Source organism: Nocardiopsis sp. YSL2 (assembly GCF_030555055.1).
Lineage (GTDB): Bacteria > Actinomycetota > Actinomycetes > Streptosporangiales > Streptosporangiaceae > Nocardiopsis.
Genome location: NZ_JAMOAO010000001.1, coordinates 3717391 through 3832733, shown reverse-complemented (window position 1 = coordinate 3832733; position 115343 = coordinate 3717391). Strand labels below are relative to the sequence as shown.

The window sequence follows — 115343 nt, the reverse complement described above, 5'->3', positions numbered from 1 at the left end:
CCGTCTACGCACTGGGCCACGAGGCCGCCCTGGGCACGCACGGCAGCACCTTCGCCCCCGGGTTCAACGCGGACTCCGCCGAGGTGTCCTTCGACACCGACTCGGTGACCGTCCCCGCGGGCGGCTCCGCCGACGTCGAGGTCACCGTCACTCCGCCGGCGCGCGCGTACGAGCAGATGCTCTACGGCGGCTACGTGTCCGTCACGAGTGACGCCGGCGAGACCTTCCGGGTCCCCTACGCCGCCTACAACGGCGACTACCAGGAGATCGAGGCGATGACCCCGATCACCGACGGCGACGGCACCGTCCACGAGCTGCCGTGGCTGACGAAGATCACCGGGTGCGAGGTGTTCGATGGGCTGGAGTGCGCGGCCGCCAACGGCGGCACGTTCGCCAACCAGCCGGACGGCGCCACGTACTCGATGGACTGGGTCGACGGCCTGCCCGACGTCCCCTACGTCATCGCCCACTTCGACCACCACGTCACGCGCCTGGAGATGATGGTCGTGGACGAGCGCACCGGCCGTCCGGTGCACCCGCGCCGCAACATCGCGGTGGACGTCTCCCACGTCAACCGCAGCGCGACGTCGACGTCGTTCTTCTCCTACGTCTGGGACGGCACCGTGACCGACTCCCACGGCCGGGTGAAGGACCTCCGCGACGGGGACTACCGCCTGGAGGCCCGCGCGCTCAAGGCGCTCGGCGACCCGGAGGACCCCGACGACTGGGAGACCTGGACCTCTCCGGTCATCACCATCGCCCGCGGCTGACACCCGACGAACACGGGGCCGCCTCCCGGACTCGGGAGGCGGCCCTCCGCCGTTCGGCGCCCGCCGCGGCCGTGCCCCGGGTCCGGGGCGGCCGGACCCGCGCGGTCAGACCGTACGCTCGATCTTCTGGCTGATCACCTGGGAGATGCCGTCGCCCTGCATGGTGACGCCGTAGAGCGCGTCGGCCGCCTCCATCGTGCGCTTCTGGTGCGTGATGACGATCAGCTGGGAGGAGGCGCGCAGCTCCTCGAAGATCACCAGCAGGCGCTGGAGGTTGGTGTCGTCCAGCGCGGCCTCGACCTCGTCCATGACGTAGAACGGCGAGGGGCGGGCCTTGAAGATCGCCGCGAGGAAGGCCACCGCGGTCAGCGAGCGCTCCCCGCCGGAGAGCAGCGACAGGCGCTTGACCTTCTTGCCGGGCGGACGGGCCTCCACCTCGATCCCCGTGGTCAGCATGGCGTCGGGGTCGGTGAGCAGCAGCCGCCCCTCCCCGCCGGGGAAGAGCCGCCCGAAGATCGCCGCGAACTCGCGCTCCACGTCCAGGTAGGCGGCGGAGAAGACCTCCTGCACGCGGGCGTCGACCTCCTGGACGATGTCCATGAGGTCGCGGCGGGTCTTCTTCAGGTCCTCCAGCTGCGCGTTGAGGAAGGCGTGCCGTTCCTCCAGCGCCGCGAACTCCTCCAGGGCCAGCGGGTTGATCTTGCCCAGCTGGTTGAGCTGGCGCTCGGCCGTCCTGGCCCGCTTGGCCTGCACGTCGCGCACGTAGGGCACCGGGACGGCGTCCTCGCCGGCGTCGACCGGCGGCGGGACCGGCACACGGGGCCCGTACTCGGCCACCAGGGTGGGCACGTCCACGCCCAGCTCCTCCATGGCCTTGGTCTCCAGCTGCTCCAGGCGCAGACGCCGCTCGGCCCGCGCCACCTCGCCGCTGTGCGCGGAGCTGGTCAGCTTCTCCAGCTCCACCGACATCTCGCGCACCCGGGCGCGCACGGTCCGCAGTTCGGCGTCGCGGGCCTCCTTGCGCGCCTCGGCGGCGGCCCGCTCGCTCTCGGCCGCGGCCAGCGACGCGGCGATGCGCTCCAGGGCCAGCCGGGCGCTCTCCGCGACGGCCTCGGCGATGGTGGCCTGCGCGGCGCGCGTCCGGCGCCGCTCGACGGCCCGCTCCATGGCGCGGCGCTCCTCGAAGGCCTGGGCCCGCAGCGCCTCGGCCCGGCCCGCGATGGACCGCGCGCGCTCCTCGGCGGTGCGCACGGCCAGGCGGCGCTCCATCTCCGTGGCCCGGGCGCGGGAGGCCTGCGCGGCGAGCTCGTCACGGGTCTCGGGGTCGGGCGCGTCCTCCTCGATCGAGGCGGCCATCTCCTCGGCCTCGGCGAGCTCCTCCTCCAGCCGGGCCAGCTTGTCGGCGTCCTCGCCCTTGGCGGTGGCGGCCTTGGCCGCCGCTGCCGCGTAGCGCTCGGACTCGGCCTCGGCGGACCTGGCCTGTCCACCCAGCTTGCCCAGCCGCTGAGCGGACTCGTTGCGCTTGCGGTCGCTCTGGCGGCGTCGGGCGGTGATCTCCTCGACGGTCGCGGCCATCTCGGCCCGCTCGTGCTTGAGCGCCTCCAGTTCGGTGGCGATCCGCTTGGCGGCCTCGGTGGCCCGCTCCAGCCGCTCGGCGGCCTCGTCGACGGCCGCCTGGACCTCCAGCAGGCTGGGAGCGGCGGCCGACCCGCCGTAGACGAGGGCGGCGCCGAACACATCACCCTCGGCGGTGACGGCCCGCAGCTCGGGCCGGTCCGCGACGAGGTCGCGGGCGGCCGGCGCGTCGGCGACGAGCGCGGTCCGCTCCAGCAGGGCGGCGACGGCGCCCCGCAGGTGGTCGGGCGCGGACACGGCGTCGACCGCGTAGCGCGCCCCCTCGGGCAGCTCCGGCCAGGAGTCGCGGGGCCGGCCGGGCTCGGCTCCCGCCACGACCACGCCCGCGCGGCCGGCGTCCTGCTCGCGCAGGAGTTCCAGCGCGGCCAACGCGGTCCCGGGCGCCTCGACGGCGACGGCACCGGCGGCCACACCGAAGGCCGCGGCCACCGCCGTCTCGTGGCCGGGGTCGACCTGGACCAGCGCGGCGAGTCCGCCGAGGGTACCGGGCAGGCCGGCGTCCAGGAGGGTGCCGGCGCCGTCCTTGTGCGCCAGGCCCAGTTCCAGGGCCTCCTTGCGGGCGGCCAGGGCGGAGCGTTCGCCCTCGGCGGTGCGCTCGGCGTCGCGGAGCTGGTTGAGCTCGGCGTCCAGGGCGGAGAGCCGACGGGCGGCCCGCTCGTGGTCGGAGTCGAGTTCGGCGTCGCCCTCGTCCAGTCCGGCGGACTCCTCGGCGGCCATCTCGTACTCGGTCTGGGCCTCGGCGGCGCGTTCGGCCGCCTGCCGCGCGGCCTCCTCCAACCGGGCGGTCTCCGCCTCGCCGGAGGCCATCCGGCCGCGCAGGCTCTCCACCCGCGCGCTGAGCCGGACCAGGTTCTCCCGGCGCTCGGCGGAGGCGCGTCCGGCCGCCTCCAACCGCTTCTCCTCGCGGTGGAGTGCGTCCTCGGCGGCGGCGCGCTCGGTGACGGTGGTCTCCAGGGCCTCGCGGGCCTCCTCCAGCCGGGCGAGCAGCTCCTCCTCCTGGGCGGCGGCCTCCTCGGCCTCCATCTCCAGTTCCTCGGGATCGCGCCGGTGGACGGGTTCGTCGGCGACGGAGGCGAGGTTGCGGTGGCGCTCGTTCGCCAGACCGCGTACGGCGTCCAGGCGCTCGGTCAGCCGCGAGAGCGCGTGGTAGGTCTCCGTCGCGCGGGTCAGCTCGGGGGCGGCCTCGGCGGACTGCGCGTCCAGCGCGGTCTCGCGCTCCTGGGCCTGGGTGAGGGCGGCCTCGGCGGCGGCGCGGCGGGCGAGGACGTCCTTCTCGTCGGCCTCCTCCTTGGCGAGCTGGTCGGTGAGGGTGACGATGTCGTCGGCCAGCAGCCGCAGGCGGGCGTCGCGCAGGTCGGCCTGGATGACGGCGGCCCGCCGGGCCAGTTCGGCCTGGCGGCCCAGGGGCTTGAGCTGGCGGCGCAGTTCCGAGGTGAGGTCGGTGACGCGGTCCAGGTTGCCCTGCATCGCGTTGAGCTTGCGGATCGCCTTCTCTTTGCGCTTGCGGTGCTTGAGGATGCCGGCGGCCTCCTCGATGAGGGCGCGGCGTTCCTCCGGGCCGGCGTGCAGCACGGTGTCGAGCTGGCCCTGGCCGACGATGACGTGCATCTCACGGCCGATGCCGGAGTCGCTCAGCAGGTCCTGGATGTCCAGGAGCCGACAGGTGTCGCCGTTGATGGCGTACTCCGAGCCACCGTTGCGGAACATGGTCCGCTTGATGGTGACCTCGGTGTAGTCGATCGGCAGGGCGCCGTCGGTGTTGTCGATGGTCAGGCTGACCTCGGCGCGTCCCAGCGCCTGGCGGGTGGAGGTGCCCGCGAAGATCACGTCCTCCATCTTGCCGCCCCGCAGGGACTTGGCGCCCTGCTCCCCCATCACCCAGGAGAGCGCGTCGACGACGTTGGACTTGCCGGAGCCGTTGGGACCCACCACACAGGTGATCCCGGGTTCCAGGCGCAGGGTGGTGGCCGACGCGAACGACTTGAAGCCCCGCAGCGTCAGATTCTTCAGATACACCCGCACCTCCCACGATGGTCACCTCGGATACACAGGGCGACCACCCAAGGGTGCCACGAAGCCGGGACCGACGAGGCGAGAACCGCGACCGGAGGCCGTCCGCCGGGGGCGGTGGGCGGAGGCCGAGGTGACGAGCCGCCGGAGGCGGCGGACGTGCGCTGAAGCGGCCCCGATCGTCGTCCGAGGCGTGGAAAGGGGGATGTCCGGCGGACACGGAGGGTTGCGCATCCGACCGCCGGGTACAACGTCAAAAGAAACCGCAAACGAAAGGGAAAGCTGCGGCGGGATACGGCGGCCACAACGACCGCGCGACAGTCAATGAACGACGTCGTCTCATGAGACCCGGCCAGGGACGCCAGGTGTCATGCGTTCGGCGTCCCCGTCAAGGATCTTCACATCGTCACGGTGTCCGGACCACGATCCGGCACGATCGACGCTGGGTCAGGCGAGCGCGGGCTCGCGATCGGTCGCGCTGACGGCGACATCGGTAACGGCCATGCTGAGCTGGTCGTTGCGGGCCTGGAGACGGCTGACCTCGTCCTCGAGGTCGCGTACCCGCTTCTGGAGCCGTCGCATCTCCTGGACCATACGAGGGTCGGAGCCGCCGACGTGGCCAAACAGAGCCTTCGCCATGATATGGGTCCTCCACGCTGAGTGACCAGATCTGATTCGCGCACGCTACTCCCCGCGAAATTCACTTGGCGTTGCCTGTGACGCGGGTGGAAGAATGCGCGGTGTGCCTTCCAGAGTCTCACTCTGTCCGGCGCTGGTCAAGATTGAATTACAACTGTCCGTAACTGCCACAACCCATGCCGAAAGAATCAGGGCAGGCGGTGTGGCACGGTCCGATGGTTCCTACCCCCGGCGACACCGGAAGTCCCGCGAGACGCGAGTGTGGACCCACTCCGCGCTGATCCGTAGAACCTTCCCGGCCCCGATCGACGCGCGGTGTGGACGAACCGCGTTACCCCACAAGCATACTCACCGTTCCACGAAACCGGTGAACGCACCCCCAGACTGAGCCCAACGTTCGACCACGGAGTCCACACGACCGGGTGTCCGGCCGCTTCTCAGGTGCTCCAGAAGGCCTTCGCACGCGCTCCGGCTGCCCTCGGCGACCACCTCGACGCGCCCGTCGTCGAGGTTCGTGGCGGCGCCGCTCAGTCCCAGTTCCAGCGCCCTGGACCGCGTCCACCAGCGAAAACCCACGCCCTGGACGCGCCCGCGCACCCACGCGGTCAGCCGAACCGTCTCGGTTCCGTCCCCCACGGCCCGTTCACTCCCTTACCTCGCGGAGACACTTTCCTCACCGACACGCCAGATGGCCCTGAGAAAGCCGTCCGGGCCCCCTCCGAGGTGCCCGACGGCCGCTTCTCGGGAGAGCGCGACACCCCCGACGGACGCCTCCGGCCCTACCGTCTCTGGCAGCGCGGGCAGCTGAACGAGGACCGGTTCATGAACGCCTCGCGCACGATCGGCGTGCCGCAGCGACCGCACGGCCGGTCGCGCCGGCCATAGGCGTTGAGGCCGCGCTCGAAGTAGCCGCTCTCACCGTTGACGTTGACGTAGAGGCCGTCGAACGTGGTGCCGCCGACCGCCAGCGCCTCGGTCATCACGTCGGTGACGTGGCCGAGCAGCTCCTCACCGGCCGCCTCGGACAGCCCACGGGTGGACCGCGCCCAGTGGAGCCGTGCCCGCCACAGCGCCTCGTCGGCGTAGATGTTGCCCACGCCGCTGACCAGCGTCTGGTCCAGCAGGGCGCGTTTGACCTCGGTGCGCCGCGCACGCAGGGCGCCTACGCACGCCCTCGCGTCGAACTCCGCGTCCAACGGGTCCAGAGCGATGTGGTCCACCGACTTCGGCACGCCCGCCCGCTCGCCGGGCCCGTCCACCAGCAGGTGGCCGAACGTGCGCTGGTCCACGAAGCGCAGTTCCTGGCCGTCGGACAGCGGCAGCCGCACCCGCAGGTGCTTCTCGTCCGGCTTCCCCGCGGGTTGGACCAGGATCTGGCCGCTCATACCCAGGTGGGCCAGGAGCATCTCGCCGCTGTCCAGCTCCAGCCACATGTACTTGCCCCGGCGGCGGGCCGCCACGGGCACGCGTCCGGCCAGGCGGGCGGCGAAGTCCGCGGCACCCGGCAGGTGGCGGCGCACCGAGCGCGGGTGCAGGACCTCGACCTCGCCGACCGTCCGGCCCACACCGTGCTGTTCCAGGCCCGCGCGGACGACCTCGACCTCGGGGAGTTCGGGCACGGCGCTCAGCCCCGTCCGTCGCCGGAGCCGCCCTCGGCGGCTTCGGAGCGGGCCTTGATCGCCTTCCAGGCCGACTCGGCGGCCTGCTGCTCGGCTTCCTTCTTGCTGCGGCCCTCGCCCAGGCCGTAGCTCTCTCCGGCGACGTGGACCGTCGCCCGGAAGGTCTTCTGGTGGTCGGGGCCGCTCTCGTCCACGTGGTACTCGGGCACGCCCAGCATCTGCGCGGCGGTGAGCTCCTGCAGGGAGGTCTTCCAGTCCAGGCCCGCGCCCAGCCCGGAGGCCGTGGCGATCAGCGGGTCGAAGAGGCGGTGCACGAACTCCGAGGCCACGTCCAGGCCGCGGTCGAGGTAGACCGCGCCGATGATGGCCTCCAGGGTGTCGGCCAGGATCGAGGACTTGTCCCGGCCCCCGGTGCCCTCCTCGCCCCGGCCGAGCCGGATGTAGGCGCCGATGCCCAGGCCGCGGGAGACGTCGGCCAGGGCGCGCATGTTGACCACGGCGGCGCGCAGCTTGGCGAGCTGTCCCTCGGGCAGGTCGGGGTGCTTGCGGAAGAGGGTGTCGGTCACCACCAGTCCGAGCACCGAGTCCCCCAGGAACTCCAGGCGCTCGTTGGTGGGCAGACCGCCCTTCTCGTAGGCGTAGGAGCGGTGCGTCAGGGCCCGGAGCAGGATCTTGGAGTCGACCTCGACCCCGATCGCCTTGTGGAAGGCCCTGGCCTCGGAGGACGGAGAGTTGGCTGGCCACGCGACTTCACTTCCCTGTTCGTGCGCGCCGGGGGTCGGCGCTCGTGCTGGCGTCGGGTGCGGGTGGGCGGGCCCCGGCCAGGGTGCTCGAATACGAGGTGACCGTCGCGGGAGCGCAACTCCCCCGGCAGCCACCACGAACTCGGGAACCCGGGAGGTCCGGACCACCGGCGCCACCACGGTTCTGGTTCTGTAGTGCCCACTGTATTGCCCAACACACGGGCAACGCTTCACTCTACAAAGCCCGGCGCCCGCGCCCCGGGGCCCGACAACACCTCGGGGCGGACCCGAAGAGGGTCCGCCCCGAGGAGAGCACGTGGGCACGCGTGGGAACGCACGCCCTACGCCGGGTTGACGACCTGGCGGTTGTTGTAGGTGCCGCAGGTCGGGCACGCGATGTGGGGCTGCTTCGGGTCACGGCAGCGCGGGCAGTTGACCAGCACCGGGCGCGACGCCTTCCACTGGGAACGGCGGGTCCGGGTGTTGCTCCGCGACATCTTCCGCTTCGGGACGGCCACTTCAAACCTCCTGGGTCACCCCCGCGGTCGCGGGAGGCTTCTTGTCTGGTCACCCCGCGCGGTGGCGGGGAGGGTGTGCCCCGGTCGGCGGGGGCGCCCTGGGGCGCCGTCCGTGACCGGTTCACGAGCTCATCGTTCGCCGGGATCCTCCGCGATGCCGCGGAGCGCCTCCCAACGCGGGTCGACGCGGTCGCCGTGCTGGTGGTCGGGACCGGCCTCGGCGAGCTTGGCCCCGCACTCCGCGCACAGCCCCGGGCAGTCGGGACCGCACAGCGGGGAGAGTGGGAGCGCGAGCACGACCGCGTCCCGGACCACGGGCCCGAGGTCGAGCAGATCGCCCTCTAGATAGTAGTCCTCATCCTCGTCCGCCGAGTCCTGGTCCCCCGCGACGGCCTCGTCGTCGCCCCCGGGATAGCGGTACATCTCCTGGAAGCCGACCTCCAGGTCCTCCGACAGGGGGTCGAGGCAGCGCGAGCACTCCGCCGTGTGCTGGCCGCGGACGGTCCCGGTGACGAGGACGCCCTCCATCACCGCTTCCAGCCGCAGGTCGAGCTCGATCTCGCTGCCCGTGGGAACGGAGGCCATCGCCGTCGCGAACGCCTCGGGGACGGCCACGATGCGATTGACGGTCCGCATCGACCCCGGCTGGCGGCCCAGCTGGCGGGTGTCGACCACGAACGGGTCACGAGAATCTAGACGAGACAGGGTAATCGCGCTTTCACGAGGTACTGGGATGCCGGGCACGCGGGACGCGTCGCTGCGGACGAGTGGGGCGTGACCAGGCCGCGCGCACGCCGAAGACCGACGACGCGCATGGTCGAACCGCAATCCTACCTACCATGCCCCCGACCACCCAAATCAGGCCCGGAACGGCCGCGGGCGCGGGCGTACCTACTGCGCGGATCTGCGGCGTTCCTCGTACTTCTCACGCAGCCGTTCCTGGACGTAGGGGGTGACCAGGCTGGAGACGTCCCCCCCGTGCTGCGCGATCTCGCGGACCAGGCTGGAGGACAGGAACGAGTACTGGGGGTTGGCCGTCATGAACACCGTCTCCACGCCGGACAGGCGGTAGTTCATCTGGGCGATCTGGAGCTCGTAGTCGAAGTCGCTGACCGAGCGGAGGCTGCGCACGATGGTCTCGATGCCGTTGTCACGGCAGAAGTCGACGAGGAGCCCGTCGAACTCGCTCACGCGGACGTTGCCGAAATCCGAGGTGCCCTCGGCGAGCATCTCGAGCTTCTCGGGGACGTCGAAGAGCCCCCGTTTGTTGACGTTGTTGAGTACGGCGGCGACCACCTCGTCGTACTGTTTGGCGGCTCTGCCGATGATGTCGATATGACCGTAGGTCACGGGGTCGAACGACCCCGGGCAGACGACACGGCGCACGTTGGATCGCCCCTCTCACACACTACTCACGGGTATGGCGATCGTAGGGGCTCGCTCCGAGGACGAAACGGGCAACACCCACTTAGTGACCCCCATCGCACACGTTCCGACCGTACGTGCACGTCCCGCGCACCGACCGCGCCTCTGACGTGCCAGAACAACCCATGTGACCGATTTCTACCCCACCGTGTCCGCACACCGGGGAGGCGCGCCGCGCGCTATCCGTCGAGGGCGGTCCGGGCGTACCAGAGGACCGCCTCCCCGTAGCCCCGGCTGCGGTCGAGCTCCAGGCCCTTCGGCCAGGCGGGCTCCGCTCCGCGCTTGGAGCGCTCCACGACGACGACCGCGTCCTCGGCCAGCCAGTCCCGCTCGACCAGGTCGGCCAGGACGGCGGCGACCTCCTCGTCGGAGACGGCGTAGGGCGGGTCCGCCACCACCAGGTCGTAGGGCTCGCCCGGGTTCCCGCCGCCGACCACGCGCTCCACGCGGTCCGCCACCAGCCGGGCACCCGGGAGCCGCAGGGCGGCGATGTTCGACCGGATCACCTGGGACGCCCGGCGGTCGGCCTCCACCAGCAGGGCGTGCGCCGCTCCGCGCGAGAGGGCTTCCAGCCCGATCGCACCGGACCCCGCGTACAGGTCCATGACGCGGATGCCGTCGAGGTCGCCGAGGTCGGACTGGACGGACGCGAACAGCGCCTCGCGGGCGCGGTCACTGGTGGGCCGGGTCGTGCGGCCGTCGGGAGCGGAGATGCGCCGCCCGCCGGCCGCCCCGGCGATGATGCGGGCCATGGCCCCCACCCTATTTTCTTCGGGCCTCCGCTCGTGCCCGCGCCGTCGCAGGCCCCAGGAAGACACGGCGAGGGCGCCGACGGGTCCCGGAGGGGCCTGGAGGTGCGCTCCCGAGGAACGAGGGAGTGCACCGGAAGGCGCGCAGGCCCCGTCCTCCAGGCGCCCGAACCCTACGCCTTGTCCAGATACTCCGCCCTGTCCTCCGGGAGCAGGGCCGCCAGGGCCTCGGCGAGCGGCGGGTGTCCCGTGAGGTCGGGGTCCTTGGCCACGTACACCGTGGCCTCCTCGCGCGCCTCTCCGATGAGCTCCTCGTCCTTGAGCAGGGTGAGCATCCGCAGACTCGACCGGGCTCCCGACTGGGCGTCGCCCAGGACGTCGCCCTCGCGGCGCAGCTCCAGGTCCACCCGGGAGAGCTCGAAACCGTCGGTCGTGGCGGCCACGGCCGCCAGGCGCTCCCGGGACGGGCTGCCCTCCTCGGCGTCGGTGACCAGCAGGCACAGCCCCGGCAGCCGCCCCCGGCCGACCCGGCCGCGCAGCTGGTGCAGCTGGGACACCCCGAACCGTTCGGCGTCCATGATGGCCATCACCGTGGCGTTGGGCACATCGACGCCGACCTCGATGACGGTGGTGGACACGATGACGTCGGTCTCGCCCGCCGAGAAGCGGCGCATGACCGCGTCCTTGTCGTCGGGGGTCATCCGGCCGTGCAGGGCCTCGACCCGGAGATCGGCGAGCGGCCCCCCGGCGAGCCGGGCGGCCACGTCCAGGACCGCCAGCGGCGGGCGCGCCCCCGGCTCCTCCTCCGCCGCTCCGGTGCCGGCCTCCTCCTCGGCGCCGTCACCGATCCGCGGGCACACCACGAAGGCCTGGTGCCCCCGGCCGGCCTCCTCCACGACGCGCTCCCAGGCGCGCGCGAGGTAGTGCGGCTTGTCCCGGGCGGGCACCACGTGGGTGGAGACGGGCGCGCGACCGGACGGCAGTTGTGTGAGGGTCACCACGTCGAGGTCGCCGTAGACGGTCATGGCGACCGTGCGCGGGATGGGCGTGGCGGTCATCACGAGCACGTGCGGGCGCCCGTCGGCCGCCTTCTCGCGCAGGGCGTCGCGCTGCTCCACGCCGAACCGGTGCTGTTCGTCCACGACGACCAGTCCCAGGTCGGCGAAGCTCACGTGCTCCTGCAGGAGCGCGTGGGTGCCCACGACGATCCCGGCGGCGCCCGAGGCCGCGTCGAGCAGGTTCTCCCTGCGGGCGGCGGCGTTCATGGAGCCGGTGAGCAGCGCCACCCTGGTGGCCTCCTCGGCCCCGTCGATCTGGCCGGCGCGGGCCAGTGGGCCGAGCATGGCACTGATCGACCGGTGGTGCTGCTGGGCGAGGACCTCGGTGGGTGCGAGCAGGACCGCCTGTCCGCCGGAGTCGACGACCCTGAGCATCGCGCGCAGCGCCACCAGGGTCTTGCCCGCACCCACGTCGCCCTGGAGCAGGCAGTGCATGGGGTGCGACGCGTCCAGGCGCGCGGCCAGGCGCTCACCGACGTCGCGCTGGCCGTCGGTGAGCGTGAACGGCAGCCGGGCGTCGAAGGCGTCGAGCACGCCCCCGCGGCGGCCCGGTCGCGGCTTCGCGGGCAGCTCCTCGGCGAGGTGGCGGCGCTGGGCCAGGGCCAGCTGCAGGACGAAGGCCTCGTCCCACTTCAGCCGCCGTCGGGCGGTGCCGACGTCGGCCCACTCGGACGGCCGGTGGATCTTGTCCAGGGCCTCCTGGACACCGACGAGGCGGTGGTTCCGGCGGATCTCGGGGGGCAGGGGGTCGGGCAGGTCGGCGGCGCGGGCGAGGGCCATCTCGACGCCGAGGGCGATCTTGGCCGAGTCCAGTCCCTTGACCGCCGGGTAGATCGGGATGAGCTCCTCGGCAAAGGCCCGGGCGCGCTCGCCCTCCAGGCCGTCCTCGTCGATGAGCTGGTACTCGGGGTGGTCGAGCTGGCGCCGTCCCTTGAAGGTGGAGACCCGGCCGGAGAACATGGCCAGCCGCCCGGACACCAGGGCGTTCTGGTGGTAGGCGCCCCGGTTGAAGAAGGTCAGGTGCAGGCGGCCGGTGCCGTCGGTGACCGTGGCCTCCATCATGTCCATCCGACGGCGGCCCTGGCGAGCGGGCACGGTCCGCCGCTTGGCGTCCAGGACCCGGGCCTGCACGGTGACGTCCTCGCCCTCGCGCAGTTCGGCGAGGTCGGTCAGATCGCCCCTGCGGTCGTAGCGCCGCGGGTAGTAGCGCAGCAGGTCGCCGAGCGTGTGCAGGTCGAGTTTGTCCTTGAAGGCCCGCGCGGAGCCGCCGAGGGCCACGCGCAGCGGTTCGTCCCAGGTGCTCACTGTGTTCCCGTCCCGGACAGTCTGGTCGCTGTTCACCGTCACGTTAGACCTTCGGTGCGACCGCCCGCCGGGGTCCGGGGCACGAGCCCGGCGACCGTCGCCCGCCGGTGCGCCACGGGGACGCCTCGACGCAGTCCCAAGGAACGGTATACTCGTGGAAGTTCATCGCCTTTTCGCCGTGCCCGCATGGCGGATGACGATGCTCCGGTGGGTGCTGAGGCCCTAGGCCGCACCACGATCCCACCGTTGCGCGTAGGGGCACCGGTCTGCGGTCTGATCCGCGTTCGACCGCGTCCTTCGTGTACTCTTCCACGGTTGGCGTCCGCGCCGACCTGCCCACCCGGCCGATTCCGGCCGGATGAACCTTCGCGTGCGGCGACGTGCGCGATCCCGAGCGCTTGAATGGAGTTACCGTGGCTTCCGTCTGCGACGTCTGCGGCAAGGGACCAGGGTTCGGTAACAGTGTTTCCCACTCGCACCGTCGCACCCGCCGCCGCTGGAACCCCAACATCCAGACCGTTCGCACCCGTGTGGGCGGCACGCCCAAGCGCGTGAACGCCTGCACCTCGTGCATCAAGGCTGGCAAGGTCACCCGCTAGGGTTCCAGTCTTTCTGGATCTCGTCGAAGGCCCTCCGACCCAGGTCGGGGGGCCTTCGTCGTGCGCGGAGGGTGCCCCGGCACGGGCGGGGACGCGGTGCGGGCGCCGGAGCCACAGGTCAGGGACCGCAGACGTGCCCGTTGAGGGAACAGCGGACGGGGTGCTCCACGGGGCCGATGGCGTCGAAGCCCATGGTCGCCGACTCCCCCGGCTCCAGGCCGTCCTGGCCTCCGGGCTGGCGTGCGAGTATGCCGTCCTCGATGGGCTCCCAGTCGGCGTCGCGCACGTCGGTGACCTCGGCGGTCTCGAAGGCGAGGGCGAGTTCCCAGGCGGTGAGCGGGGCCTGGGAGGTGTTGGTGACGGTCACCAGGCCGCTGAAGCCCGAGTTCGTGGTGCGCGTGATCTCATAGCCGACCGTGATGGGCGAGGACCCCGACTGGATCTGGGGCCCCTTCCCCTCCCCGTCCCCGTTGGACACCGCCTCGTCGCGGTCGGAGTCCGCCGTGGCGTCCTGGCTCGGGGAGATCGCGCCGGGGTCCGGGGCGTTGGTCGCGCCCGGGCTCCCGCCGAACTGCAGGTAGATCTGGGTGGTGCTGTAACCGAAGAGCAGCAGGCCGAGGATCACACCGGAGATGACCAGGACGTTGAGCAGCCGCGGCGGCTCGACCCGCTTGGGCACGGTGCTCTCGATGAGGCCGCCGATACGCCGCAGCGCACCGGCGTCCTCCGGCTCGTTGCGGTGCGCACCGCGACGAGTGCCATGCCGCCCCATAAACCGCCTCTCGACGTAACCCCGTGCCCCCGCCTGGAAGGCGGCGCGTGGCCGCGTTGGCAAAGCCTAGCGCGATAGCTAATCAGGACAAATCCAAGGGAGCATCATCCCTGACGGAAATGGTCCCACCCGGCACGCGGAGGAGCACACCCGCCTATCGTGACCGGATTCACGATGCTTTTCACTTTTTCCTGGTCAGCCGAGTGGACTTTTCCGATGCGGTGCCAGTGGTCGGGCAGAACGGTACCGGGATCGAACGCGGCGACCAGTGCGTGGTCCTCGCCTCCGGCGACCATGAGGTCCCGGGCGGCCTGCTCGGCCTGGCCAGGGCCGGCTCCCAGCGCGCGCACGCCTTCCAGAAGCGCGGGTTCGGGTACCAGGGCCCCCGGGTCCAGGTCGATGAGCACCCCGCTGGCGCGGCAGAGGTGTCCCAGGTCCTGGGCCAGGCCGTCGCTCACGTCGAGCATGGCGGTCGCGCCCAGCCGCGCGGCGGCCACGCCCTCGGCGTAGGGAGGGCTCGGCCTGCGGTGCTCGTCCAGGCAGGCGGCGGGGCCGTCGATCCCGCCCCGCAACAGGGCGAGCCCGGCCGCCGAGAGCCCCAGGTGGCCGGTGTAGGCCACCACGTCGCCCGGCCGCGCGCCGTCGCGGCACACCGGAGCGCGTCCCTCGAGGTCGCCCAGGGCGGTGATGGCGATGGTGAGGGTGTCGGATCCCACCATGTCCCCGCCCACGACGGCGCCGCCCGCCACCGCGCACTCGTCGCGCACGCCGAGCGAGAAGCCGTCCGCCCAGTCCAGCGGCAGGTCGGGGGGCGCGGCGAAGCCGATGAGGAGCCCGGTCGGGCGGGCTCCCATCGCCGCGACGTCGGCGAAGTTCTGGGCCACCGCGCGGTGCCCGACATCGCGCGCGCTCGACCACTCCCTGCGGAAGTGGCGGCCCTCGACCAGCACGTCCGTGGTCGCGACCGTCCGGCCGTCGGGCGCGGCGACGACGGCGGCGTCGTCGCCGGGTCCGAGGATTACATCGTCCGTAGCGGGGAATTGGCTCGTCACGCGTGCGATCAGAGCGAACTCACCAAGACCCCCAATGGTGCTCAACACAGTGATCAGGGTACGGTGACGCTCCGGCGCAGTGGTCTAGACCCACGTTTGTCATCCGCTCGACATCGGCCGCGCCGTGGGTTCAGCGGGGTCCGCGCTCGGCCCCGCTCACCCGGCACAGACACAAGGGAGTACTCATGGTGCAGGCATACATCCTGATCCAGACCGAGGTGGGCCAGGCCGCCGAGGTGGCCGGCCGGATCCGCGGGATCGAGGGTGTGCAGGAGGCGCACGACGTGACCGGCCCGTACGACGTCATCGTCCAGGCCCGGGCCGAGGACGTGGACTCGCTCGGCACATTGGTGGTGGCCCGGATTCAGCGCCTGGACGGTATCGCCCGTACCCTTACTTGTCCCATCGTCAATATTTGACCGGTAGACGGAGCGGGGTAGCTGACTGTGCTGAAACGGTGTTGCGGGGCGGCGGCGGCCGTCGTTCTCGTCGCTACGGGTTGTACGCAGACCGTGCAGATGGAACCGCCGGAATCCAACGGCACGACGGACGAGATCTGCGCCGCGCTCGTGGCGGAACTCCCCGACACCCTGCTGGGCGCCGACCGGGCCAACATCACGCCCGAGTCCGAGGTGATGGCGGCGTGGGGCGACCCGCCGATCGGACTGCGCTGCGGTGTACCGCGCCCGTCGACCCTGGCCCCGGACTCCCTCCTCGAGGAGGTCGACGGTGTGGCCTGGCTGCCGCAGCCGCAGGAGGAGCCCACGCTCTTCACCGCGGTCGGCCACACGGCCTACGTCGAGCTGTCGGTCCCCCCGTCCCACGGCGCTCCCGCCGCCGCGCTCACGACGGTCAGCGCGCTGATCGACGAACACATCCCCCCGCTCCCCGACGGGGTGCTCTGACTCTTCCACGGGCTCCTTCCCTCGGTCGCCCGTGACACGGACGGGGCCGCCGGCGCACGCCGGCGGCCCCGTTCCCGTCGCGGCTACTCTTCGTCGGTGCCGGTGTCCTCAGACCCCTCCGAGTCCTCGGAGCCCTCGGATCCCTCGGTGTCCTCGGCGTTCTCGGAGCCCTCGGAGTCCTCGGCGCTCTCGTCGGTCATCTCCCCGCCCTCGACCTGCTCGCCGCCGGCCAGGACCTCCTCGACCTCCGCGGCGGTCTCGGCCACCGCGCCGGAGCAGGAGGCGCCGGGCTCGGGGACGTCGGTGCCGCGCTCGTAGCGCTGGGTGAAGCGCGTGAGGTTCTGGTCGTCGGTGGTCTCGGCGGTGACCTGGCGGCCCCAGCTGCTGGCGACGATCGGGGCGTCCATCTCACCCTCGAAGGGGCTGATCAGCAGGTAGTCGCCGGGGCTGTACATCGAGGTGAGGGCATCGACCTCGCCCTGGGCCAGGCCCGGCTCGTAGGTGATCCACACCGCGCCGTGTTCCAGGGAGTGCACCGCGAACTCGGTCGTGACGGGCTCCTGGTAGACGCCGCAGTTCTGCCAGGAGGGCCAATGGTCCCCTCCCACGGGCGGCGACTGCTCGTAGTCCACGCTCTGGCCGGTGTCCACGTGGACGTAGGAGCCGACCGTGTACTCCTCCACCCCGGAGATGTTCCGGCTGCGAATCTCCATGACGATCGCGAAGGCGAGCAGACCCAGGACCAGGGCCGCGGCGACACTGATTCCGGTGACGGTGAGGACCTTCTTGCGTCGCTCCTCCTTGAGGCGCTGGGCCCTCATCTCCGCTGCGCGGCGGCGACGCTCCTCCGCCGTCTTCTTCTTAGCCACTGGGTCTCCTGGGATGGTTTGTGACGAGTGGGGCGTTCCTATCCTCTACTTTGGCACCTGACTTGTGCATTTTGACCAGGATGGTTCCCATGACTCTTCACGAAGGTTCCGACTCGGACGACCACGACCGGAACGAGGACACGCCCACCGACGGGTTCCAGGAGGCCACACCGCCGAGGCCCGCCCGGCGAACGGTCCCGCTCTGGATCACCGCGGTACTGGTCGTGCTGGCCGTGGCGGCCGGCTTTCTCGCGGGGCGCCCGTCCGCTCCGCTGGACACGAGTGCGGACGCGGGGTTCCTGCGGGACATGAGTTCGCACCACGCCCAGGCGGTGGACATGTCCATGCTCATCATGGAGAAGACCGAGGACCCGGATCTGTTCATCGTCGCGACCGACATCACCCGCACCCAGCAGGCCCAGATCGGGATCATGCAGGGCTGGCTGACGATGTGGGGGCTCAACTCGCGCGGCAGCGAACGGCCGATGACCTGGATGGCCGACAGCGAGCACGACCACGGCGGCACGGACAACATCCCCGACGCCATGCCGGGCCTGGCGACCACCGAGGAGATGGAGGAGCTGGAGGAGGCCGAGGGCGTGGAGGCCGAGATCCTCTTCCTGGAACTGATGATCGCCCACCACGAGGGCGGGATCGACATGGCCGAGGCCGAGGTCGAGCTCGGAGGGGAGCAGATGGTCACCGACCTCGCCCAGGGGATGGCCGACGCCCAGCTGACCGAGATCGACATGATGGAGGACATGCTGGAGGACCGCGGCGTGACCGTGGAGGACACCTCCGACGAGGACTGAGGTTCCGCGGGCCGGCACCGACCCGTCTGTGGCGGACCGCACACGATCCCCCGCCGAGCCATCGGCCGGCCGCGAAACCGCAGGGTTCTCGCAGTCCAGAGCCCCCACAGCCCCCACAGCCCCCTCGGCGGCCGCACGGCCGCACGGCCGCACCCCTGCCCGCCCCCATGCCCCCCTCAGCTCACGTGAACACCTCGGAGCGACCTATTCCACAGGGGCCGGGCGACCTGACGACGCGCCGTAGCACTACAGTTCGTAGTACTACTGACGGTCGGTTCTGAGAGGTGGCCATGGAAGCCCTTGATCTCGCGAGGTGGCAGTTCGGGGTCACCACGATCTACCACTTCCTCTTCGTGCCCCTGACCATCGGGCTCTCCTTCATCGTGGCGGTCCTCCAGACCCTCTGGTTCCGCACCAAGAAGCACGAGTACCTCCAGGCGACGCAGTTCTTCGGCAAGCTCTTCCTCATCAACTTCGCCATGGGCGTGGTCACGGGCATCGTGCAGGAGTTCCAGTTCGGCATGAACTGGAGCGAGTACTCGCGCTTCGTCGGCGACGTGTTCGGGGCGCCGCTGGCCATGGAGGCGCTGCTGGCCTTCTTCCTGGAGTCGACGTTCATCGGCCTGTGGATCTTCGGCTGGCACCGCCTGCCGCGCGGCGCGCACCTGGCGTGCATCTGGCTGGTCGCGATCGGCACCAACCTGTCGGCGTACTTCATCCTCGCCGCCAACGCCTGGATGCGCCGTCCGGTCGGCTACGAGGTCAATCCGGAGACCGGCCGCGCCGAGCTCACCGACATCTGGGCGGTCCTGAGCAACGACCAGGCCTGGTCGACCTACCTGCACACGGTCTCGGCCGCCTTCGTCACCGCCGGGCTGTTCGTCGTCGCGGTCAGCGCCTACAAGCTGTGGCGCAACACCCACCACGGCGACACGGGCACGGTCGGCACCGCGCCGCCCCCGCGCGACTTCGCACTGTTCCGCGGCACGCTCAAGGTCGGTCTGGTCTTCACCCTCATGGCCGGTGCCCTGGTCGTGTTCTCCGGTGACCACCAGGCCAAGCTCGCCGCCGAGTACGAGCCCATGAAGCTCGCCGCGGCCGAGGCCCTCTGGGACACCGAGGAGGGCGCGGACTTCTCCACCTTCGCCGTGGGCGACACCGAGGCGCGCTACAACCCCATCGACGTCACCGTCCCCAACGTCCTCAGCTTCCTCGCCACAGGGCACTTCCAGGGCGAGGTGCACGGGATGAACGACCTCCAGGATGCCTACGAGGAGTACTACGGGCCCGGGGACTACACCCCCAACGTCTTCGTCGTGTACTGGTCGTTCCGCCTGATGATCGGGCTGGGGCTGTTCGGCGTGGGGATCGCCGCGCTCGGGCTGTACCTCACCCGGGGCAAGGAGCGCATGCCCGGGCACCGCTGGTTCTACTTCGCCGGGATGGCGGCGCTGCCCGCCGCCCTGGCCGCGAACATCTTCGGCTGGGTGCTCACCGAGATGGGCCGCCAGCCCTGGACGGTGCACGGCCAGCTGCTGACCGCCGAGAGCGTCTCGCCCGGGGTGAGCCTCGGAACGGTCGCCATGAGCCTGGGCGTGTTCACCGCCGTGTACGGCCTGCTCTTCGTCGTCGAGGTCGGCCTCTTGGCGAAGTACATCAAGGCCGGGCCCTCCCACCTCGTTCCCGACCTGGAGAACGACGAGGACGAGGCCGCCATCCCGCACTTCAGCTACTAGGAGCCACGGACCATGGATCTCGCCGTCATCTGGTTCATCGCCATCTCGGTCCTGTGGATCGGGTACTTCATCCTGGAGGGCTTCGACTTCGGGGTGGGCACGCTCCTGCCGTTCATGGGCAGGCGCGACTCCGTCGACCGACGCGTCACCATCAACGCCATCGGGCCGGTGTGGGACGCCAACGAGGTGTGGCTGCTCACGGCGGGCGGCGCCATGTTCGCCGCCTTCCCCGCCTGGTACGCCTCCCTGTTCAGCGGGTTCTACGTGCCGCTGTTCCTCATCCTCATCGCGCTCATCCTGCGCGGTGTGGCCTTCGAGTACCGCGGCAAGCGCGACGACTCCGCCTGGCGCGCCTGGTGGGACCGCGCGATCTTCTTCGGCAGCGCCGTCCCGGCGTTCCTGTGGGGCGTGGCCTTCGCCAACATCGTCCGGGGTGTGGCGATGGACGCCGACCAGATCGTCACCGCGGGGCTGCTCGACCTGCTCAACCCCTACGCTCTGCTGGGCGGACTGACGACCCTGTCGCTCTTCACCCTGCACGGCGCCGTGTTCCTGACCCTCAAGACCGACGGCCCGGTCCGGGCCCGCGCCCGCACGGCCGCCGTGTGGACCGCGGGCGCCGCGGTCCCCTCCGCCGCCGGGTTCCTCGCCTGGACCCAGTTCGCCCACGGCCAGCCGTGGACCCTGCCGCTGGCCGCCGTCGCCGCGGTCGCCCTCGTGGGCGGAGTCGTGGCGGTCCTGCTGCGCCACGAGCGGCTGTCGTTCGCCCTGACCGCGGTCACCGTCCTCACCGCCGTCACGACCCTCTTCGGGTCCCTGTTCCCGAACGTGCTCCCCTCCACCACCGACCCGGCGTTCAGCCTGACCGTGGCCAACGCGTCCTCGGCCGACTACACGCTGACCGTGATGACGTGGGTGGCGGTGTTCTTCCTGCCGCTGGTCCTGGCCTACCAGGGGTGGAGCTACTGGGTGTTCCGCCAGCGTGTGACCGGTGCGACCGTCACCGGAACCCCCGACGCACCCGAGCCCGAACCCGCCGCCTAGACGCCGGCCCGGCCCCGGACGGTTGAATGGACACTGCTTCCCAGGACCCGAGCACGGGCCGAAGCGAAGCGGAGGCCCCAGGAAAGCACAGCCCGCGCCCCGAAGGAACACCGTGAAGCCGCTTGATCCCCGCCTGGTCCGGGCCGCGAGCGCGGTCCGGCTGCACATGGCCGTGTCCGTGGCCGGCGGCGTCCTCATCACCGCCCTGATCCTCCTCCAGGCCTGGCTGCTGGCCCGCGTCATCACCGGCGCCTGGAGCGGCGAGGGGATGGCCGCGCTCGGCGGGGCGATCGGTGCCGTGGCGGCGGTCGCCGTGGCCCGCGCCCTGCTCTCCTACCTGGCCGAGACCTCCGCCCTGCACAGCGCGGCGCGCACCAAGTCGCGGCTGCGCCGCCGCCTGGTCGAGCACGTCACCGGGGACGGACAGGTGTGGACGGCCGAGCCCGGGGACGACGACGAGGGCTCGCCCAAGGCCGGGGAACTGGTCACCCTGGCCACCCGCGGGCTGGACGCGCTGGACGACTACTTCGCCCGCTACCTGCCCCAGCTCGTCCTGGCCGCGATCGTGCCGCTCGCCGTGCTGGGCGTCGTGTTCTGGGCCGACTGGATCTCGGGGATCGTCATCGCCGTGACCCTCCCCCTCATCCCGGTGTTCATGGCTCTGATCGGCATGTACACCCAGGCGCGCACGGACCGGCAGTGGCGGCTGCTGAGCCGCCTGAGCGGCCACTTCCTCGACGTCGTGGAGGGGCTGCCGACCCTGGCGGTCTTCCGCAGGGCCAAGGCGCAGGCGTCGATCATCCGCACGGTGGGCGAGGAGCACCGCGAGGCGACGATGGGGACGCTGCGGATCGCGTTCCTGTCCGCCTTCGCCCTGGAGCTGCTGGCGACCCTGGCGGTGGCGCTCGTCGCCGTGGAGGTGGGGTTGCGCCTGCTCGGCGGGCACATGGACTACCAGACCGCACTCCTGGTGCTCATCCTGGCCCCGGAGGCCTACCTGCCGCTGCGCGAGGTGGGCGCGCGCTTCCACGCCAGCATGGAGGGCGTGGCCGCGGCCGACCAGGTCTTCACCGAGTTGGAGCGCGAGCGCGGCTCCGGGCGTGCCGCGACCGCCGCGGAGCCGACCGGCCGCCCCTCCCCCGCCGCGGGCGGCGACCTGCGCTTCGAGGGTGTCGGGATGCGCTATCCGGGCCGCGACGCACCGGCCCTGGCCGGGTTCGACCTGGAGGTGCGCGCAGGGGAACACGTCCTGCTCACCGGTCCCAGCGGTGCGGGCAAGACCACGCTGCTGTCCCTGCTCCTGCGGTTGAACGAACCCACGGACGGACGCGTCAGCGTGCGCGCCCCCGGCGGGTCGTGGACCCCGCTGGACACGGTCCCCTCCGCCGACTGGCGGCTGGGGATCGCCTGGGTGCCCCAGCACCCGTACCTGTTCGACGTGTCGGTGACCGACAACATCCGCCTGGGCGCGCCCGAGGCCACGATGGAGCAGGTGCGGGAGGCGGCCCGACAGGCCGAGGCCGACGTGTTCGTCTCGGCCCTGCCGGAGGGGTACGACACCCGGCTGGGCGAGCGGGGAGCCCGGCTGTCCGCGGGGCAGCGCCAGCGGATCGCGCTCGCCCGCGCCCTGTGCCGGGACGCGCCCCTGGTGCTGCTGGACGAGCCGACCGCGCATCTGGACCCGGAGAACGCCGCGGCGGTGCGCATGGCCGTCACACGACTGTTGGAGGGCCGCACGGCGGTCATCGTCGCCCACGACACCGCGTGGGCGCGCTCCGCCCTCGGCGACTCGTTGCGCCAGGTCTCGCTGCCCCTGCCGACCCCGGAAGCGAGCGGATCCCCGTGAGTACACCCCTCTCCCCCGACCGTTCGGGCCTCGCCTCCGACCGCGCGCGGCACCGGAACCCGCTGTGGCGGATGATCGCGCTGGCCTGGCCGCGCGGCGCCCGGTTCGCTCTGGGCGTGCTGCTCGGCGCCTTCGCCACCGGCGCGGGCGTGGCCCTGCTCGCCGTGGCGGCCTGGATGCTCGCCACCGCGGCGAACCACCCGTCGATCACGGCGCTGAGCGTGGCCGTGGTCGCCACCCGGGCTCTGGGCGTGACCCGGGGCGTGGCCCGCTACCTGGAGCGGTTGGTCACCCATGACGCCGCGTTCCGCACGCTCGCCGAGGTGCGGGTGCGTGTCTACGAACGGCTCGCGGCCACCGAGCCCTTCGGCCGCTTCCGGTCGGGCGACCTGGTGTCGCGTCTGGTCAACGACACCGAGGCGACCCTGGACCTGCTGGTGCGCGGGCTCACCCCGCCGCTGATCTCGCTGGTGACGGGCGGGGCGACGGTCCTGTTCCTGACCGCCGTGTACGCGCCGGGCGGGCTGCTGCTCGCCGCCGGTCTGCTGCTGGCCGGACTCGCCGTGCCGCTCGCCGCGGCCGCCCTGGGACGCGGTCCCGGACGCCGCCAGTCCCGGGCCCGCGGCGAACTGTCGACGGCCCTGGTGGACACCCTGCACGGCGCTCCGGACCTGGTCGCCTACGGGGCCATGGACCGGCAGGTCGACCGGGTCCACGCGGCCGACGCCGAGCTGACCCGGCTCGCGCGGCGCGACGCCGCCGTCCTGGGGCTGGGGGCCGGGGCGGGCGCCCTGATCACCGGACTGACGGTGTGGGGCGCCCTGCTGCTCGGGGTGGCCGCCGTGGAGGACGGGACGCTGGGCGCCGTGTCCCTGGCGGTCCTGGTGCTCACGACCCTGGCGGCGTTCGAGATCGTGGCGCCACTGCCCGCGGTCGCCGCGAAGCTGGGCGCGATCCGCGAGAGCGGGGCCCGGCTCTTCGGCGTCCTGGACGTGCCGGCCGCGACCGCGGCCCCGACGCGGTCGGGGCTGGACCCCGACGCGGACCCCTCGGTGCTGATCCGCGACCTGCGCGTGCGCTACGGGCCGCGGGAGCCGTGGGCCCTGGACGGGGTGGACCTGGAGATCCCGGCCGGGTGGACGGTGGCCGTGGTGGGGCCGAGCGGCGCGGGCAAGAGCACGCTGGCGTCGGTCCTGCTGAGGTTCCGCGACCCGGACGGCGGGAGCGTGTCGATCGGCGGCACCGACATCACGTCCTACCCGGCCGACGAGGTGCGCGCGGTGGTGTCGGGGGTGCCGCAGGACCCGCACGTGTTCGCCTCGACCCTGCGGGAGAACTTGAAGCTGGCCCGCCCGGGCGCCCCGGACGAGGAACTGTGGGCGGCGCTGCGGCGGGCGCGCCTGGCCGACGAGGTCGCGGCGATGCCCAAGGGCCTGGACACGCTGGTGGGCACGCACGGACTGGGGCTCAGCGGCGGGATGGTGCAGCGCTTGGCGCTGGCCCGCGCGGTGCTGGCGGCGCCGCGCGTGCTGGTGCTGGACGAGCCGACGGCGCACCTGGACCCGGACGCGCGCGACGCGGTGGTGGCCGACCTGCTCGACGCGGCCGAGGGCTACTCCACCCTGCTCATCACGCACGACCTGACGGGGCTGGAGCGCGTGGACCGGATCTACGTGGTCCGCGAGGGCAAGGTGCTTCAGGAGGGCACCCACGCGGAACTGGTGGAGACGGAAGGGTGGTACAGGAACGTGCTGCCGCCCTGAACCCGCCCCAACGCACGGCTACGTCAGCAGCGGGGTCGCCTCGATCTCGGTGTTGAAGGGTTCGGGGAGCTTCACGGACTTACCGGGCACCGCCCGTGCGACGTCCAGGTACTTGCCCTTCTCAGGGTTGGAGAACAGCGCGATCTCGCTTTTGCGCGGGTCGATCACCAGGTACAAAGGAACTCCCGCCGTGGCGTAGCCCTTGACCTTGGCCTGCCAGTCATGGAGAGCGCTACTCGGGGAGACGACCTCAACCGCCAACTCCAAGTCCTCGGCGGGAAGAATCCAATCCGACTCTTCCCAGCTCTCCTCCTCCCCTGGTGTCTCAGGTAGAAGCGCGAGGTCGGGAACGTAGCGATCGCCGGTCTCTGTGATCTCCAGGGTCAGCGTCTGGTACGCCTCCAGACCTTCGGGCATGGAGCGGTCAAGTGCCCGTTCGAGGCGCCTGATGATCTTGCTGTGCCGGAAAGTCGGTGTCGGCGACACGATGATGCTCCCGTCGATGATCTCCGAGCGGTAACCATCGGGGAGTTTGAGGCTTTCATGCAGCGTGGGAAGATCCATCGTGGTTTCCTCCACCCGCTCTTGAGTCGCACAGACCATGTGCACCCCCTGCGGTATTCGGAACACACCGAGCGTAACGAGAGCACACGCCCAGCGTACGCCTTTTCCGTGATTTCACGGGTATCCTCTAGGGTTCCTGCGTGGCCACTTTCTTCCGTGAGATCTTCGGCGGAGTCGGCGCCCTGGCGCGCGGCTTCGTCCTACTGCTGCGCAAGCCCCGGCTGTTCCTGCTGGGCGCCATCCCCCCGTTCATCACGTCGCTGCTGTTCCTCGCCCTGTTCGTCGCGCTGGTCCTCAACGTCGAGGACTTCTCCACGTGGGCGACCCCCTTCGCCGGGGACTGGGACCCCGTCTGGCGGGGCCTCCTGCGCGGGGCCCTCGCCGTCGCCGCGGTGGTGGGCAGCGTCCTGCTCATGGTCGTCACCTTCACGACGGTCACGCTGACGCTCGGTGCCCCGATCTACGACAAGATCGGCGAACTGGTCGAGAAGGAGCTGGGCCACGCGCCCGAGCCCTACGAGGAGCCGCTGGCGGCCTCGATCGCGCGCGCGGTCCGGCAGGGCCTGGTGATCGTGTTCGCGTCGCTGCTGGTGACCGTCGTCGTGTTCGCCATCGGTTTCGTCCCGCTGGCGGGCCAGGTGGTCGGCGCGGTCCTGGCGGCCGTCCTGGGCGGCTGGCTGCTCGGCATCGAACTCGTGGGCGGAGCCTTCGACCGGCGCGCGATGCTGCGGTTGCGCGACCGCCAGCGGTTCCTCCGGACCCGTCGCCTGCGCACCCTGGGCTTCTCCGTGCCCACGTACTTCCTGCTGGCGATCCCGTTCGTGGCGGTCGCGGTGTTCCCGGCCGCCGCCGCGGGCGGCACGATCCTGGCCCGCCAGCTCTTCGACGCGAACCCGGAGCTGATGCCCGCTCCGCAGCCGCCGCCGGGACCGCAGGTGCCGGGGCCGCCCCCGCCGCACCAGTACCCCCCGCACCCGCAGCACCCGTAGCACCCACCGGCTCCCCGCGTGCGGGGAACCACGGACGAAAGGGGCGGGCGGCCGACCGGCCACCCGCCCCTCCTACGTTCGTCCTCAGCGCAGGCCGGGGCTCCGGCGCAGCGCCGTGGTGATCATGCGGTCCACCAGGGTGGCGTAGTCCACGCCCGTGGCGCCCCACATCTGCGGGAACGCCGAGGCCGGGGTGAACCCGGGCATCGTGTTGAGCTCGTTGACGAGGACCTCGCCGTCCTCGGTGTAGAAGAAGTCGACGCGGGCCAGTCCCTCACAGCCCATCGCCTCGAAGACCTCGGCCGCCATCGCGCGCAGCCGCGCGGTGGCCTCCTCCGGGATCCCCGCCGGGATCGTGAGGCTGCTGCTGGACAGGTACTTGGCCTCGAAGTCGTAGAAGTCGAAGCCCTCGGCCACGTGCACCTCGGCCGGGAAGGACACGTCCGGCGTCCCGCCGTCCTCGGCCTCCAGGACGCCGCACTCGATCTCGCGGCCCACGATCTGGGCCTCGACGAGCACCTTGGGGTCGTGTTCGCGGGCGGCCTCCACCGCCGCGACGACCGCGTCGGAGTCGGAGGAGTCGCTCACCTTCGTGATCCCCACGCTGCTGCCAGCACGGGCGGGCTTGACGAACACGGTCTCACCGAGTTCGGCGACGTCGTCCAGGACCTTCTTGCGCTCGTTGCGCCACTGCCGGTCGGAGATCGCCACGAAACCGCTGGTGGGGATCCCGTTGCCGACGAGCATGGCCTTCATGAAGACCTTGTCCATGGCGGCCGCGCTGGAGAAGACGCCGGCGCCCGCGTAGCGCACACCCATCATCTCGAAGAGCCCCTGGATGGTGCCGTCCTCGCCGAACGGTCCGTGCAGCAGCGGGAGCACGACGTCGACCTCGGCCAGGCGTCGCGGCCCCTCCGCGGGGTCGACCACCATCAGCTGGCCCGCCGCGTCGAAGGGCAGCGCCAGGTCGGCACCGTCCTCGGGGACGCTGGGCAGCGCCTTGGTCCCCTCGTCGATGCGCAGGCGGTCGGGGTCACCGGAGGTGAGCACCCAGTTGCCCGACCGCGTGATCCCCACGGGGACCACCTCGTAGCGGTCGTGGTCGATGACGGACAGGACACTGCCCGCGGTGACGCAGGAGATCTCGTGTTCGGAACTGCGTCCGCCGAAGACGACGGCGACCCGAATCTTGCGCTGCTCGGACATGCTGCCTGACCCTATCTCGCGAAAGGATGGAACCGGAACCGGGAGGATTCCCCCATCGGCGTCAACCACGCGTGGTCAGCGCGGTGAGTGCGTCCCTGATGAGGTCCTGTGGGTCCTCCAGGCCGATGGAGAAGCGCACCGCACCGGAGGAGATGCCCGCCGCCGCCAGTTCGGCGTCGCCCATGTTGCGGTGCGAGGTGGAGGCCACGTGCCCGGCCAGCGTGTGCGTCCCGCCCAGGGAGGCCGCGATCGTGGCGACCCGCAGCCGGTCGGCGAAGGCCATCCCGGCGTCCCAGCCCCCGTGGGGGTGCACGGTGACGACCGCGCCCCTGCGTCCGCCGTCGAAGAGCTTGGCGGCCAGCTCCGTCTGCGGGTGGGAAGCCAGCGACGGGTGGTCGACGCGCTCCACCGCCGGGTGCTCCTCCAGGGCGGCGGCGAACTCCGCGGCCGTGGCGCACTGGCGGGCCACCCGGAGCGGCAGGGTCTCCAGCCCCCGGTGCAGCAGGTAGGCCTCGTCCGGGGCCAGGCACGGTCCCAGGTCCACGCGCGCCGACCGTACGCGGTCCATGAGGTCGGGAGCGCCCACGGCCACTCCGCCCGTGGTGTCGCTGTGGCCGCCGAGGTACTTGGTGGCCGAGTGCACCACGACGTCCGCACCGAACTCCAGCGGACGGCACACCGCCGGTGAGGCGAACGTGGAGTCCACGACCAGCGCCGCGCCCGCCTCGTGGGCGATCCGCGCCAGCCCCGGCAGGTCGGAGACGGTCATCGTGGGGTTGGACAGCGTCTCGGTGAACACCACACGGGTGTCCGGCCCGACGGCGGCGCGCACGGCGTCCGGGTCGGTGATGTCCACGAAGTCCGTGCGCACGCCGAACCGGCGCAGCAAGCCGTCCAGCAGCGAGTAGGTGTTGCCGTAGATGGAGCGGGCCGCCACCACGTGCGAGCCGGCCTCCGTGAGCGCCATGAGCACGGTGCTGATCGCCGCCATGCCGGAGGCGAAGGCCTGGCCGCGCACGCGCTCGGGGAGCCCGGCCCCCTCCAGCGCGGCGACCGCGTCGGCGAACGCGTCGACGGTGGGGCTGTCGATGCGGGCGTAGGAGTAGCCCTCACGGCTGCCCGCCAGGACGTCCGCGTACTCCTGGGAGGTGTCGAACGCGTAGGTCGTGGCGCGGTGGACCGGCATGCGCATCGGGCGCTCGGCGGGTACCGGAGCCGGCGGGGCCGACACCGCCCGCGTGTACTCGCCCGCGGACCCGGACGACGGTGTGTGTGACATCGTGCTCGCTCTCAGACCCCGTACCGCTCGGGCTTGCTGCTGCGCGCCATGAAGGCGGCGAGGGCCTCGGCGGGGCTCAGGTCGTGGTGCAACATCTTGACGACGGCCTCGGTGATCGGCATGTCGACGCCGTGCCGCCAGCCGAGCTCGAGGATCGATTCGGAGGACTTGACCCCCTCGGCCGTCTGCTTGGTCTCCGCGATGACCTGTTCGAGGGTCTTGCCCGCGCCCAGTTTCTCACCGAAGGTCCGGTTCCGCGACAACGGCGACGAGCATGTCGCCACCAGGTCGCCCATCCCGGCCAGGCCGGACAGCGTGTGCTCGTCCGCGCCGAGGGTCACCGCCAGGCGCGTGGTCTCGGCCAGGCCCCGGGTGATGAGCGAGGCCTTGGTGTTGTCGCCGAAGCCCATGCCCTCGGCCATGCCCACGGCGAGCCCGATGACGTTCTTCATCGCGCCGCCGATCTCCACGCCCACCAGGTCGGTGCTGGTGTACGGGCGGAAGTAGGCCGACTTGAACAGGGACTGCAGTCGGACCGCGGTCTCCTCGTGCGGGCAGGCGACCACGGCGGTGGCGGGCTGGCGCTCGGCGATCTCGCGGGCCAGGTTGGGGCCCGAGACCACGGCCACGCGCTCCTCGGGGAACTCCAGCACCTCGGCGATGATCTGGCTGACCCGCGAGAGCGTGCCCAGCTCCACGCCCTTCATCAGGCTGACGATCACCGCGTCCCGGCGCAGGTGCGCCCGCCACTCCATCAGGTTGCCGCGCAGGGTCTGCGAGGGGACGGCCAGGACCACGACGTCGGCGCCGGACAGCGCCTTGGCGGCGTCGTCGGTCGCCGTCAGACGGGGGTTGAGGTCGATCCCGGGGAAGTAGTCCGGGTTCTGCGAGGTCCGGTTGATCGCCTCGACCACCGAGGCCCGCCGCCCCCAGAGCACGACCTCGACGGCCGGCGCCTCCGGATCCCGTTCCCGGGCCAGGTCGGCCGCGTCCGCGATGATGTTCGCGAACACGGTTCCCCAGGAGCCGGCGCCCAGAACGGCGATCCTCACGTTGTCGGTGCCCATGGATGCCGTCATGCCTCCGTGTTGTTCTTGCCGTCGTCGGACTCGCGCTCGTCCCGCTTGGCGGCCTCGGCCGCCTCGATCCGGGCGCGCTTGAGGTCGTAGGGCACCGCCGGCGGCTCCTCCTGGCGGATCTCCGCCTGGAGCCGCGTGATCTCCCGCATGATCGTCTCGGTGGCCTCGGTCAGGACCGTCGCGGTCAGGGGCTTGCCCTCGAACGCGGACAGGTCCACCGGCGGACCCGCGTTGAACGTCACGCGCTTGCGCGGGAGCAGGCTGATCTTCTTCTGACCGTAGGGCAGGATCCGCTGCTCGCCCCAGTGCGCCACGGGGATGATCGGCACCCCGGACGTCAGGGCGAGGCGGGCCACACCGGTCTTGGCCGTCATCGGCCACAGGTTCGGATCCCGGGTGCAGGTGCCCTCGGGGTAGAAGATGACCGACGACCCGTCCCGGGTGAGCGCCAGTTCGGCCTCCTGCAGGGCCTTGACCGCGTCGGTGCTGCCGCGCTTGATGGGGATCTGGCCGGTGCTGCGGGCGACGAAGCTCACCACGGGGATGCGCATGACGGCGTCCTTCATGGTGAAGGTCGGCCAGCGCCGCGCACCGATGTAGAGGAAGTGCGCGACCGTGAGCGGGTCGAACGTCGACAGGTGGTTGGCCGCGATGATCACGCCGCCCTCGGCGGGCACGTTGTCGGTGCCCCGCCACTCCGGCTTGGTCACGAACCAGAGGAAGAAGCGCACGATGCGCGAGACGACCGCCTTCACCCACCGCGATTCTCGTTGCTTGGCCACGGGACTCCTCACATCTTCGCTCCCGACCTCTGCGGCCACAGGAGCACAACCGGTTCAGTCTAGGGCGTGTCCGACGGATCGGACTCCGCTCGCGTCACGCAGCCGGACTGGTCACGGGTCCGACACTCCCCCAGGGCCCCCGCGCCGCGCCGACCGCGGGACGCCTACCCTCTACCTCATCACTGTCGTGGCCGTATCGACGTCCCGGGGGAAGCGTGACCGGATCTGGTGAGCGAGGCGGGGGCGGGCGCTCCGGGGGGCGCTGGTCCCTGATCGTCCCAGTCAAGCACCTCGGGCGCGCGAAGTCCCGGCTGGCCCGGGCGGTGGGACCGCACCGGGAGGACCTGGCGCTCGCCGTGGCCTGCGACACGGTGGCCGCCGCGCGGTCGGCGTCGGGTGCGGCGGCGGTGTTCGCGGTGACCGACGACCCGCGCGCGGGCCGTGCCCTGGCCGAACTGGGCGCGATCGTGGTCGGCGGCGAGCCCGGCACGGGGCTCAATCCGGCGCTGGCGCACGGCGCGGCCGTCGCCCGGGCCCGGAGGCCGGATCTGGGCGTGTGCGCGCTGTCGGCCGACCTGCCCGCGCTGCGCCCCGAGGAACTGGACCGGGTACTGGCCGCCGCCGGCGGCCACGGCCGCTCGTTCCTGCCCGACGCGCCGGGTGTGGGGACGACGCTGTTCGCCGCCTCGGCCGGCCACCCGTTCACTCCCGCGTTCGAGGGGGCTTCGCGTGCCCGCCACTTGAGCGTGGGAGCTCGTGAGCTGGACGTACCCGGCACAGCCTCCGTCCAGCGGGACGTGGACACCCCCGAGGACCTGCGTGCCGCTGTGGAGCTTGGAGTGGGCCCCCGGACCCGCGAGCTGTGGGCCCGTCTGGAGCCGCGGCCCCGTTTCCGGCGGGGATGCTGCGCCGAAGGCGTCCGTTGAGGGTGGTGGCGGGCGACGGGCGGGAAAAGCGCTCCGCCCGGGCCCTCATGGGAGGACCCGGGCGGAACACGACCCGTCGCCGTGTGGCGGTGGGCCTACTTCTTCTCCCCGTTGACCAGAGCCTTGAAGTCAGCGCCAGCGCGGAACTTCGGGACGAAGCTCGCGGGGACGTTGATCGTGGCGCCGGTGGCGGGGTTGCGCGCGGTGCGAGCCGCGCGCTCGGACTTCTCGAATACGCCGAAGCCGGTGATGGCCACCTTGTCGCCCGACGCCACCGTGGCCTGAATGGTCTCAAGCACAGCGTTGACCGCTTCGGTGGCGGTCTTCTTGTCTCCGAGTCGATCGGAGATCGCGTCGATCAGGTCACGCTTGTTCATAAGGTTCCTCCGGTTCCCCCTTGCTCGCACGAAATTAGGGGAAGCAGAGGCCCTTACACAAATACAAACGCCTGCGGAGAAGGCGTGTCGGGCCTCCGACCACCTGCTCGGCCACCCTCCGTAGGCTTCCCGTGTCTCCGGCCGGCGCCAACACACGAGTCCCATTTGCCCCCGTGTGTGAGGCTCAAAAGCCTACGTATAACCGGATTCCGGGCACTCGCCACGCCGAGCATAAGCACCGATACCTCGTAAGCGAGGGATCACACCAAGTAAAGGTAAAATATTTCGGGACCGGCGGGTGTGCTGCGTCACACAACCCCCCGATCCCGCCCCAGAACGCGATCCGGGCTCCTACAGGGTCACCGGCATCCAGGGCTTGCGAGTCTCCTCGTAGCTCCCGATCTCGTCGGTGTGGCGCAGCGTGAGCGCGATGTCGTCCAGGCCCTCCAGCAGCCGCCAGCGGGTGTAGTCGTCGAGCTCGAACGACTCCTGGACTCCGGGAGCGCGCACCTCGCGGGCGACCAGGTCCACGGTCACCTCGGTGGCGGGGTCGGCCTCCACGGCCGCCCACAGCCGGTCGATGACCTCCTGGGGCAGCAGGATGGCCAGCAGGCCGCCCTTGAGCGCGTTGCCGCGGAAGATGTCAGCGAAGCGGGAGGACAGCACGGCCTTGAAACCGTAGTCCTGCAGGGCCCACACGGCGTGCTCGCGCGAGGAGCCGGTACCGAAGTCCGGTCCCGCCACCAGCACGGACGCGCCCTGGTGCTCCGAGCGGTTCAGCACGAAGTCCGGGTCGCTCTTGCGCCACTCGGCGAACAGGCCGTCCTCGAACCCGGTCCGGCTCACCCGCTTGAGGTAGACGGCCGGGATGATCTGGTCGGTGTCGACGTTGCTGGCGCGCAGCGGCACGGCCCGACCGGTGTGGACGTCGAATTTCTCCATGGGAGTCTCTCCTTACGGGTCGGACGCTACTGGGCGACCAGGTCGGCGGGCGAGGACAGGGTGCCGCGCACCGCGGTGGCGGCGGCGACCTGCGGAGACACCAGGTGGGTGCGTCCGCCGCGCCCCTGGCGGCCCTCGAAGTTGCGGTTGGAGGTGGAGGCGCTGCGCTCCCCCGGCTTGAGCTGGTCGGGGTTCATGCCCAGGCACATCGAGCAGCCCGCCTCGCGCCACTCGGCTCCGGCCTCCTCGAAGATCCGGCCGAGCCCTTCCTCGTTGGCCTGCTCCTTGACCCGCATGGACCCGGGCACGACGAGCATGCGCACGCCGTCGGCGACCTTGCGCCCGCGGATGATCTCGGCCGCGGTCCGCAGGTCCTCGATCCGGCCGTTGGTGCACGAGCCGAGGAAGACCGTGTCCACGCGCACCTCGCGCATCGGCGTCCCGGCCTCGAGGTCCATGTACGCCAGCGCCTTCTCGGCGGCGGCGCGGGCGGAGGGGTCCTCGTAGGAGGCGGGGTCGGGCACCTCGGCGTCCAGCGGCACGCCCTGGCCGGGGTTGGTGCCCCAGGTGACGAAGGGGCTGAGCTCGTCGGCGTTCAGCACGACCTCGGCGTCGAACTCGGCGCCCTCGTCCGTGCGCAGGCTCTTCCAGTGCTCGACGGCGGCGTCGAAGTCCGCGCCCTTGGGGGCGTGGGGACGGCCCTCGATGTAGTCGAACGTGGTCTGGTCCGGCGCGATCATCCCGGCGCGGGCGCCCGCCTCGATGGACATGTTGCACACCGTCATCCGGGCTTCCATGGACAGGGCCTCGATGGCCTCGCCCCGGTACTCGATGACGTAGCCCTGGCCGCCGCCGGTGCCGATCTTGGCGATGACCGCGAGGATGATGTCCTTGGCCGAGACACCCGGCTTGAGCGACCCGTCGACGGTGACGGACATGGTCTTGAAGGGGGCCATCGTCAGGGTCTGGGTGGCCAGGACGTGCTCGACCTGGCTGGTGCCGATACCGAAGGCGAGCGCGCCGAACGCGCCGTGGGTGCTGGTGTGGCTGTCGCCGCAGACGACGGTCATGCCGGGCTGGGTCAGGCCCAGCTGGGGTCCGACCACGTGCACGACGCCCTGGTCGATGTCGCCCATGGGGTGCAGGCGCACGCCGAAGTCGGAGCAGTTCTTGCGCAGCGTCTCGACCTGCTTGCGGGAGACAGGGTCGGCGATGGGCGCGAGGAGGTCCATCGTGGGGACGTTGTGGTCCTCCGTGGCGATGGTCAGGTCGGGCCGGCGCACGGGCCGACCGGCCAGACGCAGCCCTTCGAAGGCCTGCGGGCTGGTCACCTCGTGAACGAGGTGGAGGTCGATGTAGAGCAGATCCGGCTCGCCATCGGCGCGTCGGACGACGTGCTCCTCCCAGACCTTCTCGGCCATCGTGCGTGCCATGGGCGCTCGCCTCTCTCATTGCGTCACGGGCCCGTCTCGTTCACCGACCGCGCGGGGGTCGACTTGCATTCCACATTTCGAGACGGCAATATCAAGCCATGGACAACTCTAGCTCATCCAGCGGTGTCGGTGTCCTGGACAAGACGATGTCCGTTCTCGACGCCCTGGAATCGGGACCGGCATCCCTGGCCCAACTGGTGCAGATCACCGGCCTGGCGCGCCCGACGGCCCACCGCCTGGCCGTCGCCCTGGAGCGGCACCGCATGGTCACCCGCGACAGCCAGGGCCGGTTCGTGCTGGGACCGCGCCTGGGTGAACTCTCCATCGCCACCGGCGAGGACCGGCTGCTGGCCGTGGCCGCGCCGGTCCTGGTCCAACTGCGCGACCTGACCGGGGAGAGCGCGCAGCTCTACCGCCGGCAGGGGGACGCGCGCGTGTGCGTGGCCGCCTCCGAGCGCAGCAGCGGCCTGCGGGACACCGTCCCGGTGGGCAGCGAGCTGCCGATGAACGCCGGGTCCGCCGCCCAGGTGCTGCTCGCGTGGGAGGACTCCGACCGGATCCGGCGCTCCCTGGTGGGCGCGCGCTTCACCGCCGCCGGACTGGCCCAGGTGCGCCGCCGCCGCTGGGCCCAGAGCGTCGCCGAGCGCGAGCAGGGCGTCGCCTCGGTGTCGGCGCCGGTGTCCGGTCCCGGCGGACGCGTCATCGCCGCCGTGTCGGTCTCCGGCCCGATAGAGCGCCTGACCCGCTCCCCGGGGCGCATGCACTCCCAGGCCGTGATGTCGGCCGCCGAGAAGATCAGCGAGTCCCTGCACGGCGCCTAGCTGTGTTCTTTTGGGGCCTCCGCTCGTGCCCGCGCCGTCGCCCGCCACCACCCTCAACGGACGCCTTCGGCGCAGTCCTTCCTGCTGCGGCCCCGTCTCCTCCTGCAGAACACCGGCGCGCCCCGAGCCAACCCCAGTGGTCCCGCAGGACCACACCTGCACGCCCGACCCCCCTGTGACCCCGCGAAACGGGTCCCTGCACGCCCAACCGCCAGTGGCCGCGCAGGACCGCACGTCCACCTGACCACCCGCCCGCTCGGCCCCTGGGAGTTCCAGGGGCCGGGACAGCGCGTTCGCCGCATGGCCGGCGGACGCGCTTCGTCGTTTCCGGGACCGGGCATGGACTCTTATTGACACGATGTCTAACATGACATCATGTCTCACACGAACGTGACCGAGGACACGGACGTCGATCTCGACGCCTTCCGCGACCTCCAGCAGCTCGCCTACCGTGCCGCCGGCGACGTGGCGGCGACCCTCGAACCCGGCGTCACCGAACGCGAGGCGGCCCGGCGCATCCGTGCCCACCTCGAAGGACACGGAGTCCAGGACTGGTTCCACACGCCCTTCGCCTGGTTCGGCGACCGCACCGCGTTCCGCGGCTTCCGGAGCCCCCTCCAGTTCTTCCCGAGCGGGCGCAGGCTGGAGGAAGGCATGCCGTTCATCCTCGACTGCGCGCCGGTGCGGGACGGGTACGTCGCCGACATCGGCTACTCCGGCTACCTCGGGGAGAACCCGCTCCACGACCGCCTGATGGACGACCTGCGCGCGCACCGACGGTTGATCGTCGATCGGGTGAGCGCGGGCGAGACCCTCCAGGACGTCTACCGCGCCGTGGACGGCCTCATCCGCGAGCAGGGCTACGACAACCGGCACCGGGTCTACCCCGGCCGGGTCATCGCCCACCAGGTCGGCAGGGTCCGCTCGCGTCTGCCCCGGGCGGTCGTGGCGGGCTTCGGCATCCGCTCCCTGCAGACCCTCGTGGGCGACCTCCTCGTCGAGCGCGTGCACCACCGCTCGCCCCTGTGGGCGGACGGCGACATCTCCGCCCACCCCGCCACCCCCGGCCTGTGGGCGGTGGAACCCCACATCGGTTTCAGGGACATCGGCGTGAAGTTCGAGGAGATCCTCGTCGTCACCGAGGACGACGCCCACTGGCTCGACGACGACCTGCCGCACGTGCGGCGGTGGGACGCCACCGCCGCGACCAGCCTGGAGAACCGATGACCACCCGCCCGCACCGCTACGTCACCGCCTCGGACGGCCAGCGCCTGGCCGTCCGCACGGACGGGGACCCCGACGGCCCCACGCTGCTGCTGGTCCACGGCTACCCCGACAACTCGTCCGTCTGGGACGCCTTCGCCGCGGAGTTCACCGCCGACCACCGCGTCGTCACCTACGACGTGCGCGGCGCCGGGCGCTCCACGGCCCCCGACGACCGCTCGGGCTACCGGCTGGACCAGCTCGCCGACGACGTCGCCGCCGTCGCCGACGCCGTCAGCCCCGACGCCCCCGTGCACCTGGTCGGCCACGACTGGGGCGCCATCCAGTCCTGGCACGCGGTCACCGAACCCCGGTACGCCCACCGGTTCGCCTCCTACACCGCCGTCTCCGGGCCCGACCTCGACCACGCCGGCCACTGGTTCCGCACGCGCCCCGACGGTGTGCGTGCCATGCTCCGCCAGGCGGTGCGCTCCGGCTACATCGGTTTCTTCCACCTGCCCCTGGTGCCCGAGGCCGCGTGGCTGACCGGGATCGGCGGCCTGGCCCTGTCCGCTCTGGAACGCGTCGGCGGCGGCCCGCACTCCCCCGCGCGGCGCGGCACGAGGGACTACCTCAACGGCCTGGCGCTGTACCGGGCCAACATGGCCCGTCGCCTCCTGCGACCGGTCGAGCGCCGCACCGACGTTCCCGTGCAGGTCCTCGCGCCCACGGACGACGCGTTCATGATCGACCAGCTCCAGTCCAACGCCGCCCGGTGGGTCGGCGACCTGCGCTTCCACCGCTTCCACGGCGGGCACTGGACACTGCGCTCCCGCCCGGCCGCCGTGGCCGCCCGTGTGCGCGCCCTCGTCGCCGAGGTCGAGTCCGGCCGCCCGCGCCCCCAGCGCGCCCTGACCGCCCAGCAGACCCGCCGGCACAGCGGCGCCTTCGCCGGCCAGGTCGCGGTGGTCACCGGCGCGGGCAGCGGCATCGGCCGGTCGCTGTGCTTCGAACTCGCCGAACGCGGCGCCCGGATCGTCGCCGTGGACGTCAACGGCCCCGCCGCCGAACGCACCGCCGAACTCGCCGCGCTGCTCACGCCGGGGGCCGCCGCCCAGCGGGTGGACGTCACCGACGCCGCCGCGATGGACAAGCTCGCGGCGTGGGTGCGCGATGAGTACGGCGCCCCCGACCTGGTGGTCAACAACGCCGGCATCGGCGTGGCGGGGCCGTTCCTGGACACCACCGCCGAGGACTGGGAACGGGTCGTCGACATCAACCTGTGGGGCGTGATCCACGGCTGCCGCGCCTTCGCCCCGATGATGGTGGACGCCGGCGGTGGCGGCCGCCTCGTCAACACCGCGTCGGCCGCCGCCTACCTGCCCTCGCGTGTGTACGGCGCCTACGCCACCACCAAGGCGGCCGTCCTCATGCTCAGCCGCAGCCTGCGCGGTGAGCTCTCCGACCACGGTGTCACTGTCACCGCCGTGTGCCCCGGCCTCGTCGACACCGGCATCATCTCCGGCGCCCGGCTGTCCGGCCTGGGCGAGGCCTCCGCCGCGAAGGACCGGCTCAACCGCCTGTACAGGCTGCGCGGCTACACACCGGAGAAGGCGGCCGGGCGCATCGCGGACGCGCTCGAACGCGGCCCGGAGGTCGTCCCGGTCACGGGCGAGGCGCACGCGGGCCTGCTGCTGTCCCGGCTCAGCCCCGGCGCGCTGCGGGCCGCCGCCCGCGTGGCCCCTCCCGTGTGAGCCCCCGCTCCCCCGAGTCCCACCCGAGCCGCCGCAACGCCCCCAGGAGGCCGACCATGAACACTGGACCCGTTCACACGGGCGCCGAGGAACCGCGACCCGACGAGCCGGACCGCCTCGTGCTCAACGCACGCGACGTCGAGTTCGACTGGAGCCGACTCGACCTGCACTGGATCCCCGGCGAGCCCTTCGCCACCCACGTCATCAACGTCCTGCACCTGCTGCTGCCCGAGGGCGAACGCTGGTTCGTCGAGGTCTTCAAGGAGGCCGTCCCCCTCATCACCGACGACCGCCTCCGCGAGGACGTGCTGGGCTTCATCGGGCAGGAGGCCGTCCACGCCGAGGCGCACGCCGGCGTCCTCGACCACATGGAGGCCCACGGTCTCGACCCGACACCGTACGTCGAGCAGATCGCCTGGTTGTTCCGGGTCGTGCTCGGCGACCGGGAGCTGACCGGGCGCCGGGCCGAGTCCTGGCTGCGCACCCGGCTGGCCGTCATCGCCGGGATCGAGCACTACACCGCCGTGCTCGGCCAGTGGGTGCTGGACGCCGCGGAACTGGACGCGGCCGGAGCCGACCCCACCATGCTCGACCTCCTGCGCTGGCACGGCGCCGAGGAGGTCGAGCACCGGTCGGTAGCCTTCGACCTCTACATGCACGTGGACGGGGGCTACCGCCGCCGCGCCCTGGCCATGGGCATCGCGGCGGGCACGCTCGCCGTCCTGTGGGTGCGCGGCACCGCGTTCCTCATCCGCAACGACCCCTACCTGCGAGGACGTGTGGGCGGACGGCGGCCGAGCGCGTCGTGGGCCCTGCGTGACGGCAGGCGCGGCCTCATCCCGCACGTGGCGCGCCTGGCCCGCGCCGTGCCCGAGTACCTGCGCCGCCGCTACCACCCCTCCCAGCACGGGTCCACCAGCCAGGCGGTGGCCTACCTGGCCGTCTCCCCCGCCGCCCGGGCGGCCGAGGCGGCCGAGCGGGCCGTCCCGGCCCCGGGGAGCGACCAGTGACCGGCGGGCCGGGCTCCGGCGGGGACCGGGTCAAGCACAGCGCCGCCTACTACGCGAACCCCCGGCCGCCGGTGGCCCTGTTCGGGCCTTCGAGGCCGGACCGCCTCATGCGCGGGCTCCAGGGACTCGCCTCGGCGGTGGAGCCGATCACCGCGCGGCTGCCCCGGGGGAACCGGGTCCCGGAGCCGACGGGCGACCTGTGGGTCCGGGTGGCCCGGGTGGAGCGGCCGGTGCCGGACGTCGCCGTGCTCACCCTGGTCCCGGACCGCCCCGGGGACCGGCTGCCCGCGTGGCAGCCCGGACACCACGTGGACGTGGTCCTGCCGGGCGGCGTCGTACGCCAGTACTCGCTCAACGGCGACCCGCGCGACCGCGGCCGCTACCGGATCGCGGTCCGCCGGATCCCGGGCGGCACCGGGTCCGCCCTGGTCCACGGCCTGGCCGAGGGCGACACCCTCGGGCTGCGCGGTCCGCGCAACGCCTTCCCGTTCACGCGCGCCGAGCGCTACCTGTTCGTCGCGGGCGGTATCGGCGTCACGCCGATCCTGCCGATGGTGTGGGCGGCGCACCGCGCCCGGGCGCCGTTCCGCCTGGTGTACACCGGCCGCTCGCGGGCGAGCATGCCCTTCCTGGACGAACTGCCCGAGGGCGCGAACGCGGACGTGCGACCCGACGACGAGTACGGAGCGCCCGAACCCGCGCGGATCCTGGACGGACCCGCCCGGGGGACCGCGGTCTACGTGTGCGGTCCGGCGCCGCTGATCGACGCCGTGCGGCGCCGCGTCCCGCCGGGCACGCCCTTCTTCTCCGAACGGTTCGCGCCCGCGCCGGTCGTGGGCGGTGCGGCCTTCGAGGTGCAGTTGGGCCGGGACGGACCGGTGGTGCCGGTCCCCGCCGACGAGTCGGCGCTGGAGGCGGTCCGGCGGGTGCGGCCGGGCACCGCCTACTCCTGCCGCCAGGGTTTCTGCGGCACCTGCCGGGTGGGGCTCCTGGAGGGCGTGCCCGAGCACCGGGACCGGCCCACGGGCGGTTCGCCGCGTGGGGCGGAGTTCGCCCTGTGCGTCTCCCGCGCCGGAGAGGGGGAGCGCGTCGTCGTCGATGTGTGAGGCCGGTGCCGGGGCGGTAGGTTCGGGAGTCCGATGGCACAGGCACGTTGACGGAGGTCATGACCGCGGTGGTGTCCCACAGAACCGATCCCCACCTGGCGCGGGTGGGACCACGGTCGCAGAGCCCGGCGAAGGCGCCGGGCACCGGGCGGCGGCCCCGCCGCATGGCGCCACAGGAACGGCGGGAGGACCTCATCCGGACGGCGCTGGCCGTCTTCGCGCGGCGCCCGCCGGGTGAAGTCACCCCGGAGGACATCGCCGAGGAGGCGGACGTGTCCCGGGCCCTGGTCTACCGCTACTTCCCCAACATGGCGGAGCTGCGGCGCGAGGCGCTCGAACGGGCGATGGACGAGCTCGTGCCGCGGCTGGCCCCACCGCAGGACCTGCCGCCCCTGGACCAGCTGCGGTTCGGTCTGCGCGCGTTCATCTCCTTCGCCGACTCCTACGCACCGTCCTACGCGGCTCTGCTCAACGGCGGGTCGATGGTGGCCACGGAGGAGACCGAGGCCGAGATCGACCGGGTGCGCGACGCGGTCCGGCGCCTGGTCCTGGAGCGGGTCGGGATCACCGAGCCCTCGCCCCGGCTGGTCCTGGCCCTGCGCTGCTGGATCTCGTCCGTGGAGACGGCGGTGATGATCTGGCTCCACGAGCGCACGATGGCGGCCGACGCCCTGGCCGACTGGCTGCTCGACCAGCTCGTCGCCATGGTGGCGTCGTCGGGAGCGCGGGAGAAGGAGCTGGGTGCCCTGGCGGCGCACGCCGGCGGCTCCGCGAGCTGACCGCCCCGCCCGATCGGGGCCCGGGGACGGCGAAGGGCCCCACCGCGCAGCGGTGGGGCCCTCATCTGTACCCCCGAGCGGATTCGAACCGCCGTTACCGCCTTGAGAGGGCGGCGTCCTAGGCCACTAGACGACGGGGGCCGGACTGGTACGAGTGTGTCCGCGAAACCTGCTGAACCCACTCGAACCGGACATCAGTGGCACGCACTGACCAGCAAGAAAGCTCCCACGGCGTGGGAGCCTCTCCCTGTTGGTACCCCCGAGCGGATTCGAACCGCCGTTACCGCCTTGAGAGGGCGGCGTCCTAGGCCACTAGACGACGGGGGCCGGACTTCGGATCCGAGGATCCGTACGCTTCACCGGAGTGAAACAGCTGGGCTACCAGGACTCGAACCTAGACTAACTGAACCAGAATCAGTCGTGCTGCCGATTACACCATAGCCCAGTGCTTGGGGAGGACCCGGTCGCTTTCGCTTCCCTGTCCCCCTCGGCGACGTCGTTAACTCTAGCGGACATTCGGAGTAGTCGCGAACCGAAATCGGGGTGGCCGTCCTGTGGCCCCGACCACCCCGCCCACTCGTCGCCCACCACCGCCCACCAGGGCGCTCCGCGCGGGGGCGGACCGCCACCCGCGACCGACGTCGGCGGGAGCAACCCCGCCCGGCGGACCTACTCCGCGGCGCGCAGCTTGTCCAGGGCGGACGTGAGGCGCGCCTGGACGCGCTCGCGGCCGAGCAGCTCCAGCGACTCGAACAGGGGCAGGCCGACCGTGCGACCCGTGACCGCGACCCGCACCGGCGCCTGGGCCTTGCCGAGCTTGAGCCCCAGGGCCGCGCCCGTCTCCTCCGTGGCCGCCTTGAGGGCGTCCGCCGTCCAGGACAGCTCCGGGTCGGCGAAGCGCGCCAGGGCGGCCTCCACCATCTCCTTGCCCACGCCCGGCTTCATCGCCTTGTTCCAGCTCTTCTCGTCCTCCACCGGCTCGGAGAGGAAGAGGAAGTCCACGTTCGGCACGATCTCGCTGAGCAGCGCCACGCGGCTCTGCGCGAGCGGTGCCACCGCGCGGAAGACCTCCGCGTCGTAGTCGGCCGGGTCCCACGGGACGGCGTCACCGGTCAGCCACGGCGCGCAGCGCTCGACGAAGTCGTCCACGGACAGCTCGCGGATGTAGTCCCCGTTGAAGGCGCGCAGCTTCTTCTCGTCGAAGAACGCGCTGGAGCTGTTGACGTCCTCGATCCGGAAGAGCGGCATCATCTCCGGCCACGGCATGAGCTCACGGTCGTCGCCCGGCCCCCAGCCCAGCAGCATCAGGTAGTTGACCATCGCCTCGGGGAGGTAGCCCTCCTCCTGGTAGGACTCCAGGGCGACCTTGTCGCGGCGCTTGGACAGCTTCTTGCGCTGCTCGTTGACGATGACGGGCAGGTGCGCCCACACCGGCGGCGTGAGGCCCAGCGCCTCCCACAGCAGCTGCTGCTTGGGGGTGTTGGACAGGTGCTCCTCGCCGCGGATCACGTGCGTGATGCGCATCTCGACGTCGTCCACCACGTTGGCCAGGACGAACAGGGGGGAGCCGTCGGCACGCGCGATGACGAAGTCCTCGATGGCCGAGTGGTCGAACTCCACCCGGCCGCGGATCCGGTCGTCGACGACCGTGGGTCCGCCCTCGGGCACGCGGAAGCGCAGCGCCCGACCGGAGCCGGGCTCCAGGCCGCGGTCGCGGCAGAAGCCGTCGTATCCCAGGTTCGGGTTGTCGCGGCGCTCCTGGACCATCTCGCGGGTGCAGTCGCAGTAGTAGGCGCGCCCGTTCTTGAACAGGTCCTGCGCGGTCTCACGGTGCTTGTCGGCGTAGTCCGACTGGAAGTAGGGGCCCTCGAAGTGCGGGTCGTCCGCGCCGATGCCGAGCCAGGCGAGCGCGCGGATGATGCCCTCGGTCCACTCGGGCCGGTTGCGGGCGGCGTCGGTGTCCTCCACGCGCAGGACCATGCGGCCCTCGGGCCGCTGCTGCGCCAGCGCCCAGTTGAAGAGCGCGGAGCGGGCGCCGCCGACATGGAACATGCCCGTGGGAGACGGGGCGAAGCGGGTACGAATCGGAGTCTCAGTCACGGGCCCCAGGGTATCGGGGCCCGACGCCCGCTCAGGGGGACGGAGCTGCGCCGGAGGCGTCCGTGGAACGGCGGTGGCGGGCGAAGGGAGGAGGGACCGCTCCGGTCAGGACGGGGTGGGCAGCGGGCGGGGGTAGCTCTCGCCCATGCCGAACTCCGACGCGAGGACGTCGGCGAAGGCCGCCGCGATCTTCACCTCGCCGTCGGCGTTGGGGTGGGTGCCGTCATAGGTGTCCTCGGCCACGTCCCAGGCCTCGGCTCCCGCGATGTCCAGGCTCACCACCGGCGACTCCTCGGTGGTCAGGTCCGCGGCCACCTCGCGGACGAGTTCGTTGTAGGCGTACTGGCGCAGGGCGAAGCCCTCGTCGGTCTCGCCCAGGGCGATGGGCAGGGACTCGGCCAGCACCACGCGCACGTGCGGTTCGCCCTCCCGGGCGCCCCTCACGTAGGAGCGCAGCCGGTACTCCATCTCGTCCATCGTGACCGGCCAGAGCAGGTCGTTGACGCCGAGCATCACGCACAGCACGTCGGGCCGGTGGACCCGCGCCTCCCCCCGGATGGTGTCGGCGGCGTCGCCGAGCGTGCGGCCCCACAGTGCGTTGTGATCCTGGTCGAATCCGGGGTCGCGGTACTCCGCGGTGTCCGGGGCGCCGTCCAGGCCCGGCCAGTCGGCGTCCTCCGTGGCCTCGGGCACGTCGTCCTCGGGCTCACTGGGGTCGGCCTCCGGCTCGGTGGGCACCGGCAGGATCATGTCGCGCGAGGCGGGGTCGGTGTAGGGGCCGACGAAGTCCAGGCCGGTCACGTGCGGGGTCAGGTGGGTCCACAGGTGGTAGCGCCAGGTCACGTCCCCGTTGGCGCCCTGGGTCATGGAGTCCCCGGCCAGCATGACGCGGTGCGGTGCGGTCATGGTGTCCTCCTGTCCTGTGTCGGTGTCCCCGGGGTCGGCGGTGGTGACGGCCCACAGGATGGCGGCGGTGATCACCAGTACGAAGGCGATGGCGCCGACGGTGAGGAGGGCCGTCGGCGAGGGGCGGCGAAGGGTGCTCACGGCAGAGGGGCCTTCCGGTCGCGGGGCCGGCGCCGGCTTGGTGGGACGCCGACCGCCTGGGCCGAGGCCGTGTTCCGTGGTTGCCGCCCGTCGCGCGGCGGAGCGGGGGCCACGGAACACGCCCTGGAGTGGGTCGTGTCAGTCCCTGGTCACCACGCGGTTGCTGATCGTGCCCACGCCCTCCACGGTCACCGAGACCTCCTGGCCGACCTCCAGCGGGCCGACGCCGGCCGGAGTGCCGGTGAGGACCACGTCACCGGGGAGCAGCGTCATGAACGAGGTCACGTACGCGATGATCCCGGGGATGTCGTGGATGAACTGCGAGGTGTTGCCCCGCTGGCGGACCTCGCCGTCGACGGTGGTGGTGAGGGCCAGGTTCTGGGCCTCCTCGATGCTCATACCCGTGGTGATCCACGGCCCGATCGGGCAGAAGGAGTCGAACCCCTTGGCGCGGGTCCACTGCTTGTCCTTCTTCTGAAGGTCGCGCGCGGTGATGTCGTTGGCGACCGTGTAGCCGAAGATGACGTCCTTGGCGCGTTCGCGCGGCACCTCGCGGCAGGGCCGGGAGATGACGATGGCCAGCTCGCCCTCGAAGTCCACGCGCTCGGAGACGGGCGGGTAGAAGACGGGGTCGCCCGGCCCGGCCACCGAGGTGGAGGGCTTGAGGAAGACGACGGGCTCCTCGGTGGCCTCCCCCGTGATGTCCTGCATCTCCGCGACGTGGTCGGCGTAGTTCTTGCCGATGCACACCACCTTGGTGGGCAGGACCGGTGACAGCAGCCGCACGTCCGAGAGCTTCGCCCGTTCCCCCGTCAGTTGGATGTTGCCGAGCAGGGGGTGCCCGGTGAGTCGGGCGACGAATTCCTCGCCGCTGTCGGAATCGGACTCCACCAGGCCGAATCCGACCTCGTCACCGACCGCGAACCGTGCGATGCGCACCTCATGCCTCCCAGCAGCCCAGTTGTCTCACGTGCGGTTGCAGGGTATCTGTGCGCGGTCGCACCGGGACGCGGTACCCGTCCCGGGTGAGAGGTGAGATACCGCGCTTTCGCCGCGCGGAGCGACGATCGCACCGATCCCATGGCCTTCCTTGGGCGATCTGTGAAGCGACATCTGGCATGCTGGGGTCCGTCGTCCGATGTCGAGAGGTTGCGCCTCGTGCCCAAGTCCGCTTCGCCGCCGGCTCGGCACCGCCGGCGCCGCAGGTACCCGATGGGGCTCGCGCTCGGCCTGTGCCTGGTGTCCGGTGCTTCCGCCGTCCTGATGGTCAGCGTGCCCCCGCCCCCGGCCGAGCTGGGCCCGTCCGAGGAGGCCGCGGAATCCTCGCCGGTCGGCGGCGGTGACGGCTCCGCCCCGGACCAGCGCCCGGCCCCCGACGGCTCGGCGAGCAGCAGCGCCTCGGGACGGGGCCAGGAGCCCTCCTCCCCCTCTTCGGCGCCCACGCCGTCCGCGCGCGAGGGGGAGGACGGGGAGTCCGAGGAGGAGGTCCCGGTCCTGCTCCGCTCGGTGGAGGAGGAGGTCGACTCCGCCGAGGGCGACATGGCGGTCGTGGAGGGCGAGAGCGACGTCATGGGCGACGGCCCGCTGACGACCTTCGCCGTGGAGGTCGAGGAGGGCCTGCCGGGCGAGGCCGAGGACTTCGCCGCCGCCGTCGAACAGGTCCTGGGCGACCCCCGCAGCTGGGGCAACGACGGGGAGCGGTCGATGCAGCGGGTGGACGGCGACGACGCCGACGTCCGCGTCCTGCTGGCCGCCCCGGACACGGTCGACCGGTTGTGCGCGCCGCTCAACACCAACGGGTACGTCTCCTGCGCCAACGGCAACCGCGCCATCATCAACCAGAACCGGTGGGTGTCGGCCGTCGAGGACTTCGAGGACGACCTGGAGACCTACCGGATCTACGTGATCAACCACGAGGTCGGGCACACCCTGGGCCACGGCCACGTCAACTGCCCGGGCGAGGGCGAGGCCGCGCCCGTCATGCAGCAGCAGACCCTGAGCCTGCAGGGGTGTGAGGCCAACGGCTGGGTGCACCCGGACAACGACCCCGAGGACTGACCCGCGACGGTCAGGTCTGCGGGTAGCCCTGGCGGAGCAGGCCGTAGGCCACGGCCTGTTCGAGGGCGATCCAGGAGGCGTCGACGACGTTGGGGCCCACACCGACGGTGGTCCACTCCCCCGCGCCGTCACTGAAGGTGATGAGGATCCGGGTGATGGCGTTGGTGCCCGAGGTGCCTTCGAGAATGCGGACCTTGTAGTCGGTCAGCTCCAGCCCGGCCAGCGCGGTGTACACGGTCTCCATGCCCTCGCGCAGCGCCCGGTCCAGGGCGTTGACCGGGCCGTTGCCCTCGGCGGTGGCGATGACGCGCTCACCCTTGACCCGGAGTTTGACGGTCGCCTCGGTCAGGCTGTCGTCCTCGTGCGCCAGCGGGCCGGAGCCGCTGCGCGGCCGGCGCTCGGTGATGACCCGCCAGGACTCGGTCTCGAAGTAGCGGACCGGGGAGCCGAGCTCCTCACGGATGAGCAGTTCCAGGGAGGCGTCGGCGGCCTCGAAGCTGTAGCCGGTCAGCTCCAGGCCCTTGATCCGGTCCACGACCCGTCCGGACAGAACACGGTCGCCGGCCAGGTCCAGACCCAGCTCCTCGGCCTTGAGCTCGACCGACGCCCGCCCGGCCATGTCCGAGACGAGCATGCGCATGCGGTTGCCGACGAGTTCGGGGTCGGTGTGCTGGTACAGGTCGGGGTCGACCTTGATCGCCGAGGCGTGCAGCCCTGCCTTGTGCGCGAACGCCGACACTCCGACGTAGGGCTGGTGGGTGTCCGGGGCGAGGTTGACGATCTCGGCGATGGCGGTGGCCACGCGGGTCATCTCGGCGAGGCAGCCCTCCGGCAGCACGGCGCGGCCGTACTTGAGTTCGAGGGCGCCGACCACGGAGAAGAGGTTGGCGTTGCCCACCCGCTCGCCGTAGCCGTTGGCGGTGCACTGCACGTGGGTGGCTCCCGCGTCCACAGCGGCCAGGGTGTTGGCGACGGCGCAGCCGGTGTCGTCCTGGGCGTGGATGCCCAGACGGGCGCCGGTGGCCTCGCGGACCTCGGTGACGATCCGCGTGATGTCACCGGGGAGCATGCCGCCGTTGGTGTCGCACAGGACGACGACGTCGGCGCCGGCCCCGGCGGCCGCCCGGACGACGGCGAGGGCGTGCTCGGGGTTGTGCCGGTAACCGTCGAAGAAGTGCTCGCAGTCCACGAACACCCGCTGTCCGTGTTCGCGCAGATGGGACACCGTGTCAGCGATCATGGCGAGGTTCTCGTCCAGGGTCGTGCGCAGTGCGCGCTCGACGTGCCGGTCGTCACTCTTGGCGACAAGGGTGACGACCGGTGCGCCGCTGTCGCGCAGGGCGGCCACCTGTGGGTCGTCGGCGGCCCGCACCCCGGCCCGGCGGGTCGCGCCGAACGCGGTGAGCTGCGCGTGCTCCAGCGTGAGCTCTCGTGAAGCCCGCTGGAAGAACTCGGTGTCCTTGGGGTTGGAGCCCGGCCACCCTCCCTCGATGAACGCCACCCCGAGGTCGTCCAACAGCTGCGCGATGGCCAGCTTGTCGGAGACCCGGAGATTGATCCCCTCGCGCTGGGCTCCGTCGCGCAGCGTGGTGTCGAAGACGTGGAAAGTGTCGTCCCTCATGGGCGGATCTCCCGAAGGTGGATGCTGTGTGTGTCGGCCCCGACCAACAAAAAAGACCCCTCGTGGACACGAGAGGTCAGCGCGCTGGCAGGGTCCGGTTTCCCCCCTGCGCGTACGCGGGAAGGTGTCAGCCAGCGCGCCCCGGAATAATGAGTACCTGGGACAGCATGTGGCCAGTGTGCCACACGGGTCCGCGAGTTCCGGTGTTCAACGCCATTTTGTCTCACCATCCGAGATCTGGATATCTCACTCCGGACGCACGGGGAGCTCCTCGGGGACGGAGCGGAGGACGGAGATCTCGGCGAACAGAGGGGAACGCACGGGTGGGGCCGCCCGGAAGCCCGGACGGCCCCACCGGACGCACCCTAGAAGCGGGTGATCCAGCCGTGCTTGTCGTTGCGCCGGCCGGTCTGGATGCCCACCAGCTCCTCGCGCAGACGCATGGTGACCGGACCCGGGTTCCCGTCGCCGACGCTGAACTCGCCGTCGTCGCTCTTGACGTGGCCGACCGGCGTGATCACCGCGGCCGTGCCACAGGCGAACACCTCGGTGAGCTCACCCGACTCCGCGGCCTCGCGCCACTCCTCGATGGAGATCGGCTTCTCCTCCGCCGGGATGCCGAGGTCGGGGGCCAGGGTCAGCAGCGACTCCCGGGTGATGCCCGGCAGGAGCGTCCCGGTGAGCGGGGGCGTGCGCAGCCGGGCGTTGTCGCCGGAGCCGAACACGAACCACAGGTTCATGCCGCCCATCTCCTCGACCATGCGGTGCTCTCGTGCGTCGAGCCAGACCACCTGGTCACAGCCCTGCTCGACGGCCTGGGCCTGGGCGAGGAAGCTCGCCGCGTAGTTGCCCGCGAACTTGGCCGCGCCCGTGCCGCCCGGGGCGGCGCGCGTGTAGTCCTTGGACAGCCACACCGTCACCGGCCTGATGCCGCCCGAGAAGTAGGACCCCACCGGCGAGGCGAAGAGAAGGTAGAGGTAGCTGCGGGACGGGTTGTTGACGCCCAGGCCGACGTCGGTGGCGAACATGAAGGGCCGCAGGTACAGGCTGAAGTCCTCCTTGCTGGGGACCCAGTCGCCGTCGTGCTCCAGCAGCAGCTCGATGGACTTCAGGAACAGGTCCTCGGGAAGTTCCGGCATCGCCATCCGGGCGGCGCTCCGGTTGAAGCGGGCCGCGTTGGACTCGGGGCGGAAGGACGCCAGCGTCCCGTCCGGGTGGCGGTAGGCCTTGAGGCCCTCGAAGATCGACTGCGCGTAGTGCAGTGCGGCCGTGGCCGGGTCCAGGCTGAGGGCGCCGTACGGCTCCAGCTTGGCGTCGTGCCAACCCTTGCCCTCGGTGTAGCGAATGCTCACCATGTGGTCGGTGAACACCTGGCCGAACCCCGGATTCACCAGCAGCGCGTCTCGTTCCTGCGGGGTCTTCCGCTGGTCGGAGAGCTGAATGTCGAACGTCAACCCGCTCGTGGTGGTGTTGTTGTTCATGTCGTCGGTGGTCCTCTCGGGTGCATCAGGCCGGCTGCGCCGCCGACCTGGGATCTAGTCTGACGTAAAGAGCGCACCCGGTGCCAGGGCTGGGGCGGGCGGACGCGGCACGACGCCGACGGGCGCGCTCGGGGAGTGTCCCGGGCGCGCCCGTCGGCGTCGTCTGCTCGGATGGCCGTCGGCCGCGCCCTCGAGGACAGGCAGGGCCGACGGTGTGTGTCAGCCCTGCTCGGCTACTCGCGCGGCCAGGTCGTCGCCGATCCGCGAGGTGGAGCGGACCGCGTCACCGCGGGTCTTGAGATCCGCGGCGACCGCGTTCTCGATCTTGCGGGCGGCCTCGACGGCGCCCAGGTGCTCCAGCATGGTGGCGGCCGAGAGCACGGTGGCGGTGGGGTCGGCCTTGCCCTGGCCCGCGATGTCGGGCGCGGAGCCGTGCACCGGCTCGAACATGCTGGGGAAGGTGCCGTCGGGGTTGATGTTGCCGCTGGCGGCCAGGCCGATGCCGCCGGCGATGGCGGCGCCGATGTCGGTGATGATGTCGCCGAAGAGGTTGTCGGTGACGACCACGTCGAAGCGGCCGGGCTGGTTGACGAAGAACATCGACGCGGCGTCGACGTGGCAGTAGTCGACCGAGACCTCGGGGTACTCCGCGCCGACCTCCTTGACCACTCGCTGCCAGAGCTCACCGGCGAAGGTCAGGACGTTGTCCTTGTGGACCAGGGTGAGCTTGCGGCGGGGACGGGCCGCGGCCTTGGCGAAGGCGAAGCGGACCACACGCTCGACGCCGAAGCGGGTGTTGACGCTGTCCTGGGTGGCGACCTCGTGGGGGGTGCCCTTGCGCAGTACGCCGCCCGCGCCCGCGTAGGGGCCCTCGGTGCCCTCGCGCACGACGAGCATGTCGATGTCGTCGGCGCCGACGCCCGCCAGGGGGCTCTCCACACCGGGGAAGAGCCGGACCGGGCGCAGGTTGACGTAGTGGTCGAAGTCGAAGCGCAGACGCAGCAGCAGGCCGCGCTCCAGGACGCCGCTGGGGACACTGGGGTCACCGACGGCGCCCAGGAAGATCGCCTCGTGCTCGGCCAGTTCGGACTCGACCGAGTCGGGCAGCGTCTCACCGGTACGGTGCCAGAGCTTGGCGCCCAGCTCGTACTCGGTGGTCTTGAAGGCCAGGTCGTGCTGGGCCCCCGCGGCCTCCAGCACCTTGAGGCCCTCGGCGACCACCTCGGGGCCGATCCCGTCGCCGGGGATGACGGCCAGTTTCACGGTGCGCGCTGCCATACGGTCTGCCTCTAACTCGGACGTGACCCCACCAGAGGGTTCTCACATGATGAGATCAGAATGAACACTGGATGAGACAAGACTAGCGGCCCCCGGGACCGCCGTTGTCCCTGCGGTCCAGTGCCCCCTGCAGGGCGCGGTGGACCTCGTCCTCGGAGTCGGGCGTGGACGGGTACTCGACCATGTCGTACATGTGATCCTCCGGATGCGGTACGTGACCGGCGGCGCGTGTGGAACGGCCGCGGGAACTCGGTGCGGGCGAGTGGCCAGACCGCGGGGCCCGGTGATACCGGGCGGCGCGCCGGCCGCGTGGACCTCGGTGGCCACAGGAGAAGGAGCGGATCGTCCCGGCGCGGTGGACCGCCGGAGGCGCCGACGCGGGCCCGGTTGGGGCGGGCGGCGGCGAGGACGGCGGCACCAGGCGGTGGAGCCGGTGCCACTGACTCCTAGGACGACAGAATATCGGATGTCCAACTACTTGACCAGGAAATCTCACCATGTGGGATCCGGTCGTGTCATGACAGGTCAGAGGGCCGAGGCGCGCGGGCCTGATCCGCCGCGCCGACCACGCCTCGGCCCCGTGGTCCTCAGCCCGCGCGGCGGCCGAGCAGCAGACGGGCGAGGCGCCCCCGCGTCAGGGCGCGGATCCGGCGTTCCCACCGGTCGGACTCCGCCCGCCACCGGTCCCGCTTCGCCTCCGCGTCGCTCAGCTGCTTCTCCCAGTCCGCGGGAGGTCCCGCCCCGCCGACACCGCTCTCGCGCAGCACCTCGCCGCGGTCCATCACGTGCACGCCCCACACGGCGGCCACGACGGCGTCGCGCTCCACCGCGTCGGCGCCCAGGTGGCGGGCGCGGGCGAAGGCCGCGGTGCGCTCCAGGCGCAGCGCCTCCGGCCGGTGGGCGTGCGCCCCGCGCACCCGGACCAGGCCCGCGCCCTCCCGCTCGGCCGCACCGGTCAGAGCGCGCACAGCTCCCGGCCGCGGCCGGACCCCCGGTGACACGAGCAGCCGGAAGGGCACGTCGGGATCCGCGTCGGGGGCGGCCTGGACGAACTCCACCCGCGGCTCGCACCGGTAGCACTCGTGGACCAGCCGTACGTCCGCCGCGGGATCGTCCAGGACGGCGTGCCGGCCCGGCGTCACCAGCGACCACTCGCCCACCAGCCGGATCCGGATGTCGGCCGTGTCACCGGACAGCAGCCCGTCCACCGTCTCGGCCACGTCGCCGAAGCGGCGCCCGGTCGTGTCGACCACCACGTCGGTGAAGGGCACCTCCCAGGTCCGCCCGGGCGCCCTGCGCCGGGTGTACTTCCGGGGCACCCGGTTCTCCGTGAACGGCCTGGCGAACCGGGCCGCCTCGGCACCGCGCCGCTCGGTCGTCGGGGTCCCCAGGTGCCAACCGCCGGCCGCGTGCTCCGGAACGAACACCGCCCCGCGTTGGGCCAGCCGGTACCCGAGGACGCTGTCCTCCCCCATGACCGGGTCCGGGGCCGTGCCCGCCGCCGCCTCGAACAGGTCGCGCCGCAGGGAGGCCGTGGCTCCGGTGAACACCTCCCACGCGCGATGCCCGGCCGAGCGCAGCCCGTCGGTGGCCTCCAGCAGGTCGGTGATCCACCCCAGGGCGGCCTCCCCCTCACCCAGGAGGTCCGCGGCCTCACCGCGGCCCACCCGCTCACGCACCACCCCGGGGTCCAGCGTCGCGGCCGGCACGTCCGTGGCCGAGAACCCGCCCATGACGGCGAGGTAGTCGGCGAGGTGGTGCCAGCGCATCTGCGCCTCGACGTGCTCTCGGCCGACGACCATGTCCGCGTCCAGCCGCAGCACGACGGGGGCCTCCGAAGCGGCCACCCCCTCCCGTACCGCGTGCCCCGGGCCCCAACCGCGCGCGGAGGCCACGAGCAGACGGGTGTGCTCGGGGCGGATCGGCGGCAGGACCAGCGGCGGCTCGCTGCCGTCGTCGACGACCACGACCTCCGTCAACCCCGCCGGATAGCTCTGCGCCGCCAGCGACGCCAGCGTCAGATCCAACTTCTCCTGCCCGCCGTAGGCCGGGATGACCACGCTGACGCCCAGCACCGGATCCCACTCGCCCAACGGCGGCGGCTCCAACACCGAGTAGTCGTTGCGCCGTATCAACGGGCGCGCGCCGCCGCCCGTGTCCGTCTCCTCGTCCGAGGCCCCTCGGCCCCGGACGGATCCGTCCCTGATCGCCATACGCTGACCCTCGCCCCTCACCCGATGATCCGGCACAGGAGCCGACCGCCGCGGCTCCCGGTCAACCAGCGGAACCGGCGTTTGAGCCGATTCGCGCGCGCCTTGTGCGCCTCGGCCCCGGCCCGCGCCGCCGCCAGGCGGTCGTCCCAGTCGTCCGGCGGCTCGCCCGCCGGGCACCCCGGTGTGAACAGCAGGCTCTCGCCGTCGATCCAGTGCACGCCGAACAGCTCGTCCACCACGGCGTCGAGCTCGTCGTCCCCCGCCCCCAGGCGCCGTGCGCGGGCGAAGGCGCCGGTCCGCTCCAGCCGGGGTCCGCCCAGGTCGTCGCCGGGCGCCGTCGCCCGCAGCAGCCCCGCGCGCGCGGTGTCGGCCCGCTCGATCATCCGCCGCACGGCGTGCCGTGCCAGCGGCTGCCCGGGACGGAGCAGCAGCCGGAAGGGGACGTCGGGGTCGGGTCCGGGGTCGGCCCGGACGAACTCCACCCGCGGCTCGCACCGGTAGTGCTCGTGCAGGAGCCGCACGTCCAGGTCCGGATCGTCGAGGACCGCGTGTCGACCCGGTGTGACCCGCGCCCACGCGCCGACCAGGTGGATCCGGATGTCGTCCGTGTCGCCGGCCAGCAGCGCGTCCACCGTCTCCGCCACCTCGTCGAACCCGCTGTCGACGGTGTCGACCACCGCGTCCACTCTGGGCACCTGCCACTGGCGGCCGGTGCGCCGGATGTCCTGGCCGATGAGCGGGAGGCGGTTGCCGACCAGGGGGTACCGGTACCGCGCGCCGTCCTCCTTGCGGTGCTCCATCTGGGGGCGGCCCAGGTGCCAGCTGCCGGCCCGCGGTTCCGGGACGAACACGGCGCCGTGCTGGGCGAACCGGTACCCGAGGTGGGTGTCCTCGCCCAGGATCAGCTCGGAGTCCGCCCCTCCGGCCTCTTCGAAGAACGCACGCCGCACCGAGCCCGTGGCACCGATGAAGTACCGGAACGCACCCGGGCCCGCGGTGCTCAGGCCTGCGGTGCGGTCGTAGACCCGGCGCAGCCACGCCAGCTCGTCGCCCGGTCCCTCGACCAGGTCCTCCGGCTGCCCGCGCCGCACGGCGTCGAGCACCTCGCCCGGGGCGAGCGCGCCGGGCCGGTCGTCGACGCAGCGCAGGTGACCGGTGACGGCGAGGTAGTCGGCGAGGTGGTGCCAGCGCAGCTGTGCCTCGACGTGCTCGCGGAAGGCGATCATGTCGGCGTCCAGGAAGAGCAGCACGTCGGCGGCCGCGGCGGCCGCCCCGGAGTTCACGGCGTGTCCCCGGGCCCAGCCGCCGGGCAGGCTCGGCACGATCCGCGTGTGCTCGGGGCGGATCGGCGGCAGGACCAGCGGCGGCTCGCTGCCGTCGTCGACGACCACGACTTCCATCAACCCCGCCGGATAGCTCTGCGCCGCCAGCGACGCCAGCGTCAGATCCAACTTCTCCTGCCCGCCGTAGGCCGGGATGACGACGCTGACGCTCAGCACCGGATCCCACTCGCCCAACGGCGGCGGCTCCAACACCGAGTGGTCGTTGCGCCGGATGAACGGGCGGGGCGACGGCTCCACCCGTGTCCGCGTCTCACGAGGATCGTTCTGGACCAGCGTCATCGGTCGCTCCTCTGTGTCGTCGTGGTGCCGTACCCGCCCGGAGCGTCCCCGGGTTCGGGTTCCATCAGGGCGCTGGGGCGCCACCCGGGCCAGTGGCGCTGGGGGTCCTTCAGGAAGTAGCCCGCGGGTTCGTGCCAGGTGTGTCCCTGCGTCCGACGGCGGATGACGCAGCCCAGACCGTGTGTGCGGTAGATGGACCCGCCGACGCGTGCCACGTCGCCGAGGAGCCCCGCGTCGATTCCGGACCGCCGGGACCGGACCCCGCCGACCTCCTCCAGGACCGCGCGGTCGGTCAACAGCGCGGCTCCGGTCACGTGGGGGGCGAACCGCTCCGAGGGGACCAGGCGCCGCACGGTGAGGTCCGGCCCCTGCAGGTGGTGGAACTCCGTCGCGCAGCCGACGAGGTCGGCTCCGGAGTAGCGGCGGGCCAGCACCAGATCGGCCAGGTGGTCGGGCCCGTACCAGTCGTCGTCGTCCATCTTGGCGACCAGCGGACCACTCGCCCGCGCGATCGCACCGTTGAGCACCGAGCCGAACACCGCGTCCGGTTCGGCCTCGAGCACCACCGCCGCGTGTCCCGACCGGCGGAAGGCCGCCAGGGCCGCGCGCACCCCCGGCGCGTCCGGCCCGAACCCGTGCAGCGCCAGCACGACCTCCACCTCGACCCCCCGCTGCCGCGCCACCTGCCGCAACGCGAAAGCGACCATCTCCGGCCGCCGCGTACACAGCACCACCGACACCACCGGCTCCGCCAACACCCCCGACACCGACCGGCGCCACCGCGCATACGACCCGTGCGACCGCAGAGCGGCACGCCGCAACCGGATACTGTGCTCCTCCCGTGCCAGCTCGTCCCCCAGGTCGGCATGGCGCACGGACCGGAGCAGGGCGTGCAGTTCATCGCCGAGGCAGTCCGCCCAGCGCGGCGCGGTGCCGCCGATGAGCGGGACTCCCGCCGCCGCGAGTCCGGCGACCGCCCGCACGGCGGCCAGCGGACCGCTGTGGCGCCCCCACTCCACCTCCACGCACCGCAGGTCCCGCAACCGCGCCACCGCCACATCGGTCACCGCACCGTCCTCCGGCACACGCCACCGCACCGACCGGCCCACCTCCACCACCCACCGGCCGCCCCGCGAAACCAACCGACCCACCCTGGACTTCGACACCCGCGTGAACCCGACCGGATTCACCACCCGCTCATCCACCGCCGGCACGTCCTCCACCGACAGCCGGGCGAACGCGGTGGCGCGCACCGCCGCTCCCGGTGTGCCGAGGTGACGCCAGGACGCGTCCGCCACCGTCCGGTCGTGGGCGCCGGCCGACAGCGCCGACGCGTCCCGCCGACCGCCCACCAGCCCCCGCGCGACCGCTCCCACGACCTCCGACACCTCCACCGGGTCGGTGAAGGAGAACGCGTGCGAGCACCCCCCGTCCGGTGACCGGCGCACGTGCAGGTCGATGAGGTCGGTCCACCGTGCCGCTCCGGGCGGCGACGGCAGGGACCGCCCCGCCTGAGGTGCGGCGGCGAGGACCGCGACCAGGACCTCGGCCGCTCTCAGCCCCTCGGCTTCGGGCACGACCCGCCGCAGGTCCACCGGGGTGGCGGCGACGAGCACCACCAGACCGACCTCGCGCGCCGCCTGCTCCCCCGTGCCCCACCCGTTCGCGTCCAGGTCCAGGACCCGGCCCGCCGAGCCCTCCGCCGCACGCGCGGCCACCTCGGCCGTGCCCGGTCCGCTATGGGCGACCAGGGCGGTTCCGGCCGCGTGGGACCGCAGCGCCGTGTCCAGCACCGCGCGGATCACGGGGCCGCTCCAGCCGTGAGCGGCCGCGCAGCGGACTCCGGCCGATCCAGGCCGGGGGCGCCCGGCACGCTCCAGGGCTGCGCGGAGCGGGTCTCGGGGACGTCCGAGGGAGCGGGCTCCAACAGTGCGCTGGGCCGCCACCCGGGCAGCCGCCCCCCGCTTCCGTGGTGGAGGAAGTAGCCCGAGCCGACACCCCAGGTGTGTCCGGCCGCCTTGCGCCGGAGCACGTAGTTGCAGCCGTGGCCGCGGTGGACGTGGGCGCCCAGTCGCCGCAGGTCGGCCAGGAGCCGGGAGTCCTCGGACGTGGGCACCGCCCGGAAACCGCCCACCTCCTCCAGCGCCCGGCGGTCCGTGAGCAGGGTTCCGCCGGCGACCCGCCGGAACGCGCACTCCGTGGGGCCGGGCAGGCGCACGGTGAGGTCGAGGGCTTCGAGGTAGACGAACGAGGCGAGGGACCCGACGAGGTCGGCTCCGGAGTAGCGGCGGGCCAGCACCAGATCGGCCAGGTGGTCGGGCCCGTACCAGTCGTCGTCGTCCATCTTGGCGACCAGCGGACCACTCGCCCGCGCGATCGCGCCGTTGAGCACCGAGCCGAACACCGTCGCGGGGTCGCATTCCCACACCACCAGGTCCCGCCCGGTCGCGCGGAAGGCCGCCAGGGCCGCGCGCACACCCGGCGCGTCCGGCCCGAACCCGTGCAGCGCCAGCACGACCTCCACCTCGACCCCCCGCTGCCGCGCCACCTGCCGCAACGCGAAAGCGACCATCTCCGGCCGCCGCGTACACAGCACCACCGACACCACCGGCTCCGCCAACACCCCCGACACCGACCGGCGCCACCGCGCATACGACCCGTGCGACCGCAGAGCGGCACGCCGCAACCGGATACTGTGCTCCTCGCGCAGTTGCGCGTCGGCCAGCGTGGCACCGTCGACGGAGGTGATGATCCGCGTCAGCTCCGGGCCGAGGCAGTCCGCCCACCGGGGCACGGATCCGCTCACCAGGGGGATTCCCGCCGCCGCGAGTCCGGCGACCGCCCGCACGGCGGCCAGCGGACCGCTGTGGCGCCCCCACTCCACCTCCACGCACCGCAGGTCCCGCAACCGCGCCACCGCCACATCGGTCACCGCACCGTCCTCCGGCACACGCCACCGCACCGACCGGCCCACCTCCACCACCCACCGGCCGCCCCGCGAAACCAACCGACCCACCCTGGACTTCGACACCCGCGTGAACCCGACCGGATTCACCACCCGCTCATCCACCGCCGGCACGTCCTCCACCGACAGCCGGGGCGGTACTTCCCCGCCGGTCAGCGCGCCCGGGCGCCCCAGGCTCGCCCAGGAGGGCCCGGTGGCCCCGGTACCGGAGCGGGTACGGACTCCGGTCCCGGTGTCGGCGCCGCTCTCCGCCGGGCGCACGGCCGCGCCGCGCCGGCCGCCCAGCATCCCCCGGGCCACCGCCGCCACCACCTCCGACACCTCCATCGGGTCGGTGAACGAGAGCGCGCACGACCACCCCCCGCCCGGCAGGCGGCGTACGCGGGCATCGATCACGCCCACCCACCGCCCCAGACCCGGCGGCACCGGACACGGCGGTCCGAAGTGCGGCGCCGCGGCCCTGACGACGACCGTGACGTCGGCCGCCGACGGGAGGTCCCCGACCAGGGCCGCGGCCGCGCGCAGATCGGCCGTGGAGTCGGCCACGAGGGCGACGTGGCCCACGGCCTCCTCGACGGCGTGCGTCGCGGGCCCGCCCAGGTCGATCACCTCGGTGTCCGGGCCGAGCCCGGCCCCCCGCAGGGCCGCCGCCGCGTGCGGGCCGATGTGGCAGACCAGCAGGCGTCCCGGTCCGCGGTACCGCAGGGCGTGCGCTATGTCGTCGTCCGTCATGAGGCCGCCCGCGCGTGGACCGCGGAGCCGCCGACCATCTCGACTTCGGAGTCCCGCTCCGCCAGGTCCGCGCGCAGTCCGGCCACCGACTCGGCGACGGCGTCGAGCCGGTCGGTCAGCTCGTCGGCCCGGCCGAAGAGCTCGGCCCGGTTCTCGCCCGCGATCTCGGCGACCTCCCGCAGGTGGCGGTCCAGGCTCCGCCGGAGCAGCCGCACCTGGACGCTGTTGCGCCGCACCAGGAGCGCCAGGAAAGCGACGGATCCGCAGACCGCCGCCAGGAGAAGGGCCTGTGCGGCGGTCCACGGGTCGAGCACGCCGAGAGCGACCAGAGCCGCACACGCGCCCGCCCCTGACACCGCCGTGGACGAGAACAGCAGGAAACGCCGATTTCGAAGTCGCACCGCATACACCTTCCGGTTCCGGCCAGGGCGGGAGCACTTGCGCTTCCGCCCCCACTCGGCCAGACGCGAGGTGGAGGATCGGCGGCCGGTCCGCGCCGCCCGGAGCATCGCCCTGACGAGCCCCATGTTCCACGCGACATCCGGATCACGATTTGATGACACGCCATGAGGTGTGCATTCGTCGGCGAGCAGCGCCACATGGCCCCGTTATGCGAATTCGCGACCGGAATGGCCGCCCATGACCGTGCGCGTATGCGAAAGGCCGCGTTCCCCGGCGCCGTGGCGCCGTGGAACGCGGCCCCGTATCGGACCCGCTCGGCTCCTAGTCCTCCAGGTCGACCTGCCGCGAGATGTCGGCGTCGATCTCGGCGGAGATCGACGCCAGGATCTCGTCGGGCACCGCGGAGTCAACGGTGAGCGCGATCAGCGCCTTGCCACCCTCCTTGTCCCGGATGACCTGCATGCCCGCGATGTTGACGTCGGCGTCGCCCAGCAGCGCACCGACCTTGCCGACGATGCCGGGGCGGTCCTCGTAGGAGAGGAACACCATGTGCTCGCTGAGGCCGATCTCCATCGAGTAGTTGTTGATCTCGACCAGCTTCTCGATCTGGCGGGGCCCGGTCAGCGTGCCGGAGACCGACACCCGCTGGCCGTCGGCGAGCACACCGCGCACCGAGATGAGGTTGCGCCAGTCGCTGTGGTCGTCGCTGGTGACGAGGTTGACCTCGACGCCGCGCTCCTTGGCCAGCAGCGGGGCGTTCACGAAGGTCACGGTGTCCTCGACCACGTCGCTGAACACGCCCTTGAGCGCGGCCAGCTCCAGGACCTTGACGTCGTGGGCGGCGATCTCGCCGCGGACCTCGACGTCGATCCGGCTGGCCACGACACCCGCCAGGGACGTGAACACGCGGCCCAGCTTCTCCGTCAGCGGCAGGCCCGGCTTGATCTCCTCGGCCACGCCGGTGCCCTGCACGTTCACCGCGTCCGGCACGAACTCGCCCGACAGGGCCAGCTTCACCGAGCGGGCGACCTGCGTGCCCGCCTTCTCCTGCGCCTCGGTGGTGCTGGCGCCCAGGTGCGGGGCCACGACCACGTTCTCGAACTCGAAGAGCGGGCTCTCGGTGGTGGGCTCCTTGGTGAACACGTCGATGCCCGCGCCCGCCACCCGGCCGTCCTTGAGCGCGCGGTAGAGCGCGTCCTCGTCCAGGATCCCGCCGCGCGCGGCGTTGATGATCCGCACGTTCGGCTTGACCTTGCCCAGCGCCTCGTCACCGATCAGGCCCAGGGTGTCCTTGTTCTTGGGCAGGTGGATGGTGATGAAGTCGCTGCGCTCCAGCAGTTCGTCCAGGGACACCATCTCGACGCCGATCTGCGCGGCTCGGGCGGGCTGCACGAAGGGGTCGTAGGCGATGACGTGGGTGCCGAACGCCGACAGGCGCTGGGCGACCAGGGCGCCGATGCGGCCGAGCCCGACCACGCCGACGACCTTCTCGTACAGCTCCACGCCGGTGTACTTGGACCGCTTCCACTCACCGTTGATGAGGGCGTTGTGCGCGGGGGCGGTGTTGCGGGCGCTGGCCAGGAGCAGGTTGATGGCCTGCTCGGCGGCGCTGATGATGTTGGAGGTGGGGGCGTTGACGACCAGGACGCCCGCCTTGGTGGCCGCGTCCACGTCGACGTTGTCGAGGCCGACGCCCGCGCGTGCGACGACCTGGAGGCGGCCCGCGGCGGCGATCGCCTCGGCGTCGACCATGGTGGCGCTGCGCACGATGAGCGCGTCGACGTCCGCCAGGGCCGGCAGGAGCTGGGACCGGTCTGCGCCGTCCACATGGCGCACCTCGAAGTCCTCCTCCAAGAGCGCGATTCCGGCGGGCGAGAGCTTTTCCGCTACGAGTACGGCGGGTTTGGGCACAACGGTTCCTTTTCGGGTGGTGCGACCCGATCGCGCAGGCGGCTGGCCCTGCCCTGATCGGGTGTGACGGCCGGTCCAAAGTCTACTGCGGTGGTAGGGAAGCGCGCGGGCGGACCGGGGGGAAAGTCCGGATCCCTTGCCCCGCCGGGCTTCCCCGGCACACACGCCACCGGGGCGGAGTAGGACCCCGCCCCGGTGCACGTGTCCGAGTGCTCGCGAGCTCGCTAGGCCTTCAGCCAGCTCATCAGCGGACGCAGTTCGGCGCCCACCTTCTCGATCTTCTCGCCCTGCTCGGCCTCACGGCGCTTGGAGAACGTCGGCTGCCCGGCGTCGAACTCGTCCATGAGCTCCTTGGCGTAGCTGCCGTCCTGGATCTCGCCCAGGATCTTGCGCATCTCCTCGCGGGTCTGCTCGGTGATCAGGCGCGGGCCGCGGGTGTAGCCGCCGTACTCCGCGTTGTCCGACACCGACCAGTTCATCTTGGAGATGCCGCCCTCGTACATGAGGTCGACGATGAGCTTGAGCTCGTGCAGGCACTCGAAGTAGGCGATCTCCGGCTGGTAGCCCGCCTCCACGAGGGTGGCGAACCCGGCCTTGACCAGCTCCTCGGTACCGCCGCACAGCACGGCCTGCTCACCGAAGAGGTCGGTCTCGGTCTCCTCGGTGAACGTGGTCTTGATGACGCCGGCCTTGGTGCCGCCGATGCCCTTGGCCCACGACAGCGCCAGGTCCCAGGCCTGTCCGCTGGCGTCCTTCTCCACCGCGACCAGGCAGGGCACCCCGCGCCCGGCCTCGTACTGGCGGCGGACGAGGTGGCCCGGGCCCTTGGGGGCGATCATGGCGACGTCCACGCCCTCGGGCGGGGTGATGAGGCCGTAGCGGATGCTGAAGCCGTGACCGAAGAACAGCGCGTTGCCGGCTTCGAGGTTGGGCGCGATCTCCTGGGCGTACAGGTCGCGGTGGATGTGGTCGGGAACCAGGATCATGACCACGTCGGCCTCGCGGGTGGCCTCGGCGGGGCTGAGGACGCGCAGGCCCTCCTCCTCGGCCTTGGCCCGGCTCTTGGATCCCTCGGCCAGGCCGATCCGCACGTCCACGCCCGAGTCCCGCAGCGACAGCGCGTGCGCGTGGCCCTGGCTGCCGTAACCGATCACGGCGACCTTCTTGCCCTGGATGAGCGAGAGGTCCGCGGCGTCGTCGTAGTACATCTGTGCTGCCACTTGGGGTTACTCCTTGGGATCATCTCCGCGTGCGCGGGGAGGAACTGTTACTGATGTTCGTTCGGAACCTGGTACGGGCCCCGTGTCGGCCCGGTCCTCAGGCGCTGCGGTCGACCGCGCGCAGGGAGCGGTCGGTGATCGACCGGGGCCCGCGCCCCAGGGCGACCAGCCCCGACTTGACGAGCTCCCGGATTCCGAAGGGTTCCAGGTTCTTCACCAGGGCATCGAGCTTCTCGGGGTCCCCGGTCGCCTCGATGACGACGACGTCCGGGCTGACGTCCACGACGTGGGCGCGGAAGAGCTCGGCCGTCTGCAGCACGTGGGTGCGGCTGGACGCGTCGGCCTTGACCTTGACGAGCAGCAGCTCGCGGCGGACCGAAGCGGTGGTGTCCATCTCCACGATCTTGACGACGTTGATCAGCTTGTTGAGCTGTTTGGTCACCTGCTCCAAGGGGTGGAGGTCGCAGTTGACCACGATTGTCATCCGGGACAGTCCTGGGTACTCGGTCGTGCTGACGCTGAGCGAGTCGATGTTGAAGCCGCGGCGGGAGAACAGTGAGGAGGCGCGGGCGAGGATGCCCGGGGTGTCCTCCACCAGAACGGAAAGCGTGTGACTGCTCATGGTGGTTCGGCCTTCTCCTAGTCCTCGTGTTCCCAGTTCGGCGCCATGTCGCGCGCGTACTGGATCTGGTCGTTGCTGACACCGGGGCCGACCATCGGCCAGACCATCGCGTCGTGGCTGACGGTGAAGTCCACGACGACGGGGGCGTCGTTGATGGACATGGCCTTCTCGATGGTCGAGTCGATGTCCTCGGGGCGTTCGCACCGCAGGCCGACACAACCGTACGCCTCCGCGAGGCGGACGAAGTCGGGAATGCGGACCTTCTCGTCCTTGGGCGAGGTCTGCAGGTCGGTGTTGGAGTAGCGGCCCTCGTAGAACAGGGTCTGCCACTGGCGGACCATGCCCAGGTTGCCGTTGTTGACGACCGCGACCTTGATCGGGATGCCCTCGATGGCGCAGGTGGCCAGTTCCTGGTTGGTCATCTGGAAGCAGCCGTCCCCGTCGATCGACCACACGACGCGGTCGGGGTCGCCGGCCTTGGCGCCCAGCGCCGCGGGAACGGAGAAGCCCATGGTGCCGAGGCCGCCGGAGTTGACGAAGGCTCCGGGCCGCTCGTAGTCGACGAACTGGGCGGCCCACATCTGGTGCTGGCCGACGCCCGCGACGTAGGTGGCCTCCGGGCCGACGAGCTTGCCCAGGCGCTCGATGACGGCCTGCGGGGCCAGGGAGTCGCCGTCGTGCGGCTCGTATCCCTTGGGGTAGGTGTCGCGCAGCCGGTTGAGCTGGTGCCACCAGGCGGCGTAGTCGCCCTCGCGGCCCTTCTCCTGGTCGGCGCGCACGGCCACGACCAGGTCGGCCAGGACCTCGCGGCAGTCACCGACGATGGGCACGTCCGCGTGGCGGTTCTTGGAGATCTCGGCCGGGTCGATGTCGGCGTGCACGACCTTGGCGTCGGGCGCGAAGGAGTCCAGCCGGCCGGTGACGCGGTCGTCGAAGCGGGCGCCCAGTGCCACGACCAGGTCGGCCTTCTGCAGGGCGCCGACGGCGGCGACGTCGCCGTGCATGCCGGGCATGCCCACGCACAGCGGGTGGCTGTCGGGGAAGACGCCGCGGGCCATCAGCGTGGTGACGACCGGGACGCCGGTGAGCTCGGCCAGGACACGCAGCTCGGCGGAGGCCCCGGCGCGCAGGACCCCGCCGCCGACGTACAGGACGGGGCGCTTGGCCTCGGCGATCATCCGCGCGGCCTCGCGCACCTGCTTGCCGTGCGGCTTGGTGACCGGGCGGTAGCCCGGCAGGTCCATGCGCTCGGGCCAGACGAACTCGGTCGCGGCCTGCAGGGCGTCCTTGGAGATGTCGACGAGCACCGGGCCGGGGCGGCCGGTGGAGGCGATGTGGAAGGCCTCGGAGATGGTGCGCGGGATGTCCCGCACATCCTTGACCAGGAAGTTGTGCTTGGTGATCGGCATCGTGATGCCGCAGATGTCCGCTTCCTGGAATGCGTCGGTGCCGATCATGGGCGCGGCGACCTGGCCGGTGATGGCGACCATGGGCACCGAGTCCATGTGGGCGTCGGCCAGCGGTGTCACGAGGTTCGTGGCACCGGGGCCGCTGGTGGCCATGCACACGCCGGGCTTGCCGGTGGCGTAGGCGTAGCCCTCGGCCGCGTGGCCGGCTCCCTGCTCGTGGCGCATGAGGATGTGGCGCACCTTGGCCGAGTCGTAGAGGGGGTCGTACGCGGGGAGGATGGCGCCGCCGGGAATCCCGAAGACAGTGTCAACGCCGACGTGCTCCAGCGACCTGATCAGCGATTGGGCGCCGGTCATCTGCTCGGTCATCTCAAGATCCTTCAGCGAGGGTCCAGAGCGGGTACAGCGGCTCTGGCTTGGTGGGTCTGACTCATGGCCTGGTGTGGCAATAAAAAAACCCCCACCGCCCGATGGCGGTTGAGGGGTGGCGCGCAGCAGAAGAAACTCAGTGGGCTGCGCGCCGACCAAGTACGAGAATCAGGGAGTTGCTCTGCACGCTGACAACAGTGGCCGAAGGAGTGGTCGCGCGTCAACCAGAACGCGATTTTGTCTCATCATTCGAGACGAATATGTCAGCATGCGGCCTCATCCATCGACACGCCAGCCGTGTGACCACGGCGAACGCCGCCGCGTGACCGGACGTGTGTAACGCAGGGCACGTACCGCCGTCCACGCCGTGGACAGGCCCCGCTCAGCGGAACAGGTCCTCGGCCCGTTCCACCGTCGCCGCCCGGCGGACCCAGCCCAGCAACTCGTCATGGTCCGCCGAGGAGGTGACCCTTGTGCGTACCTCGTCACTGACGGCGATGCCCCGGCCCTCCAGGAAGACGAGGAGGGACTCGGCGAGCCCCTTGGCCTCGCCCTCGCGGAAGGGGCGGCCGATCAGTTCGGTCTTGAACTCGTAGTCGCGCAACTTCATGATCTCCTCCAGAGATCCCAGAGCCGCGGCGTCGCAGCACACGCGGGTGTGCTCGGGCAGCGGTTTCCCGCTGACCTCCTGCAGGAGTTCCGCCGCGAAACCCGGGTCGTTCCGGATCAGGTCGAGCGGGAACTCGTGTTCGAATGAGGGCATGCCTGAAACGTAGCCGCCGCACGTCCGACGTCGCAGGTGAACGACCTATCGTCCCGAATCGCCGGAGTCGTCGCTACAGGTTGACGCCGCTCTCGCCGCCGACGAGGGACTCCACACCGGAGGCCGGCATCGGGCGGGCCACCAGGAAGCCCTGGCCGCGGTCGCAGCCCATCGTGCGCAGCTGCTCCAGCTGCTCGGAGCGCTCGATCCCCTCGGCCACCACCTGGACCCCCAGGTCGCGCCCGAGCTGGATGATCGTGTGCGTCAGCAGGGTGACGGTGTCGTCGCGGCCCAGGTCGGCCGTGAACAGCGGGTCGATCTTGATCGCGTCCACGCTCAGCTCGCGCAGGTGGGCCAGGGACGCGTAGCCCATGCCGTAGTCGTCGATGGCCAGCATGACGCCCAACGAGCGCAGCTCGCCCAGCCGCAGGACGGCCTCACCGACGTCGTCCAGCAGCACCTCCTCGTCGACCTCCAGCGTCAGCACCTCCGCGGGCAGGCCGGACTCGGCCAGCACCGCCTCCACGGTCGACACGAAGCGGTCGGAGAGCACCTGCTTGACGGACAGGTTCACCGACAGGCCGATGTCCCAGTCCGAGACCCGCCACACGGCGACCTTCTGGCACGCCTCGCGCAGGATCCACTCCCCCAGGGGCACGATCAGGCCGGACTCCTCGGCCGCCCCGATGAAGTCGTCCGGGCCCACGACCTCGCCGTCGCGGTCCCAGCGCACCAGCGCCTCCACCGCGGTCACCTGGGAGCTGTCGAGGTCCACGATCGGCTGGTACTCCAGGAAGAACTCCCCGGCCGCCAGCGCCTGGCGCAGCCGGATCTGCAGTTCGAGCCGCGAGACCACGGTGTCGTGCATGTGGGCGGCGTAGACCTCCACGTGCCCGGCGCCGCGCTCCTTGGCGCGCGTCATGGCCACGTCGGCGTTGCGCAGCAGCTCACCGCTGTCGGAGGTGGGCTCGGCGAAGGCCACGCCGATACTCGCGGTCAGCAGGATGTCCCGGTCGGCCACCTGGAAGGGCTGCGAGGCGATCACCCGGCCCAGCCGCTCGGCCAGGTCCACCACGCGCTGGGCGCGCGTGACACCCTCCACCAGGACGGCGAACTCGTCCCCGCCCCAGCGGGCGAGCGTCGCCGACGAGTCCAGCTCACCGCGCAGCCTGCGGGCGGCCTGTCCGAGCAGGTGGTCGCCTCGCACGTGGCCGGCGGAGTCGTTGACCGCGGTGAACCCGTCCAGGTCCAGGAAGACGCACGCGATGTCGGTGTCGGGGTCGTCGCTGATCGCCCGGTGCGCCAGCACGTCGCTGGCGCGCTCCTCCAGGTAGGCGCGGTTGGGCAGACCGGTCACCCCGTCGTGGAAGGTCAGGTGCTCGACCTCGTCCTGGAGCGCCACCTGGGCGCTGATGTCCCGGGTCGTCACCAGGAGGCGGTCGGGCTCGCCCGGCTGCTCGTACAGCGACACCGTGGACTCGGTGTGCCGCCACGTGCCGTCGGCGGCGCGGACCCGCAGCCGCAGGTGCACGCCCTGGCCCGCCCGGTCGCCGAACAGGCCGTCGACGGCCCTGGTCCGCGCGAGGTCCTCGGGGTGGATGAGCGCCGTGACCGGTGCCGCCAGGACGTCGTCGAGCCGGTACCCGAACGCCTCGGCCGTGCCGGGGCTGACGTAGAACACCCCGCCGTCCCGGTCCAGGATGAGGATGACGTCGCCGCTGTTGCGGGCCAGCTCGTGGAAGTGCCCCTCGCGGTTGAGGACCATGCGCGCCAGGGTGGCGTTCTCCTCCAGCATGCCCAGCACCCGCACCAGCAGGACCAGCACCGCCGTACCCGCGGCCAGCGGCAGCACCGGCGCCACTCCCGGCAGGCGCAGCGCCGCCACGCTGAGCACGATCGACGCCAGGGCCAGCGCGCCCACGGCGGCCAGTTCGGGCGCGAACCGGTACAGCCCGCGGCCGGTGATCCGGCGCGGGACCGATCCCGGCCGGTGCTCCACGAGCCACGGCAGCGCGCCCAGCAGGGCGAAGCCCAGGAACTTGACCGGGTACTCGATCCCCCCGGCCACGGGCGGCCCGGTCAGCCGGCTGATCCCGCCGATGAGGTCGGCGCCGGCGATGACGATGAGCGAGGAGATCGCCAGCAGCACCGCGCGCCGCGTGCTGTGCGGCGACATGAAGACCAGGGGGATGAGCAGGCACAGCACCACGATGTCGGCCACCGGGTAGACTAGGGCGAAGCCCAGTACCCCGGCGCCCTCGCCCAGCTCCCGGTACTGCGGGGCGAACAGCAGCAGCCACACGATGGAGAAGATGGCCGCGGCGCACACATAGCTGTCGGTGATGTGGCGCAGCGCGGTGCGCAGGCCCCCCGGCCAGGGGGCGAACCGGGTGAAGCCCACCACGAAGAGCGGCAGGGCGGCCAGCGCGAACAGGTCGCCCAACGTCAGCGAGAGCACGGAGCTGGAGCCGAAGAGGCGGGTGATGCCGTGGGTGATGCCGCCCGCGGCCCAGGCCAGGGACGCCAGCCCGAGGTTGCGCAGAGCGGCGGGACCGTCCGCGCCGTCCACCTGGGCGGCGTGGTCGGCGCCGGTGGCCGCCCACCGCCGCGACGCGACCAGCAGGGACACCCCCGCCAGACCGGCCGCGAGGGACGTCGGCCACTCGGCCATGACCGCGGTGAGCGTGGACTGCGCCGCAGGCACGAACGTCCCGACGACGTAGAGCAGGAACAGCGCACCCAGAACTGCGGTCCACAGGCGGCGTGCCCTGATCCCCATCACCGACCTCCCAGTGGGTCTGCGGCGGCTCTCGGCCGCGCTCTCTCCGTGGACATGGGGAACCCACCCGGCGTCGTTCCGGCTACCGGACGCGTCGCTGCGCCCGGCGCCGTGGTCCGCCGCCCGATGTCCCGCTCGTCCTCCGGACCGGAAGGAGTCGGGTCGTGGGACGCCCCGAACGGCCGCACGCGCCCCCGTGGTGCCGCCACACTACGCAAGGCAGGTCACACGACGATTGAGGACCGGCCGAGACATGGCGACGGAATGGTCACTCGAGGTAACCGGGGGTGGCTGGGCTCCCGCACGTGTCACGGCCCCCCTCCGGACCGTGACACGCCCACGACACTAGCCCCCGCGGTGTGAGCGCCCGGTCAAGGGGCGATGAGATCCGCCCCACCCCGCGGCACCCGCCCGTCCCGCAGCGGTCAGCTCGCGCCGAGCTTCTCCAGGATCAGTTCACGGGCGCGGCCCGCGTCGGCCTGGCCGCGGGTGGCCTTCATGACCGCTCCCACCAGGGCGCCGGCCGCGGCCACCTTGCCGCCGCGCACCTTGTCGGCGGCGTCGGGGTTGGCCGCGATGGCCTCGTCGACGGCCGCGCCGAGCGCGGAGTCGTCGCTGACGACCTTCAGGCCGCGGGCCTCGACCACGGCGTCGGGCTCGCCCTCACCGGCGAGGACGCCCTCGACCACCTGGCGGGCGAGCTTGTTGGTGAGCGTGCCCTCGGCGACCAGGGCGATGATCCGCGCCACCTGGGCCGGGGTGATGGGCAGGGAGGACAGCTCCACCTCCTGCTCCGTGGCGCGGCGGGAGAGCTCGTTGAGCCACAGCTTGCGCGCCTCGCCGGAGGGCGCCCCCGCGACGACCGTGGCCTCGACCAGGTCGATGGCGTCGGCGTTGACGAGGTCGCGCAGCTCGGTGTCGCTGAGGTCCCACTCGGCACGGACCCGCGCGCGCTTGGCGGCGGGAAGTTCGGGCAGGCCGGCGCGCAGCTCCTCGATCCACTCCTCGGTGGGAGCGACCGGGACGAGGTCGGGGTCCGGGAAGTACCGGTAGTCCTGCGCCTCTTCCTTGCTGCGGCCGGAGATGCTGCGACCGGTGTTCTCCTGGAAGTGGCGGGTCTCCTGGACCACGCGCTGCCCGGCCTCCAGGACACCGGCCTGGCGCTCGATCTCGGAGCGGACCGCGCGCTCCACCGAGCGCAGGGAGTTGACGTTCTTGGTCTCGCTGCGGGTGCCCCACTCGTCGGCGCCGCGCTCGTTGATGGAGACGTTGACGTCGCAGCGCATGGAACCCTCCTCCATGCGCACGTCGGAGATGCCCAGGGAGCGGACGAGGTCGCGCAGCTCGGCGGCGTAGGCGCGCGCCACGAGGGGCGCCAGCTCTCCGGTGCCGGTGATCGGCCTGGTCACGATCTCCAGCAGCGGGATGCCCGCGCGGTTGTAGTCGACGATGGAGTGCGAGGCGCCGTGGATCCGGCCGGTGGACCCTCCCACGTGGGTGGACTTGCCGGTGTCCTCCTCCATGTGGACGCGCTCGATGTCCACCCGGAACTCGCGCGGACCGTCGGGGGTGTCGACGGTGACGTCGAGGTGGCCGTCCACGCAGATCGGCTCGTCGTACTGCGAGATCTGGTAGTTCTTCGGCATGTCCGGATAGAAGTAGTTCTTCCGGGCGAACCGGCCCCAGGGCGCGATGGAGCAGTTGAGCGCCAGGCCCAGCCGGATGGCCCCCTCGACGGCCTTGGCGTTGACGACCGGCAGCGAGCCGGGCAGCGCCAGGCAGACCGGGCACACCTGGGTGTTCGGCTCGGCGCCGAAAGCGGTGGGGCAGGAGCAGAACATCTTGGAGGCGGTGCCCAGCTCGATGTGGGTCTCCAGCCCGAGCACGGGCTCATAGGTCGCCAGCGCCGTCTCGTAGTCCACCGGGGTGGGACCACCGTGAGTGGCAGGGCTTGGAGTTACCGCGTGGGCCATCGCCGCGAACCCGTTTCCGTAGAGGACATACCTTCGGGACCAGCCTACCGAGCGCGCGGGAGTGGCCGACCCGTTCCGCGCGGACCGGCTCCGCGGCCGCGGGCGGTTCCGGGAACCCGCCCGCCGGGGCGGGCGGGCACTCCCCGTGACGCCCGACACCTGGGCCGCCGCTGGGCGATGTCACGGACAGCGCACGATTGGGCCACTGTGGGACGGTTCTACCGTCACCCAGTGTGTCGCGCGGTTATTCTGTGTCTCCACCTTGACCGATCCGCCGGCCGGCCCCGCAACGGCCTGCCGCCCGTCACCCGGGAGCAGAACATGAGGGGCATCCCGCTTCGGTGCGCCGTTCTGCTGGCTTCCGCAGGACTGTTCGGCACCCTGACCGGAGCACCCGCCGCCACCGCGGACGAGTTCTCCCGCGTCGACCGCGATCCCGTCGTCGGCGCCGAACTCGTGCTCGACGACGGACGCTCCGCCTCCACCTCCCTGTTCAGCCTGCGCGTGGGCGCACGTAACTCCGTGCGGGCCTACGCGGCGCTCGTGGACCAGGAGGTCCGACCGCGCACGGCCTACGTGGAGTCGCACTGGTCGGACCGCGAAGGCTGGGCGCAGGTACCCCAGGCCACCGACCCGGCCGACCGCGCGAGCTGGATCGTCGCCAACTCCTACCCCCGCGTGGACCTGACACCTCTGGCGGTGGGCGCGGGCGCGCTGCACGTCGACCAGGCCCAGGCGATCGCCGGGACGCAGGCCGCGCTGTGGCACGTGCTCGACGGCGCCGATCTGGACCGCGACGCCAACGACGCCGCGGTCGTCGCCGTCTACGACCTCCTCGTGGACGGCAGCGCCGAGGCGGTGGACACCGCAGCGGAACCGTCCCTGGACGTCTCTCCCGACGTCTTGGAGGCCGTCGCCCCCGAGGCCCCGCTCGGCCCGCTCACCGTGGGCAGCGCCGGGTCGGGCAGCCTGCGCCTGTCGGTCCACGGGGCTCCCGCGTCGTGGCTGGTCGACGGCGAGGGGCAACGGGTCTCCCGGGCCGGGGACGGCGACAGCCTCTACCTCGACGTCGACCCCTCGGTCCCGGCGGGCGTGGCGACCGTGCACGTGCACGGCAGGGGCCTGCCGCTGCCCGAGGGCCGACTGTTCACCGGCCGGGACGGCGCCAGCACGCAGCCGCTGGTGACCGCGGAGCCGGGCACCATGAACGGCTCCGCCGCGGCGACGCTGACATGGCACCGGAGTACGCCCTCCGAGCCGGAGGAGGAAGAGGCGGCGCGCAGCGAGGAGCCGGTCGCCGAGGAGGGTCCCGCGACGCAGGCCCCCGCGGCCGGGAGCGCCCGGGTGGAGGAGCCCTCACCGCCGGAAAGCCCCTCCGCGAACGATGACCGAATTCCCGACGATGATCTGGCCTCCACCGGGACCTGGTTGTCGGCCCTGTTGATCATCGCGGGAGCACTGGTCGTGTCCGGCCTGCTCATCCTGGTGCTCGGTCGCCGCCGCCGCGATTGACGCCCACCCCATTTCACCTGCGCCGAGACTCTCCCGTTCTCTCCAGGCGGGCAATGCGGTCTGGATTTGCCCTGATATGTCCATGCCCGTTTCGCATCACATTTTCCGACAACCGGGTTGGAAGTGGCCTATGCGGTCGCTAGTATCGGCCCAGCGACCTTCACGACGAGCGCGGCCCGCTCCCGCGTTGGCGAACCACACCGGATGACGTGCCTACCCCACGGGTGCCTCGCATCGACGTCCGACCCAGGACCCGGCCGTGGTGACCGCCCAAGACGGCCCCATCAGGATTCACGCCGCCGTTCGTGATGGCACCGAGGAATCCCTGTCGCCCGTTCTACCTGAACTGGCGTTTTCCACCGGTTACCCCTAGACGACACCGGGACACAACTTGACGAAGATCTCCCTCACCCGTTCCGCCGGTCGCGCGGGCCTCGCCGCCGCCGCTGCCGGTCTGCTGGCGTTCGGCCTCGCCGCGCCCGCCGCAGCCGACCCCGTGCGCGCCCAGTACACGGGCAACGCCGAGACCGGTGCCACGGTCCGCATGGACGGCAGCAACGTCGGCACCAACCTCTTCAACCTCCGGCTGGAGGACGGCACCGTCCTCACCGCGTACTGCATCGACCTCGAGACCGGTATCCGCTCCAGCGCGTGGTACCACGAGAACGAGTGGGCCAACTACCCCGGCCGCGGCGAATTCGCCGAGCCCGCCAAGGTCCACTGGATCCTGCAGAACAGCTACCCGCGCAAGTCCGCCGAGGAGCTCGCCGAGGCGGCCGGGGTCGACAACCGGCACTTCGGTGACGAGGAGGCGCTGGGCGCCACCCAGGCCGCCATCTGGCACTTCAGCAACGGCGCGGACCTGACCGGCAATCGCCCCGACGGTGTCACCGAGGTCTACGACTACCTCGTCGAGAACGCCGAGGAACTGCCGCAGACCGCGGAGCCCGACGCCTCCCTGAGCATCACCCCCGAGTCGGCCTCCGGTGAGGCCGGCGGCGTCGTCGGCGAGTTCGAGATCGCGACCAACGCCACCGAGGTGCCGGTCACCCTGGGCGACGACGTCCCCGAGGGCGTCCAGCTCGTGGACCTCGAGACCGGCGAGCCCGTCTCCACGGTCGATGACGGCGACACCGTCGGCTTCACCGTCCCCGAGGACGCCGAGGACGGTACGGCCTCCTTCAGCCTGTCGACCACCGCCACGGTGCAGACCGGCCGCCTGTTCCTGGGCGAGGACCCCGACAAGGCGACCCAGACCCTCATCACCGCCGAGGGCGGCGAGGCCACGGTGTCCGCCTCCGCCAGCGTCGACTGGACCGCCGCGGTCACCCCGCCCACCGAGGAGCCCAGCGAGGAGCCGTCGGAGGAGCCGTCCGAGGAGCCCTCCGAGGAGCCCAGCGAGCAGCCGTCGGAGGAGCCCTCTGAGGAGCCCTCCGAGCCCGCCGACGACAACAACACGCCCAGCCTGCCGGTGACCGGTGGCGCGCTGGCCGGTCTGGTCGCGGCCGGTGTGGCCGCCCTGGGTGCCGGTGCCGGTGCGATCTACCTGAGCCGCCGCCGCAAGGCCGCCAACACGTCCGACGTGGAGGGCTAACCCCCTTCCGTCCCCGGACCCCCGGTGACGTGTGAGGGCCCGCCCGTGCGAGAGATCGCACGGACGGGCCCTTCGTCGTTCCGGGCACGCCCCGGCCCGCGTGGCCCGGGCGCGCCGGCCCCGGACACACGCGTGCCCGCCGCGTCGGGACGCGGCGGGCACGGGCGCGAGCGCGGCGGACGCTCAGCGGGTCGGGGTCAGCCCTGCACGGCGTAGGGGCTGCGGGCCAGGAGGTCGCCGTCGCGCTCGGCCAGGGTCCGCTCCACGGCCGCCGCCACCCGGTAGGTGCGGTCGTCGGCCAGCGGCGGGGCCATGATCTGGAAGCCGACGGGCAGGCCGTCCTCGGGCGCCAGGCCGCACGGGACCGACAGCGACGCGTTCCCGGCCAGGTTGGACGGGATCGTGCACAGGTCGGCCAGGTACATGGCCATCGGGTCCTCCGACCGCTCACCGATCGGGAACGCGGTGGTGGGCGTGGTCGGCGAGACCAGCACGTCCACGTTCTCGAACGCGGCCTCGAAGTCGCGCTTGATCAGGGTGCGCACCTGCTGGGCGCTGCCGTAGTAGGCGTCGTAGTAGCCGCTCGACAGGGCGTAGGTGCCCAGGATGATGCGGCGCTTGACCTCGGCGCCGAAGCCCTCGGCCCGGGTCAGCGACATGACCTCCTCGGCACTGCGCGTGCCGTCGTCGCCCACCCTCAGCCCGTAGCGCATCGCGTCGAAGCGCGCCAGGTTGGAGGAGCACTCGCTGGGCGCGATCAGGTAGTAGGCCGACAGGGCCGCGTCGAAGCTCGGGCAGGACAGCTCCACGACCTTGGCGCCCAGGGACTCCAGGAGTTCCAGGGTCTCGTGGAAGCGCTGCCGTACGCCCGGCTGGAAGCCGTCGCTGTCCAACTCCTTGACCACGCCGACGCGCAGTCCCTCGACGTCGCCGAGGCGGGCGGCGTCGACGACCGGCGGGACCGGGGCGTCGATGGAGGTGGAGTCGCGGGGGTCGTGGCCGGAGAAGGCCTCGTGGAGCAGGGCGGCGTCGAGCACGTTGCGGGCGAACGGGCCGGGAGTGTCCAGCGAGGAGGCGAACGCGATCATCCCGTAGCGGGACGAGCCGCCGTAGGTGGGCTTGGCGCCGACCAGGCCGCACAGGGCGGCGGGCTGGCGGATGGACCCGCCGGTGTCGGTGCCGGTGGCCAGCGGCGCTTCGAAGGCGGCCACGGCGGCGGAGGAGCCGCCGGAGGAGCCGCCCGGGATGCGGTCGGTGTCCCACGGGTTGCGGGTGGCCTGGTAGGCGGAGTTCTCCGTGGAGGAGCCCATGGCGAACTCGTCCATGTTGGTCTTGCCCATGATGACCAGGCCGGCCTCGCGCAGCCGCGCGGTGACGGTGGCGTCGTAGGGCGGACGCCAGCCCTCCAGGATCCTGGAGGCGGCGGTCGTGGGCATGTCCGTGGTGCTGAACACGTCCTTGTGGGCGACCGGGACACCGGCGAGCGGGCCCAGCTCCTCACCGGACGCGCGGCGGGCGTCGACGGCGCGGGCCTGGGCCAGCGCGACGTCGCGGTCCACGTGCAGGAAGGCGCCGATCCGGCCGTCCACGGACGAGACCCGGTCGAGGTAGGCCGTGGTGGCTTCCTCGGAGGACACCTCGCCCGCGCCGATGGCCGCGCCGAGGTCGGCGGCGGTCAGGCTGATGACGTCGCTCATCTACTCTTCCTCCCCGAGGATCCGCGGAACCCGGAACCGCTGTTCCTCCACCGCCGGGGCACCGGCCAGGGCCTGCTCCGGGGTGAGGCAGGGCCGGGCCTCGTCGGGTCGGTAGACGTTGGTCAGCGGCAGGGCGTGCGAGCTCGGCGGGATGTCGCCCTTGGCGACCTCCTGCACCTTGGCCACGGCGGTGAGGATGTCACCGAGCTGGGCGGCGAGCGTGTCGAGCTCGCTCTCGTCGAGCGCCAGCCGCGACAACCGGGCGAGGTGTGCGACCTCATCGCGGGTGATGGCGGTCATCAGTGGAGAACCGTTTCTTCGACGGACGGGTGTACCGACCCAATCCTATGGCGCCGACGCGGTGGCCGGTGCCGGTCCGCGTCCGCGGGCGCTCCGGGTTCAGGCGGTGGTGTCGGCGACGGTTCCGCCGTCGTGTGCGGCGAGCCACTCCTGGACCTCGTCGGCCGGCAGCGGGCGGGAGAAGTGGTGGCCCTGGGCGGCGTGGCAGCCGGTCTCCCGTGCGGCCTCGGCCAGCGCCGCGGTCTGCACGCCCTCGGCCGTGGCGCGCATGCCCAGTGCCCGGACCAGGGTGATGGCGGCGCGGACGACCGTGTGCCCCTGGTCGGACCCGCCGGTGAGGTGCGCGGTGAAGGACTCGTGGATCTTGACCTCGTCCAGCGGCAGTCCGGCGAGCTGGGCGAGGGTGAAGTGCCCGGTCCCGAAGTCGTCGAGCGCGAGTCCCACACCGAGGTCGCGGAGCCGGTGGATGGCGGCGGTGGCCGCCTCGGTGTCGACGATGAGGGCGTGCTCGCCAATCTCCAGCACGAGCTGGCCCGGCGGCACGTCGTGTTCGCGCAGCGCCTCGGCGACGGTGGCGGGCAGCGCCGGGTCCAGGAGTTCGCGGACGCCGAGGTTGACCGAGACCGGCAGGCGGAAGCCGTCGGCGCGCCACTGGGCGGTACGGGACAGCGTGGCGTCCAGGACCTGGCTGGTGAAGGCGCGGCTGAGGTGGGACTCCTCCACGATCGGCATGAAGTCGCCGGGGGCCAGGAGGCCGCGGGTGGGGTGGCGCCAGCGGGCGAGGGCCTCCAGCCCGATGGGCCGGTCGTCGGAGAGGCGGACCTTGGGCTGGTAGTGCATCTCCAGCGCGCCCTCCGCCAGTCCCCTGCGCAGTTCGCTGAACAGGCTGAGGCGCGCGGTGGAGTTGCGGTCCTTGCCGGGGTCATAGGACTCCACACCGGTGCGCCCGGCCTTGGCGACGTACATGGCGACGTCGGCGCGCTGCATGAGGGGCTCGAACTCGGTGGCGTCGTCGGGGTAGAGCGCGATCCCGATGCTCGCCTCCAGGTCGAGGTCGACGCCGTTGAGGCGCACGGGCTCGCCCAGGGCGCCGCGCAGCCGGGCGGCGACCTCGGCGGCGGCGTCGGTGTCGCGCACCTGGGGCAGCAGGACGGCGAACTCGTCGCCGCCGAGCCGGGCCACGAGGTCGCCGGGGCGGACGCTGTGGACGAGCCGTCCGGCCGCGGTCTCCAGGAGGCGGTCGCCCGTGGCGTGGCCGAGGGTGTCGTTGACCTCCTTGAAGCGGTCGAGGTCGAGCAGGAGCAGACCGACCCGGCCGCCGCGCTGGCGGGCGTGGGAGATCTCCTCCTGGGCGCGCTTCGTCATCAGGGTGCGGTTGGCCAGGCCGGTCAGTTCGTCGTGGTTGGCCTGGTGGTCGCGCCTGACCAGCATCAGGGCGCTGGCGTGCAGTGCGCTGAGGGGGAAGGCGAACAGGGGCACGTAGAGCACCGAGTAGGTCATGGCCACGACCACGAGCGGGGCGAGGCTGACCAGGACGGCGTTGATGTGCAGCTGCTGGCTCAGGTCCTTGAACAGGACCTGCTGGAGGGGGACGCGTTCGTGCATGGCCACGGCGCACATGACCAGGATGCGGTTGACGACGAGGTAGGCGACTCCCGCGAGCGCGACGACGGCGAGCTCACCGCCGGTGGGCAGCACGTCGAGTCGGGCGAGGGTGGGCTGGAGGAGGCGCAGGACGGCGTCGGCGACACCGAGGGAGAGGGTGTACTGCGCGGCGTTGAAGGCGTTGCGGTGGGCGGCGTGTCCGCGGGCGAAACCGGCGACGACGGCGGCCACGGCCTGCAGGAGCGCGGCCGCGGGCAACCCGTAGTAGATGACGATGGCCAGGGTGAACGGCAGGGAGGTGGGCGATCCCCCGTCCATGGACTGGCCGCGCACGGCCACCGGTCTGAGCTCACCGAGGATGATCATGCAGAGCAGGACCCACACGAGGGGTTGGCCGACCAGGCCGGTGATCTGGTCGAGGCCGACGTCGAGGCCGGAGACGACGAGCACGCCCGTGCCGGCGACGACGGCGCTCACCATGTACAGCCAGAGCGGTGTGCCGACCCGTGGACCGATGTCCCTGGTGCTGTGGGGATCCTTCATCCGTTGACCTCGTGAGGGGAACGCGGAGCGGGCGGCGCGCGGGCCGCCGATCCTGCCGGTTCGGGGTGCCCGTGATCCTGCCACCCCTCGTGGCCGAATCCGGGTTCGGATGCCAGGCATCCCGGGTATTGGTGTCCATCTTACGTCGTTTCGTCACCAACTGTCGCTTACCGAGAACTATCAGTTAACCAAGTCGTGTGCTCGTGTGGTGACAAACGAGCCAAAGTCATCGGAATGCACGAACGAAACCCGTGCGCATCCGGGAGAAATCGGCATGGACCGCCGCCGAGTCGAACGAACGCCCCACGCCTCGGGTTCCCCGCACGCCGACGGGCGCGCGGGATCGGCTGCCGTGGAGAACAGCGGACCGCGGGGCCGTCACGGCCCCGCGGTCCGGTGACCGGGTGGTCCGGTCGTAGGAGACCGGGAGGAGCGGCGGGCGCGGCGCCACCGCGTCCCGGGCGCGTGGCGCCGGCACGCCCTCCCCCCTCCGGCCGGCCCCGTCCGTGTCCTGGGCGGGTTACTCGTCCGTCTCGGGCTCGGGGTTGAGACGCCGCGTCAGGGCCGCCTCGGCACCCTCCTCGAGCAGCACCCGGAACCCGGCCTCGTCGAGGATGGGCACGCCCAGCTTCACGGCCTTGTCGTACTTGGAGCCCGGGCTCTCCCCCGCCACCACGAAACCGGTCTTCTTGGACACCGACGAGGTCGCCCGTCCGCCGCGTTCGGCGATCGCCTCCTTGGCGCTGTCGCGGGTGAAGCCCTCCAGGCCGCCGGTCACGACCACGGTCACGTCCGCCAGGAGGTCCGACCCGTACTCGGGTGCCTCGTCCTCCATGCGCACACCGGCCGCCGCCCACTTGCGCACGATCTCGGCGTGCCAGTCCACGGCGAACCACTCGCGGATCGAGGCGGCGATGGTGGGGCCGATGCCGTCCACGGCCGCCAGCTCCTCCTCGTCGGCCTGGCGGATCGCATCCATGGACCGGAAGTGCCGGGCCAGGTCCTCGGCCGCCCGCGGGCCCACGTGCCGGATGGACAGCGCCACCAGCACCCGCCACAGCGGCTTGGACTTGGCCTCCTCCAGCTGCTCGAAGAGCTTCTCGACCGTCTTCTTCGGCTCGCCCTTGAGATTGGCGAAGAACGACACGACCTTGGGTTCACCGGTCTTGGGATCGGTCTTGGGCTCGGTGGTGTCGGGATCGAGCACGTGGGTGCGGATCGGCAGCAGCTGGTCGACGGTGAGGTCGAACAGGTCGCCCTCGTCGCGCAGCGGCGGGTCGGCCGGCTCCAGGGGCTGGGTGAGGGCGGTCGCGGCCACGTAGCCCAGCGCCTCGATGTCCAGGGCCTTGCGCCCGGCGATGAAGGCCACGCGCTCGCGCAGCTGGCCCGGGCACGAACGGGCGTTGGGGCAGCGCAGGTCGACGTCGCCCTCCTTCTGCTGGCCCAGCTCGGTCCCGCACTCGGGGCAGTTCTTCGGCATCACGAACTCGCGCTCGCTGCCGTCGCGGCGCTCCACGACCGGGCCGACGATCTCGGGGATGACGTCGCCCGCCTTGCGCAGGGTCACGATGTCGCCGATGAGCACACCCTTGCGGGCGACCTCCTGGGCGTTGTGCAGGGTGGCGAACTCGACCTCCGAGCCCGCCACGAGCACGGGCTCCATCACGCCGTAGGGGGTGACGCGGCCGGTGCGGCCCACGCCCACCTTGATGTCGACCAGCCGGGTGGTGACCTCCTCCGGCGGGTACTTGTAGGCGATCGCCCAGCGCGGGGCCCGGCTGGTCGAGCCCAGTCGGCGCTGGAGCCCGAAGTCGTCGACCTTGATGACGATGCCGTCGATCTCGTAGGCGGGCTCGTGGCGGTTGGCCCGGTAGTGGTCGACGTAGTCGCGCACCTTCGCCATGGAGTCGACGACCTGGTAGCGGTCGCTCAGGGGCAGTCCCCACTCCCCCAGGAGGGTGTAGGCCTGCGACTGGCTGGTGAGCTTCACCTCCTCAGGAGCGCCCCCGGGGGCGTCGACGCCCCATCCCCCCTCCGCCTCGCCGTACCCGGCGGGGACGTAGGCGCCCACGCCGTGCACGATCATCGACAGCGGCCGGGTGGCGGTGACGCGGGGGTCCTTCTGCCGCAGCGACCCGGCGGCGGCGTTGCGCGGGTTGGCGAAAGGGGTGTGCTCGCCGGTGGCGGTGATGCGCTCGTTGAGCTCGCCGAACTCCTTGACCGGCAGGAAGACCTCGCCGCGCACCTCCAGCAGTTCGGGCGCCGGCCGGACGCTCTCGTCGAGCTGCTCGGGGACCGTATCGATGGTGCGCACGTTGAGGGTGATGTCCTCGCCCACCCGGCCGTCACCACGGGTGGCGGCGCGGACGAGGCGGCCCCGCTCGTAGACCAGGTCGACGGCCAGCCCGTCGATCTTGAGCTCGCACAGGTAGGCGTCGACGGGCACCTCGGCCGAGGCGCGGTCGGCCCAGGCGTTGAGCTCGTCGGTGTCGAAGGCGTTGCCCAGGCTCTCCATCCGGACCAGGTGCTCGACCTCGGCGAAGTCGACGCTGATGGGGGCGCCGACCTTCTGCGTGGGCGAGTCCTGCGTGATCAGCTGCGGGTAGGAGTCCTCGATGCCGCGCAGCTCTGCCATGAGGCCGTCGTACTCGGCGTCGGAGACGATGGGCTTGCCCAGGTAGTACCGGTAGCTGTGGTCGTCCAGCTCCCGGCACAACTCGGTGTGGCGGGCGCGTACCTCGTCGGGGATGTCGGTCGTGCTGTGAAGCGCGCTCACTCGGTCAACGCCTTTCTGCTGCTCTCGTGCTCGCCTGTCGCGGTCGCGGGTCCGCGGGACGCCCTACCGGCGGGGCTCGTCCCGCAGGACCCTGGCTCCGGCGCGAACGGCGTCCAGGGCCGCCCGCGCGTACCCGGGCGTGGCTCCCGCGAGCCCGCACGTCGGCGTGGTGACCACCGCGCGGGAGAGCAGGTCAGGGGTGATTCCCAACCGGTTCCAAAGCTCGCGTACAGGATCGACGGTAGCGGCGGCGTCGGACATTCGGGGGGACCGCAGCGACCCCCGTGCGCTGGTGGCGCCGGACGTTTCGGAGGTGTCCGCGGGCGGGGCGTCGGACGAGGGGACGACGCCGAGCAGCAGGCCGACGCCGGACTCCACGGCGGTACCGATCATCTCGTCGTGGTCCCGGGTGAGCAGCAGAGCGTTGAGGCTCAGGGCCCTGGCGCCGCTGCGGCGGAGCAGGTCGATGGGCGGGCCGGAGGCGCAGGAGTGCGCGGCGGGCACGGCACCGGCCTCCTCCAGAGCGGTGAAGAGCTCCCGCAGGACGGCCTCGACGCGCACGCGGTCCACGGCGCGCACCCGCCCGAAGCCGCTGGCGGTGGGTAGGGAGCCGAGCAGGACCGCGGTCAGGGAGGGCTCGTCGACCTGGACCAGGACGCGCGCGCCGGGGACCCGTCGGCGGACCTCGCCCAGGTGGGCCAGGACGCCCTCGCGGTGCGACTCGGCGAGGTCGCGGCAGGCGCCCGGGTCGGAGACCAGGCGCTGGCCGTTGCGCAGTTCGATCGACGCGGCCAGCGTCCAGGGCCCGGCGACCTGGATCTTGAGGGTGCCGGTGTAGCCGTGGGCGTGCTCGGTGAGCGCGTCGAGGTCGTAGGACATCAGGCTCGTGGCGCGTGCGAGGTCGCGGCCCGGCGTGTCGGCGACCCGCCAGGCGCTGGGCTGGACCTCCACGGGGAAGTCCACGAGGAGCCCGCCGGTGCGGCCGATCATGTCGGCGCCGACACCGCGGTCGGGCAGCTCGGGCAGGTGCAGGAGGTCGGGGAGCTCACCGCTGAGGGTGCGCATGGCTTCGTCGGGGTCTTCTCCCGGCCAGGACCCGACCCCGGTGCAGGAGGCGTCGGGCCAGGGATAGGGGTGCTGTTCGGTCACGATGCCCAAGGTTAGGGCAACGTCGGCCGCACAGCGCGGAAGCCGGGGGCTTTCCGTCGAGGGACCGCCGGGAGTCCGGCGTCAGCGGCCGGTCACACGGGCGCGGAGGAGTCCTCGGGGGCGGTGGGCGTCCGGTCGCGGCGGCGGGAGCGCAGTACCAGGACCGCGACCACGACGGCCGCCAGCAGGGCCACGCCGATGGCGAGCCACGGGGACCCCAGGAAGAGGGTCCACCAGGTGCCGACGAGCCCGGAGATGACCACGCCCCACAGCCCGGCCCAGATCAGACAGCCCACGACCATGGCGGCGAGGTAGCGGGGGAACCGCATGCGCATCGCGCCCGCCGCCAGGTTGACGGCGGTCTGCACGCCGACGGTGCAGAAGCTCAGGGTGACGACGGGGGCGCCGTAGCGGTCGATGCTCCGTCGGGCGCGGTCCAGCCGCGGACCGAGCCGCCGGCCCGTCCGGCTGCGCGTCACCCCGGCTCCCAGGCCGCGGCCGATCCAGTACGTGGCCTGGGCGCGGCACAGGACGATGCCGAGCAGCGCGAAGTAGACGATCCAGAAGGGTTGCCCCTCAAGGAAACCGAACTCGGCCATGGACAGGCCCCCTTCCTCGAGCAGCAACTATGCTATGCCTTACCTAACTTCGGCAAGGGTCAGGGGGCCCGGCCGAAGGAGATCCGCCCCTCACCGGCCGGTTCCTCCTCCGAGCGGCGCCGACCGCACGGCCGCGCGACGGGGCTCAGCCGGTGCTCGCTCCGGTGCGCAGCGCGCCCGAGCGCGCGGTCGCCGAGATCGTCGCCGACCCCAGAACCGTGTCGCCGTCGTAGACCACCACGGCCTGCCCGGTGGCCACACCCGCGGCCGGCTCGGCCAGTCGCACGACCAGCTCGTCGCCGCCGTCGGCCTCGCGCTGCCACACCGTCGCGGGGTACACCTCACCGTGGGCGCGCAGCTGCACGTGGCACTCGGTCGGCTCGGTCAGCGCGCCGGATCCGCTCCACACCGGCCGTACGCCGGTGATCTCGTCCACGGCCAGCGACGCGCGCGGACCCACCGTCACGGTGTTCTGGACCGGCTCGATGGACAGCACGTAGCGCGGATGCGCGGCGCCGCCCAGGCCCAGGCCCTTGCGCTGGCCCACGGTGAACGTGTGCGCCCCGTTGTGGGTGCCCACCACGTTGCCGTCCTCGTCCTGGATGGGGCCGGGCTTCTCGCCGATGCGCCGGTTCAGGAAGCCCGCGGTGTCGCCGTCGGTGATGAAGCAGATGTCGTGGCTGTCGGGCTTGTCGGCCACCGACAGGCCGCGCCGGTCGGCCTCGGCGCGCACCTCCTCCTTCGTGCAGTCGCCGAGCGGGAACACGGCGTGCGCCAGCTGCTCGGCGTCGAGCACGCCCAGGACGTAGGACTGGTCCTTGGCGGCGTCGACGCTGCGTACGAGGCGCCCGTCGATCTTGCGCACGTGGTGCCCGGTGGCCACGGCGTCGAAGCCCAGCGCGATCGCCCGGTCCAGGACCGCCTCGAACTTGATCTTCTCGTTGCACCGCAGGCACGGGTTGGGCGTGTTGCCCGACTCGTACTCGGCGACGAAGTCCTGCACGACCTCCCGGTCGAACTCCTCCGACATGTCCCACACGTAGAACGGGATACCGATGACGTCGGCGGCCCGGCGGGCGTCGTGGGAGTCCTCGACGGTGCAGCAGCCGCGCGCGCCCGTGCGATAGGACTGTGGATTCTTGGAGAGCGCCAGGTGAACGCCGGTGACGTCGTGGCCCGCCTCGGCCACACGGGCCGCGGCGACCGCGGAATCGACTCCGCCGGACATGGCGGCCAGTACACGCAAAGTCATAGTGCACACCAGCGTATGCGCCCGCTCGGTGTCCGGACCACGGATTTCGGGCGGGGTGGGACACTCCCGCCGGGGCACGGCGAGGGTGGTCGCCGGGTTCTGCGAAAATCGGACCATGGCTCTGTTCCGTCGTCGTCGCTCCGCCGACTCCACCTCCGCCGTCACCGCGTTCTGGGACGCCTGGCCGACCGCGCGCGATGCGCTCGCCAACGCCGTCGAGTCAGAGCAGCCGGCTCCGTCCGAGGTGTCCGAGGAGGTGAGCGAGCTGGTCAGGAGGATCCATCCGGACCTGGACTGGGAAGTGGGCCGGGCACCGAGCCGTCCGAGCGGTGGCCTGGACGACCTCGACCTGTCGATGGACGCGGACCCCAGCAAGCTCCTGGAGCAGCTCGCGGCGATGGACGACCCCTCCAAGCTCACCGAGGGCCCGCTCTACGCGATGACCCTGCGCCCGGGCACCTCGGAGGAGGCCCGTGTACAGGCGGAGCGCTGGGCCCGGTCGGCGCCCGAGGACGACCAGTGGACCTTCCTCCCGGTCCGACGCGCCGACCACGAGAAGCTCTCCTCCACCGTCACCTGGGACGACCACGAGCTCGACCTGTCGCACGTCTCGGTGTCGATGCGGGTCAACCAGGCCACCGCCCGGATCGAGGTGGGCGTCTACCACCCCGACAACATGTTCCTGTCGGAGGAGACCCGCCAGGGCGTCGCCGAGCACGTCACCCTGCTGGCCCTGGGCGAGGACGACATGGTGCGGTGGATCGGGAAGGTGGCTCCGCTGGACGAGGCGCCTCTGGACCCGCTGTCGCCCACGGCCATGCCGGCGGTCGTCCGCCAGATGGTCGACCTCCTCGGCGGCCCGGGCGGATGGGCCGGCTTCGAGGGCCGGGTGCCGATCCAGGGCGGGTTGGAGTTCCGGATCAGACACCCCCTGACCCGGCGCGACTACCCGGCATTGTCGCTGTACGTGCACGTGGTCGTCCCCTACACGCACCTGGACGAGGACCGGCTTCCGGCGGAGGAGTCGCTCGCCGCGCTGACGGAGCTGGAGGAGCGGCTGGCCGTTCTGCTCGGGGACAACGGCGCGCTCTTCGCCCGGCAGACCACCGGCGGGCGCCGCCAGTACCACTACTACCTGGACCCGGACTCCGGTGTGCTGCCGGAGTTCGAGGCGGCCCTGATGGACTGGACCGAGGGAGAGGTGAAGCTGCGTACGCACCTCGACCCCCAGTGGTCGCAGTTCAACGCCATCCGCCGCCCGTACCTGCGCAAGCTGGACGGGTAGTTCCCCGCGCCGCGGCACAGGTCGACCGGAACGCACCGATTCATGGGGAAACGCGTCGCTTCGCGACGCGCGGGTGACCGTTCATTGACCTCGCGCCGACACGCGGGAGACGATGCGGACGCGGGCGTCAAGAGCGATCCCCACGTGCCACATCTGGCGCCCAAGCCCCAAACGGCGTAACGTGTCCTCCCCGCCGGGAGGAAATATGCGGTCATTGGACGGCGTGTTGCCACGAGCGCCCACGGGCCGGCCGAGAGTCACCGCGGTCGGTGCGGTACTCGCCCTGTGCCTGGTCGGTGCGCCGGTGATGTCGCTGTTCCCCATCGGGCTGTGGGAGGCGGCCGAGGCCCTGACCATGAGCGGCGCGGGCATGGGAGTCCTGGTGTTCGCCCCGCTGGTGGCGGGCGTCGTGTTGCTCATGACCTGGTTGGGAACCCGCTGGCTGGAGGGCGCGGGGGTCAACCACCCCACCTCCGCGGCGTCGTTGGTGACGGTCACCGCCATGGCCACGCCCGTGTTCGTCGCCTTCCTGGCCCCGGCGGCCACACCGGTCCCGGGCAACACCACCATCGGCATCGCGGTACTGAGCGCCGCCGTCGCGACCCTGGGCATGGGCGCCTGCATGGCCTGGGGCAGCCTGCCCGACCGATTCCAGGCGGGAGTCCTGCCCGCGGTGGTGGTGGTCGCGGCGCTGCTCACCGCGCTGCCCGTCGTCTCCGACGCAGTACTCGCCCGAGCCGCCGACGAGCGCTCACGGGAGCAGATCGAGTCCTTCGACCAGACCATCGCGGTGCTGGACCACCCGAACTGGTCCCCGGACGAGGTCCACGAGGTCGACGGCGCCCTGCGCTTGACCTACCGCGATCCCGAGGGCACTCCCGTGTACGTGCACACCTGGACGGGAGCGCGGGCCAGGGGCTCGGAGGGCATCCGGTCGGGATGCGAGTTCCCGGACGTGCGCTGCCGGAACACCGACGGCGCGGTCGCGGTCTACCGCGGCGGGAGCACCCCCGCCGAGCTGCGCACCCATCTCAACGACGGCGTGGTCGTGTGCCTCACCTCCGACCCCGGCAGCCGGGTCGACCTGGTCTCCACCGCCCGGTCCCTGCGCCCCGAGGCCCCGGGCGAACGCGAGGACCTGGTCGCGGCCGTCACCGGCTGACCACGGTCCGGGAGCTCCCCACCCGAGGAGCAGCCCCGGGGCCGCCCGGCCGTGCGTGTCCTCCCATGCCTGGTGCACGTCCGAGGGCGTCTGGTCGGGACACCGGCACCGGAGGCGGCGCCCGATCACCGTGGCCGAAAGTGGCCGACCGATCACCCATGCGCGCGAGACCCTCTGGAGAGGTGAGTTCCCTTCAGGTAAAGTCACCTCGGCAAGCGCTTTCCCCCCACATCGGAGTCGCTCAATGCCCCCGCTCCCCTCCCCCCTCCGCACACGCGGGCCCTCCCGGCTCCGGCCGTGGATCACCGGCGCCATCGCGGCCGTGGTCGCCATGGCCGGGCTCGTGGTCACCGCACCGGCGGCCTCCGCGGACGAGGTCGACCCGAACACCTGGTTCACGCTGCGCAACGTGCACTCGGGCCTCGTCCTGGACGTGGACTCAGCCTCGACCGAACCCGGCGCCGCGCTCGTCCAGGCGACCCCCACCGGCGCGGCCAACCAGCAGTTCCGGTTCCTGCCCTCCGACGACGGCAGCTACCGGATCCAGGCCCGGCACAGCGACCAGGTGGTCGACGTGGCCCGGGGCAGCACCGAGAACGGCGCCTCCATCGTGACGTGGCCCGACCGGGACAACGGCAACCAGCGCTGGAGCGCCACCGCCGACGGCGACCGCGTCACGCTCGTCAACCAGACCTCCGGCAAGGCGCTGGAGGTCTGGGAGCGGTCGACCGAACCCGGCGCCCGCGTCTCCCAGTTCGCCCCGAACGGCGGCGCCAACCAGCGGTGGGAGCTCGTCCCGGTCACCGACGGCACACCCGGAGACGGCTCGCCGACCGACGCCAACATCCACTATTTCGGCCGCTGGGACACCCGCGAGAGCGGCGCCTACGTGCCCGGCTGGGCCGGGGCGTACCTGGAGACGTCCTTTACCGGCACCTCGGTCGCCGCGAACCAGCGCGGCACCGTCGACCTCTACTACAGCCTCGACGGTGGCCCCTACACCTGGCTGCGCAACGCCAGCGGCACCGTGACCCTCGCCGACGGCCTCGCCCCCGGCGAGCACACGCTGCGGCTCGGCTACCGGGAGGTCGCGGGCTCCTACACGGGGGACGCGGTGTTCCGGGGCCTGACACTCGACCCTGGCGCGGAGACGATCGGCTCGACGCCGCCCGACCGCGTCATCGAGTTCATCGGCGACTCGATCACCGTGGGCCAGCCCAACGCGAACCGGCCCTTCACCTCCTACCCCTGGCTGGTGGGTGAGGACCTCGGCGCCGGGCACACCCAGATCGCCCAGGGCGGCGCGTGCCTGCTGCCGAGCGACTGCTACGGCATGCTCGACTGGTTCCTGCGCACCTCGTCCGCTGACGGCTCCCCCGCCTGGGACTTCCGCTACGACGCGGCCGCCGTCGTGATCAACCTCGGCACCAACGACATCGGGCGGCGCCCCACCTCCGAGCAGTTCCGCGACGGCTACGTCGAGCTGATCGCCCGCGCCCGGGCCGAGTACCCCACCGCGGAGATCTTCGCTCTGCGGACCTTCCGCGGACGCTACGTCGCCGAGACGGAGGAGGCGGTGCGGATCCACAACGACCGCGGTGACGGAGACGTCCGGTTCGTCGACACCACCGGTTGGATCGGCGACGAGCACCTGGTCGACTCGGTCCACCCGAACGAGGCCGGACACCGGGTCATCGCCGACCGCCTGGCGCCGATCATCGGCGCGCAGCTCGGCTGACCCCTCCCCGGGGCCGGTCGCCGATCCCCGATCCCGGCCGACCGGCCCCGGGCCCGATGCCTGTTCCCTCATCACCCGCGAGCCCTGACACCCCCGTCCCAGGATCGGGAGGGGCCACAGGAGCGCGGGGCGTCGACGTCCTCCGCCTCGTGGAGGCCGCCGTCGACGGCCGCCCAGAAGGACCGAGTCGCCGCGCCCCACCAGACCACCGCGCGCGGGTTGTTCGTCTGGCTCGCCACCGCCTGGGCGTGCTCGCGGGCGCACTCGGACCGGAGCCCGCCGAGCCGGGGAAGCGATCGGGCCCGTTCCACCCGGCACGTGGGGTGGACGCATCCGACGCATACCGGACCGATCATCTCTCCCCGCCCGCGCACGAGGGAGGAAAACCGCCCCCGACCTGGGTCGACCTGCGGAAATCCGCCCACCCGGGCGACGAAGTCACTACCCTTGGTCATCAAGATCCTGCCTGAAGTTCTGGGCCGCGAGGCGCTGGCACGGCGAGCGGGATCGGGGCGGCGTCGTGGTTCACCACTGCCCGCCCGACCACCGCCGGTCACCCACGTCCTGTGGCGCGTCAGCCGAATGCGTGCGTTCAGGGCCCACTCCCGGGTGGCGGCGGAGGCGACCAACCGGGCGTCCGCCCGAGCGCGAGGGGCCAGGCACTGGGGGCCAGGCCTGGCCCCCGCTGTTGGGGGCGAGAACCGTCCCCCGTTCGCTGTCCTCGAAGTCGAAGTCCAGGTAGCACCAGACGCCGCCCCTCCGTCTCCCCCGGCACACGACCCCCGGAAGCCCAACCCCTCGGGCCTCCGGGCGCCTCACGTCCTGGCGAAAGGGCTACCCGTTCCCGTTGGCGTTGGGCTGGTGGACCGGCTCGGGGACGGCCGTCCCCTGACCGGTCGGCTCGTCCGCGTCCGGATCTCCCCCGTGATCGCGCACCATGCGGTCCAGCCGCGCCACCTGCTCACTCAGCTCCGTCAGCTTGACCATGACGGCCTCGTGCTGAACGGCCTCCAACTCCTGGTCCTCGACCCACCACCGGGAATCGACCTCCTGCTCCATCGACGTCACGATCACGCCGATCACGAGGTTGAGGATGATGAAGGTCGTCAGAACGATGTAGCCGACGAAGAACATCCACCCCATCGGGTGGTCCTCGGCGACTGCATCGGCGAAGTCCGGCCAATTCTCCGTCGTCATCACCGTGAACAGCGTGTAGAGCGACGTCCCCAGGTCGCCGAAGTACTGCGGCACGTCCTCGCCGAAGAGCTGCTGCCCCAGGATCGCGGCCGTGTAGATGACCACCAGGAGCAGCCCGATGACCGTGCCCATCCCGGGCACCGCACGGAACAGGGCACTGATGATCGTCCGCATCTGCGGGACGGCGGTGATCACCCGCAGCACCCGTAGCACGCGCAGGATCCGCAGGACCGAGAAGGGCCCGGTGGCGGGGATGACGGAGATGACGACCACGAAGAAGTCGAACCAGTTCCACGGGTCCCGGAAGAATCCGCCTCTCCACGCGATCAGCTTCAGGGTCAGCTCGACGACGAAGACGCCGACCACGACCCGCTCCGCCAACACCAAATACGGCTGGGCAGAACCCCCATAAGTTGCCCACCCCAAAATGGCGGCATTGATCAGGATCACCACGAGCATCGTGTTCGAGAACCAACGGCTCTCGACCACATGCGCGACCTGCGAACGCCGCAAGTTTACTTCCCCTTCCGCAAAACACGCTGTATGCCGAAACAGCGGGTCAAAGATATCGAATCGCCGACCCCGACCCCTCCAGTGCGCTCCGGGTGGTCCGGCAGTCGCCCACGCCCCAGAACGACCGGCGCCCGCCCACGGTCCTGGGTCACGAAAGCATCACCCACAGCCCGGATATCGCGTGGAACATCCCACACCCCCGTTTCGGCCGCACCCTGACCCGAGACGGCATCGTCCACAAACACGCTGTGCTCCAGGAACTCCTCCATCACGCCGGGAAACTACGACGAAAGCTTCGACGGCTCGGAGGCGACAGCGGTTCAACCGAGGCCCGGACCCACTGGTATCTTCACTGCTGGCCACGGCACCAGCCGGGGCGGCGGCGACGGCACAGCGCCCGCGATCGAGGAAGAGGCATGGCGGAGCTGAAGTACTTCACCGGGGCGATGAACTCGGGCAAGAGCACGATGGCTCTGCAGGAACACCACTCACGCGGCGGCGAGGGCGTGCTCTACACGAAGCAGGACCGTGCAGGCGAGGGGATCATCTCGTCGCGCCTCGGCCTGACCTCCCCGGCCGTCGAGGTCGGCGACAACCTGGACCTGTACGACGACATCGCCGACCGCAAGGCCCCGTACGTGATCTGCGACGAGGCCCAGTTCCTGTCGCACAAGCAGGTGGGCCAGTTGGCGGGAGTCGTCGACGGCATGGGCATCGACGTGTACTGCTACGGCATCCTGACCGACTTCCAGGGGCAGTTGTTCCCGGGTTCCCAGCGCCTGGTCGAACTCGCCGACAAGATCGAGGTCCTGCCCGTGTCGGCTCGCTGCTGGTGCGGGAGCCGGGCGACCCACAACGCCCGCGTGGTCGACGGCGTCATGATCTACCAGGGCGAGCAGGTCCACATCGGCGGCAACGAGTCCTACGCCACCCTGTGCCGCCACCACTTCATGGCCGGCGTCGCCTGACCAGCACCTACTCCGGAATCCAGTACTCAAAGCCGTGGCCGAGGAAGTTCGTTATCTTCCTGGCTTCGGTCCGGAAGGTGTTCTCGGGAACAGCACCGACAGATCCTTCGACCTGGTCCTCGAAGCGAATAACATACACAGCGCTCTTGGCTTGAACCAGAAGTAGATAGACGGACTGCCCCTGCTCACCCGAGCCATAAACGGAATACGATCTCGGCCCGAAGTCGGCACTGCCCTCGGCCTCTACCTCTGACACGCCTTCCGCCAGCCCAGAACGACTTTCCTCGAATTCATTCGAAGCAAGCTCTTCCGGGGATCTCCCACCCTCGGCGTCGATGATCGCATCATACTTGAATTCGAAGTCCCAGGGCGTGGATCCACCAGATGGAGTGATCGTCCAAAGGCAGTCGTCCCGAACGACCCTCGACGCACCCTCGATATCCGGTTCACCACCGGTCTCGGTATCCACATAGTCTTCACCACCGTCCACTCGCGTGGTCGTAATCGTGGTGAGTGGATCAAGGTTGTCGTCGCAAACGTTCATCTCTTCTGCTGCGAGGGAAGAACGCGCTTCTCCGATCTGCTCCGCAGGTCCTGTGCCGGTTTCGGCAGAGGCTTCGATCCCCGACGATGCGGCGTCGAACAACGTACTGATGACCAGTACGAGCACCCCGAAGACACCGAAGGCGGCCAAGGTTCCGCAACCGAAGACCGCGGCCGCCGCGCGCCAACCGTGAAGCCCCTTCTTCGGAGCGGCGACCTTTTCATCAGCCACGGTTATCCTGTGCCTCCAGCTGGGCCTTCACGTCCGGATGCTCGAGCGGGCGGGTGAATCCCACGATGTCCGCACGATTGGGGTTATCGTACTCCCGCACCGCGATCGGTCCACAGTCGGTGCACCAGGCTTCGACCATCAGACCATCGCCGATCACCATGCCCATATGGCCTGGCCCCGGAGGCTCTCCGGCTCTGGTCACATCGAAGAACACCAGGTCACCCGGTTGTTCCTCCCCCTGCGGAATCTCCGGGCCGAATCCCCACTGGTCCTGTGACACCCGGGGAATGGTCGCGCCGATGCTTTCGTAGGCCTTCATCGTCAGCCCGGAGCAGTCGTAGCCGTTCGGCCCGGTTCCACCCCAGATGTAGGGCTTCCCCCGCTGGTCCAGGGCCCAGTCGATGACCGCCTGTGTGAGTTCGTCAGGAGCACGGCCGATAGGAACGCCTTCCGCGTCGAGCTCGCAGAGGACGGCCGTGCGGACCGAGTCCGTGGTGTTGAATTCGCCGTCGGAGTACTCCCCGGCCCACTCCATGACGTCGTCCACGTACCACCAGGCGTGGTTGTATCCGTAGATCGCCTGTCGAACGTCGTCGGCGAGGCCGTGGGCCAGCAGATAGTCCGCGGCCGCGGGGATCGCGTCAGCCGGATCGTAGACGTTCACGATCCCGTCCCCGTTGCCGTCGAGCCCGTATCCGGTCTCCGGCCGGTCCTCGACCGCTTGGACGGGCTCGCCACCCCAACTGTTCCCCGCCGCCGAGCCGTCGAGCGAACCGAACTGCATGGGCCCGGCCGCGCCCCAGTCGTTGTGTCCCTCGGTGATCCCCGGGCCCTCCCAACGCCCGTGATGGGACTCCACCTGACCTACGCCCGCGAGGATGTTCCATGGAATCCCTCGGTCCTCCCCGACCTCCTGATAGATCTCCAGGTAGTTCTCCGGGATGGAATCCATGGCGTAGCCGCTCGCGTCGGGCTGATCGGCGTCCGCGTTCGGCGCACAGACGAGACCGTTGGCCAGCATCGAGCCGACCTGCTGTGTCGAATTCGAGATCACCGGGATCACGAACATGGCGAGCATGATCGTGAGCGTGACCCCGATGACGGCCGCGGCGCCGACCCACAGACCCGCGGCGCCCTTGTCAGACCTGGTGGGGGTGATGAAACGGGGGAACAAAAGAGTCACTCCTCCCCGAACTGTCCAGCGTCGCCGGGTTGAAAGTCGAAGACCCTCCACCGGTTCCCACTACGAACGACGGTGACGGCGAACTCCCCGAGCTCCTCATCGAACTCGGCGTCACCCGTCTCCGTGATGGACTGGACGGTCACGACGAACGTGATGGAGTCTTCACCGAAGGTCCTGACCCTGTCGACCTCCGCACGCCCCTCGGCGACGGCCTCCACACCGGACATCTCCTCCCAGAAGGCTCCGGCGCGCGTCGCCTCGGACAGGACTCCGGCGTACTCGGGGGTGGCCAGATCCTCCATCGCGGCGTAGTAGGACTCCGGAGACTGGGTGTAGTCGATCGTTCCGTAGGCCTCGCCGAAGGCACGCGCCGTAGCGCCGGCGGCTCGGAACTCCGCCTCGCTGAACGGCATCCAGTCGAAGACGTCCAGATCGTCCTCGTCCGTCGTCTCGATCGGACTGGGGGCCACCGTGGACAAGCCGCCCAGCCCACCGCTGTCCTCCGGTCCGGCCGGAGGGGGGCCGGAATCCGGTGGAGCGGCCGCCGGTTCCTCCTCCGGCTCATCTCCCCCGAAGCCCCCGACACTGAGATAGAGGCCGAAGGCGACCAGCACGACGACAAGTCCGATGAAGACCGCCCGCTGGGCGCGTTCGGGGAGAGGGTTCGGCATGGGTCGGGGCCTTTGTCCGTCAGTCGTCGTTCAGCCAGAAGGGCACGTCGCGCTTGCGGTCCCTGCTGTTGGAGGAGCTGGTCTCCCCCCAGAAGGGGGTGATGGGAGCATTGTCCTTGCGCTTGCCGGATCCGGTCAGCCAACCCCCGTCGCCGTCGCTCCGACTGCCGGCCGGGCCGGGCGCCGGCCGGGCCGGTCGCTGGGGGGCGGACCGCTCACGCCGGTCACGCGGGGCTCCCCAACGGGAACCACGGCTCCCGAAGCTCCCCTTGGCCGGCGTTTCCTCCCGGCCGTTGAAGATCCCGCGACCCGTACCGGGGTCGGGCCGCTCCGCACCGGCAGCACGCCCAGGAGCAGACGGACGGTCGCCGCCGACGGCCGGGGCTCCTCGTCCGCCCCCGTCCTCATGACGGCGCGAACCACCACGATCTCCGCTGTCGGAACCGAAGACGGAAGCCCAACCGCTGTCCCCGGTCCCGGTGTATCCGCCACTCGGCCGAGGCGGGATAGCACCACTCCCACCACCGTTCAGCGTCGGCGCCTTGTCGCCGCTTCGACTCGCACTCGCTGTCCGTGATCCGCTGGCGGCAGTGGTCTCACGGTTCATCCGGAGCGGAGGCGGAGAGCCGTCGCCTCGGACCCGGCCATAGCCGGCAGTGCCTCGTACCCGGGTCCCATCACCGCGCACCGGCCCGCCCTCGGCCTGTGGGTCTTCTCCCACTGCCCCTTCCATCGCACCGGCCGCACCTCCGGTCCCAGCCGGGACTCCAGCGGCGGCACCGGCGACCATCGGCGCACGGCGTAGGCCCCAGGCCTGGGCCTTGAAGTTGGCGACCGGGGGCAGGACCGCCGCGCTCCTGCTGAGGGCGCGGCTCTGCGCCGCGTCGCTGACGATGCGGGAGGTGAAGGTGTTGGCGTTCACGGAAGCGAAGAGGTAGGCGAACGGCTTTCGGTAGATGAAGAGCGCCAGGGTGAACAGGGCGAGCAGAATCATCTGCAAGCCCCATCCAAGACTGGTGGACATGACCATCCCGTAGCACATGACCAACAACGAGATCAGGAGAACGACGAAGATCTGCTTCAGCAGGAAGCCGATCATCAACTCCACCCAGCGCAGCAGGACCATGCGCCCGTAGCCCGGATGGATCCCGATCAGGAGGAAGATCGGCGCGAACAGGAAGAGGAGCAGGAACCCGATCTTCAGAACGATGAGAGCTATTGAACCGGCAAGGATCAGGCCACCTGCGAAAATTGATGCAAAAAGCGCAAGTGTCGCCACTCCGAGACGACTGCCTTGATCCTCTCCAGCAAAAAGCGGGTAGACGCTAGGGAAAGAGGACTCAACGTTCGAGGCAATCGCCTCGTAGTTCTCCTGTTTATCTTCTAGAAGCGTCGTAGCGTCAAGCTCTCCATCAGATATCTGTTGCTGCTCCACTCGGCTGATTCCCTGCGCCGCGATCAGTTCCGTCGCGTGCTCCTGAGAAGCAATCTCCGCGATGTCCCCGTTGCCGAACTGTCCGGCGACCCAGGGTTGGCACACCAGGCTCGACCACAGCATGTCGGCGTTGCGGCGCACCTGGAAGTCCGCCTCGGACTCCCACGCCGCCCGTTCCGGTGCTTGGGCCCCGGCCGGACACGAGCCCGACCCGCCTCCGTAGGGAACCTGGCCCACCGTGCTGGTCACCAACTGGCTTCCGGAGTTGACCAGGCCGCTGGACAGACCCATCACCTGGGCCGGGTTGACCAGGATCCACATGCCCAGTGCCGTGGCCGCCACCATCCAGATCGTCGATTCGATGGTGAGGGTCATCCGCTTGCGGATGAGGCCGAACCACCCCAGCCACAACGCGCCCAGAATGACCACCGTCGGAATGAGCGGTCGCCAAATGCCCTCGCGGAGCGTGACGACGACGTTCTCGACCAGTTCGTTGAAGCTGGACAGAAGACCGTCGGACGTGGCCGCCTGGTAGACGGTGATCGTGGACTGGTTGATGGTCTGGGACAGGTCCCAGGCCGTGTTCGCCAGCGTCGCCTGGGCGCCGTTGGAGATGCCGTCCACACACGACTCGGTGATCATGTGCCATTGCGTCCCGGCCGTTCCGTACTGCCCGTACATGCTCGCGTCGGGAGGCAGTCCGTCCGGCGATCCCTCGATGGCCGACTGGGACTGCGGCGGAACCAGCAGTCCGTCGGAACCGCTGCCCGCCGATTCCGGCAGGGGCGCGGGCTGTCCAGGGCACAACGGGTTCGCGTGAGCGCTGGTGAGCGGCAGCACGAGGAAACCGACTAGCAGGAGGAACGTCATCAGTAGGCGTCGCCAACCCCGCCGGTGGACGTGCTGATGCGTCATCTGCTGGCTCCTGCGTCGTGGTCCGTGCCGAGGGACGATGGCAGACTCGGGGCCCGGGCCGCGCGCACGCCGAACTGTCGGCCACCCGCGACGGTGGACCCCCGCATGTCTCTACCCCATCATCCATGGTGCGCCATCCCCGGGTTCAGGCACGAGAGCAACGCGACCGGTTTTGCCGTTCCCGTCACGGACGCACTCCTCCCCATGGGGACATATCGGGCGTGACTTACTGTTTCCGCAGGTAGTGGACATGATCGGCCTTCCGAAACGCCCCAATACCCCTAGGCCACAATTTGGTGGCCCGCAAGCGAGTATGAGCGGCATCACACTCATGTTCTCGGCGAAAAGTGGACACCAGATGATCAATCGGACTGGGCCGCCGTCCCCAGAACACCTTCCGTGAGAACCCCAGTCATGGTTGGCGCAGGGCCGAAACCCACACGCGGAGCGACCCGCACCGCGAAGACATTCGGTTTCCGACGCACATGAGGCCTGGTGTTCATTCCACGTACACCTTTGATTCATCCGCGGGTACCTCCGCGCCCCCGGAGCGACCGCCCCCGGCCCCCCGGCGGTTCGTGGCGAGGACGAGCGCTCCCGTGGGTGGACGCCGTGAAGGTGCCCGCGGTGAGGGAACGCCGGTGAGCGTCGCCGAAGGGCCGACCGGCCGAGGGCAGGGGTGGTCGATGCCCGCTGAACTCCTCCGTTACCGTGGCGGCGAGGAGGAGTGCACGACGCGGGGCCGACTCGGAGCGGCCCTCGGTTCCGAACCCCGTCGGGCACCTCCCACGTGCGGATCGAGTGGGAATCGGGGTTCATCGTGCAGGTCGGCTCCACCCCCGCACCACCCGCGCGCACGGCTCCGACCCGAACGGCCCGGGCCCTCGCCCTGCTCCTGTGCGGGGTGCCCTACGCACTCTGTCTCGGTCTGGCCCCGACAGCGCTCTCGTGGTCATGGGACACGCTGTTCCAGGGCGGCCGCGGGATCGCGCACGACCTCGTCTTCTTCGCGGGAACGGTCGTGCTCGCCGCCGCCGGCCTGGCCCTCCTGACCGTCCTCCTCCGAAGGTCGGGGGTCGTGCGGCCCGCGACCGCGGCCGGGTTCCTCACCGCCGCGGGCATGGCCGCCTGGGCCCAGACGGCCGTCACCGACCGCCTGGCCAGCGCTCCCTGGTCGGTGGGCACGGCGGTGGCCGCGGCTCTGGCGGCGGCCGTCGTCGCCGCGGTCGTCGCGGCGGCCGGTGAGCGCCGGCCCTGGCTCGTCGTGTGCGCCCTGGTCGGTCTGCTGGTGCTGCGAGCCATGGCGGAGGCCGTCGTCGGAGCCCAGGTCCACGAGAGGACCCTCCGCGCCACCGAGGCGACCTACGCCGCCTACCCCCACGACATCGCCCTCCTCGACGACCCCGCGTGGGAACCCGTCGGCACGCGGCTCACGGAGGCCGGCCACGCCTTCGTTCTCACCTACGAGGACGGGGACGGACAACGGGTCGTCCTCACGAGCGCACCCGCGGAGTCCTTCCTCGGCGGTCGGCCGGAGCCCCTCCGGTCCGGCTGCGACACCGCGACGTGCGAGGAGAGCGGGGGTGTGGTCCTGCTCGCGTCGGGCGCCGCCGGGACGGGCGGGCCTGACCTGGCCCGCAGGGAACTCGCGCCCGGCTTCTACGCACAGCTGTCGACGGCACCGGAGGCGCGCTCGCGCCCGGCCGCGGACGGGTCAGCCGGACCTCGCACGGCCGACCTCACCGCCGACGATCTCGTGCGGCTCTCCGGCCGGGTCCGGATGGACGGGGACGGTGACCGCGAGGCGCTGGCCCGCGACGTCGTGGCGCACCACGAGTGGTGAGGCGCCCCGCACCGTCCAGTCCCGGCCCCCCATCGGCCTCCGAAACACCCGTGCCGGACGCTGACCACTACCGGTCACCTGTCCCACGGGGCCGGTGGACGTCCGGCACTCCGGCTTACAGTGGGATTCGTCCGTATAACGTCGGCGGCCGCCGTCGAGCGCCGCGGTAGGCCTCTTCTTGGATAGATTGGCCTGCGCATCGTCCCCCACCGCCAGAAGGGATGCGCCCCTATGTCCTCCCCCGGTCGCTCCTCCGTCGGCCGATACGAACTACGGGAGCGGCTCGGCGCGGGCGGCATGGGCACGGTCTGGCGCGCGTGGGACCCCGCGCTGCGGCGCGACGTCGCCGTCAAGGAGGTCAGACTCCCCGACGGCATGGACCCGGACGAACGCGCCGAGGCACACGCCCGGTCGATGCGCGAGGCCCAGGCGACCGCCCGGATCCACAGCGGCGCGGTGGTGGCCGTCCACGACGTGCTGGACGACGGCGAGAGCCCGTGGATCGTCATGGAGCTGCTCAGTGGCCGATCCCTGGCCCAGTACGTGGAGCAGCAGGGCCCGATGCCCGTCGAGCGCGTCGAGGAGGCCGCACGGTCGCTGCTGGGCGGGCTGAAGGCGGCGCACGCGGCCGGTGTCACCCATCGGGACGTCAAGCCCGCGAACATCATGCTGACCGATGACGACCGGACCGTGCTCACGGACTTCGGCATCGCCAACGTCGACGGCAGTACCGCCCTGACCCAGACGGGCGTGTACATCGGTTCTCCGGAGTACATGGCCCCCGAGCGGTTCGAGGGTGAGCGGGCCCTGCCCGCGTCCGACCTGTGGAGCCTGGGTGTCACGCTCTTCGCGCTGGTCGAGGGCCGGTCGCCGTTCAAGCGGGACAGCATCACCGGTGTCATCACGGCCGTCCTGACCGCCCCGGTGCCGCCACCGCTGTCCGAGGAGTCCACCCGCGGCGGTGCGGCGGGCGCTCCCCTGCGGGACCTCATCGCGGCCCTGCTCAACCGGGACGCCGCCGCGCGGCCCGACCCCGACCAGGCGCTGGAGCTGTTGAAGCGCGCCAAGCTCGCACTGGGGAGCGGCTCCGGCGGCACCGTCGGCGGACCACAGGCGCGGCAGAGCGGGGCCGGAGGACGTCCTCCGGCCGGGCCGGGGCCGCACACGCCCAGCCCGTTCGGGCGGCCCGGAGGTCCTCCGACCCCGCAGACACCGCCACCGGCCCCGCCGACCGCACCGGCCCCGCAGCCGCACCCGCAGCCGTTCCCCCCGGGCTACGCGCAGGGACCGCAGTACCAAGGCTCCCCAGAGGCGGGCCGGCCGACGGGTCCCCAACAGGGCGCGGGTCCCCGGCCGGGGATCGGCGGGCCGTCCGGTCCGGTGCAGGGGCACACGGGTCAGGTCGGGCCGAACCACCCGGGCGGATTCACGCCCGGGAACACCGGGACCGGCTACCTCCCGCTGCCGCCTCAGGGTGCCCAGGCCGCGCCGACGGCGCCGGTGGTTCAGGGCGCCCCGGGAACCGGGCCGCAGCAGGGCGCGCCGGGAACCGGGCCGCAGCAGGCCGCGACCACGCGGTTCACCGCCGATCCGCGCTACGGCGTCCGCGGGGCGGAGCCGAACCGCGGTGTGCCGGTCCGGGACGGCGCCAAACCGGTCGCGGTCATCGCCGCCTCCGCCATGCTGGGTGTCAACGCGCTCTACCTGATGGTCCTCACGGCGCTGTTCATCGCCGAGGTCCTGGACGGTTCCGAGGAGTACGGGTGGGGCACGGTGGCGGCGCTGGGCGCCTGGGGGCTGTTCGCGGCCTTCGCCGCCGTGGGCCTGATGACCCGCTCGCGCCTGCTGTACGGCGCGGTGGTGATCGTGCAGGTCGTGGTGGCGGTGCTGCTGGTGTTCACGCTCTTCTCGGTACTGGTCTACTCGCCCGAACAGCTGTGGCTCTACGCCCTGATGCTGGTGTTCCAGTTGGTCATCGGGGGCCTCCTGCTCATTCCTCCGAGGTCGCGGGCGTTCTTCGGCTTCGGCGAGGCCTTCGGCCGGGCCCACCGCTGACGCCAACCCGCGCGCCGGACGTGGGCCGTCCCGACGCGGCTCCACACCCGACGGCGCCCCGGCGCGCCCTCCGCGTGCGGCGGCAGCCCGCGGCCGTCCCGCCCTCACCAGGTGGTGACGGCCAGCTCCCCCAGCTCGTCCAGCGCCAGACGGCGCTCGTCGGCCAGGACGCGCACCATCTCCTCCGCCTCCGACGTGGTGACGAACCGGCCGCGTGACAGGCGCTCCTCGGGGGAGGGGCTCTCCATCCACAGACGTGGCCCGGCCTCCCACATCATCTGCACGCAGGACTCGTCAGAGGCGAGGAACACCGCGAAGTTGCCCTCGGCCGGCGTCAGCCGGTGCACGAGTTCGCGCGCGGCGGCCGTCTCCATGGGCTCCGCGCTCTGGATCCCGCCGATCCCCTCCGCGGTGCTGTCGTCATAGATGGCGTCGACCATGCCGGTGTGGGACGACCGGGCGTCCTCCTCGGGCCAGACGCCGCCGACCGCCCACCGGCTGAGGGGTTCCTCCAGGCGTTCGCGCGGCAGTGTGCGGCCGTCTCCGAGCACGCGCAGCAGGTCGAAGTCCCGACAGATCTCGATCGTGTGCCCGCGGTCGCTGGTGAGGGTGGCCGCGTGCCCCCGCGGCAGCCAGGGCAGCACCATCCGCGCCAGTTCACGGACGGTGACCCGCCCCCGGTAGTGGGTCATCCAGGCGGGCGGTGACTCGTGCCGGTAGGAGACCTCGACCGCGGGCTCGCCGTCCACGGCCGGGCCCGGATGAGCGGCTCCGCGCCCCCACCGGCGGCGGCGCCAGTCCACGGCGACGTCGAGCTTGGTGGCCGGGTCGCCGTTCCAGGTGACGGTGAGGCCGTGGGCGCGCAGGGTCTCGGCGATCTCCTCGCCGACGGCGGCCCGGCGGATCTCGTGGGTGGCGCCGAAGCCGACCATGAGGCTGCCGTCGCGTACCGCGGCCCGGGTGTCCTGCTCGTGGTAGAAGGCGTAGCCGCGGATCGAGGGGCCTCCGGGAGCCTCCTGGTGGACGAGGGACTCCTGGCGAAGGGAGTCCTCGGCGCAGGTGTCGCAGCAGGTGTGGTCCTCGCGGGCGATGATCCCGGACTCGTCGAGGGCACGGAAGGCACGGGTGAGCCGTTCGCTGTCGGTGCGCGAGCGCCAGCGGCGCTGCCGCTGGAGGTGGGCGTCCATGGCGTCGTCGACGTAGGAGGCGAGGCCCTCCAGGGCCGCCCGGACCTCCGGCCCGTCGGGGTCGGTCCCGCGTTCGAGCGCGTCGAGCAGGCGGCGGCGCGCCCCCTGGCAGATGTCGACGTAGCCGCCCTGGCCGGTGGCGAGCAGGGTGGCGACGCTCTCCTGAGCGGTGGCGCGGAGGTGGTCGACGCGTTCCCGGACTTCACTCATGCGGCCAATATGTCAGAGTTGCCGGGCCCTCGAGACGGTGTCCCGTGCCGATCGCTGTCCGCATCCGGTCAATCACGCGGACCGGTGACGCCCGGTGCCGGCGCCCCGGCCGTCCGCGCGTCGCGGGGCCGCGCGACGACCCTCCGCGGCGGTTCCGGGAGCACCGGAGACCCCGCCCGGAGCCCGGGGTACGCTCCGCGCAGGGGCGCCCCGCCCCTCCGTGCCGGGCCCGACGCGGCGGGGCCTCACCCGGGGCCCGGGGCACCCCGCCCTCCGAGCGAGACCGCTCCGCGAGCGGTCTCGCCCGCCGCGTGCGCGTGCTCCGGCACGGACTGGCTCCGGACGAGCGTGTGCTCGCTCAGGCGCCGGACGTGCTCGTCGCGGACCTCGCGCGCGAGGCCGGCGGTGGTGGAGAGCTCCGCCACCGGACTCGGGGACGTTCCGAGGAAGGCCGCCGACGCCGCGTGGTCGGCGTACTCGGCGGTGGAGTCCAGCGCCTCCTGGCACTGCTCCCACTCCCTGTGGGCGTCCACCGCGCGTTCCACCAGCCGCCCGTACTCGGCGATCTGGGCCACCCGGGCGTGCACCGCCTCCTCCACCGCGTGCAGGTGCTCCCGCTGCGGTTTGAGGGCCTCGCGCACCCGCGGGGAGACCGCCCGCTGCCAGCGGCGCAGGTGGGCTCGGCGCAGTTCGCGCTGGCGGGCCAGGAGGGCGGCGATGCGCCACTCCTGGTCGCGCAGGACGCTCAGCGCCCGGTCGGTGTCCAGGGAGTCGCCGCCGCGGAAGACCGCCTCGGCCTCCTCGACCCGGGCGATGACGCTCTGCACCGTGGCGAGGTGTACGTGGTCAACCTCGCTGATGTCGTCAGGGGTGATGACGGCGGTCCTCTCCCGCTCCCCCGACGCGAACGCCTCACGCGAGGTGACGGCGTCGGCCGCCACCATGGCCACGAGTACACCGAACACCAGCCACGGCACGCCCATGGCCGGGTCCTGCGGGGCGACGTCGGTCAGCCACGCCGGGGTCGCGGCCACCGCGCCCGCGCCGACGAGTCCGCCCGCCCACCGCGTGACCCGGTGGGCGTCCCCGCGCAGGCCCAGGGTCGCGACGAACGCCACCAGGCTGATGGTGGCGATGACCATCCCCAGGTACCACCCGGCGGTGACCAGGGCCAGGCCCATGGTGAAGCCCACGCCGACCACCTGCGCCAGGCCCTCGCGCAGCCGGGCCGAGCGGGTGGTGGTGTCCTCGACCGTGCCGCAAGGGAAGGGTAAGGGCTCGGGGCCGCGGCCCCGGCGCAGCCGTTCGCGCTGGGCCGGGGGGAGCTCCGGGTCGACGACGGGGCGGGGTCGGAGCCGTCGGCCCGCCACCGGGGGCGGCGGGAGGGAGGCGGGTGGGCGTGGCCGGAAGACGTCCTCACTCATAGGCGGTCCCGTGTGAGTGGTCGGTCGGTCGCGGTGAGGCGACGGGGGCGGACACCGGGCGGAGGAACCCGGCAGGGTAGGAAATGCCCATCCGAAGCACGCCCCGAACATGGCGCCGCGCACGCCTTCGCCGCCACGCGTGCGGTGCGCGCGCCGAACCCCGGCCGCCGGGCGTGCGACCTGCGGGGGCGGCCGCCGACACACGCGCCGAACCCCCGCTCCGACCGGAGGGGCCCCGGAGAGCCCGTTCGGGGAGAACCCGTCCCGGAGGGGTCCGCCGCCCGACAGGCGCTCCTGGGAAGGTTCGCCCCTCCCCCGCGCTACTGCTCGGGGGCCGACGTCCGGACGAGGTTCTCCGGGCCCGGGTGGCGGCGCGTCGGGTTGGTGTCCAGCCAGCGCAGCAGGTCCTCCGAGACCAGGTCCACGCCGATCCGCCCGGACCGGCCGTCCAGGTCGCGGAACAGGCACTCGCCGTTGCCCAGGTTGCGCAGGACCGCCAGGTGGTCCTCCGTGGGTTCCACCCCCAGCAGCGCCATCACGCTCTCCACCTCGAAGCGCTCACTGGACCGGAAGGCGAACACCGACGACAGGCAGTTGGTGACCTGCTCGTTGAGGAGGTCACCGGCGTTCTGCGACACCAGGATGAGCGCGGTGTTGCGCGACCGCCCCATGCGCGACACCTCGGGGACGAGCTTGGCGCCCTCCGGCGTGGAGGTCACCGCCCACGCCTCGTCGAGGAAGATCGCCTTGGGCAGGTGGCGGTCCAGCCCGTTCATGAGGCGCCGGGCGAACTGCGACACCAGGTACAGCAGGGCGACCGACAGCCGCTGCTCGTAGGAGTAGTCGTCGCGGCCCACACCCGAGTCGGGCAGGGTGAGCCCGCCCAGGGTGAAGACCGTGGTCCACCCCTCGGTGTCGATCCGCGCGTCCCCCTGCGGGTCGAAGCACAGGCTGGCCAGCCGCATCTCCGACATCGACTGCAGCACGGCGCCGAGGTTGCGCGAGGCCGGGTCGGAGGAGGCGACGAGGTAGTCGACGACCTTCGCGAGCGAGGGCTGGGGCTGGTTGGCGACCGCGGCCACCGCCTGGATCATGGCGGACTCGCGTTCCTCGCTCATTCTCGGCAGGAGCAGGCGCAGGGTCTCGGTCGCCATGGTCTTCTTGGCGGGCAGGTCGTCACCGAACGCGAACGGGTCCAGCAGGCCGGGCTCGGCCGAGCCCAGGGACATGATGCGCGCCTTGCGGCCCCGGTGCTTGAGGAGCTCCACCAGGGACTCCGCGTCACCCTTGGGGTCGATGGCGGCGACGGTGACACCGCGCAGCGCGAGCTGGTAGATGAGCAACAGGGCCAGCGTGGTCTTGCCGCCGCCGGGCTCGCCGGTGATGGCGATGGCGGTGGGACGGTTGCGGGCCGCGGCGACCATGGGGTCGAAGTGCACGATCGAGCGGGCCCGTCCGAGCGTCTCGCCGATGTAGGGGCCGACCCAGCCGCCGCCGCTGTGGTCGACGCGGTCGCCGACGTCGACCGTGGCGGTGGGCATGCCACCCGCGATCGTGCGCAGGGGCTGGCGCTGGGCGTAGGCGTTGAGCCGGATGCGGTCGCCGGGCAGGGACTCGTTGAAGAGCGCGAACTGGTCGCCGGTGGAGTTGATGACGTCGATGCCGATGTCGCGGTAGTGCTCCACGACCGCTTCGACGTGCTGCCCGAGCAGGCGCTCGGTGGGCGCGGACACCATGAGCCGGTGCCAGCCGTAGACGAACGGCAGGCGCTCCTTGGTGATGCCGTGCTCCAGCATGCGGGCGGCGTCGATCTGTTCGGCGAGCGCGATGGGCGCCTCCACCCCGGCCTCGCGGATGTGGGCGTCCATGTCGCGGGCGTGCGCGAGTTTGCGTCCGACGTCCTTGCTGGCCTTGGCGGGCGGGATGAGCTTCATCCGCAGGGACATCTCGACGGGGAAGGGCAGCGCGTCGGCGTGGTGCAGCCAGGGCTCGCCGTCGGGGAAGGGCATCAGGTCCGGGAAGCGGGCGAAGGACAGGAAGGCCACGTGGGTGGAGCCGGCGGGCTGCTCCAGGCGCAGCGAGGAGCGGCCGTTGTGCACGACTCCGTCGACGAGCGCCTCGATCTCGCCGCGCCCCCAGGTGCGGCGGGCGGCGGCGGAGGGGCGCACCTCCTCCGCGGTGCCGCTGACGGCGTGGCGGACGAGCCAGGCGATCTCGTCGGAGGTGGCGTGGCGGGCGTGCAGGGAGCTGGCGGCCAGGGCGCGGCCGAGGCGCTCGGACTGGTCGGTCCAGCGGGCGATCTCCTTGTCGTCGATCGCGTCGTCGTCGATGCCCAGGGCCTGCTCGGTGCGCTGGTAGGCGCCCAGGAGCTGGGAGAACAGGCCGAGTCCCGCTCCGGCGTTGCGCTGGCCGAGGCGGACGCCGAGATAGACCTCCTTGGTCCAGAAGTCCTTCGCCCAGACGTGGCGGTAGGTCTCGTCGAGGTAGTCGTACCAGCCGGGCCCGGCATCGGCGGTCGCGTCGAGCTCGGTGGCCCACTGCGCCGCCGGGTAGGTGCGGTGGGCGACGCGCAGGTGGACCTCCGCGTCGTTCATCCGGATGGCGGCCAGGGCGATGGTGATGTTGGTGGCCAGGCCCTGGCGCTCCTCGGGGGTGGTGAACTCGTAGGACACCGTGGGCAGGCGGAAGTAGGCCCAGGCCTCGCTGTCGCTGAAGAGCACGCGGTCGTCGAAGTAGCGGACCGCGAGACGGGTCGCGCCCCGTGTCCCCCTGGTGCCGGTCATCTGTGCCCTCCTGGTCGCGTCGCCCGCCCGTGCTCACCCCATAGTGGAGCATCATCGGGAGGGTGAGGAAGCGGACGGGGTTCCGGCGCGCCCCAATCCTGGAAGTGGAGCCGCCCGCGACGGTGGCGGGTGGGCACGGAGGGGCGCGCGGCCCGCACCGGCGGGGCCGGGCGGGCCGCGCCGCCGGGGTCAGCAGCGGGTGTCGATCGTGTTCTGGATGGCGGACCTCTCGGTCGGGGTGACCGTGAGGTCGTAGCGGTACTTCACGTTGACCCAGGACTTGACGTAGTCGCAGTGGACGGCCGTGTTCGGCGGCATCCACTCGGAGGGGTCGCTGTCGCCCTTGGAGCTGTTGCTGGAGGGCGTGGACAGCCAGAGCTGGGAGGACTCCACGTCATTGGCGAACTCGGCGCGCCGGCTGGTCGTCCAGCTCGCGGCGCCCGTCTTCCACGCCTCGCTGAGGGCGACCATGTGGTCGACGCTGATCCGGGACGGGTCGTCGTGGACCCAGGTGTCGTCGAAGGCGCTCCACCAGCTGCCGCTGGTCGGCTGGCATCCGGAGTCGGTGACGACGTCGTGGCCGTCGCGTTCGAGGACCACCTGCCGGGCGGAGCACGGGGACTGGATGTCGTTCCAGTGCGGGAAGAGGCTTCGGTCGTAGCCGGTCTGGGGACCCTTGGCCCGGACGGTGAGGGAGTCGAGCTGGGTCTGGGCCGCGGACGTGCTGGGGATCGCGGGCGGCAGGACGTGGTCGGCGGCGGCGGGCGCGGCCCAGCCGAGCACGACCGCCAGAAGGGCGGCCGCGGCCGATGCCAGGGCGCCGTGAATGACACGGGGAAACGGGGGCACTGTCACTCCTCAGAAGCGGGTGAGGGAAGCGGACCCCACTACTGTGCGGTGACCCTGGGCTTTGTGCCAGTACCCCTGGGCCGAATTCCCCAGGAATGGCGAGTAACGCGCGCCGCACATTGAACCAGAGTTTGCACCATTTTTCAGTGGTCTAGCGCACACTGAAAGACAAGGCCCCGACCCGGCACCCCGACGGGGAGTCTCGCAACCGGACGACCTGGAACAACTCACGTACCGGAGTGGTGCCGAACACCCGGGGTGACACCACGCAGGTGACAGCGACTCAAGGAGGATGACCTACGCCGAGCCCATCGGACGGCCATTCTATTTTCGCCCATATAGTATAACTCTCATACCCAGTAACACCATCGACAAACACACGCCGCAGAAGGATGCCGGGAAAGGCGACTTCTGATTTGTTAAGTTCACGTGTCGTAAGGAAAGACTTCGAGCTCAGAGAGGATGAACCCCAACGAGGGGATCGGCCATGACTCTGCAGATGGATCTTCCGACCGCGGACGACTACCCGACCCGTAAGGCCGCCGAGCCGGCCCTGCTCTACCGTCAGGACCCCGTCGTGTGGGGGGACGCCGCGAGCGGCCCCTTCAGCGCCGACGACGTCAAGGACTACGGGACCCGCGGGTACACCCAGGTGCGTTCCCTTGTCAGCGGCGAGGAGGTGGAGGCCTACCGCGCGGAGCTCAAGCGCCTGAGCGCTGACACGGATCTGCGGGCCGACGAGCGTGTCATCGTCGAGCCCTCCTCGGACGAGGTCCGCTCCGTGTTCGAGGTGCACAAGATCAGCCCGGTCTTCGCCGACCTCGTCAACGATCCCCGCCTGGTCGACCGCGCCCGCCAGCTCCTCGGCTCGGACGTGTACGTCCACCAGAGCCGCATCAACTACAAGCCCGGCTTCGGCGGGGGCTCGTTCTACTGGCACTCGGACTTCGAGACCTGGCACGCCGAGGACGGCCTGCCCCGGATGCGGACGGTCAGCTTCTCCATCGCGCTCACCGACAACTTCACCCACAACGGCGCGCTGATGATCATGCCGGGTTCGCACCGGACCTTCGTCTCGTGCGTCGGGGAGACTCCCGACGACCACTACCGGGACTCCCTGGTGAGCCAGCACGTGGGCACCCCGGACCAGGACTCGCTGTCCTTCCTGGCCAACCGGCACGGGATCGACGTGCTCACCGGCGCGGCCGGCGACGTCACCGTGTTCGACTCCAACTGCATGCACGGATCGGGCGGCAACATCACGCCCTACCCGCGCTCGAACGTGTTCATCGTGTTCAACAGCGTCGAGAACACCTGCACGAAACCGTTCAGCGCCGGCCGACCGCGCCCCGAGTTCCTCGCGGCGCGCGACTTCACACCGGTCGGCCGCTGATCCGCCGCACACCGGGCGGGTGGGAACGACCCCACCCGCCCGAGCCGTGTCCGGGGCCCGCAGCGGCTACCGGGCGCCCGTGAGCACGTTGACCAGGACCCCGCCCAGGGCGCCGTGGGCGCGCTTGGTCGCCGGGCGCAGGGCGCCGACGTCGATCCTGGTGTAGGACGACCCGAGGTGGTCGTCCCACGGGATCCGCACGATGGCGCGGCACCGGCCGCGGGCGACCCGCTCGGCGGCGTCCACGTCGCCCAGACTGCGCTTGCTCACACCGTTGACGACGAGCACGGCATTGGCCCGCAGGGCTCCGTAGCCGTTGCCGTCAAGCCAGTCGAAGGTCATGGACACCGCCCTCTCGGCGTCGGCGCTGGCCGGGGCGACCAGCACCAGGCCGTCCGCACCCGGCAGGGAGCGGGCCACGCCCGTGGCCGCCGGGTCGAGCAGGGTCACCGAGTAGAACCCGCCCAGGAGCCGGGTGAGCTGGGTGTAGTCGCGCTCGTCGAGGGTCTGGACGTAGGGGTCGTCGAGGGTCTGGACGACCTCGAGCCCGGTCCCGGCGCGGCTGGCGTAGGAGCGCATGTGCGCGTAGTCCTCCACCGAGTCCGCGTTGGCGAGCAGGGCGGTGAGGGTCTCCGGGCTCTGCGCGCCGACCCGCCGGGAGAGCCCGTTGGGTCCCGGATTGACGTCGACGGCCACGACGCGGTCGTCGCGGTGGGCGGCCAGGGTGTGGCCGATCATGAGCGTGGTCACGGTCTGCCCGGCGCCGCCGGTGCAGCCGAGGACGACGAGGCCGCGCGGGGAGTCCAGCGGGGTGCGCAGGCGCTCGATGTCACTGGCGGGCAGGTCCGAGCGGACGGGCGCGGCACCGCCGGTGACGACCTTGGCCAGCCGTCGCCAGCCCCGCGTGCCGCCGGAGTCCGAGGCGGGTTCCTCGTGCTCGGCCGGCCGCGGCTCGGGCCGGTGGGTGGGCACCCCGTTGGGGGTGTCGCCGAGCCGGTCCTGCTCGCCGGTGCCGTGGTCGAGCTCCAGTTCGGGCCTGGGCGCGTCCTGGGTACGGGGCGCGGGCTCCTCCCCCGGTACGGGCTGGCCGAAGAGCTGGCCGAGCCGACGGGCGTTCTGGGCGACACGGTGGAAGACCCCGTCGTGCGGGTCGTGCGGGTCGTGCTCACCGGACCTCTGCGGGACGTCCTCGACCGGAGCGTCGGTCCCGGGGGCCGCGCTCCCGGTGCCCGGGGACGGCGCGGTGCTCCGCTCACTCCGCAGGGTCGAGGCCATGCTGGCGTTGGCCCGGGGGTCCCGGGCCACGGGGCCGTCGGCGGCGGCCGCACGGCGGCGGGCCAGCGCGGCGGCCTCGGCCGCCGCCAGGTCCTCGGCCGTCCGGCGCGCGGCGACGCGCGAGGCCTCCTCCGCGGCGTCCCTGTCCGCGCCCCGCTCGGTGGAGGACGCCCCCGCGTCGTCCGGCCGGCTCGGGGCGACACGGGGCTCTGCGGCCTCGGCGGCCGGGCCGTCCGGGGCCCGCTCGGCACCGGGCGCACCCGGGTCCGTCGCGGCCCTCCGGCGCGGGGTTGCGCGCGACGGCTCGTCGCGGACCTCCACGAAGCTGACGAGCTCGCCCGTGCCGTGGTCGAGCTGCGTCGGCGGTTTGGCCTCCTCAGCGGCCCCGGCGGCGGGTTCCTCCGGCGCCGACTCCCGCTCCGCCTCTGCCTCGGCGGCCTCGCGGAGTTCGCTGGCCGGGATCACCGGGTTGTCGCGGTCGCCCACCTTCGGCTGGTCCGGGTGGCGCTTCTTGCCGTCGTCGAACCACTCGCCCGGGTCGGTGGCGTCGGCTCCGCGCTCCTGGGCGGGAACGACGTCCGCGAACTTGGGCCGCGGCGGCGCCGGGGTGTCGGCGGTGCTCAGGTGCTGGTCGAGCACCGACATGTGCTCGGCCCACGCGGGGCCGCGCGCCTCCGCGCCCTCATTCGGCTGCGGCGGCAGGGCGGCCTGCTCGCCGGTCCCGTGATCGATCTCCAGCGCGGGCTTGGCCGAGGGCGTCGGCGCGGCCGTGTCCGCGGGTGCCCCGCTCCCCGGCTCCTCGTGGCTCCGGGCGTCCTCGCCGTGATCGCTCGTGCCGTCCGCGTCCGCTGGGGCCGCGGCCGCGTCCGCGGGGGCCTCCGATCGGCCCTCCACGGCCTCCTCACGGCTGCGGACGGCCGTGTCGGGCCCGCTCTGCCCGGCCGGGGCGGCCGTGTCCTCCGTGGGGGCTCCGGCACCGCCCCGCGCGGGCGTGTCGGGTTCGCTCGTCCCGGCCCCGGCGGACGGGGCGTCGGCATCGTCGGCGGGAGCCCCGGTACCGTCCTGCGCGGCCTCGGATCCGGGGGCGGCCTTCGGTTCCGGAGCGGGCGTCGCGGCGGCCGGGGGCAGCCAGGGGGCGGCGGCGGGTTCGGGCGCGGCGGGTCGGCCGGTGGCGGCCGCGAAGCGGGCCGCGTAGTCGGACAGGCCGGCCTGGCCACTGGCCTCGGGCCGCTCCGTGCCGCTGCGCTCCAGCTCCCAGGGCGCGGCGTGCGGCCGTGCCCGCCGACGGGGCGGCTCCGGCGCGTCGGCCTCCTCCTCCTGTACTGGAAGGGCCTGCCCCTGTGCCTGGGGGCGGGGCGCCTGCGGGGCCGGCTCGCGGACCTGCTCGGAGCGGCGCTCCTCCAGGTCCCGGGTGACCTGGATCCCCTGGACGCGGCCGCGCAGCCGGCGTGCGGCGGGGGACTCGTCTCCGTCGCTCTCGGGCGCGGCCATGACCTCCTCGGCGCGTCGGCGGTCGTGGTCGGGCTCAGCGATCGCGTCGGCGAGGTCCTCACGGCTCATGGCGCCGGTGTCACCCACCGAGAAGGCGCTCTTGGAGGTCAGTCCGACGGGCGTCTCGCCCGAGGAGGAGCGCAGCCGGGCGAACCAGTCCCGGTTGTCGCTCCGCTCGTCGTCCTCGGTGGTGTGGACGGGCTCCTCGTCGAAGTCCTCGAAGCCGTCGTCCCCGCCCGGTTCGACCGGCGCACGCGGGGTCTCGGGAGGCGCGGAGCCGAGTCCGAAGCCGAAGTAGTTGAGGACGCGGCGGCCCACGCCGGGTCGCCGGCCTCCGGCGCCGTCGTCGCGGGGCTCGTCCGGAAGGGTCTGGGCGGGTTCGTCGGCCAGGCCCGCGGCGGAGTCGTCGCCGCGGCGTCCGCTCAGGGCGGCCGCCGCCACGGGCACGCGCTCACGTGCGGGCTCACGCGCGCGCTCGGGCGCCCGCTCCCGCTCGGACAGCGGCTCGGGCTCGGGCTCCGGTCCTTCGAGCGGCTCGGGCCGTGCGGGGCCCCGGACGGGCTCCTCGGCCTCCACCCTCTCGGGGCCCTCGTCCGGGGCGGCCGAGGGCTCCGCCTCGGGGACGGGGAGTCCGAGAAGCGGCGGCGCGGCCTCAGGGCGGGCGACGGTGTCCGCCCCAGCGGCCGGTTCCGGTTCGGCCTCCGCGCGCTCCACACGGCGGCGGCCGATGACGGGCAGCGGACCGGCCTGCGGGTCCCGGTGCCACACGCGCACCGACACCCGGACCTCGGCCGGCTCGTACTCCGGGGCCAGCCGCGTGTACACCCGCGCCTCCGTGAGGAAGCGGGCCTGGGAGATGAGCAGTTCGGTCAGGCGCTTGCCCTCGATCACCGGCCGGGTGGCCAGCACCGTGATGACACCGGGCGGGACCACCCACATCACCAGGTGCCAGCCGTTGCCGAACGCGAACGGGGCGTTGAGGATGCTGAGCAGGATCACCCACAGCGCGAACACGCCGAGGGCGACCCCGAACGTGCCCACGGGAAGCGGCATGGGCAGCCGGAAATCGTAGAGCTTGTACAGCCGCTTCTCGATACGCCAGATGTTGGTGTACGTGGGCAGATCCACGTTCCCGGCCTCCCTCGCCTATTCCGCCGATACGCCCATCGCTCGGGCGAGCGCCACCGCGATGACCTCGATGATGCCGGGGACGTAGAAGACGATCCCGATGAAGATCGCCAGGATGATGAACTGCGCGAAGCGCGTGATCTCCCTCGTGAACAGGAAGAACACCGCCACGATGGACACGATGACCAGGAAGAGGGGCCCGAAGAAGCCCCGCAGGAAGTCGGCGAGGCCCCCGGTGTCGGGGGCATCCGTGGACGGCGTCGCCTGCGCGGCGAGGGTGAGGAGGTCACCGCCGCCCGAGAAGGCGAAGGAGTCCGTTGCTGAAGACAGGAGGGGGAGCATGTCAGGTGCCGCCCTCCCCCGTCGACTCGGTGGTGCTCATGGTTTCTCTCGTCCTCCTTGCCTACTGGCCCCGTCAGTCGCCGAACGAGTGGGGGGCACCCTGGATGTCACGCACGCGCCACTCACTACCGGAGTCGACGACCGTGACGAGGTAGCTCTGCCTGAGCTGTCCGACCTCTGATCCGTCGGAGCCCAGGACCGACCACAGCGCCGTCAGCGCCACCTGTCGTACGTCATCATCCCCGGTCGAGGACTGGGATGGCACGACGATGTCGGACAGTTCGACGATGCGCAGGCTGTTGTCCGGGAGCGGCGCGATCGCGGCCCCCTGTTCCACGTACTGCTCCAGGTGCTCGGGCCCCTCCGCGTAGGCGTCGAAGAAGCCGGTCAGCACGCCCTGGAGCTCCTCGGCCGCCCGGGGGTCCTCCTCGACCGACGCGGGCCGGGGCAGGGAGGCCCGGGGCGGCGCCGCGAGGAGCGCGGGCGGACCCGACACCGCGAGCGCTTCGCCGTCGGCGTAGACGGGCACCTCGAGGCTCATCGGGCCGTCGTTGACGTCGCCGCGCACGACGACGACCGCGTTGTGGTCGTCGGCCGCGTCGATGGACACGACGGTGAGGTTCTCCCCGGTGAGGCTGTCGGCGGCGGCGTCGAGCGCGGCGGCCTCGCCCTCGGGAACGTAGGCGGCCAGTGCCTCCAGACGCGCCTCGGGGTCCTCGGTGTCGAGGTAGGCCTCGGCGAAGCGCAGCGCGAAGGCGGCCGCGGCGGTCTCGGGGAAGGCGACCGTCTCGGTCTCCTCCGGTTCCTCCGCCGCGGTCGGCAGGGCGAGCCCGCCGCGCAGGGGGTACCAGATGCCGTTGAAGAGGACGACGATGATGAACGCCCACAGGACGGCGCGGCCCACGCCGACCCACCAGCGTCCGCCCGCACCGGCCCGTGGCCGACGGGCGCGCGGCGCACCGAGCTCCGCGTCGTCCTCCAGGTCACGCGCGGCGGTACCGCGCCGTGACGCCTTCGCCATCCCCGCCTCCTGCACACAGGTCCGTGCCGCCCGGTCCGGGCGGCGTATCCGCCATGCCTTGTCTACCCCATCCCTATAGTGAGGCATTGTGCGGGTTGGGAGCGGACATGGCGTCTCCGCGTTTCCCCTTCAAGGGCACATTGCACGCACCAACCAAACACCCCAAAAGGTGAACAATACGGCAATAAGGCAACGAACTCACCACTCAACTCCCCTAGAGAACCCCATTTCGGCTGGACCAGAAAGTGATTAGTCACTTGGCGGAGAGCAAGATGTCCCCTTGGTGCCAGCCGAACACCCCCGAACGGCCGCCCGACTCCGGCCACGGCGGCCCCGGGCGGCGAGACGAGGGTCACTCCCCAGACGAGCGACAAGTGTCGCGTGAACCGGAATGCCCGAAAACGGGTCGGCGTTGAGGAGCTGAGCGGAGAGAACCTCCACGGTGGGAGCCGCACGCCCCGCCCGAGCACAGCAACAAGGAAGCCGCCCCATGCGCGTCGAGATCTGGACCGACATCAACTGCCCCTGGTGCTACGTCGGGAAGGCCCGCTTCGACAAGGCCCTCGCCGGATTCGAGCACCGCGACGGGGTCGAGGTCGTGCACCGCTCCTACGAGCTGGACCCCTCCCGCCCTCAAGGAGTGACGGAACCCGTGCTCCCGCTGCTCGCGAAGAAGTACGGCGTCTCCGAGGCCCAGGCCCTGCGGGCCGAGGAGCGCATCGCCGCCAACGCCGCCGCCGAGGGCCTGGAGTACCGGACCGCCGGCCGCGACGTCGGCAACAGCTTCGACATGCACCGCCTCCTGCACTTCGCCCGTGAGCACGGCCGCCAGCACGAGCTGATCGACCTGCTCTACCGGGCCAACTTCGCCGAGGAGCGCTCCGCCTTCGACGGCGTCGAGCGACTCGTCGACCTGGCCGCCGAGGCCGGACTCGACGCGGACGCCGCCCGCGCGGTGCTGGAGGACCCCGAGCGCTACGCCGCCGACGTGCGCGCCGACGAGCGGGAGGGCGCCCGGCTCGGAGCCACGGGCGTGCCCTTCTTCGTCCTGGACCGCGCCTACGGGGTCTCCGGCGCCCAGCCGGTGGAGGCCTTCGGCCAGGCCCTGGAGCAGGCGTGGGCGAACCACGCTCCGCTGACCACGGTCGGCGCGGCGCAGGACGGCGAGGCCTGCGGTCCCGACGGGTGCCCGCTGCCGGGCGACGGCTGACCGCGGGGCGCGCCCGGCCGGACGACGCACCGGCCGGGCGCGCCGCGCCCACCGCGCGCGCCTGTTCGGGGTGAAGGGCGCCGACCCGCGTAGGCTCACGCCATGACCGTGAAGATGGACAACGTCGGCATCGTCGTCGAGGACCTCACCGGGGCGATCGAGTTCTTCCGCGAGTTCGGGCTCGAACTCGAAGGGCAGACCGTCGTGGAGGGCGAGTGGGCCGGACGCGTCACCGGCCTGGGGGACCAGCGCGTCGAGATCGCGATGATGCGCACACCGGACGGCCACGGCCGACTGGAGCTCTCACGCTTCATCGAGCCGTCCGTCGTCGCCGATCACCGGAACGCCCCGGTGAACGCGCTGGGCTACCTGCGCGTCATGTTCGCGGTCGACGACCTCGACGCGACCCTCGACCGGCTGGGCAGGCACGGCTCGGAACTCGTCGGCGACGACGTGGTCCAGCTCGGGGAGGCGTACCGGCTCTGCTACGTGCGCGGGCCCGAAGGCATTCTCATCGGACTCGCCCAGGAGCTCGGCTGAGATCCGGGCACCGGACCCGAGGGCGCGGCCGGCGCGCCATCGCAGCGACGGGACCGGCCGGCAGGACCGAGCGGGCGGCTACACGTTGAAGCGGAACTCCACGACGTCGCCGTCGGACATGACGTAGTCCTTGCCCTCCATGCGGACCTTGCCCGCGGCACGGGCGGACTGCATGTCGCCGTTGGCCACGAGGTCGTCGTAGGAGACCACCTCGGCCTTGATGAAGCCGCGCTGGAAGTCGGTGTGGATGACCCCGGCCGCCTCGGGCGCGGTCGCGCCCTTCTTGATCGTCCAGGCGCGGGCCTCCTTGGGCCCGGCGGTCAGGTAGGTCTGCAGGCCCAGGGTGTCGAAGCCCACCCGCGCCAGCTGCGCCAGACCCGACTCGGTCTGCCCCATGGACTCCAGGAGCTCCTGCGCCTCGTCGTCATCGAGCTCGGCCAGTTCGGCCTCGATCTTGGCGTCCAGGAAGATCGCCTCGGACGGGGCGACCAGCGCCTGCAGCTTGGCGCGCAGGGCCTCGTCTGCGAGCTCGTCGCTGTCGAGGTTGAACACGTAGATGAACGGCTTGACGGTGAGCAGGCTCAGCTCGCGCAGCCGCTCCAGGTCCACACCCTCGGCGACCGACAGGGAGACACCGCCGTCCAGGATCTCGCGCGCCTCCAGAGCCGCCTTGAGCAGCTCCTGGGCGCCCTTGTCCTTGGCGTTGCGCTTGGCGTCCTTCTCCAGCCGGGGGATCGCCTTGTCGAGGGTCTGCAGGTCGGCGAGGATCAGCTCGGTGTTGATCGTCTCGATGTCGCGGGACGCGTCGACGTCGCCGTCGACGTGCGTGACGTCGGCGTCCTCGAAGGCCCGGATGACCTGGCAGATCGCGTCGCTCTCCCGGATGTTGGCCAGGAACTTGTTGCCCAGGCCCTCACCGGTGGAGGCGCCGCGCACGATGCCCGCGATGTCGACGAAGTCCACGGTGGCCGGGAGCACCTTGGCCGAGCCGAAGATCTCGGCGAGCTTGGCCAGCCGGGGGTCGGGCACCCCGACCACCCCGACGTTGGGCTCGATGGTGGCGAACGGATAGTTCGCGGCCAGAGCGTCGTTCTTGGTCAGGGCATTGAAGAGGGTGGACTTGCCGACGTTGGGCAGGCCGACGATCCCGATAGTCAGACTCACAAGGTCAGAGTCTATGCGGACCAACGGGTCGGCCGGTCCGTGCAGGCCCGAGAGCGGGCCAATCGTCGAAACGCACTGCGCCGACGACACTACGCAGAGTAGGTTTGGACGACACCGCCGGAGGCCTGGGGCCGAGGCCGCGCGGCGCCCTTCCGGCGTAGCGCGCGCTCCCCTGGCACGCCCGGCGGACGCACGGCCGCCGACACGGGAGGGGCGTGGCGTCGGCGGACGGCCGACCACGTCGCGCGAGGACCGAACCATGGGGATCGGAACGCCACGGCGTCCGGTATCCCGGCGGCCCAGGGGGAGTCCGCCGCCCTCGGATCGTGCGGGCGGCTCTGGTTCCTTGGGGGGAAGGCAACTGTGGTCACCGACCAACTGCGCGCACTCGTACGGCGCTACCCGCTCGTCCGGTTCATGACGCGGCGCATCCGGGTCCACCTGCCCAGACGCCTGGGCGGCCTTGACCCGGCCCGGATCCCGCCGCGGAGCCGGCGGTTCACCGTCGCGCTGCCCCGACTGGACACGGACGCACACCGCTGCGGCCCCGACAGCCTCACCCTGGAACTGTCCGGCGACCTCACCGTGCCCCGGCGCCTGGCCGAGTCCGGGCTCGCGCGGCACGAACCCGACAGCCTCGCCTGCTTCCTGGCCATGCTCGACCACACGCCGCCGGGTGCGGTCCTGGACATCGGCTCGGGCATCGGGGTGTACGCGGCCCTGGCCGCCGCGCGCTCGCGCCGCCCCGTCTTCGCCTTCGAGCCGACACCGGAGATCGCCTCGGCCGCCCGGGTGGTCTCCACCACCGCCGAACTGGGGTTCACGGTGGTCGAACTGGCGCTGAGCAACCACAACGGCACCGCCCACCTGCGACGGGCCGCGCACAACGACATGTGCAACCGGCTGGTGCACTCCACACGGACCGACCTCACCCACGTCGCGGTGGACGTCGCCACGCTGTCGCGGTGGCGCGAGCGCGTCTCGGCGCTCCCGGCGGTCCTGACGATCGACACGGCCGGGACCGAGCCCGACGTGGTGGCCGGTGGCTTGGAGGTGCTGCGCCGGTACCGTCCCTGGATGCTGGTGAAGGTGCGCCCCGACCGGGGGGTGGAGGAGCGGTTGATGGCCCTGCTCGAGCCCCTGGACTACGCCTGGTACCCGGTGCGCGGCCCGCGGCCCTACGCTCCGGTGTCGGAGATCTCCGGTCGGGCGTCACCGGCCTGGGAGCGGATGTGGATGTTCGCCCCCGAGCCGGCCACGGAGCGGTTCTGGTCCTCCGTCGACGCGTGGCGGGCGGCCCTCGACCGCTGCTCTCCCGTGTCCGCCCTGTCGTGACGCAGCAGCGGACGGGGAGCCGCTCCCGGACGCCGGGCCCGGGGACGACGGGCCCGGCGCCGGCCGGGGACGGCCCGGAACCGGCTCAGTCGCCGAGTGCGGCCACCAGCTCCGCCAGCCGCTCCACCTCGGCGGGGTCCTCACCGGAGGCGTAGGTGCGGTCGGAGGTCAGTGCGCTCACCGAGACCGCGCCCTCCGCCAGGAGCGCCGTACTGTCGGCGTTCTCGCTGGTCTCGGGTACGCATCCCGGTGTGTCCGGCTCGCACACCCTCGCCCCGAGCTCGTAGGCGTCCTCGCCGGTGAACTCGGGGATCAGCACCGTGCCGGTCCCCGCCCGCGTCCACCGGACGCCCGGGCTCGGTGCGCCGTCCGGTGTGTGCGGGTGGTTGACGTTGATCATGTACGTACTGGTCAGCATGTCCGACCCGACCAGCCGGGCGACCAGATCGGTGCTGAACTCCGCGGCCGCGGTGTAGGTCGTCGGCGCCACGGTGAAGTCCTCGTCCAGATGCGCGCTCACCGCGATCGCGGGAACGCCCG

General features: G+C 71.8%; 89 protein-coding genes, 3 tRNA genes and 1 pseudogene (2 of these 93 only partly in view). 30 read left to right on the top strand and 63 right to left on the bottom strand.

The window, feature by feature from the left end:
- On the top strand, window positions 1-770 hold the 3' end of the coding sequence (locus M1P99_RS17030) for a S8 family serine peptidase (RefSeq protein ID WP_304453597.1). Its footprint begins 1888 nt before the window's first position; only the last 770 of its 2658 coding nucleotides appear in the window; the start codon falls outside the window, past its left edge; the stop codon is at window positions 768-770.
- 105 nt (window positions 771-875) lie between these two features.
- Here the strand turns inward: M1P99_RS17030 and smc are convergent, their stop codons facing one another.
- The 10 genes and pseudogenes from smc to recG form a co-directional block, all read right to left on the bottom strand.
- The gene (gene smc / locus M1P99_RS17025; protein ID WP_304453596.1) at window positions 876-4421 is read right to left on the bottom strand and encodes a chromosome segregation protein SMC; all 3546 of its coding nucleotides are present in this window, start codon (window positions 4419-4421) and stop codon (window positions 876-878) included.
- A 441-nt stretch (window positions 4422-4862) separates the two neighbouring features.
- On the bottom strand, window positions 4863-5054 hold the full coding sequence (locus M1P99_RS17020; RefSeq protein WP_304453595.1) for a hypothetical protein: 192 nt from the start codon (window positions 5052-5054) through the stop codon (window positions 4863-4865).
- 348 nt (window positions 5055-5402) lie between these two features.
- Window positions 5403-5690 (bottom strand): acylphosphatase, encoded by a 288-nt coding sequence (locus M1P99_RS17015; RefSeq protein ID WP_304453594.1) that lies wholly within the window; start codon window positions 5688-5690, stop codon window positions 5403-5405.
- A gap of 143 nt (window positions 5691-5833) precedes the next feature.
- A complete protein-coding gene (gene mutM, locus M1P99_RS17010) occupies window positions 5834-6673 on the bottom strand; it encodes a bifunctional DNA-formamidopyrimidine glycosylase/DNA-(apurinic or apyrimidinic site) lyase (RefSeq protein ID WP_304453593.1) in 840 nt (279 codons plus the stop codon).
- Window positions 6674-6678: 5 nt separating this feature from the next.
- Window positions 6679-7417 (bottom strand): annotated as a pseudogene (gene rnc / locus M1P99_RS17005) (ribonuclease III).
- Window positions 7418-7757: 340 nt separating this feature from the next.
- On the bottom strand, window positions 7758-7934 hold the full coding sequence (gene rpmF, locus M1P99_RS17000) for a 50S ribosomal protein L32 (RefSeq protein WP_053616047.1): 177 nt from the start codon (window positions 7932-7934) through the stop codon (window positions 7758-7760).
- Between the two features lie 129 nt (window positions 7935-8063).
- A complete protein-coding gene (locus tag M1P99_RS16995) occupies window positions 8064-8609 on the bottom strand; it encodes a DUF177 domain-containing protein (RefSeq protein WP_304453591.1) in 546 nt (181 codons plus the stop codon).
- 216 nt (window positions 8610-8825) lie between these two features.
- Window positions 8826-9320: a pantetheine-phosphate adenylyltransferase gene (coaD, locus tag M1P99_RS16990; protein WP_304453590.1), complete on the bottom strand. Its 495-nt coding sequence runs from the start codon at window positions 9318-9320 to the stop codon at window positions 8826-8828.
- A gap of 218 nt (window positions 9321-9538) precedes the next feature.
- Window positions 9539-10111, bottom strand: coding sequence for a 16S rRNA (guanine(966)-N(2))-methyltransferase RsmD (gene rsmD / locus M1P99_RS16985; protein ID WP_304453589.1), 573 nt, complete (start codon window positions 10109-10111; stop codon window positions 9539-9541).
- A gap of 170 nt (window positions 10112-10281) precedes the next feature.
- Window positions 10282-12471, bottom strand: coding sequence for an ATP-dependent DNA helicase RecG (gene recG, locus M1P99_RS16980; protein WP_304453588.1), 2190 nt, complete (start codon window positions 12469-12471; stop codon window positions 10282-10284).
- A gap of 413 nt (window positions 12472-12884) precedes the next feature.
- Here recG and rpmB point away from each other — a divergent pair, with 413 nt between their 5' ends.
- On the top strand, window positions 12885-13070 hold the full coding sequence (gene rpmB, locus M1P99_RS16975; protein ID WP_013151263.1) for a 50S ribosomal protein L28: 186 nt from the start codon (window positions 12885-12887) through the stop codon (window positions 13068-13070).
- Window positions 13071-13188: 118 nt separating this feature from the next.
- Here rpmB and M1P99_RS16970 read toward each other — a convergent pair whose 3' ends face one another.
- Complete coding sequence (locus tag M1P99_RS16970) at window positions 13189-13842, bottom strand: cellulose binding domain-containing protein (protein WP_304453587.1); 654 nt, start codon at window positions 13840-13842, stop codon at window positions 13189-13191.
- A 104-nt stretch (window positions 13843-13946) separates the two neighbouring features.
- Window positions 13947-14942, bottom strand: coding sequence for a thiamine-phosphate kinase (locus tag M1P99_RS16965; protein WP_304453586.1), 996 nt, complete (start codon window positions 14940-14942; stop codon window positions 13947-13949).
- 137 nt (window positions 14943-15079) lie between these two features.
- Here M1P99_RS16965 and M1P99_RS16960 point away from each other — a divergent pair, with 137 nt between their 5' ends.
- Window positions 15080-15313, top strand: coding sequence for an Lrp/AsnC family transcriptional regulator (locus M1P99_RS16960; protein WP_304453585.1), 234 nt, complete (start codon window positions 15080-15082; stop codon window positions 15311-15313).
- A 27-nt stretch (window positions 15314-15340) separates the two neighbouring features.
- A complete protein-coding gene (locus tag M1P99_RS16955) occupies window positions 15341-15799 on the top strand; it encodes a DUF3515 domain-containing protein (RefSeq protein WP_304453584.1) in 459 nt (152 codons plus the stop codon).
- Between the two features lie 83 nt (window positions 15800-15882).
- Here the strand turns inward: M1P99_RS16955 and M1P99_RS16950 are convergent, their stop codons facing one another.
- On the bottom strand, window positions 15883-16668 hold the full coding sequence (locus M1P99_RS16950; protein WP_304453583.1) for a DUF3105 domain-containing protein: 786 nt from the start codon (window positions 16666-16668) through the stop codon (window positions 15883-15885).
- A gap of 89 nt (window positions 16669-16757) precedes the next feature.
- Here M1P99_RS16950 and M1P99_RS16945 point away from each other — a divergent pair, with 89 nt between their 5' ends.
- The 5 genes from M1P99_RS16945 to cydC all read left to right on the top strand — a co-directional run bounded on the left by M1P99_RS16945 (window position 16758) and on the right by cydC (window position 23869).
- The gene (locus M1P99_RS16945; RefSeq protein ID WP_304453582.1) at window positions 16758-17480 is read left to right on the top strand and encodes a DUF305 domain-containing protein; all 723 of its coding nucleotides are present in this window, start codon (window positions 16758-16760) and stop codon (window positions 17478-17480) included.
- Window positions 17481-17770: 290 nt separating this feature from the next.
- Window positions 17771-19216, top strand: a complete 1446-nt coding sequence (locus tag M1P99_RS16940; protein ID WP_304453581.1) for a cytochrome ubiquinol oxidase subunit I — start codon at window positions 17771-17773, stop codon at window positions 19214-19216.
- Window positions 19217-19228: 12 nt separating this feature from the next.
- Complete coding sequence (cydB, locus tag M1P99_RS16935) at window positions 19229-20260, top strand: cytochrome d ubiquinol oxidase subunit II (RefSeq protein ID WP_304453580.1); 1032 nt, start codon at window positions 19229-19231, stop codon at window positions 20258-20260.
- A 112-nt stretch (window positions 20261-20372) separates the two neighbouring features.
- On the top strand, window positions 20373-22106 hold the full coding sequence (cydD, locus tag M1P99_RS16930) for a thiol reductant ABC exporter subunit CydD (protein WP_304453579.1): 1734 nt from the start codon (window positions 20373-20375) through the stop codon (window positions 22104-22106).
- A gap of 71 nt (window positions 22107-22177) precedes the next feature.
- Window positions 22178-23869: a thiol reductant ABC exporter subunit CydC gene (gene cydC, locus M1P99_RS16925; RefSeq protein WP_304455726.1), complete on the top strand. Its 1692-nt coding sequence runs from the start codon at window positions 22178-22180 to the stop codon at window positions 23867-23869.
- A gap of 18 nt (window positions 23870-23887) precedes the next feature.
- Here the strand turns inward: cydC and M1P99_RS16920 are convergent, their stop codons facing one another.
- Window positions 23888-24433 carry a Uma2 family endonuclease gene (locus tag M1P99_RS16920; RefSeq protein ID WP_304453578.1) on the bottom strand — a complete coding sequence of 182 codons (546 nt, stop codon included), beginning with the start codon at window positions 24431-24433 and terminating at the stop codon, window positions 23888-23890.
- A gap of 140 nt (window positions 24434-24573) precedes the next feature.
- Here M1P99_RS16920 and M1P99_RS16915 point away from each other — a divergent pair, with 140 nt between their 5' ends.
- Window positions 24574-25422 carry an EI24 domain-containing protein gene (locus M1P99_RS16915; protein WP_304453577.1) on the top strand — a complete coding sequence of 283 codons (849 nt, stop codon included), beginning with the start codon at window positions 24574-24576 and terminating at the stop codon, window positions 25420-25422.
- Between the two features lie 84 nt (window positions 25423-25506).
- Here M1P99_RS16915 and M1P99_RS16910 read toward each other — a convergent pair whose 3' ends face one another.
- From M1P99_RS16910 to M1P99_RS16895, 4 genes are all read right to left on the bottom strand, one after another.
- Window positions 25507-26628, bottom strand: coding sequence for a D-alanine--D-alanine ligase family protein (locus tag M1P99_RS16910; protein ID WP_304453576.1), 1122 nt, complete (start codon window positions 26626-26628; stop codon window positions 25507-25509).
- A 61-nt stretch (window positions 26629-26689) separates the two neighbouring features.
- Complete coding sequence (locus M1P99_RS16905; RefSeq protein ID WP_304453575.1) at window positions 26690-27907, bottom strand: PLP-dependent aspartate aminotransferase family protein; 1218 nt, start codon at window positions 27905-27907, stop codon at window positions 26690-26692.
- Between the two features lie 11 nt (window positions 27908-27918).
- Window positions 27919-28986 (bottom strand): NAD(P)H-dependent glycerol-3-phosphate dehydrogenase, encoded by a 1068-nt coding sequence (locus tag M1P99_RS16900; protein ID WP_304453574.1) that lies wholly within the window; start codon window positions 28984-28986, stop codon window positions 27919-27921.
- The gene (locus M1P99_RS16895) at window positions 28983-29768 is read right to left on the bottom strand and encodes a 1-acyl-sn-glycerol-3-phosphate acyltransferase (protein WP_304453573.1); all 786 of its coding nucleotides are present in this window, start codon (window positions 29766-29768) and stop codon (window positions 28983-28985) included. The genes M1P99_RS16900 and M1P99_RS16895 overlap by 4 nt, the downstream gene beginning before the upstream one ends.
- 215 nt (window positions 29769-29983) lie before the next feature.
- Between M1P99_RS16895 and cofC the strand changes: the two genes are divergently transcribed.
- A complete protein-coding gene (gene cofC, locus M1P99_RS16890) occupies window positions 29984-30694 on the top strand; it encodes a 2-phospho-L-lactate guanylyltransferase (RefSeq protein WP_304453572.1) in 711 nt (236 codons plus the stop codon).
- A 95-nt stretch (window positions 30695-30789) separates the two neighbouring features.
- Here cofC and M1P99_RS16885 read toward each other — a convergent pair whose 3' ends face one another.
- The 3 genes from M1P99_RS16885 to leuC form a co-directional block, all read right to left on the bottom strand.
- Window positions 30790-31071 (bottom strand): HU family DNA-binding protein, encoded by a 282-nt coding sequence (locus M1P99_RS16885; protein WP_053616070.1) that lies wholly within the window; start codon window positions 31069-31071, stop codon window positions 30790-30792.
- A 351-nt stretch (window positions 31072-31422) separates the two neighbouring features.
- Window positions 31423-32013, bottom strand: a complete 591-nt coding sequence (leuD, locus tag M1P99_RS16880) for a 3-isopropylmalate dehydratase small subunit (protein WP_304453571.1) — start codon at window positions 32011-32013, stop codon at window positions 31423-31425.
- Between the two features lie 26 nt (window positions 32014-32039).
- Window positions 32040-33446 carry a 3-isopropylmalate dehydratase large subunit gene (gene leuC, locus M1P99_RS16875; protein WP_304453570.1) on the bottom strand — a complete coding sequence of 469 codons (1407 nt, stop codon included), beginning with the start codon at window positions 33444-33446 and terminating at the stop codon, window positions 32040-32042.
- Between the two features lie 98 nt (window positions 33447-33544).
- Between leuC and M1P99_RS16870 the strand changes: the two genes are divergently transcribed.
- The 6 genes from M1P99_RS16870 (at window position 33545) to M1P99_RS16845 (ending at window position 40119) form a co-directional block, all read left to right on the top strand.
- Complete coding sequence (locus tag M1P99_RS16870) at window positions 33545-34267, top strand: IclR family transcriptional regulator (protein WP_179822620.1); 723 nt, start codon at window positions 33545-33547, stop codon at window positions 34265-34267.
- Between the two features lie 375 nt (window positions 34268-34642).
- The gene (locus tag M1P99_RS16865; RefSeq protein ID WP_304453569.1) at window positions 34643-35494 is read left to right on the top strand and encodes a M24 family metallopeptidase; all 852 of its coding nucleotides are present in this window, start codon (window positions 34643-34645) and stop codon (window positions 35492-35494) included.
- A complete protein-coding gene (locus tag M1P99_RS16860) occupies window positions 35491-37224 on the top strand; it encodes an SDR family oxidoreductase (RefSeq protein ID WP_304453568.1) in 1734 nt (577 codons plus the stop codon). Before M1P99_RS16865 ends, M1P99_RS16860 begins: the two co-directional genes overlap by 4 nt.
- Before the next feature lie 56 nt (window positions 37225-37280).
- Window positions 37281-38234, top strand: coding sequence for a metal-dependent hydrolase (locus tag M1P99_RS16855; RefSeq protein WP_304453567.1), 954 nt, complete (start codon window positions 37281-37283; stop codon window positions 38232-38234).
- A 107-nt stretch (window positions 38235-38341) separates the two neighbouring features.
- Window positions 38342-39340, top strand: coding sequence for a PDR/VanB family oxidoreductase (locus M1P99_RS16850; RefSeq protein WP_304455725.1), 999 nt, complete (start codon window positions 38342-38344; stop codon window positions 39338-39340).
- A gap of 164 nt (window positions 39341-39504) precedes the next feature.
- Window positions 39505-40119, top strand: a complete 615-nt coding sequence (locus tag M1P99_RS16845) for a TetR/AcrR family transcriptional regulator (protein ID WP_304453566.1) — start codon at window positions 39505-39507, stop codon at window positions 40117-40119.
- Between the two features lie 68 nt (window positions 40120-40187).
- On the opposite strand, the gene M1P99_RS16840 is transcribed toward M1P99_RS16845, so the two are convergent.
- The 6 genes from M1P99_RS16840 to M1P99_RS16815 all read right to left on the bottom strand — a co-directional run bounded on the left by M1P99_RS16840 (window position 40188) and on the right by M1P99_RS16815 (window position 44205).
- Window positions 40188-40260 (bottom strand) — tRNA-Glu (locus tag M1P99_RS16840).
- A gap of 110 nt (window positions 40261-40370) precedes the next feature.
- Window positions 40371-40446: transfer RNA gene (locus M1P99_RS16835), tRNA-Glu, on the bottom strand.
- 46 nt (window positions 40447-40492) lie between these two features.
- Window positions 40493-40564 (bottom strand) — tRNA-Gln (locus M1P99_RS16830).
- 224 nt (window positions 40565-40788) lie between these two features.
- Entirely contained in the window at window positions 40789-42219 is a 1431-nt protein-coding gene (gene gltX, locus M1P99_RS16825) for a glutamate--tRNA ligase (protein ID WP_304453565.1), read from the bottom strand.
- Window positions 42220-42324: 105 nt separating this feature from the next.
- Entirely contained in the window at window positions 42325-43266 is a 942-nt protein-coding gene (locus M1P99_RS16820; protein ID WP_304453564.1) for a GDSL-type esterase/lipase family protein, read from the bottom strand.
- Between the two features lie 138 nt (window positions 43267-43404).
- Window positions 43405-44205, bottom strand: coding sequence for a fumarylacetoacetate hydrolase family protein (locus M1P99_RS16815; RefSeq protein ID WP_304453563.1), 801 nt, complete (start codon window positions 44203-44205; stop codon window positions 43405-43407).
- A gap of 273 nt (window positions 44206-44478) precedes the next feature.
- Between M1P99_RS16815 and M1P99_RS16810 the strand changes: the two genes are divergently transcribed.
- Entirely contained in the window at window positions 44479-45324 is an 846-nt protein-coding gene (locus M1P99_RS16810) for a DUF3152 domain-containing protein (protein ID WP_304453562.1), read from the top strand.
- 10 nt (window positions 45325-45334) lie between these two features.
- Here the strand turns inward: M1P99_RS16810 and cimA are convergent, their stop codons facing one another.
- The 15 genes from cimA to gatB all read right to left on the bottom strand — a co-directional run bounded on the left by cimA (window position 45335) and on the right by gatB (window position 68633).
- Window positions 45335-46945, bottom strand: coding sequence for a citramalate synthase (cimA, locus tag M1P99_RS16805; protein WP_304453561.1), 1611 nt, complete (start codon window positions 46943-46945; stop codon window positions 45335-45337).
- A gap of 365 nt (window positions 46946-47310) precedes the next feature.
- Window positions 47311-48426, bottom strand: a complete 1116-nt coding sequence (locus M1P99_RS16800; protein WP_304453560.1) for a branched-chain amino acid aminotransferase — start codon at window positions 48424-48426, stop codon at window positions 47311-47313.
- A gap of 219 nt (window positions 48427-48645) precedes the next feature.
- On the bottom strand, window positions 48646-49704 hold the full coding sequence (locus tag M1P99_RS16795) for a 3-isopropylmalate dehydrogenase (RefSeq protein WP_304453559.1): 1059 nt from the start codon (window positions 49702-49704) through the stop codon (window positions 48646-48648).
- 587 nt (window positions 49705-50291) lie between these two features.
- Window positions 50292-51917, bottom strand: a complete 1626-nt coding sequence (locus M1P99_RS16790; protein WP_304453558.1) for a glycosyltransferase family 2 protein — start codon at window positions 51915-51917, stop codon at window positions 50292-50294.
- A gap of 17 nt (window positions 51918-51934) precedes the next feature.
- Window positions 51935-53539, bottom strand: coding sequence for a glycosyltransferase family 2 protein (locus M1P99_RS16785; protein ID WP_304453557.1), 1605 nt, complete (start codon window positions 53537-53539; stop codon window positions 51935-51937).
- The gene (locus tag M1P99_RS16780) at window positions 53536-55344 is read right to left on the bottom strand and encodes a glycosyltransferase family A protein (protein ID WP_304453556.1); all 1809 of its coding nucleotides are present in this window, start codon (window positions 55342-55344) and stop codon (window positions 53536-53538) included. The genes M1P99_RS16785 and M1P99_RS16780 overlap by 4 nt, the downstream gene beginning before the upstream one ends.
- A complete protein-coding gene (locus tag M1P99_RS16775) occupies window positions 55341-57236 on the bottom strand; it encodes a glycosyltransferase family 2 protein (RefSeq protein ID WP_304453555.1) in 1896 nt (631 codons plus the stop codon). The genes M1P99_RS16780 and M1P99_RS16775 overlap by 4 nt, the downstream gene beginning before the upstream one ends.
- Complete coding sequence (locus tag M1P99_RS16770; protein WP_304453554.1) at window positions 57233-57637, bottom strand: hypothetical protein; 405 nt, start codon at window positions 57635-57637, stop codon at window positions 57233-57235. Before M1P99_RS16770 ends, M1P99_RS16775 begins: the two co-directional genes overlap by 4 nt.
- A 322-nt stretch (window positions 57638-57959) precedes the next feature.
- Window positions 57960-59549 (bottom strand): phosphoglycerate dehydrogenase, encoded by a 1590-nt coding sequence (gene serA / locus M1P99_RS16765; RefSeq protein WP_304453553.1) that lies wholly within the window; start codon window positions 59547-59549, stop codon window positions 57960-57962.
- Between the two features lie 224 nt (window positions 59550-59773).
- Window positions 59774-60769 carry a ketol-acid reductoisomerase gene (gene ilvC / locus M1P99_RS16760; RefSeq protein WP_304453552.1) on the bottom strand — a complete coding sequence of 332 codons (996 nt, stop codon included), beginning with the start codon at window positions 60767-60769 and terminating at the stop codon, window positions 59774-59776.
- Window positions 60770-60866: 97 nt separating this feature from the next.
- Window positions 60867-61391, bottom strand: coding sequence for an acetolactate synthase small subunit (gene ilvN / locus M1P99_RS16755; protein WP_053616090.1), 525 nt, complete (start codon window positions 61389-61391; stop codon window positions 60867-60869).
- 17 nt (window positions 61392-61408) lie between these two features.
- The gene (locus tag M1P99_RS16750; RefSeq protein WP_304455724.1) at window positions 61409-63184 is read right to left on the bottom strand and encodes an acetolactate synthase large subunit; all 1776 of its coding nucleotides are present in this window, start codon (window positions 63182-63184) and stop codon (window positions 61409-61411) included.
- 367 nt (window positions 63185-63551) lie between these two features.
- Window positions 63552-63932 (bottom strand): hypothetical protein, encoded by a 381-nt coding sequence (locus M1P99_RS16745; protein WP_304453551.1) that lies wholly within the window; start codon window positions 63930-63932, stop codon window positions 63552-63554.
- A 73-nt stretch (window positions 63933-64005) separates the two neighbouring features.
- Entirely contained in the window at window positions 64006-66711 is a 2706-nt protein-coding gene (locus M1P99_RS16740; RefSeq protein ID WP_304453550.1) for a bifunctional diguanylate cyclase/phosphodiesterase, read from the bottom strand.
- Window positions 66712-67136: 425 nt separating this feature from the next.
- Complete coding sequence (gatB, locus tag M1P99_RS16735) at window positions 67137-68633, bottom strand: Asp-tRNA(Asn)/Glu-tRNA(Gln) amidotransferase subunit GatB (protein ID WP_304453549.1); 1497 nt, start codon at window positions 68631-68633, stop codon at window positions 67137-67139.
- Window positions 68634-69005: 372 nt separating this feature from the next.
- Between gatB and M1P99_RS16730 the strand changes: the two genes are divergently transcribed.
- Both M1P99_RS16730 and M1P99_RS16725 read left to right on the top strand, forming a co-directional pair.
- Window positions 69006-70196, top strand: a complete 1191-nt coding sequence (locus M1P99_RS16730; RefSeq protein ID WP_304453548.1) for a thioester domain-containing protein — start codon at window positions 69006-69008, stop codon at window positions 70194-70196.
- A 391-nt stretch (window positions 70197-70587) separates the two neighbouring features.
- A complete protein-coding gene (locus M1P99_RS16725) occupies window positions 70588-71790 on the top strand; it encodes a thioester domain-containing protein (RefSeq protein WP_304453547.1) in 1203 nt (400 codons plus the stop codon).
- A gap of 197 nt (window positions 71791-71987) precedes the next feature.
- On the opposite strand, the gene gatA is transcribed toward M1P99_RS16725, so the two are convergent.
- The 7 genes from gatA to mnmA all read right to left on the bottom strand — a co-directional run bounded on the left by gatA (window position 71988) and on the right by mnmA (window position 81711).
- Window positions 71988-73487, bottom strand: coding sequence for an Asp-tRNA(Asn)/Glu-tRNA(Gln) amidotransferase subunit GatA (gene gatA / locus M1P99_RS16720; protein WP_304453546.1), 1500 nt, complete (start codon window positions 73485-73487; stop codon window positions 71988-71990).
- The gene (gene gatC, locus M1P99_RS16715; protein WP_053616098.1) at window positions 73488-73787 is read right to left on the bottom strand and encodes an Asp-tRNA(Asn)/Glu-tRNA(Gln) amidotransferase subunit GatC; all 300 of its coding nucleotides are present in this window, start codon (window positions 73785-73787) and stop codon (window positions 73488-73490) included. It lies immediately after the preceding gene.
- A 99-nt stretch (window positions 73788-73886) separates the two neighbouring features.
- Window positions 73887-75935, bottom strand: coding sequence for a bifunctional diguanylate cyclase/phosphodiesterase (locus tag M1P99_RS16710; RefSeq protein ID WP_304453545.1), 2049 nt, complete (start codon window positions 75933-75935; stop codon window positions 73887-73889).
- A gap of 520 nt (window positions 75936-76455) precedes the next feature.
- Window positions 76456-78711 (bottom strand): NAD-dependent DNA ligase LigA, encoded by a 2256-nt coding sequence (ligA, locus tag M1P99_RS16705; RefSeq protein ID WP_304453544.1) that lies wholly within the window; start codon window positions 78709-78711, stop codon window positions 76456-76458.
- Window positions 78712-78774: 63 nt separating this feature from the next.
- Window positions 78775-79860, bottom strand: a complete 1086-nt coding sequence (locus tag M1P99_RS16700) for a methionine synthase (protein ID WP_304453543.1) — start codon at window positions 79858-79860, stop codon at window positions 78775-78777.
- A 92-nt stretch (window positions 79861-79952) separates the two neighbouring features.
- Window positions 79953-80459, bottom strand: coding sequence for a DedA family protein (locus M1P99_RS16695; RefSeq protein WP_304453542.1), 507 nt, complete (start codon window positions 80457-80459; stop codon window positions 79953-79955).
- Window positions 80460-80604: 145 nt separating this feature from the next.
- On the bottom strand, window positions 80605-81711 hold the full coding sequence (gene mnmA, locus M1P99_RS16690; protein WP_304453541.1) for a tRNA 2-thiouridine(34) synthase MnmA: 1107 nt from the start codon (window positions 81709-81711) through the stop codon (window positions 80605-80607).
- Between the two features lie 115 nt (window positions 81712-81826).
- Here mnmA and M1P99_RS16685 point away from each other — a divergent pair, with 115 nt between their 5' ends.
- From M1P99_RS16685 to M1P99_RS16675, 3 genes are all read left to right on the top strand, one after another.
- Window positions 81827-82996 (top strand): DUF695 domain-containing protein, encoded by a 1170-nt coding sequence (locus tag M1P99_RS16685; protein WP_304453540.1) that lies wholly within the window; start codon window positions 81827-81829, stop codon window positions 82994-82996.
- A 205-nt stretch (window positions 82997-83201) separates the two neighbouring features.
- Window positions 83202-84158, top strand: coding sequence for a hypothetical protein (locus M1P99_RS16680; protein ID WP_304453539.1), 957 nt, complete (start codon window positions 83202-83204; stop codon window positions 84156-84158).
- A 244-nt stretch (window positions 84159-84402) separates the two neighbouring features.
- Window positions 84403-85896 (top strand): RICIN domain-containing protein, encoded by a 1494-nt coding sequence (locus tag M1P99_RS16675; RefSeq protein ID WP_304453538.1) that lies wholly within the window; start codon window positions 84403-84405, stop codon window positions 85894-85896.
- A gap of 834 nt (window positions 85897-86730) precedes the next feature.
- On the opposite strand, the gene M1P99_RS16670 is transcribed toward M1P99_RS16675, so the two are convergent.
- Entirely contained in the window at window positions 86731-87582 is an 852-nt protein-coding gene (locus M1P99_RS16670; protein ID WP_304455723.1) for an ion transporter, read from the bottom strand.
- A 440-nt stretch (window positions 87583-88022) separates the two neighbouring features.
- Between M1P99_RS16670 and M1P99_RS16665 the strand changes: the two genes are divergently transcribed.
- Window positions 88023-88574 (top strand): thymidine kinase, encoded by a 552-nt coding sequence (locus tag M1P99_RS16665; protein ID WP_304453537.1) that lies wholly within the window; start codon window positions 88023-88025, stop codon window positions 88572-88574.
- A 7-nt stretch (window positions 88575-88581) separates the two neighbouring features.
- Here the strand turns inward: M1P99_RS16665 and M1P99_RS16660 are convergent, their stop codons facing one another.
- The 4 genes from M1P99_RS16660 to M1P99_RS16645 form a co-directional block, all read right to left on the bottom strand.
- Window positions 88582-89349, bottom strand: a complete 768-nt coding sequence (locus tag M1P99_RS16660; RefSeq protein WP_304453536.1) for a hypothetical protein — start codon at window positions 89347-89349, stop codon at window positions 88582-88584.
- A complete protein-coding gene (locus M1P99_RS16655; RefSeq protein ID WP_304455722.1) occupies window positions 89342-90427 on the bottom strand; it encodes an NlpC/P60 family protein in 1086 nt (361 codons plus the stop codon). Before M1P99_RS16655 ends, M1P99_RS16660 begins: the two co-directional genes overlap by 8 nt.
- A gap of 101 nt (window positions 90428-90528) precedes the next feature.
- Window positions 90529-91203 carry a hypothetical protein gene (locus M1P99_RS16650; RefSeq protein WP_304453535.1) on the bottom strand — a complete coding sequence of 225 codons (675 nt, stop codon included), beginning with the start codon at window positions 91201-91203 and terminating at the stop codon, window positions 90529-90531.
- Window positions 91204-91222: 19 nt separating this feature from the next.
- The gene (locus tag M1P99_RS16645; RefSeq protein WP_304453534.1) at window positions 91223-93553 is read right to left on the bottom strand and encodes a type IV secretion system protein; all 2331 of its coding nucleotides are present in this window, start codon (window positions 93551-93553) and stop codon (window positions 91223-91225) included.
- Between the two features lie 790 nt (window positions 93554-94343).
- Between M1P99_RS16645 and M1P99_RS16640 the strand changes: the two genes are divergently transcribed.
- Together M1P99_RS16640 and M1P99_RS16635 are read left to right on the top strand one after the other, a co-directional pair.
- A complete protein-coding gene (locus M1P99_RS16640) occupies window positions 94344-95396 on the top strand; it encodes a hypothetical protein (RefSeq protein ID WP_304453533.1) in 1053 nt (350 codons plus the stop codon).
- 231 nt (window positions 95397-95627) lie between these two features.
- Complete coding sequence (locus M1P99_RS16635; RefSeq protein ID WP_304453532.1) at window positions 95628-97451, top strand: serine/threonine-protein kinase; 1824 nt, start codon at window positions 95628-95630, stop codon at window positions 97449-97451.
- A gap of 104 nt (window positions 97452-97555) precedes the next feature.
- Here M1P99_RS16635 and M1P99_RS16630 read toward each other — a convergent pair whose 3' ends face one another.
- From M1P99_RS16630 to M1P99_RS16615, 4 genes are all read right to left on the bottom strand, one after another.
- Window positions 97556-98848 carry a hypothetical protein gene (locus M1P99_RS16630; protein WP_304453531.1) on the bottom strand — a complete coding sequence of 431 codons (1293 nt, stop codon included), beginning with the start codon at window positions 98846-98848 and terminating at the stop codon, window positions 97556-97558.
- A gap of 245 nt (window positions 98849-99093) precedes the next feature.
- Window positions 99094-100272, bottom strand: coding sequence for a hypothetical protein (locus M1P99_RS16625; RefSeq protein ID WP_304453530.1), 1179 nt, complete (start codon window positions 100270-100272; stop codon window positions 99094-99096).
- A 320-nt stretch (window positions 100273-100592) separates the two neighbouring features.
- The gene (locus tag M1P99_RS16620) at window positions 100593-103055 is read right to left on the bottom strand and encodes an ATP-binding protein (protein ID WP_304453529.1); all 2463 of its coding nucleotides are present in this window, start codon (window positions 103053-103055) and stop codon (window positions 100593-100595) included.
- A gap of 189 nt (window positions 103056-103244) precedes the next feature.
- Complete coding sequence (locus M1P99_RS16615) at window positions 103245-103904, bottom strand: DUF1524 domain-containing protein (RefSeq protein ID WP_304453528.1); 660 nt, start codon at window positions 103902-103904, stop codon at window positions 103245-103247.
- Between the two features lie 487 nt (window positions 103905-104391).
- Between M1P99_RS16615 and thpD the strand changes: the two genes are divergently transcribed.
- Complete coding sequence (thpD, locus tag M1P99_RS16610) at window positions 104392-105297, top strand: ectoine hydroxylase (RefSeq protein WP_304453527.1); 906 nt, start codon at window positions 104392-104394, stop codon at window positions 105295-105297.
- A gap of 66 nt (window positions 105298-105363) precedes the next feature.
- Here thpD and M1P99_RS16605 read toward each other — a convergent pair whose 3' ends face one another.
- The 3 genes from M1P99_RS16605 to M1P99_RS16595 all read right to left on the bottom strand — a co-directional run bounded on the left by M1P99_RS16605 (window position 105364) and on the right by M1P99_RS16595 (window position 110554).
- Complete coding sequence (locus M1P99_RS16605) at window positions 105364-109191, bottom strand: TcpE family conjugal transfer membrane protein (protein WP_304453526.1); 3828 nt, start codon at window positions 109189-109191, stop codon at window positions 105364-105366.
- 18 nt (window positions 109192-109209) lie between these two features.
- Window positions 109210-109533 carry a hypothetical protein gene (locus M1P99_RS16600; protein WP_304453525.1) on the bottom strand — a complete coding sequence of 108 codons (324 nt, stop codon included), beginning with the start codon at window positions 109531-109533 and terminating at the stop codon, window positions 109210-109212.
- Window positions 109534-109606: 73 nt separating this feature from the next.
- Complete coding sequence (locus M1P99_RS16595; protein ID WP_304453524.1) at window positions 109607-110554, bottom strand: conjugal transfer protein; 948 nt, start codon at window positions 110552-110554, stop codon at window positions 109607-109609.
- Between the two features lie 490 nt (window positions 110555-111044).
- On the opposite strand from M1P99_RS16595, the gene M1P99_RS16590 reads away from it, so the two are divergent.
- A complete protein-coding gene (locus M1P99_RS16590; protein ID WP_304453523.1) occupies window positions 111045-111764 on the top strand; it encodes a DsbA family oxidoreductase in 720 nt (239 codons plus the stop codon).
- Between the two features lie 102 nt (window positions 111765-111866).
- Window positions 111867-112304 (top strand): VOC family protein, encoded by a 438-nt coding sequence (locus M1P99_RS16585; RefSeq protein ID WP_304453522.1) that lies wholly within the window; start codon window positions 111867-111869, stop codon window positions 112302-112304.
- Window positions 112305-112382: 78 nt separating this feature from the next.
- Here the strand turns inward: M1P99_RS16585 and ychF are convergent, their stop codons facing one another.
- On the bottom strand, window positions 112383-113468 hold the full coding sequence (gene ychF, locus M1P99_RS16580; protein ID WP_304453521.1) for a redox-regulated ATPase YchF: 1086 nt from the start codon (window positions 113466-113468) through the stop codon (window positions 112383-112385).
- A gap of 363 nt (window positions 113469-113831) precedes the next feature.
- Between ychF and M1P99_RS16575 the strand changes: the two genes are divergently transcribed.
- Window positions 113832-114803 carry an FkbM family methyltransferase gene (locus M1P99_RS16575; protein WP_304453520.1) on the top strand — a complete coding sequence of 324 codons (972 nt, stop codon included), beginning with the start codon at window positions 113832-113834 and terminating at the stop codon, window positions 114801-114803.
- Between the two features lie 85 nt (window positions 114804-114888).
- Here the strand turns inward: M1P99_RS16575 and M1P99_RS16570 are convergent, their stop codons facing one another.
- Window positions 114889-115343, bottom strand: partial view of a 5'/3'-nucleotidase SurE gene (locus M1P99_RS16570; RefSeq protein WP_304453519.1) — the end only. Its footprint extends 667 nt past the window's final position; the window shows 455 of its 1122 coding nt (coding positions 668-1122); its start codon lies off the right edge, out of view; the stop codon is at window positions 114889-114891.

Bases quoted from the DNA above. Each gene is read 5' to 3' on its own strand.
- M1P99_RS17020 (WP_304453595.1), bottom strand. From the start codon at position 5,054: ATGGCGAAGGCTCTGTTTGGCCACGTCGGCGGCTCCGACCCTCGTATG.
- rsmD (WP_304453589.1), bottom strand. From the start codon at position 10,111: ATGGCCCGCATCATCGCCGGGGCGGCCGGCGGGCGGCGCATCTCCGCT.
- M1P99_RS16970 (WP_304453587.1), bottom strand. From the start codon at position 13,842: ATGGGGCGGCATGGCACTCGTCGCGGTGCGCACCGCAACGAGCCGGAG.
- M1P99_RS16960 (WP_304453585.1), top strand. From the start codon at position 15,080: ATGGTGCAGGCATACATCCTGATCCAGACCGAGGTGGGCCAGGCCGCC.
- M1P99_RS16945 (WP_304453582.1), top strand. From the start codon at position 16,758: ATGACTCTTCACGAAGGTTCCGACTCGGACGACCACGACCGGAACGAG.
- M1P99_RS16940 (WP_304453581.1), top strand. From the start codon at position 17,771: ATGGAAGCCCTTGATCTCGCGAGGTGGCAGTTCGGGGTCACCACGATC.
- cydB (WP_304453580.1), top strand. From the start codon at position 19,229: ATGGATCTCGCCGTCATCTGGTTCATCGCCATCTCGGTCCTGTGGATC.
- cydC (WP_304455726.1), top strand. From the start codon at position 22,178: ATGATCGCGCTGGCCTGGCCGCGCGGCGCCCGGTTCGCTCTGGGCGTG.
- M1P99_RS16920 (WP_304453578.1), bottom strand. From the start codon at position 24,433: ATGGATCTTCCCACGCTGCATGAAAGCCTCAAACTCCCCGATGGTTAC.
- M1P99_RS16910 (WP_304453576.1), bottom strand. From the start codon at position 26,628: ATGTCCGAGCAGCGCAAGATTCGGGTCGCCGTCGTCTTCGGCGGACGC.
- M1P99_RS16905 (WP_304453575.1), bottom strand. From the start codon at position 27,907: ATGTCACACACACCGTCGTCCGGGTCCGCGGGCGAGTACACGCGGGCG.
- M1P99_RS16900 (WP_304453574.1), bottom strand. From the start codon at position 28,986: ATGACGGCATCCATGGGCACCGACAACGTGAGGATCGCCGTTCTGGGC.
- M1P99_RS16885 (WP_053616070.1), bottom strand. From the start codon at position 31,071: ATGAACAAGCGTGACCTGATCGACGCGATCTCCGATCGACTCGGAGAC.
- leuD (WP_304453571.1), bottom strand. From the start codon at position 32,013: ATGGAGAAATTCGACGTCCACACCGGTCGGGCCGTGCCGCTGCGCGCC.
- leuC (WP_304453570.1), bottom strand. From the start codon at position 33,446: ATGGCACGCACGATGGCCGAGAAGGTCTGGGAGGAGCACGTCGTCCGA.
- M1P99_RS16870 (WP_179822620.1), top strand. From the start codon at position 33,545: ATGGACAACTCTAGCTCATCCAGCGGTGTCGGTGTCCTGGACAAGACG.
- M1P99_RS16865 (WP_304453569.1), top strand. From the start codon at position 34,643: ATGTCTCACACGAACGTGACCGAGGACACGGACGTCGATCTCGACGCC.
- M1P99_RS16860 (WP_304453568.1), top strand. From the start codon at position 35,491: ATGACCACCCGCCCGCACCGCTACGTCACCGCCTCGGACGGCCAGCGC.
- M1P99_RS16855 (WP_304453567.1), top strand. From the start codon at position 37,281: ATGAACACTGGACCCGTTCACACGGGCGCCGAGGAACCGCGACCCGAC.
- M1P99_RS16850 (WP_304455725.1), top strand. From the start codon at position 38,342: ATGCGCGGGCTCCAGGGACTCGCCTCGGCGGTGGAGCCGATCACCGCG.
- M1P99_RS16845 (WP_304453566.1), top strand. From the start codon at position 39,505: ATGGCGCCACAGGAACGGCGGGAGGACCTCATCCGGACGGCGCTGGCC.
- M1P99_RS16810 (WP_304453562.1), top strand. From the start codon at position 44,479: ATGGGGCTCGCGCTCGGCCTGTGCCTGGTGTCCGGTGCTTCCGCCGTC.
- cimA (WP_304453561.1), bottom strand. From the start codon at position 46,945: ATGAGGGACGACACTTTCCACGTCTTCGACACCACGCTGCGCGACGGA.
- M1P99_RS16800 (WP_304453560.1), bottom strand. From the start codon at position 48,426: ATGAACAACAACACCACCACGAGCGGGTTGACGTTCGACATTCAGCTC.
- M1P99_RS16795 (WP_304453559.1), bottom strand. From the start codon at position 49,704: ATGGCAGCGCGCACCGTGAAACTGGCCGTCATCCCCGGCGACGGGATC.
- M1P99_RS16790 (WP_304453558.1), bottom strand. From the start codon at position 51,917: ATGGCGATCAGGGACGGATCCGTCCGGGGCCGAGGGGCCTCGGACGAG.
- M1P99_RS16785 (WP_304453557.1), bottom strand. From the start codon at position 53,539: ATGACGCTGGTCCAGAACGATCCTCGTGAGACGCGGACACGGGTGGAG.
- M1P99_RS16775 (WP_304453555.1), bottom strand. From the start codon at position 57,236: ATGACGGACGACGACATAGCGCACGCCCTGCGGTACCGCGGACCGGGA.
- ilvN (WP_053616090.1), bottom strand. From the start codon at position 61,391: ATGAGCAGTCACACGCTTTCCGTTCTGGTGGAGGACACCCCGGGCATC.
- M1P99_RS16745 (WP_304453551.1), bottom strand. From the start codon at position 63,932: ATGCCCTCATTCGAACACGAGTTCCCGCTCGACCTGATCCGGAACGAC.
- M1P99_RS16740 (WP_304453550.1), bottom strand. From the start codon at position 66,711: ATGGGGATCAGGGCACGCCGCCTGTGGACCGCAGTTCTGGGTGCGCTG.
- M1P99_RS16730 (WP_304453548.1), top strand. From the start codon at position 69,006: ATGAGGGGCATCCCGCTTCGGTGCGCCGTTCTGCTGGCTTCCGCAGGA.
- gatA (WP_304453546.1), bottom strand. From the start codon at position 73,487: ATGAGCGACGTCATCAGCCTGACCGCCGCCGACCTCGGCGCGGCCATC.
- gatC (WP_053616098.1), bottom strand. From the start codon at position 73,787: ATGACCGCCATCACCCGCGATGAGGTCGCACACCTCGCCCGGTTGTCG.
- M1P99_RS16710 (WP_304453545.1), bottom strand. From the start codon at position 75,935: ATGAAGGATCCCCACAGCACCAGGGACATCGGTCCACGGGTCGGCACA.
- M1P99_RS16695 (WP_304453542.1), bottom strand. From the start codon at position 80,459: ATGGCCGAGTTCGGTTTCCTTGAGGGGCAACCCTTCTGGATCGTCTAC.
- mnmA (WP_304453541.1), bottom strand. From the start codon at position 81,711: ATGACTTTGCGTGTACTGGCCGCCATGTCCGGCGGAGTCGATTCCGCG.
- M1P99_RS16685 (WP_304453540.1), top strand. From the start codon at position 81,827: ATGGCTCTGTTCCGTCGTCGTCGCTCCGCCGACTCCACCTCCGCCGTC.
- M1P99_RS16680 (WP_304453539.1), top strand. From the start codon at position 83,202: ATGCGGTCATTGGACGGCGTGTTGCCACGAGCGCCCACGGGCCGGCCG.
- M1P99_RS16675 (WP_304453538.1), top strand. From the start codon at position 84,403: ATGCCCCCGCTCCCCTCCCCCCTCCGCACACGCGGGCCCTCCCGGCTC.
- M1P99_RS16665 (WP_304453537.1), top strand. From the start codon at position 88,023: ATGGCGGAGCTGAAGTACTTCACCGGGGCGATGAACTCGGGCAAGAGC.
- M1P99_RS16655 (WP_304455722.1), bottom strand. From the start codon at position 90,427: ATGCTCGCCATGTTCGTGATCCCGGTGATCTCGAATTCGACACAGCAG.
- M1P99_RS16650 (WP_304453535.1), bottom strand. From the start codon at position 91,203: ATGCCGAACCCTCTCCCCGAACGCGCCCAGCGGGCGGTCTTCATCGGA.
- M1P99_RS16645 (WP_304453534.1), bottom strand. From the start codon at position 93,553: ATGACGCATCAGCACGTCCACCGGCGGGGTTGGCGACGCCTACTGATG.
- M1P99_RS16635 (WP_304453532.1), top strand. From the start codon at position 95,628: ATGTCCTCCCCCGGTCGCTCCTCCGTCGGCCGATACGAACTACGGGAG.
- M1P99_RS16630 (WP_304453531.1), bottom strand. From the start codon at position 98,848: ATGAGTGAAGTCCGGGAACGCGTCGACCACCTCCGCGCCACCGCTCAG.
- M1P99_RS16625 (WP_304453530.1), bottom strand. From the start codon at position 100,272: ATGAGTGAGGACGTCTTCCGGCCACGCCCACCCGCCTCCCTCCCGCCG.
- M1P99_RS16620 (WP_304453529.1), bottom strand. From the start codon at position 103,055: ATGACCGGCACCAGGGGGACACGGGGCGCGACCCGTCTCGCGGTCCGC.
- thpD (WP_304453527.1), top strand. From the start codon at position 104,392: ATGACTCTGCAGATGGATCTTCCGACCGCGGACGACTACCCGACCCGT.
- M1P99_RS16600 (WP_304453525.1), bottom strand. From the start codon at position 109,533: ATGCTCCCCCTCCTGTCTTCAGCAACGGACTCCTTCGCCTTCTCGGGC.
- M1P99_RS16595 (WP_304453524.1), bottom strand. From the start codon at position 110,554: ATGGCGAAGGCGTCACGGCGCGGTACCGCCGCGCGTGACCTGGAGGAC.
- M1P99_RS16590 (WP_304453523.1), top strand. From the start codon at position 111,045: ATGCGCGTCGAGATCTGGACCGACATCAACTGCCCCTGGTGCTACGTC.
- M1P99_RS16585 (WP_304453522.1), top strand. From the start codon at position 111,867: ATGACCGTGAAGATGGACAACGTCGGCATCGTCGTCGAGGACCTCACC.